This is a genomic window from Roseateles sp. GW821-FHT02E12 (assembly GCF_059421665.1).
Genome location: NZ_JBWKVK010000002.1, coordinates 56,428 through 170,871 on the forward strand (window position 1 = coordinate 56,428; position 114,444 = coordinate 170,871).

94 protein-coding genes and 2 tRNA genes (2 of these 96 cut by a window edge) are annotated in these 114,444 nt (G+C 67.4%); 40 read left to right on the forward strand and 56 right to left on the reverse strand.

All coding sequences use genetic code 11. The features are described from left to right. The 6 genes in view from AC07V5_RS11035 to AC07V5_RS11060 are tightly spaced (at most 28 nt apart) and all read right to left on the reverse strand, a layout consistent with a single transcriptional unit that may run on beyond the window. Positions 1-2,969 carry the 5' portion of a PilC/PilY family type IV pilus protein gene (locus AC07V5_RS11035; RefSeq protein WP_495115727.1) on the reverse strand. Its footprint begins 1,297 nt before the window's first position, so 2,969 of the gene's 4,266 nt are visible here — the first part of the coding sequence; the start codon lies at positions 2,967-2,969; its stop codon lies off the left edge, out of view. A 28-nt stretch (positions 2,970-2,997) separates the two neighbouring features. Next, positions 2,998-3,657 (reverse strand): hypothetical protein, encoded by a 660-nt coding sequence (locus AC07V5_RS11040; RefSeq protein ID WP_495115728.1) that lies wholly within the window; start codon positions 3,655-3,657, stop codon positions 2,998-3,000. Beyond that, positions 3,654-4,802: a PilW family protein gene (locus AC07V5_RS11045; protein ID WP_495115729.1), complete on the reverse strand. Its 1,149-nt coding sequence runs from the start codon at positions 4,800-4,802 to the stop codon at positions 3,654-3,656. Before AC07V5_RS11045 ends, AC07V5_RS11040 begins: the two co-directional genes overlap by 4 nt. Beyond that, the gene (locus AC07V5_RS11050) at positions 4,799-5,212 is read right to left on the reverse strand and encodes a type IV pilus modification PilV family protein (RefSeq protein WP_495115730.1); all 414 of its coding nucleotides are present in this window, start codon (positions 5,210-5,212) and stop codon (positions 4,799-4,801) included. Before AC07V5_RS11050 ends, AC07V5_RS11045 begins: the two co-directional genes overlap by 4 nt. Positions 5,213-5,214: 2 nt before the next feature. Beyond that, complete coding sequence (locus AC07V5_RS11055) at positions 5,215-5,811, reverse strand: GspH/FimT family pseudopilin (RefSeq protein ID WP_495115731.1); 597 nt, start codon at positions 5,809-5,811, stop codon at positions 5,215-5,217. Beyond that, positions 5,805-6,281 carry a type IV pilin protein gene (locus AC07V5_RS11060; protein ID WP_495115732.1) on the reverse strand — a complete coding sequence of 159 codons (477 nt, stop codon included), beginning with the start codon at positions 6,279-6,281 and terminating at the stop codon, positions 5,805-5,807. The genes AC07V5_RS11055 and AC07V5_RS11060 overlap by 7 nt, the downstream gene beginning before the upstream one ends. Positions 6,282-6,578: 297 nt before the next feature. Between AC07V5_RS11060 and AC07V5_RS11065 the strand changes: the two genes are divergently transcribed. From AC07V5_RS11065 to AC07V5_RS11090, 6 genes are all read left to right on the forward strand, one after another. Then, positions 6,579-7,391, forward strand: a complete 813-nt coding sequence (locus AC07V5_RS11065) for an ABC transporter ATP-binding protein (protein ID WP_495115733.1) — start codon at positions 6,579-6,581, stop codon at positions 7,389-7,391. Next, positions 7,388-8,167, forward strand: a complete 780-nt coding sequence (mlaE, locus tag AC07V5_RS11070; RefSeq protein ID WP_495115734.1) for a lipid asymmetry maintenance ABC transporter permease subunit MlaE — start codon at positions 7,388-7,390, stop codon at positions 8,165-8,167. The genes AC07V5_RS11065 and mlaE overlap by 4 nt, the downstream gene beginning before the upstream one ends. Before the next feature lie 12 nt (positions 8,168-8,179). Next, positions 8,180-8,680 (forward strand): outer membrane lipid asymmetry maintenance protein MlaD, encoded by a 501-nt coding sequence (mlaD, locus tag AC07V5_RS11075; RefSeq protein ID WP_495115735.1) that lies wholly within the window; start codon positions 8,180-8,182, stop codon positions 8,678-8,680. After that, the gene (locus AC07V5_RS11080) at positions 8,677-9,537 is read left to right on the forward strand and encodes an MlaA family lipoprotein (RefSeq protein ID WP_495115736.1); all 861 of its coding nucleotides are present in this window, start codon (positions 8,677-8,679) and stop codon (positions 9,535-9,537) included. The genes mlaD and AC07V5_RS11080 overlap by 4 nt, the downstream gene beginning before the upstream one ends. 94 nt (positions 9,538-9,631) lie before the next feature. Then, complete coding sequence (locus AC07V5_RS11085) at positions 9,632-10,270, forward strand: MlaC/ttg2D family ABC transporter substrate-binding protein (protein ID WP_495115737.1); 639 nt, start codon at positions 9,632-9,634, stop codon at positions 10,268-10,270. Between the two features lie 2 nt (positions 10,271-10,272). Then, positions 10,273-10,581, forward strand: a complete 309-nt coding sequence (locus AC07V5_RS11090; protein WP_495115738.1) for an STAS domain-containing protein — start codon at positions 10,273-10,275, stop codon at positions 10,579-10,581. Between the two features lies 1 nt (position 10,582). Here AC07V5_RS11090 and AC07V5_RS11095 read toward each other — a convergent pair whose 3' ends face one another. Both AC07V5_RS11095 and zwf read right to left on the reverse strand, forming a co-directional pair. Continuing rightward, a complete protein-coding gene (locus AC07V5_RS11095) occupies positions 10,583-11,443 on the reverse strand; it encodes a MurR/RpiR family transcriptional regulator (protein WP_495117051.1) in 861 nt (286 codons plus the stop codon). Between the two features lie 2 nt (positions 11,444-11,445). Further along, positions 11,446-12,891 (reverse strand): glucose-6-phosphate dehydrogenase, encoded by a 1,446-nt coding sequence (zwf, locus tag AC07V5_RS11100; protein ID WP_495115739.1) that lies wholly within the window; start codon positions 12,889-12,891, stop codon positions 11,446-11,448. 123 nt (positions 12,892-13,014) lie between these two features. Here zwf and tal point away from each other — a divergent pair, with 123 nt between their 5' ends. Genes tal through AC07V5_RS11115 form a run of 3 tightly spaced genes read left to right on the forward strand, consistent with a single transcriptional unit; the run spans position 13,015 to position 16,210 of the window. Beyond that, complete coding sequence (gene tal, locus AC07V5_RS11105) at positions 13,015-13,956, forward strand: transaldolase (protein WP_495115740.1); 942 nt, start codon at positions 13,015-13,017, stop codon at positions 13,954-13,956. 2 nt (positions 13,957-13,958) lie between these two features. Next, a complete protein-coding gene (gene pgi, locus AC07V5_RS11110; RefSeq protein WP_495115741.1) occupies positions 13,959-15,593 on the forward strand; it encodes a glucose-6-phosphate isomerase in 1,635 nt (544 codons plus the stop codon). After that, positions 15,590-16,210: an HAD family hydrolase gene (locus tag AC07V5_RS11115; protein ID WP_495115742.1), complete on the forward strand. Its 621-nt coding sequence runs from the start codon at positions 15,590-15,592 to the stop codon at positions 16,208-16,210. The genes pgi and AC07V5_RS11115 overlap by 4 nt, the downstream gene beginning before the upstream one ends. Here AC07V5_RS11115 and AC07V5_RS11120 read toward each other — a convergent pair whose 3' ends face one another. The 8 genes from AC07V5_RS11120 to AC07V5_RS11155 form a co-directional block, all read right to left on the reverse strand. Then, positions 16,211-16,426 (reverse strand): DNA gyrase inhibitor YacG, encoded by a 216-nt coding sequence (locus AC07V5_RS11120; protein WP_495115743.1) that lies wholly within the window; start codon positions 16,424-16,426, stop codon positions 16,211-16,213. After that, the gene (gene zapD, locus AC07V5_RS11125) at positions 16,423-17,178 is read right to left on the reverse strand and encodes a cell division protein ZapD (RefSeq protein ID WP_495115744.1); all 756 of its coding nucleotides are present in this window, start codon (positions 17,176-17,178) and stop codon (positions 16,423-16,425) included. The genes AC07V5_RS11120 and zapD overlap by 4 nt, the downstream gene beginning before the upstream one ends. 23 nt (positions 17,179-17,201) lie before the next feature. Further along, the gene (gene coaE, locus AC07V5_RS11130; RefSeq protein WP_495115745.1) at positions 17,202-17,807 is read right to left on the reverse strand and encodes a dephospho-CoA kinase; all 606 of its coding nucleotides are present in this window, start codon (positions 17,805-17,807) and stop codon (positions 17,202-17,204) included. Between the two features lie 4 nt (positions 17,808-17,811). After that, entirely contained in the window at positions 17,812-18,750 is a 939-nt protein-coding gene (locus AC07V5_RS11135) for a prepilin peptidase (protein WP_495115746.1), read from the reverse strand. A 98-nt stretch (positions 18,751-18,848) separates the two neighbouring features. Beyond that, positions 18,849-20,072 (reverse strand): type II secretion system F family protein, encoded by a 1,224-nt coding sequence (locus AC07V5_RS11140; RefSeq protein WP_495115747.1) that lies wholly within the window; start codon positions 20,070-20,072, stop codon positions 18,849-18,851. A 20-nt stretch (positions 20,073-20,092) separates the two neighbouring features. Beyond that, a complete protein-coding gene (gene pilB, locus AC07V5_RS11145; protein ID WP_495117052.1) occupies positions 20,093-21,760 on the reverse strand; it encodes a type IV-A pilus assembly ATPase PilB in 1,668 nt (555 codons plus the stop codon). 192 nt (positions 21,761-21,952) lie between these two features. Beyond that, positions 21,953-22,029 (reverse strand) — tRNA-Pro (locus tag AC07V5_RS11150). Positions 22,030-22,049: 20 nt separating this feature from the next. Then, a complete protein-coding gene (locus tag AC07V5_RS11155) occupies positions 22,050-22,979 on the reverse strand; it encodes a polyprenyl synthetase family protein (protein ID WP_495117053.1) in 930 nt (309 codons plus the stop codon). A 362-nt stretch (positions 22,980-23,341) separates the two neighbouring features. On the opposite strand from AC07V5_RS11155, the gene rplU reads away from it, so the two are divergent. From rplU to proB, 4 genes are all read left to right on the forward strand, one after another. After that, a complete protein-coding gene (rplU, locus tag AC07V5_RS11160; protein ID WP_477896209.1) occupies positions 23,342-23,653 on the forward strand; it encodes a 50S ribosomal protein L21 in 312 nt (103 codons plus the stop codon). A gap of 37 nt (positions 23,654-23,690) precedes the next feature. Then, complete coding sequence (gene rpmA / locus AC07V5_RS11165) at positions 23,691-23,954, forward strand: 50S ribosomal protein L27 (protein ID WP_056203384.1); 264 nt, start codon at positions 23,691-23,693, stop codon at positions 23,952-23,954. Positions 23,955-24,093: 139 nt separating this feature from the next. Then, complete coding sequence (gene obgE / locus AC07V5_RS11170) at positions 24,094-25,158, forward strand: GTPase ObgE (protein ID WP_495115748.1); 1,065 nt, start codon at positions 24,094-24,096, stop codon at positions 25,156-25,158. Next, complete coding sequence (gene proB / locus AC07V5_RS11175; RefSeq protein ID WP_495115749.1) at positions 25,155-26,270, forward strand: glutamate 5-kinase; 1,116 nt, start codon at positions 25,155-25,157, stop codon at positions 26,268-26,270. Before obgE ends, proB begins: the two co-directional genes overlap by 4 nt. A 37-nt stretch (positions 26,271-26,307) precedes the next feature. Here the strand turns inward: proB and AC07V5_RS11180 are convergent, their stop codons facing one another. Then, positions 26,308-26,946, reverse strand: coding sequence for an RNA pyrophosphohydrolase (locus AC07V5_RS11180; RefSeq protein ID WP_495115750.1), 639 nt, complete (start codon positions 26,944-26,946; stop codon positions 26,308-26,310). A gap of 165 nt (positions 26,947-27,111) precedes the next feature. Here AC07V5_RS11180 and AC07V5_RS11185 point away from each other — a divergent pair, with 165 nt between their 5' ends. The 4 genes from AC07V5_RS11185 (at position 27,112) to AC07V5_RS11200 (ending at position 32,393) form a co-directional block, all read left to right on the forward strand. Next, a complete protein-coding gene (locus AC07V5_RS11185) occupies positions 27,112-28,857 on the forward strand; it encodes a proline--tRNA ligase (protein WP_495115751.1) in 1,746 nt (581 codons plus the stop codon). After that, a complete protein-coding gene (locus tag AC07V5_RS11190) occupies positions 28,854-29,462 on the forward strand; it encodes a lytic transglycosylase domain-containing protein (protein WP_495115752.1) in 609 nt (202 codons plus the stop codon). The genes AC07V5_RS11185 and AC07V5_RS11190 overlap by 4 nt, the downstream gene beginning before the upstream one ends. Positions 29,463-29,552: 90 nt before the next feature. Then, the gene (locus AC07V5_RS11195) at positions 29,553-31,688 is read left to right on the forward strand and encodes a M3 family metallopeptidase (RefSeq protein WP_495115753.1); all 2,136 of its coding nucleotides are present in this window, start codon (positions 29,553-29,555) and stop codon (positions 31,686-31,688) included. Positions 31,689-31,790: 102 nt separating this feature from the next. Further along, on the forward strand, positions 31,791-32,393 hold the full coding sequence (locus AC07V5_RS11200; protein WP_495115754.1) for a VPLPA-CTERM sorting domain-containing protein: 603 nt from the start codon (positions 31,791-31,793) through the stop codon (positions 32,391-32,393). Between the two features lie 5 nt (positions 32,394-32,398). On the opposite strand, the gene AC07V5_RS11205 is transcribed toward AC07V5_RS11200, so the two are convergent. From AC07V5_RS11205 to hemA, 6 genes are all read right to left on the reverse strand, one after another. Further along, positions 32,399-32,959 carry a UbiX family flavin prenyltransferase gene (locus tag AC07V5_RS11205; RefSeq protein WP_495115755.1) on the reverse strand — a complete coding sequence of 187 codons (561 nt, stop codon included), beginning with the start codon at positions 32,957-32,959 and terminating at the stop codon, positions 32,399-32,401. Then, positions 32,956-33,270, reverse strand: a complete 315-nt coding sequence (gene grxD, locus AC07V5_RS11210; RefSeq protein ID WP_495115756.1) for a Grx4 family monothiol glutaredoxin — start codon at positions 33,268-33,270, stop codon at positions 32,956-32,958. Before grxD ends, AC07V5_RS11205 begins: the two co-directional genes overlap by 4 nt. Before the next feature lie 54 nt (positions 33,271-33,324). Next, a complete protein-coding gene (locus tag AC07V5_RS11215; RefSeq protein WP_495115757.1) occupies positions 33,325-33,897 on the reverse strand; it encodes a hypothetical protein in 573 nt (190 codons plus the stop codon). 134 nt (positions 33,898-34,031) lie between these two features. After that, entirely contained in the window at positions 34,032-34,847 is an 816-nt protein-coding gene (gene prmC, locus AC07V5_RS11220; RefSeq protein WP_495115758.1) for a peptide chain release factor N(5)-glutamine methyltransferase, read from the reverse strand. After that, positions 34,844-35,929, reverse strand: coding sequence for a peptide chain release factor 1 (gene prfA / locus AC07V5_RS11225; protein ID WP_495115759.1), 1,086 nt, complete (start codon positions 35,927-35,929; stop codon positions 34,844-34,846). Before prfA ends, prmC begins: the two co-directional genes overlap by 4 nt. A 66-nt stretch (positions 35,930-35,995) precedes the next feature. Continuing rightward, positions 35,996-37,270 carry a glutamyl-tRNA reductase gene (hemA, locus tag AC07V5_RS11230; protein ID WP_495115760.1) on the reverse strand — a complete coding sequence of 425 codons (1,275 nt, stop codon included), beginning with the start codon at positions 37,268-37,270 and terminating at the stop codon, positions 35,996-35,998. 54 nt (positions 37,271-37,324) lie between these two features. Here hemA and AC07V5_RS11235 point away from each other — a divergent pair, with 54 nt between their 5' ends. Then, on the forward strand, positions 37,325-37,600 hold the full coding sequence (locus AC07V5_RS11235; protein WP_495115761.1) for a hypothetical protein: 276 nt from the start codon (positions 37,325-37,327) through the stop codon (positions 37,598-37,600). Here the strand turns inward: AC07V5_RS11235 and miaB are convergent. The 4 genes from miaB to AC07V5_RS11255 all read right to left on the reverse strand — a co-directional run bounded on the left by miaB (position 37,590) and on the right by AC07V5_RS11255 (position 41,180). Continuing rightward, the gene (gene miaB, locus AC07V5_RS11240) at positions 37,590-38,945 is read right to left on the reverse strand and encodes a tRNA (N6-isopentenyl adenosine(37)-C2)-methylthiotransferase MiaB (protein ID WP_495115762.1); all 1,356 of its coding nucleotides are present in this window, start codon (positions 38,943-38,945) and stop codon (positions 37,590-37,592) included. The genes AC07V5_RS11235 and miaB overlap by 11 nt on opposite strands. Continuing rightward, positions 38,942-39,319: a hypothetical protein gene (locus tag AC07V5_RS11245; RefSeq protein WP_495115763.1), complete on the reverse strand. Its 378-nt coding sequence runs from the start codon at positions 39,317-39,319 to the stop codon at positions 38,942-38,944. Before AC07V5_RS11245 ends, miaB begins: the two co-directional genes overlap by 4 nt. Positions 39,320-39,408: 89 nt before the next feature. Continuing rightward, a tRNA-Met gene (locus AC07V5_RS11250) sits at positions 39,409-39,485 on the reverse strand. Between the two features lie 54 nt (positions 39,486-39,539). Then, on the reverse strand, positions 39,540-41,180 hold the full coding sequence (locus AC07V5_RS11255) for a GDSL-type esterase/lipase family protein (protein ID WP_495115764.1): 1,641 nt from the start codon (positions 41,178-41,180) through the stop codon (positions 39,540-39,542). A gap of 120 nt (positions 41,181-41,300) precedes the next feature. Here AC07V5_RS11255 and AC07V5_RS11260 point away from each other — a divergent pair, with 120 nt between their 5' ends. From AC07V5_RS11260 to AC07V5_RS11290, 7 genes are all read left to right on the forward strand, one after another. Beyond that, positions 41,301-42,653, forward strand: coding sequence for a TolB-like translocation protein (locus AC07V5_RS11260; RefSeq protein WP_495115765.1), 1,353 nt, complete (start codon positions 41,301-41,303; stop codon positions 42,651-42,653). 411 nt (positions 42,654-43,064) lie between these two features. Beyond that, on the forward strand, positions 43,065-46,208 hold the full coding sequence (locus tag AC07V5_RS11265; protein WP_495115766.1) for a TonB-dependent receptor: 3,144 nt from the start codon (positions 43,065-43,067) through the stop codon (positions 46,206-46,208). A 108-nt stretch (positions 46,209-46,316) separates the two neighbouring features. Then, positions 46,317-48,170, forward strand: a complete 1,854-nt coding sequence (locus AC07V5_RS11270) for a rhamnogalacturonan lyase (protein WP_495115767.1) — start codon at positions 46,317-46,319, stop codon at positions 48,168-48,170. Next, entirely contained in the window at positions 48,167-49,156 is a 990-nt protein-coding gene (locus AC07V5_RS11275) for a hypothetical protein (RefSeq protein WP_495115768.1), read from the forward strand. Before AC07V5_RS11270 ends, AC07V5_RS11275 begins: the two co-directional genes overlap by 4 nt. Beyond that, the gene (locus AC07V5_RS11280) at positions 49,156-51,567 is read left to right on the forward strand and encodes a glycosyl hydrolase 115 family protein (RefSeq protein WP_495115769.1); all 2,412 of its coding nucleotides are present in this window, start codon (positions 49,156-49,158) and stop codon (positions 51,565-51,567) included. Before AC07V5_RS11275 ends, AC07V5_RS11280 begins: the two co-directional genes overlap by 1 nt. Continuing rightward, entirely contained in the window at positions 51,564-52,538 is a 975-nt protein-coding gene (locus AC07V5_RS11285) for a family 43 glycosylhydrolase (RefSeq protein ID WP_495115770.1), read from the forward strand. The genes AC07V5_RS11280 and AC07V5_RS11285 overlap by 4 nt, the downstream gene beginning before the upstream one ends. A gap of 84 nt (positions 52,539-52,622) precedes the next feature. Beyond that, the gene (locus AC07V5_RS11290) at positions 52,623-53,513 is read left to right on the forward strand and encodes a hypothetical protein (protein ID WP_495115771.1); all 891 of its coding nucleotides are present in this window, start codon (positions 52,623-52,625) and stop codon (positions 53,511-53,513) included. A 9-nt stretch (positions 53,514-53,522) separates the two neighbouring features. Here AC07V5_RS11290 and AC07V5_RS11295 read toward each other — a convergent pair whose 3' ends face one another. Beyond that, entirely contained in the window at positions 53,523-54,281 is a 759-nt protein-coding gene (locus AC07V5_RS11295; protein ID WP_495115772.1) for a MipA/OmpV family protein, read from the reverse strand. Positions 54,282-54,416: 135 nt separating this feature from the next. Here AC07V5_RS11295 and AC07V5_RS11300 point away from each other — a divergent pair, with 135 nt between their 5' ends. The 4 genes from AC07V5_RS11300 to AC07V5_RS11315 all read left to right on the forward strand — a co-directional run bounded on the left by AC07V5_RS11300 (position 54,417) and on the right by AC07V5_RS11315 (position 58,055). Continuing rightward, entirely contained in the window at positions 54,417-55,088 is a 672-nt protein-coding gene (locus AC07V5_RS11300) for a response regulator (RefSeq protein ID WP_495115773.1), read from the forward strand. Next, on the forward strand, positions 55,085-56,434 hold the full coding sequence (locus AC07V5_RS11305) for a sensor histidine kinase (RefSeq protein ID WP_495115774.1): 1,350 nt from the start codon (positions 55,085-55,087) through the stop codon (positions 56,432-56,434). Before AC07V5_RS11300 ends, AC07V5_RS11305 begins: the two co-directional genes overlap by 4 nt. A gap of 35 nt (positions 56,435-56,469) precedes the next feature. Then, positions 56,470-57,624: a DUF2306 domain-containing protein gene (locus tag AC07V5_RS11310; protein ID WP_495115775.1), complete on the forward strand. Its 1,155-nt coding sequence runs from the start codon at positions 56,470-56,472 to the stop codon at positions 57,622-57,624. Between the two features lie 65 nt (positions 57,625-57,689). Beyond that, positions 57,690-58,055, forward strand: coding sequence for a DUF1801 domain-containing protein (locus AC07V5_RS11315; RefSeq protein WP_495115776.1), 366 nt, complete (start codon positions 57,690-57,692; stop codon positions 58,053-58,055). Here AC07V5_RS11315 and AC07V5_RS11320 read toward each other — a convergent pair. From AC07V5_RS11320 to AC07V5_RS11330, 3 genes are read right to left on the reverse strand one after another with little or no spacing between them, the layout of a single operon-like run. Continuing rightward, positions 58,048-59,433, reverse strand: a complete 1,386-nt coding sequence (locus AC07V5_RS11320; protein WP_495115777.1) for a hypothetical protein — start codon at positions 59,431-59,433, stop codon at positions 58,048-58,050. The genes AC07V5_RS11315 and AC07V5_RS11320 overlap by 8 nt on opposite strands. A 16-nt stretch (positions 59,434-59,449) precedes the next feature. After that, positions 59,450-61,045 (reverse strand): DUF5060 domain-containing protein, encoded by a 1,596-nt coding sequence (locus tag AC07V5_RS11325; RefSeq protein ID WP_495115778.1) that lies wholly within the window; start codon positions 61,043-61,045, stop codon positions 59,450-59,452. A 5-nt stretch (positions 61,046-61,050) separates the two neighbouring features. Beyond that, entirely contained in the window at positions 61,051-62,481 is a 1,431-nt protein-coding gene (locus AC07V5_RS11330; RefSeq protein WP_495115779.1) for a pectinesterase family protein, read from the reverse strand. A 100-nt stretch (positions 62,482-62,581) separates the two neighbouring features. On the opposite strand from AC07V5_RS11330, the gene AC07V5_RS11335 reads away from it, so the two are divergent. Continuing rightward, positions 62,582-63,967 (forward strand): nucleoside hydrolase-like domain-containing protein, encoded by a 1,386-nt coding sequence (locus AC07V5_RS11335; protein ID WP_495115780.1) that lies wholly within the window; start codon positions 62,582-62,584, stop codon positions 63,965-63,967. 23 nt (positions 63,968-63,990) lie between these two features. On the opposite strand, the gene AC07V5_RS11340 is transcribed toward AC07V5_RS11335, so the two are convergent. Genes AC07V5_RS11340 through AC07V5_RS11400 form a run of 13 tightly spaced genes read right to left on the reverse strand, consistent with a single transcriptional unit; the run spans position 63,991 to position 81,706 of the window. Continuing rightward, positions 63,991-64,845 carry a hypothetical protein gene (locus AC07V5_RS11340; RefSeq protein WP_495115781.1) on the reverse strand — a complete coding sequence of 285 codons (855 nt, stop codon included), beginning with the start codon at positions 64,843-64,845 and terminating at the stop codon, positions 63,991-63,993. 41 nt (positions 64,846-64,886) lie between these two features. After that, positions 64,887-65,369 (reverse strand): hypothetical protein, encoded by a 483-nt coding sequence (locus AC07V5_RS11345; RefSeq protein ID WP_495115782.1) that lies wholly within the window; start codon positions 65,367-65,369, stop codon positions 64,887-64,889. Then, positions 65,369-66,151 carry an alpha/beta hydrolase family protein gene (locus tag AC07V5_RS11350; protein ID WP_495115783.1) on the reverse strand — a complete coding sequence of 261 codons (783 nt, stop codon included), beginning with the start codon at positions 66,149-66,151 and terminating at the stop codon, positions 65,369-65,371. Before AC07V5_RS11350 ends, AC07V5_RS11345 begins: the two co-directional genes overlap by 1 nt. Continuing rightward, complete coding sequence (locus AC07V5_RS11355) at positions 66,148-67,182, reverse strand: glycoside hydrolase family 43 protein (RefSeq protein WP_495115784.1); 1,035 nt, start codon at positions 67,180-67,182, stop codon at positions 66,148-66,150. The genes AC07V5_RS11350 and AC07V5_RS11355 overlap by 4 nt, the downstream gene beginning before the upstream one ends. Next, positions 67,179-69,548, reverse strand: a complete 2,370-nt coding sequence (locus AC07V5_RS11360; RefSeq protein ID WP_495115785.1) for a glycoside hydrolase family 95 protein — start codon at positions 69,546-69,548, stop codon at positions 67,179-67,181. The genes AC07V5_RS11355 and AC07V5_RS11360 overlap by 4 nt, the downstream gene beginning before the upstream one ends. Beyond that, positions 69,545-72,478, reverse strand: coding sequence for a glycoside hydrolase family 2 protein (locus AC07V5_RS11365; RefSeq protein WP_495115786.1), 2,934 nt, complete (start codon positions 72,476-72,478; stop codon positions 69,545-69,547). Before AC07V5_RS11365 ends, AC07V5_RS11360 begins: the two co-directional genes overlap by 4 nt. Continuing rightward, positions 72,475-74,316 (reverse strand): glycoside hydrolase family 2 protein, encoded by a 1,842-nt coding sequence (locus AC07V5_RS11370; RefSeq protein WP_495115787.1) that lies wholly within the window; start codon positions 74,314-74,316, stop codon positions 72,475-72,477. The genes AC07V5_RS11365 and AC07V5_RS11370 overlap by 4 nt, the downstream gene beginning before the upstream one ends. Further along, entirely contained in the window at positions 74,313-75,854 is a 1,542-nt protein-coding gene (locus tag AC07V5_RS11375) for an alpha-N-arabinofuranosidase (protein ID WP_495115788.1), read from the reverse strand. The genes AC07V5_RS11370 and AC07V5_RS11375 overlap by 4 nt, the downstream gene beginning before the upstream one ends. After that, positions 75,851-76,606, reverse strand: coding sequence for a DUF6250 domain-containing protein (locus tag AC07V5_RS11380; RefSeq protein ID WP_495115789.1), 756 nt, complete (start codon positions 76,604-76,606; stop codon positions 75,851-75,853). The genes AC07V5_RS11375 and AC07V5_RS11380 overlap by 4 nt, the downstream gene beginning before the upstream one ends. Beyond that, positions 76,570-76,893: an L-rhamnose mutarotase gene (locus tag AC07V5_RS11385; RefSeq protein ID WP_495115790.1), complete on the reverse strand. Its 324-nt coding sequence runs from the start codon at positions 76,891-76,893 to the stop codon at positions 76,570-76,572. Before AC07V5_RS11385 ends, AC07V5_RS11380 begins: the two co-directional genes overlap by 37 nt. A gap of 13 nt (positions 76,894-76,906) precedes the next feature. Further along, the gene (locus AC07V5_RS11390) at positions 76,907-78,274 is read right to left on the reverse strand and encodes a glycoside hydrolase family 28 protein (protein WP_495115791.1); all 1,368 of its coding nucleotides are present in this window, start codon (positions 78,272-78,274) and stop codon (positions 76,907-76,909) included. A gap of 1 nt (position 78,275) precedes the next feature. Continuing rightward, positions 78,276-79,574 carry an L-rhamnose catabolism isomerase gene (rhaI, locus tag AC07V5_RS11395; RefSeq protein ID WP_495115792.1) on the reverse strand — a complete coding sequence of 433 codons (1,299 nt, stop codon included), beginning with the start codon at positions 79,572-79,574 and terminating at the stop codon, positions 78,276-78,278. Between the two features lie 23 nt (positions 79,575-79,597). Beyond that, positions 79,598-81,706, reverse strand: coding sequence for a bifunctional rhamnulose-1-phosphate aldolase/short-chain dehydrogenase (locus AC07V5_RS11400; protein ID WP_495115793.1), 2,109 nt, complete (start codon positions 81,704-81,706; stop codon positions 79,598-79,600). A 486-nt stretch (positions 81,707-82,192) separates the two neighbouring features. Here AC07V5_RS11400 and AC07V5_RS11405 point away from each other — a divergent pair, with 486 nt between their 5' ends. Then, entirely contained in the window at positions 82,193-83,074 is an 882-nt protein-coding gene (locus AC07V5_RS11405; protein WP_495115794.1) for a DeoR/GlpR family DNA-binding transcription regulator, read from the forward strand. Continuing rightward, positions 83,071-84,465 carry an FGGY-family carbohydrate kinase gene (locus AC07V5_RS11410; protein WP_495115795.1) on the forward strand — a complete coding sequence of 465 codons (1,395 nt, stop codon included), beginning with the start codon at positions 83,071-83,073 and terminating at the stop codon, positions 84,463-84,465. Before AC07V5_RS11405 ends, AC07V5_RS11410 begins: the two co-directional genes overlap by 4 nt. Before the next feature lie 67 nt (positions 84,466-84,532). Here AC07V5_RS11410 and AC07V5_RS11415 read toward each other — a convergent pair whose 3' ends face one another. From AC07V5_RS11415 to AC07V5_RS11450, 8 genes are all read right to left on the reverse strand, one after another. After that, on the reverse strand, positions 84,533-85,207 hold the full coding sequence (locus AC07V5_RS11415; RefSeq protein WP_495115796.1) for a PEP-CTERM sorting domain-containing protein: 675 nt from the start codon (positions 85,205-85,207) through the stop codon (positions 84,533-84,535). An 11-nt stretch (positions 85,208-85,218) separates the two neighbouring features. Further along, complete coding sequence (locus AC07V5_RS11420; protein WP_495115797.1) at positions 85,219-87,048, reverse strand: rhamnogalacturonan lyase B N-terminal domain-containing protein; 1,830 nt, start codon at positions 87,046-87,048, stop codon at positions 85,219-85,221. Positions 87,049-87,560: 512 nt separating this feature from the next. Next, positions 87,561-88,805: a serine hydrolase domain-containing protein gene (locus AC07V5_RS11425; RefSeq protein WP_495115798.1), complete on the reverse strand. Its 1,245-nt coding sequence runs from the start codon at positions 88,803-88,805 to the stop codon at positions 87,561-87,563. A 5-nt stretch (positions 88,806-88,810) separates the two neighbouring features. Next, positions 88,811-90,061, reverse strand: coding sequence for a rhamnogalacturonan acetylesterase (locus AC07V5_RS11430; RefSeq protein WP_495115799.1), 1,251 nt, complete (start codon positions 90,059-90,061; stop codon positions 88,811-88,813). A 1-nt stretch (position 90,062) separates the two neighbouring features. After that, entirely contained in the window at positions 90,063-92,789 is a 2,727-nt protein-coding gene (locus AC07V5_RS11435) for an exo-rhamnogalacturonan lyase family protein (protein ID WP_495115800.1), read from the reverse strand. Beyond that, positions 92,786-94,438 carry an MFS transporter gene (locus AC07V5_RS11440; RefSeq protein ID WP_495115801.1) on the reverse strand — a complete coding sequence of 551 codons (1,653 nt, stop codon included), beginning with the start codon at positions 94,436-94,438 and terminating at the stop codon, positions 92,786-92,788. Before AC07V5_RS11440 ends, AC07V5_RS11435 begins: the two co-directional genes overlap by 4 nt. Before the next feature lie 2 nt (positions 94,439-94,440). Next, complete coding sequence (bglB, locus tag AC07V5_RS11445; protein ID WP_495115802.1) at positions 94,441-95,604, reverse strand: beta-galactosidase BglB; 1,164 nt, start codon at positions 95,602-95,604, stop codon at positions 94,441-94,443. A 30-nt stretch (positions 95,605-95,634) separates the two neighbouring features. After that, positions 95,635-99,342 (reverse strand): beta-galactosidase, encoded by a 3,708-nt coding sequence (locus tag AC07V5_RS11450; protein ID WP_495115803.1) that lies wholly within the window; start codon positions 99,340-99,342, stop codon positions 95,635-95,637. 297 nt (positions 99,343-99,639) lie between these two features. On the opposite strand from AC07V5_RS11450, the gene ftsY reads away from it, so the two are divergent. After that, entirely contained in the window at positions 99,640-100,779 is a 1,140-nt protein-coding gene (ftsY, locus tag AC07V5_RS11455; protein WP_495115804.1) for a signal recognition particle-docking protein FtsY, read from the forward strand. Between the two features lie 127 nt (positions 100,780-100,906). On the opposite strand, the gene AC07V5_RS11460 is transcribed toward ftsY, so the two are convergent. Further along, on the reverse strand, positions 100,907-101,440 hold the full coding sequence (locus AC07V5_RS11460; protein ID WP_495115805.1) for a hypothetical protein: 534 nt from the start codon (positions 101,438-101,440) through the stop codon (positions 100,907-100,909). Positions 101,441-101,544: 104 nt separating this feature from the next. Continuing rightward, entirely contained in the window at positions 101,545-102,924 is a 1,380-nt protein-coding gene (gene ffh / locus AC07V5_RS11465) for a signal recognition particle protein (protein WP_495115806.1), read from the reverse strand. A 55-nt stretch (positions 102,925-102,979) separates the two neighbouring features. On the opposite strand from ffh, the gene AC07V5_RS11470 reads away from it, so the two are divergent. The 7 genes from AC07V5_RS11470 (at position 102,980) to AC07V5_RS11500 (ending at position 112,781) form a co-directional block, all read left to right on the forward strand. Then, positions 102,980-103,855, forward strand: a complete 876-nt coding sequence (locus tag AC07V5_RS11470; RefSeq protein ID WP_495115807.1) for a cytochrome C assembly family protein — start codon at positions 102,980-102,982, stop codon at positions 103,853-103,855. Next, on the forward strand, positions 103,852-104,103 hold the full coding sequence (locus tag AC07V5_RS11475) for a PP0621 family protein (protein ID WP_495115808.1): 252 nt from the start codon (positions 103,852-103,854) through the stop codon (positions 104,101-104,103). Before AC07V5_RS11470 ends, AC07V5_RS11475 begins: the two co-directional genes overlap by 4 nt. Before the next feature lie 2 nt (positions 104,104-104,105). Next, positions 104,106-105,794 carry a sensor histidine kinase gene (locus AC07V5_RS11480; protein ID WP_495115809.1) on the forward strand — a complete coding sequence of 563 codons (1,689 nt, stop codon included), beginning with the start codon at positions 104,106-104,108 and terminating at the stop codon, positions 105,792-105,794. Further along, positions 105,791-107,251, forward strand: a complete 1,461-nt coding sequence (locus tag AC07V5_RS11485; protein ID WP_495115810.1) for a sigma-54-dependent transcriptional regulator — start codon at positions 105,791-105,793, stop codon at positions 107,249-107,251. Before AC07V5_RS11480 ends, AC07V5_RS11485 begins: the two co-directional genes overlap by 4 nt. Before the next feature lie 491 nt (positions 107,252-107,742). After that, positions 107,743-110,670, forward strand: coding sequence for a ribonucleoside-diphosphate reductase subunit alpha (locus AC07V5_RS11490; RefSeq protein ID WP_495115811.1), 2,928 nt, complete (start codon positions 107,743-107,745; stop codon positions 110,668-110,670). 156 nt (positions 110,671-110,826) lie between these two features. After that, positions 110,827-111,987 (forward strand): ribonucleotide-diphosphate reductase subunit beta, encoded by a 1,161-nt coding sequence (locus AC07V5_RS11495; RefSeq protein WP_495115812.1) that lies wholly within the window; start codon positions 110,827-110,829, stop codon positions 111,985-111,987. Positions 111,988-112,196: 209 nt separating this feature from the next. Then, positions 112,197-112,781 (forward strand): histone, encoded by a 585-nt coding sequence (locus AC07V5_RS11500; protein ID WP_495115813.1) that lies wholly within the window; start codon positions 112,197-112,199, stop codon positions 112,779-112,781. A 290-nt stretch (positions 112,782-113,071) separates the two neighbouring features. On the opposite strand, the gene AC07V5_RS11505 is transcribed toward AC07V5_RS11500, so the two are convergent. Both AC07V5_RS11505 and prmA read right to left on the reverse strand, forming a co-directional pair. Beyond that, entirely contained in the window at positions 113,072-114,043 is a 972-nt protein-coding gene (locus tag AC07V5_RS11505; protein WP_495115814.1) for a zinc-ribbon and DUF3426 domain-containing protein, read from the reverse strand. Further along, on the reverse strand, positions 114,040-114,444 hold the 3' end of the coding sequence (gene prmA, locus AC07V5_RS11510; protein WP_495117054.1) for a 50S ribosomal protein L11 methyltransferase. 483 nt of this gene lie beyond the right edge of the window; 405 of the gene's 888 nt are visible here — the last part of the coding sequence; the start codon falls outside the window, past its right edge — the gene reads right to left on this strand; it ends in the stop codon at positions 114,040-114,042. Before prmA ends, AC07V5_RS11505 begins: the two co-directional genes overlap by 4 nt.

Genomic DNA, 114,444 nt, shown 5'->3' on the forward strand with positions numbered 1-114,444 from the left:
GTGGGGTTGCCGATCGAGGCCAAGCCATCGGTGCTGGGCGCGCCTGTCGGGCCGTTGAACAACGCGCCGGGTACGTAGGCCCAGACCTCCTTGCCGGCGTCGGTGCCGGTGAGGCTGCCATTCACCGCGTGCACCATGCCGTCGTTGCTGCTCACGTAGACCATCTGAGTGCGGTTGGCGTAGAGCGTCTTGAAAACGTCGTAGCCGGGGTTGTTGGCGGCGGAGTACGGCGCGGCAGGGGCAGCGACCGGGCGCGCCTTGGAATTGACAATGTCGCCCAACAGTTTGGCGCGATCGCGATAGACCTTCGTCGTGCTCGTTGTTGACGACACCTCCTTGGTGCGATCCCCGCGCAGGTAGTTCAGGTAGTCGAGCGAATCGTCGCCGGCCACATAGGAGGTATTGAGGAGTCCTCGTTGGGCTGCCGGAATGCCACCTGTGCCGTCGCGGAACCGCACGCCAACGTTGTTCACCGTGTCGTAGGTGGCGATAAATCGCCCGGTGTCCCAGCCGGTGCCCGCTGCTTGCGCGTCCAGCTTGGTGGCAAACGTCCACTGGCTTTGAAGACTCGGCTCGCCGGTGGTGGCATTGAAGGTCGTCAGGCTGGCCTCGAGTTCGCCCGTCCAGCTTTTCGCGTCGAACTTGGTCGAATAGGAGGCAACACCAAGGGCCGACACCTGGGGCAGGGCCGTCGAGAACGATGTCGAATAGGCAGAGAGCTGGGACGCAATGCTGGAGAAGGTCTTGTTCAGGCCGTCCACCATCTGGTCCGCACGCGCCGCCGTGTAGTAGTTGTCCGGACGCGGTTGGCTAGGGCTGCTCCCAACCGTGTCGGTTGTGGTCGCCCACCACGACTGATTGGATGAAAAAGTTGCTGCTGTTGCCGTAGCCGGATCGAAGGTGTTGTCAGGCTTGAAGCCGCCGTACTTAGCTGCCAGCAGAAACTGGTTGTCGCCCTTGTAGACCTGGTACTCCAGCACATCTAGCCAGTAAGTCTGGATGGTCTGCTTGCCGGTCAGATCGCTGCGGATGTCGTTGACGTTGGCCCAATAGGCCAAGCCGGCCATCAGCGTGCCGTTGTTGCTGCAGCAACCGCCATAGTTCTGAACTGACCCGAGTGAACTGCCAAGCCCTTGCAGCACGCCGACCTTGTTCGTCCAGTCAGTGGCGTCGACCCCCGTGTCGGCGGTGACCTCTGCCGGCTTGGTCGGCTCGGATGCGCCTGTCGCGCCAGGAAGGTTGCGGTCCGCGTGGGTGTTGACGTCGCCGATGCCGAGGATGAAGTTGCGCTGGCAGGAATACTTGATGGGGTCGTCCCAAGTCGTGATGACCGGGAAGCCGTCGGCGTGCGTGGCGGTGGCGTTGTTCGTCCAGGCCGCAACGTTGCCCAGGTTTCGGTAGTAGCGCTGGGTCGCGTAATAGAGTTCGCTGACCGGGTCGTAGGTCTTGTAGGTGGTCCGCGTGATCTCGCCGAACTTGTTCAGATAGTTCATCACGCCGCTGTCGCTTACCCCCGTTGCCGTTGCATCGGCCGGATCGGGGTTGGTCACCATGACGCCGGTGCTTGCATCCCATTCGGCCTTGGCGTTCGCGACAGGAATGCCGCCCGGCACCGGGCTGGTGGGGCCGATGAACTTCTGCTTGGCGCGCAGCACGCCGCCGTCGCGGTTGATGTTGTCGTCGTTGAGATAGCCGAAGGCGCTGTAGCGGATCTTGTCGGCGTACTTCTGCATCAAGCCGGTCGGCTTGGAGGAACTCGCACCATACGACGTGCAGTTCCCTTCGCGGTCGGGGGTCAAGGCCGCGGTATCGCAGACCTTCACGCGGACAAACGCCTCATAGAGCGTGCCTTCTTGCAGCGCATTGGCGGGGTTGTAGTGAGTGGGAGTGCCGTAAAGATCGATCGCGCCACCGCCGCCCACGTTGGCGTAGGTGGTTCCGCCCGGCAGCTGCCATTGCAGGCTGACCTCGCCGCCGCCGCCGCCCTGGTAGTACTCCGCGGTGATGTTCAGCGTGTCGTTGGCGGTCACGCCAGGGACACTCAGGAAGTAGTCGGTGGCGCCCTGGTCGACCCAGCCGGTGTTGTTGATCGTGTAGGTGGTGCCGCTGTTGTTGATGCGGACCGTCAGCCTTACGCCGTCGTCTCCACGGATCTTGAAGCTGTAGGTCCCGCTTGTCGGCGCTTTGACCGTGCCGGTCCATCGCGCAGACACATTGGTCGTGCTGATGCCCGCCGGGAACCAGTTGCCGTTGATGTTGTAGTTGATGTAGCCCTCGGTGCGGGTGGCTGCGGCAGTGCCATTCAAGGTCTTGTTGTTGAAGTAGCTTGCCGAGAAGGTCGCACTGTTGGCGCCGCCCGTGCCGGGCGTCATGAAACGCATCTTGTTGCCCAACGCCCAGATGCGCGTGCCCACCGAAATGGCCGAGCTGAACGGCGTGGCGGCGGCGACGACGGCGCTGGTGGAAATGCTGCTGTCAGGGAAGTTGTTCGTGCTGCCTTGGCTGCTGGGCGCCCAGGCCTTCTCCAGCACGGTCAGCGATGACGTGTCGAGCACGCGATAGCCGCCGGTTAGCGCCCAACGGAAGGGGTCGATGGTTTGCATCGACGCCCAGTTCAGGTAGTTGCCGCTCCACTTGCTGCTGCAGGTGCGATTGGTCGCGGCCCCGTTGGGATAGAAATAGTTGTCGGTGCCCGTGCCATCTGTGTAGCGGTAGGAGTAGCACTTGGCCGGATCGAAGTAGCCGATATAGGTATTGGCCGACGAGTAGGTGCGCGTGGGGTGGGCCACGCTGATGGCGGTCGGGAACTCCACCGACAGTGCGAGCGCCAGGTTGCCGGGCACATTGACGGCGGTGAACACCGGCTGGTCTGCCAGCGTGACCTGGGCGGACGATGTGGCGGCTAGCGTCACGAGACTGGCTACAAGCGCCACGCCGCGCACGGAGACAACAAGGCGGACTGCATTCATGGAAAACCTCGAAGCTCGCTGAGCGGGCTCAGTTGGTGGTGAAGGTGGACTGGAAGAACGACAGCGTGTTGCGTGGCCCGGTCACCCGCAGCGTGATGCGGAAGATGGGCTGCTCGGGCACCGCAGACGGGTTCGCGTTGTTGGCGGCGCCGCTGTTGGTCTGCGAGTTGATCCATTCGCTGGAGCCGCCGCCGAACACCGACTGGTTGGCCATCGTGCAGTTGCTGCTGGCACAGGCGCCGGCGGCGACGGCCAAGCGGTCGATCACGTAGCGGATCTTGAGGCGCACAGCGCCGTTGGTCTCGGTCACCACGATGTCGTTGGTAGACACGCCGACTGCGGTAAACGCCGTGTCCGACAGCAGCGCGTTCGGGATGCCCTGCGGGTTGGTCGCGAGCAGGCTTGCGCTGTAGTTGGCGGCCACGAGGTTGGCGTTGCGGGCCGTGACGGAGGCCAGCGCTCCGGTGCCGCGCACGGCGTCCAGGGCGATCAGCAGTGCCCGCTCGCCCTGGTTGGTCAGGTCGCGCTTGAAGCCGATGTTGCCGACCGTGATCTGGCTCGAGCTGATGGAGCGCGAGATGGCCACCGCACCGATCAGCAGGATGACCAGGGTGATCAGCGCAAACACCAGCACGATGCCGTGCTGCCGGTGCTTCGGTGCGGGGAAGGTGGGGCGAGGGCGCTTCATGACGACCTGACGGAGTAGCGGACATTGCGCAGCGGCACCGTGAACTCGACGACGCGGTAGCGCTGGTTGGTTGTGCCCACGGGTACGGTGTAGGTCTGCGTCAGCGTGGCGCCCAGATCGCTGAACATCTTCAGCGTGGCGGGTGTGACATCCGTCTTGTCGACAAGGTCGCTGCGCAGGATGAGCCCCACCCGAACCGCGAGGATGCTCTGCAGGTTGGTCTGCGCGACGGAAGTGCCCGCCGTCAGCGCGGCCGCAGTGAAGTTGGTGCTGGTTGGCGCCACCCATTGGGTGACCTGGCGCACGGAGCCGGTTGCATGCACGCCATAAAGCACGCGCATGTCGACGATGCCTTCGGCGAGTGCAACCGCAGCGGTCGAGCCGAGTTTCAGCAGGTCGTAGGACATCAGTGTCGCGTCTGCATTGAGCCCGAGCAGCAGGAATCGAGGCTGATTCCCGGTGACGTTGCCCAGCACCGAGACGAAAGCGTTGCCGTTCGAAAAATCGACCAGCGACTTGCCGTTGATGGTGTTCGCCGCGTAGGCGCCCGCAAACGTCAAGGTCTGGGCCGTGCCCCCCGTAAAGCCGCCGGTCACCTGCTGCAGCATGCAGCCGACGCCCTGCTGCGCCAGGAGCACCAGATCACCGCCGCGGATGCCCAGGGTGTTGGCCAGCTTCAGTTGGCCGGCGGCGGTGGTCATGGGCGACACGGGCAGGGCGGACTCGCTCAATCCCGAGTTGCCGGTTGCCACGGCGATGACGTCGGAGCCGTTGGCGCCGGCGCCTGCGTGAACGATCAGCGGCGCCAGCACGAAGGTTTGCGGGATGGACGCGAACGGCGCCGGAAACGCGGCGGTCGAGGGCAGCAGCTGTGCACCGCTGAGCGACGCATTCAGCGCACAGCCGTAGTTCTCCGAAGGGGATTGACTGAACCCTGCGCCGGCGCTGCGCAGTTCGCGGTCCAGCATGTAGGCCGCGTAGGCGGTGTTGCTGGTCAGGTCGTTGCCCGAGGTCACGCCCCGACGGATCGATTCCTGCCTGGCCACCATCATCGAGATGGCCAGCGTCAGCACCAAGCCGATGGTGAGTGTCACCATCAACTCGACGAGGGAGAAGCCGCTGACCGATGCGTTGTAGCGCTTCATGGCGTCACCAATAGCGGGATGACCACGTCGGTGGTGTAGGTGTACGTGTCGTTGGCGCCACCGGTGGATTGCACGGGTGTCCATGACAGCGATACGCGAGCGGTGGTCGTGTTGGTTATGGTCACCGTAGCCACGCCACCGGGCAAGCCGCCGCTGGCCGGGTCCGCCGCGCGCGCAGCCCAGGTGGCGATGTCTGACGAGCCGATGTTGATGGTGTTCGCGTTGAACATCAGCGAGGCCATCTCGTTGGCCAGCAAGGCCGCGCGTTGTGAGTCCTCGCTGCTGACCGAGACCTGCAGAGCCCGGGCTTGCAGCGTGATCAGGCCGAGCAGCCCGAAGGACACGATCAGGATGCCGACGAGCATCTCGATCAGCGAGAAGCCGCGGCTGGCTGTGCGCTTGGAAGTCATCATCATCTGCATCCGTCCGGGGCGGTGCTGCTCTTGCCGGGGTCGCACATCCTGACGGCGCCAGCGAGGCTGACGGTCACACGCAAGGGGCGCTTGTCTGCAGCGCTTCCTGATGGCGTGATGTCGTAGGACGCGGCTGCGGCTGTGCAATTCAGGCCGATGGCCGCAGGATTGGTCAGCGTCGTCTGCCGACCGTCGCCGCCGAAGCACAGCACCGTGGTGCCGGTTGATGAGCTCAGAGCAACGTCGCCCGATACATCGGTCAGCACGCCGCACTGCACGGCTTCGGCGACGTCGCCGGTGAGCAGTGCGTTGGGCACGGTCCTGATCTGCCAGTAGGTGCCGCCTGCCGCGGCTGTGGAGCCGGTCGTGCAGGTCTTGGTGTTGGTGAGGAAGAACGCCACCGTGTGCGTGCGCCGCTGCGCTTCCGCCTGGGCCAGGCGCATGCCGGACTGCAGTGCGTCCGCCACGGTGCGCGCGCGGGCGTTGCGAATCCAGCTCATGAAATTGGGCATGGCCACCGCCGTCAGGATGGCCAGCACACTGACGGCCACCATCAGCTCGATGAGGGTGAGACCCGAGCTGCGGCGGATCAGCATGGATCCCCCTTCTTCAGGATCCATTTGCTGGTGCAGGTGGTGCCAAAAGAGGCCGGAAGCGCTGTCGTTGCGCGCACGTCCTGGTGATTGATGGTGTACGTGAAGCCGCTGGTTTGGCCACTGCCCACGGCCTCCAAAGTGAATTGGGTCGCGTCCTGCGTGCCGGTGCAACCGATCACGAAAGTGCCGAACGTGCGTGCCGCCGTGGTGGTGTTGCCGCACGGAGCGACGAAGGTTCCGGCGTTGGCGTAGGTGCGGTTGTCCTGGTAATAGCGCTCCATCTGGGCCCGCATCGTCGTCAGCCCCGAGCTGGCGTCGGCCAGCCGGCTGCGCGTGATGTAGTCCCTGTACTGCGGGATCGCAACGGCTGAAATGATGCCGATGATGGCCACCGTGATCATCAACTCGATGAGAGTGAAGCCGTGGGCGGCGGTGCGGTGGAAGCGGTGGCGCATGGTGTGGGCTTGCATGGCTGATGGTGGGTATTTTGGTGTGGGGCGTGCGGGCCGTGATACCGCTCATCGTTGGCAGATGAGCGCTGGTCGCGATGACGCCGCGGTTCGTGAACTGGCGCACGTTTGAGCCCCCGCGGCCGGGTATCCGTCAGTTGACGGAAGCAAGCAGACGTAACGCACCGAGGACGATTCCGTGCCTCGGCCAAAGTGTTTTATCGGCATGCCGCCAGCCTTCTCCAGTGGCAACCCCGGGGCCCTCGGTGTTTCCCCTATCATGGCGCCCTTTCTTCCGCCTGGCTCCGGCCCGTCCGCGTGAACCCTTCGGCAACCGCTTCTCTGATCGAACTGCGCAACGTCAGCGTCGGCTATGGCGACCGCGTGGTCCTGAACGGCGTCAACCTCAAGCTCGAACGTGGCAAGGTGCTGGCGTTGATCGGCACCTCGGGTGGCGGCAAGACCACCGTTTTGCGCCTGCTCGGCCGGCAGCTGCGGCCGCTGAGCGGCCAGGTGCTGTTTGACGGCCAGGACTTGGCGCCGCTCGATCTGCCGGGCCTCTACGCCGTGAGACGGCGCATGGGCATGCTGTTTCAGTTCGGTGCGCTCTTTACCGACCTCAGCGTGTACGAGAACGTCGCCTTTCCTCTGCGCGAGCACACCGACCTCTCCGAGGCCATGATCCGCGACCTCGTGCTGATGAAGCTCAACGCCGTCGGGCTGCGTGGTGCACGCGACCTGCTGCCCAGTGAAATTTCGGGCGGCATGGCTCGCCGTGTGGCGCTGGCACGTGCCATTGCGCTGGACCCGGACCTCGTGCTCTACGACGAGCCCTTTGCTGGCCTGGACCCGATCTCCCTGGGCGTCGCCGCAAGGCTGATCCGCGACCTGAACGACGCCCTCGGCCTGACCAGCGTCATCGTCTCGCACGACCTGCACGAAACCTTCCAGATTGCCGACGTGGTGGCCATGGTCGCCAACGGCCGCGTCGTCGCGCAGGGCACGCCTGACGAACTACGTCATAGCGACGACCCGCTGGTACGCCAGTTCGTGGGCGCCGAGGCAGACGGGCCGGTGCGCTTCCATCAGCCGGCCAAGCCCGTGGCCGAGGATTTCGGGGTGTCTGCATGATGGCGTTGGCCACCCGCATCGGCGCAGGTCTGCGCTTGACGTTGACCGACGTGGGCGCTGCCGCGCGGCTATTCCTCAGCCTGCTGGCGCGTTCGCCCAAGGCGCTCGCGCGCTTCGTGCTCGTGCGCGAGCAAGTCTTCTATCTGGGCAACCGCTCGCTGTCGATCATCGGCGTGTCCGGTCTTTTCGTCGGCTTCGTGCTGGCGCTGCAGGGCTATTACACGCTGCAGCGCTACGGTTCGGCGGAGGCGGTGGGCCTGCTGGTTGCGCTGAGCCTGGTGCGGGAACTGGGGCCGGTTGTTACGGCGCTGCTGTTCGCCGGCCGGGCCGGCACTTCGCTGACGGCCGAAATCGGGCTGATGAAAGCCGGCGAGCAGTTGACCGCGATGGAGATGATGGCCGTGGACCCGGTGCAGCGCGTGCTTGCGCCGCGTTTCTGGGGTGGTTTCATCGCGATGCCCTTACTTGCGGCAGTCTTCTCGGCGGTCGGCATCATCGGCGGCTGGCTGGTGGCGGTGCCGTTGATCGGTATCGACTCCGGCGCGTTCTGGTCTCAGATGCAGGGCGGCGTGGATGTGTTCGCCGATGTCGGCAACGGCGTCATCAAGAGCTTGGCTTTCGGCTTGACGGTCACCTTCATTGCGCTGTTGCAGGGCTACACCTGCAGCCCAACGCCCGAAGGTGTGTCGGCTGCCACCACACGCACCGTCGTGCTGTCGTCCCTCGCCGTGCTGGCGCTGGACTTCATGCTGACCGCGCTGATGTTTTCGATTTAGGGAGAAGGAAGGATGCAATCCTCTCGGTATGACGCCTGGGTAGGTTTTTTCGTGCTGGTTGGCGGCGCGGCCCTGCTTTTTCTGGCGCTCAAGGCGGGCAATCTGCTCAGCCTCAATTTCGATGAGACCTACCAGGTGTCGGCTCGTTTCGACAACATCGGTGGCCTGAAGGCGCGCGCGGCGGTGAAGAGCGCCGGCGTCGTCGTCGGCCGCGTGGAGTCCATCAGCTTCGACGACAAGACCTTCCAGGCCAAGGTCGTCATCAATCTGCAGAAGGCCACGCTCTTCCCCAAGGACAGCTCGGCCAAGATCCTGACCGCCGGCCTGCTCGGCGAGCAGTACATCGGCCTGGAACCAGGCGCCGACGAGAAGAACCTGGCCGGTGGTGACGTGATCCGCCAGACGCAGAGTGCGGTGGTGCTCGAGAACCTGATCGGGCAGTTCATCAACAACAAGGCGTCGGACATGGGTAACGCCCCTGCCCAACCCGCGCCTGCCGGAGGCAAGCCATGAGCCGGGTCATCAGAGCCTTGGCGCTGCTGGCCCTCGTGCTCGGGCTGGCGGGCTGCCAGACCGTGAAGGGCGTCGGCACGCGCATCGAACGCGCCGTGGACAAGGTCATGGGCTCCAAGGGCCAGAGGCTGGACCCCTGGGAATCCTGGAACCGCAAGGTCTTCGCCTTCAACGAGAGCCTTGACGCGAATGTGCTGAAGCCGGTGGCGACGGCCTATTCCGAGATCGTGCCGGCACCCATCCGTACCGGTATCGACAATTTCTTCGGCAACATCGGCGACGCTTGGTCGACCGTGAACCTGCTGTTGCAGGGGCGTTTCAAGGCGGGTGTCGAGCAAGGCATGCGCTTTGCCGTCAACTCCACGTTCGGCCTGGCCGGTGTGCTGGATATCGCCACCGAGGCGGGCCTGGAGAAAAACAGCCAGGACTTCGGCAAGACGTTGGGCAGATGGGGCATGGGCACCGGTGCTTACGTCGTCTGGCCGTTGTTCGGGCCGTCCTCGGTGCGCGACTCCCTGGCCTTGCCGGTGGACTGGCAGGCCTCTCCGGCCGTCGTCTTCGACGATGGCAGCAAGAAGGTGCTCATCACCTCGCTGAACATCGTCAACACGCGTGCCAATTTCCTGCGTGCGGGCGAGATGCTGGAAGGCATTGCGCTGGACAAATACACTTTTTACCGCGACGCGTATCTGCAGCGCCGTGGCGACCTCGATGATGACGATGAGGTTGAGGTGCTGGTGCCCGGCAATGGCGCCTCCGCGCCAACATCAGCGGCTTCGGCACCCGAGCCTGCGGCGTCCGGGCCCGCTGCGACCGTGAAAAAGCCCGCCGAACCCGCATCCGCGGCGACGCGGTGAGCCACCAGGTTCGTTACGCGGTTCACGCGCGATGAGCCAACCGAAGCCCGGGCTGGCGCGTTGAGTGACAGTCCCGTTTTGAGAAAGCGACACCATGACTTTGCTGACTTCCCTGCGCCGCCTGCTCGCCCTGGCCACACTTGGCCTCGGCCTGGTGCATGCCGCCCATGCGGCCGACGCCGGCGCGCCGGACCAACTGATCCGCCAGCTCTCGCTGGAGACCATCGAGGCCGTCAAGGCTGACAAGGACATCCAGGCTGGCAACGTCGGCAAGATCATTGCCCTGGTCGACGCCAAGGTGATGCCGCACGTCAACTTCCAGCGCATGACGGCCTCCGCCGTCGGCCGCTTCTGGCGCCAGGCGACGCCCGACCAGCAGGGCAAGCTGCAGGCCGAGTTCAAGACCCTGCTGGTGCGCACCTATGCCGGCGCGCTGACCCAGGTGAAGGACCAGACCATCGGCCTGAAGCCGCTGCGCGCCCAGCCGACCGATACCGAAGTTGTCGTTCGCACCGAGATCCGTGGCAAGGGTGACGCCATCCAACTCGACTACCGCCTCGAGAAGGCTGGCGATGTCTGGAAGATCTACGACGTCAATGTGCTGGGCATCTGGCTGGCAGACCAGTACCGCAACAGCTTTGCCCAGGAAATCGGTGCCAACGGTATCGACGGCCTGATCAAGAGCCTGGCCGACAAGAACGCCAAGGCCGCCACACCGGCTGCCAAGGGCTGATCTTGAGTGGCTTGAAGCTGCCCGCGCGGCTGCGCATGGACGGCGCCCGCGCCGCCTGGGCTCAGATGTCGCCGGCCCTGCGTGCCGAAGCCGCCCAGGTGCTGGCCGCGGCGGGCCGCGAGGTGAGGTTGTCGGCCGTCGAGCTGACGGATTTCGATTCGTCGGCCCTCAGCCTGCTGCTGTCCGCCGCACGCCAGTGCAGCGAACAGGGCGCAACGCTCAAGCTCGACGACGCGCCCGACAAGCTGCGCGAACTCGCCCGCGTCTATGGCGTGGCCGAGTTGCTCTGGGCGCCGCCTGCCGTCGTCTAGATCAGCCGGCGTAGCGCTTGGCGCGCAGGTTCTTCTTGATCTCCTGCAGCATGGGCCGCAGTTGCTGGCCCAGGCGCAGGGCCACGCCTGTCGTCAGGATGTCCACCGCGATCAGGTGCAGCAGCCGCGACACCATCGGGCTGTAGCGGTCGAAGTCCTCGGGGTGGTCCACCGCCAGCAGGATCTGGCTGGGGCCCAGCGCCAACTGCGCCAGCGGCGAGGCGCTGGCCGTGATGATGATGATGGTCGCGCCCTTCTTGCGGGCGATGTCGGCCGCGTCCAGCAGGTCGCGGCTGCGGCCGGAGTTGCTGATGATGACGGCGCAATCACCCGGCTGCAGCATCGTCGCGCTCATCAACTGCACATGGCCGTCGCTGGTTGCGACCGTGTTGACGCCGAGGCGGAAGAACTTGTGCTGGGCGTCCTGCGCCACGATGCCGGAGTTGCCGACGCCGTAGAACTCGATGCGCCGGTTGTGGCGGGCCGAATCGGCCAGTGCGTCGATGGCGCGCTCGAAGGCGTGGCTGGCAGCGTCGTTGCGATAGTGCAGCAAAGCGGCGACAGCGTTGTCGACCACCTTCACGATGATGTCGGCCGTCTTGTCGTCTTCGTCCACGGCGCGGTGCACGAAGGGCACGCCTTCGTTGACGCTGCCGGCCAGCTTCAGCTTGAAGTCGGCCAGGCCGTCATAGCCGACGCTGCGGCAAAAGCGCACCACCGTCGGCTTGGACACATGCGACCGGTCGGCCAATTCGCTGACCGGCAGGCTCGCAAAGCTGCGTGCATCAAGCAGCAGCAGCTTGGCGACGCGCTGTTCCGCAGGCGGCAGGGCCGGCAGCGCGGCTTTGACTCGTTCGAGGATGCTCATTGCTCTTCCGCCCAGGAGAAACCATCACGGGCCACGAGCGCGCTGGCAGCGGCCGGACCCCAGGAACCGGCGGCATAGGGCCGCGGGCCGTTGCCATCTGCTTCCCAGGCGTCGAGGATGGGCTCGACCCAGCGCCAGGCCTGCTCCTGCTCGTCGCTGCGCACGAAGAGGTTCAGGCGGCCGGCGATCGCTTCCAGCAGCAGGCGCTCGTAGGCGCCCACGCGATGCGTTGCGAAAGCCTTGTCGAAGTCCAGGTCCAGCGAGACCGGCGTCAACTGCTCGCCGTGGCCCGTGCCCTTCTGTGCGAGCAGCTGGAGCTCCAGTCCGTCCTCGGGCTGCAGCTTGATGACGAGGCGATTCGGCAGGCTGGCGCCCGGAAAGATCTGGTGCGGCACCGGGCGGAAGTTGACGACGATCTGCGCGTCGCGCGCGGCCAGGCGCTTGCCGGTGCGCAGGTAGAAGGGCACGCCGGCCCAGCGCCAGTTCTCCACCTCGGTGCGCAGCGCGACGAAGGTCTCGCACTGGCTTTCCGGCGGCACCTTGACCTCCTCCAGGTAGCCCGGCACCGGATGGCCGCCGCACATGCCCGCGCGGTACTGGCCACGCACGACATCACGGCTCACCGAACCTGGTGTGAAGGGCTTGAGCGCGCGCAGCACCTTGAGCTTCTCGTCGCGGATCGCGTCGGCATCGTTGCTGGCGGGCGGCTCCATGGCGATCATCGTCAGCAACTGCAACGCGTGGTTCTGGATCATGTCGCGCAGCGCGCCGGTGCCGTCATAGAAGGCACCGCGCGTGCCGACGCCGAGCTGCTCGGCCAGCGTGATCTGGATGTTGGCAATGCTCTCGCGCCGCCACAGCGGTTCGAACAGGGCGTTGCCAAAGCGCAAGGCCATCAGGTTCTGCACCGAGGGCTTGCCGAGGTAGTGATCGATGCGGAAGGCCTGGCGTTCGGCGAACACCGCGCGCACCGTGCGGTTGATCTCCTGGGCGCTGGCGAGGTCGTGGCCCAGCGGCTTCTCCAGCACGACGCGCACCTTGTCGTGGTTGAGGCCGACGGCGCCGAGCTGCTGGCAGATGCCGGTGAAGAGGTGGGGGCTGGTGGCGAGGTACAGCACGACGGTGTCGGCGTTGCGCGCGTCCAGCCAGTCCTTCAGGCCCTGGTAGTGCTCGGGCTGGGAGAGGTCCATGCGACGGTAGTGGATCAGCTCGGCGAAGCGCTCGAACTCCTCGTCGCTCGGGCGCTTGCCCGCGTCGACCTCGCGGAAACGCTCCTTCAGCCACTCGCGGTAGCGCTCGTCCGTCTGCTCGTCACGCGCGACAGCGAGAATGCGGCCGCCTACGGGCAGCTTGCCGTGCCGGAAGGCCTGGAAAAGCGCAGGCATCAGCTTGCGCCATGTCAGGTCGCCGGTACCGCCAAAGAACACGAGATCGAAAGACATCTGCGGGGTCTCCAGGCCAGCGTCTCCTAGCGAGCGCTAACCGTTGTGTAACTAAGTTTCGTGAAATACTATGCAGCAGTTTCTTCGCCGGGTCAATCCGATCGACCCGAGGACAGGCCCACCATGAACCAGCTCGACCAGCTCAAAGCCGTCACCACCGTCGTTGCCGACACAGGCAATTTCCTGCAGCTCGCGCAGTTCGCGCCGCGGGATGCAACGACCAACCCTTCGCTGATCCTGAAGGCCGTGCAGTCGCCCGACTACGCGCCGCTGCTGAAGGAAACAGTTGCCGCGCGCCGCGGTAAACCGCTGGACGAGATCGTCGACCACGTGCTCGTGCGCTTCGGCCTCGAAATCCTCAAGGTCGTGCCGGGCCGCGTGTCCACCGAGGTGGATGCCCGCCTGTCCTTCGACAAGGCCGCGTCCCTCGCCCGTGCGCGCCGCATCATCGGCCTGTACGAAGCCGCCGGCATCCAGCGCGAGCGCGTGCTGATCAAGCTGGCATCGACGTGGGAAGGCATCCAGGCCGCCGCCGAGCTGGAGCGTGAAGGCATCCGCTGCAACCTGACGTTGCTGTTCGCATTCGCCCAGGCCGTGGCCTGCGGTGAAGCCAAGGTGCAGCTCATCTCGCCCTTCGTCGGTCGCATCTACGACTGGTACAAGAAGTCGGCCGGCGCAAGCTGGGACGAGGCGGCACAGGCCGGCGTCAACGACCCGGGCGTGAAGTCGGTGAGCCAGATCTACAGCTACTTCAAGCAGCACGGCATCAAGACCGAGGTCATGGGCGCGAGCTTCCGCAACATCGGCCAGATCCAGGCGCTGGCCGGCTGCGACCTGCTGACCATCAGCCCCGACCTGCTCGCGCAGCTGCAGGCGACGGATGCCAAGCTCGAGCGCGCCCTCGACCCGGCCAAGTCGTCGGCGACGCCTGCCCTCCACCTCGACGAAGCCGCCTTCCGCTTTGCACTGAACGAGGACGCGATGGCGACCGAGAAGCTGGCCGAAGGCATCCGCCTGTTCGCCATCGACGCCGGCAAGCTCGACAAGCTCATCGAAGCGGCCTGACCATGACGACACGCTGCGACCTCTCGCCCGTCTGGGCCGAACTGCAGGCCCATTTCGACCAGGACGGCGCCGCGAGCGGTCGCGGCTTCGACATCCGCACGGCGTTCGCCGCCGATGCAGGCCGCTTCGGCGCGCTGTCGTTCGAGGCGCCCGAAGTCTTTGCCGACCTGTCCAAGAACCGCATCGACGCGGCCACGCTGGCGCTGCTGCTGAAGCTGGCGGGCGACTGCGGGCTGGAGGCACGCCGTGACGCGCTGTTGCGCGGCGATCCGGTCAATCACACCGAAGGCCGCGCGGTGCTGCACACGGCGCTGCGTGCACCGGCCGGCAGCAATGCCCCGTTCAACGCCGACGTGCAGGCCTCGCTCGACGCCATGCTCGCCTTTGCCGAGAGCGTGCGCCGCGGCGAGCGGGGTGAGATCACCGACGTCGTCCACATCGGCATCGGCGGCAGCGACCTCGGCCCGGCCATGGTCGTGCAGGCGTTGCAGGCCTTCGGCCGGCGCGACCTGAAACTGCACTTCGTTTCCAACGTCGATGGCCATGACCTGGCACCCGTGCTGGCGGGCCTGGACGCGAAGCACACCCTCTTCGTCATCGCGTCCAAGACCTTCACAACGCAGGAAACGCTGGCCAATGCGCAAGCCGCCAAGGCCTGGTTCCTTGCCGCCGGCGGCACGGACGTGGCACGCCATTTCGTCGCCACCAGCAGCAACACCGCCGCCGCAGCCGCCTTTGGCATCGACACCGCGTTCGGCTTCTGGGATTGGGTGGGCGGCCGCTACTCGCTGTGGTCGGTCATCGGGCTGCCCATCGCCATCGCCGTCGGCGCCGACAACTTCCGCGAACTGCTGGCTGGCGCGCATGCGATGGACCAGCATTTCGCGTCCACGCCGCTGGCGCAGAACCTGCCGGTGCTGCTGGGTCTCGTCGACATCTGGTACCGCAACTTCCACGGTTTCACCAGCCGCAGCGTCGCGCCCTATCACCAGGGCCTGCGCCGCCTGCCGGCCTACCTGCAGCAGCTCGAGATGGAGAGCAATGGCAAAGGTGTCGATCTGGACGGCAATGCGCTGCCGCTTGGCACTTCGCCCGTCGTATGGGGCGAGGCCGGCACGAACGGCCAGCACGCCTACTTCCAGATGCTGCACCAGGGCACGGACGTGATCCCGGTCGAGTTCATCGCCGTGAAGCGCCCCAACCATGGCGTCAGCGGTGAGCTGGCGATCAAGCTGGCTGACCAGCACCGCAAGCTGCTCGCCAACTGCCTCGCCCAGAGCCAGGCGCTGATGCAGGGCAAGACCGCCGCCGAGGCCCTGACCGAAACAGCGCCCACCGCCTCCGCGACGCTGGACCGCGCTGTTTTGTCCCGCCACCGCAGTTTTCCTGGTAACCGCCCAAGCACGACGCTCGTGCTGGATGCGCTGACGCCGCGCTCGCTCGGCGCGTTGATCGCCCTCTACGAGCACCGCGTCTTCGTGACCGGCGCGCTGTGGGGCATCAACAGCTTCGATCAGTGGGGCGTGGAGCTCGGCAAGGCGCTGTGCAACCAGCTGCTGCCGCGCCTGGGCAGTGGCGACACCGCTGGCCTGGATGGCTCCACGGCCGGCCTGCTCACCCGCTTGGTGTCCGCATGAAAATCGTCTTCGACTTCGGTGGCGTCCTCTTCCGCTGGCACCCGGCCAGCTTTCTCGCGCGGCTTTGGCCGCATCGCATCGAGACGCTGGAGCAGGGCGCTGCGGCCGCGGCCACCTTCTTCCAGAACTACGGTGGCGATTGGGGCCTGTTCGACCAGGGCTTGATCGGTGCCGATGAGGTGGTGCGCCGCATCGCCGCCCGCACCGGCTGGCCGCGTGGCGAAGTGGCGGCTGTGCTGCGCGCCGTGCCCGACGAGCTGATGCCCATCCCGGCCACCGTCGTGTTGATCCGCGACCTGCGCGCGGCGGGGCACACGCTGCACTACCTGTCCAACATGCCGGAACCGTTTGCCGACCACCTGAGCAAGACCTACCCGCTGGGCGAGTGGTTCGAATCGGGGTTGTTCTCCGGCCGCGTCAAGCAGATCAAGCCTAACGCCGAGATATTCGGCATGGCGGAGCGGCGTTTTGATGCCCAGCCTCAGGATCTGCTCTTCCTGGACGACCACCCGGCCAATGTCGATGCGGCGCTGTCGCGCGACTGGCAGGCCTTCCTGTTCACCGATGCCGCCAGCGCGCGCCGCGAGCTGGTGTCGCGGCGGCTGCTGAACGGCTGATCAATGCATCAGCGGTTCGCCGTCGGGCCCGAATTCACCGGGGTCCTGCGGCGGGGTGGCGGGCACGCGAAAGCTCTCGCTGGCCCAGGCACCGAGGTCGATCTGGCGGCAGCGTTCGCTGCAGAACGGCCGCCATTTGTTGCTGGGCGCGAACACGCTGTCGCCGCCGCACTGCGGGCAGCGCACGATGCGCTCACCTTGGGCGTTCGTCTTCATTGGCAAAGTGCGAGCTCGAAGCCGCTGTCTTCCTGGGCCAGCTTGAGCCGGCCTTCCTCGTCCTGGCGCATCAGGCGGATGGAGATCATCAGCCGGTGGCCGGAAATCTCGGGAATCAACCCGAGGCTGGGGTCGATGCGCATGCGCAGCAGCTGGTAGACGCGGCCAGCCGGCAAGCTCTGCTGGAACTGGCCGGCCGTGGCCGCCACCTTGTGCGGCGCGCCGGAATCGCGCAGCAGGCCCAGCAGCACTTGCAGGGCTTCGGCCATCGGCATCAGCGTCTGCGCCCAGCCCATCAAGTCCTTGCGGCGGCGCACCGGCAGCAACTGCTGCCAGTTGTAGTAGGCCGGCAGGTCGAATTCGCAGGTGCCGCCGGGGATGCTGATGCGGCTGCGAATGCTCATCAGCCAGTCGTTGGCTGTCAGCGCCACACCGGTCTTGCCGGCCACCGCGTTCAGGCGCTGGAAGGCGCCGTCGATACGGCCGACGACCTCGTCCAGCCGCGCTTCTTCCACCCCGGGATTGCCGCGGTAGGCGTTGAACTGGGCCTTGTGCTTTTCCAGCTCCTTCAGCAGGTCGCTCTTCAGGTCGGCGCGCGAGGCGACGTCCAGGATCTCGAACAGCGTGACCAGCGCGAAATGGTGGTCCAGCGCCGTCTCGCGCGCCATCAGCGCACCGAGACGGTCGAACAGATGCTCGAGGCGGAGCATCGTGCGGATGCTCTCGTTGAACGGGTACTCGTACAGGACCAAGGGGGCCTCGGGATGGACTGCAATCAGGGCCGGGCGATTGTTTCACAGCCCCAGCGGGCGGCCAGGCTCAGAACCTCGTTTCTAAGCGCAACCAGCGTGAGGCCATCGTTCAGCAGCACCGCATCGGCGGCGGCGCGGCGAGCGCGGCGCGTCGTCTGCGCGGCGAGCGCACCGTCGATGCGCTCGCGCGTCCAGCCCGGTCGCTGCAGCACGCGGGCGATCTGGGTCTCGGCCGAGCAGTCGACGACGAGCACACGCGCCAGGCGGGGCCGCCAGCGGCCGGACTCGACGAGCAGGGGCACGTCGAGCACGACGAGGCCGGAGGTGGCTGCCTCGGCCTGGGCAAGTGCATCGGCCGTGATCAGGGGATGAAGGATGGCCTCGAGGCGGCGCTTGGCGTCTGTGTCTGAAAAGGCGAGGGCGCGCATGCGTTCGCGGTCCAGCGCACCGTCGGCGGCCACGAAGTCGGCCCCGAACTCGCCGGCAATCGCCGGCATGGCCGCGCCGCCGGGCAGGGTCAGCTCGCGCGAGATGGCATCGGTGTCGACGACGGTAGCGCCTGCCTCGCGCAGAAAGCCTGCGACCGTGCTCTTGCCGCTGCCGATGCCACCGGTCAGGCCGACCCTCATCCGTTCATGTCCAGCCTAGCCAGCCCAGCACGGTGGCCTGGCCCGCGAACAGCACGACCAGGCCGCCGCCAGCCAGGAAGGGGCCGAAGGGCACATAGCGGCCTTCACGCAGGCCGGCGTTCATCTTCATGATGATGCCGACGACCGCGCCGATGGCCGAGGCCCCGAGCACGATGGGCAGGATCATCTGCCAGCCCAGCCAGGCACCGAGGGCGGCCAGCAGCTTGAAGTCGCCGTAGCCCATGCCTTCCTTGCCGGTGGCAAGCTTGAACAGCCAGTAAACCGACCACAGCGACAGATAGCCCGCGAGCGCGCCAGTCAGTGCCTTGTCGAGCGGCAGGGTCCAGCCCATCAGCGCGGCGAGGAGGCCGGCCCACAGCAGCGGCTGGTTGATGGCGTCGGGCAGCAGCGTCGTGTCCCAGTCGATCATCGCCAGCGCGATCAGTGCGGCGACGAAGCCGCACCAGAGCAGCGTCGTCGGTTGCGTGCCGAAGCGCCAGGACAGGGCCGCGAAGGCGAGGCCGGTGGCGGCTTCGACGATGGGATAGCGCTTGGAGATCGGTGCCTTGCAGGACGCGCATTTGCCGCCGAGACGCAGCCAGCCTACGACGGGCAGGTTCTCGTGCCAGCGCAGCTGGTGGCCGCAATGCGGGCAGCGCGAGCGGGGCTTGGAAATGCTGAAGGGCGGCAGGGCCTCGATCTTGGTGCCATAGGCATCGACGGCCTTGGCCAGCTTTTCCGTCTCGCTGGCCGGAACGCCGATGACGCGGGCCATGGCGGCCGCATCGATCAGCTGGGCGGCGGATTCGTGCAGCCACTGGCGCTCCATCATCAGCGGCAGGCGGTGGATGACGACGTTCAGGAAGCTGCCGATGCACAGGCCCAGGATGCCCAGCACCCAGGGCGAGAGCCAGACGGACCAGTCGATAGAGGGCAGTGGCATGGTGGACGCGCGAAAAATGGGGCCTGGACGGGCGGAAACCTGTCCGCGTTCCGTCTGCTTGCAGGAGCCGAGACCCTTGGCCCCGCTCCCTGGCGGCTTTACACCACCGAACCGAGCTTGAAGATGGGCAGGTACATCGACACGACGATGCCGCCGATCAGGCCGCCGAGGATGACGATGATGAAGGGCTCCATCAGGCTGGACAGGGCCTTCACCGCCTCGTCTACTTCATCCTCGTAGAACTCGGCCGCCTTGCCCAGCATGTGGTCCAGCGATCCGGACTCTTCACCGATGGACGACATCTGCAGCACCATCGTCGGGAAGATGCCCGTGGCCTGCATCGAGGTCGTCAACGCAGCGCCGGTCGACACATCGCGCTGGATCTGTTCGGTGGCGTCCGCGAACAAGGCATTGCCCGAGGCGCCGCCGACGGAATCCAGGGCCTCGACCAGGGGCACGCCGGCCGCGAACATCGTTGACAGCGTGCGTGTCCAGCGCGCGACGGCCGACTTGAACAACAGGTCGCCGAACACCGGTATCTTGAGCATCAGCCGGTCCATGCGCTTTTGCATCGGCACCGAACGCTTCCAGGTCTGCAGGAAGAAGTAAATGCCGCCGCCGATGGAGCCGAAGATGGCCCACCAATAGGAGACGAAGAACTTCGACAAGGCGATGACCATCATCGTGGGTGCGGGCAGATCAGCGCCGAAGGACTTGAACACGTCTTCGAAGGCCGGCACGACGAAGATCATGATGACGGCGACAACAATGAACGCCACCACCATGACGGCCACCGGATAGGTCAGGGCCGACTTGATCTTGTTCTTGAGGGCGACTGTTTTCTCTTGATAGATGGCAAGCCGGTCCAGCAGCGCCTCCAGGATACCGCCCGACTCGCCGGCCTCGACCAGGTTGCAGTACAGCGCATCGAAGTACATCGGATGCTTGCGGAAGGCCGATGACAGGCTGGTGCCGGTCTCGACATCCTGGCGGATGTCGTTCAGCAGCCGAGTCAACCGGGGGTTCGGGGAGCCTCGCGCCACGATGTCGAAGGACTGCAGCAGCGGCACGCCGGCACGCATCATGGTCGCCAATTGACGCGTGAAGACGGCGATGTCTTTCTGCTTGACCGCGGAGCCACCGCTGGAGCGGCGCTTCTTGACCTTGCTGACCAGGATGCCCTGACGGCGCAGCGTGGCGCTGACCATGGCCTCGCCGCCCGCGCGCAGTTCACCCTTAACGATCTTGCCGTTGCGGTCCTTGCCTTCCCACTCGAAGACGAAGTCCTTGATGCCTTTTGCTGCAGCGGTGGCAGTAGCCATACGCTCTCCTCGCGACTGATTTATTCGTTGGTGGCGGACAAGACTTCTTCAAGCGTCGTGATGCCGCCGCGCACCTTGATGAGGCCGGACTGGCGCAGGTCACGCACGCCTTCCTGCTTGGCCTGGTCGGCGATGTCCATCGCCGTTCCCAATGCAAGGATGATGCGCTGGATTGACTCGGTGACCGGCATGACTTGGTAAAGGCCGAGACGACCGCGGTAACCATTTGTGCAGTTGTTGCAGCCAACGGCGCGATAGGGCTTCCAGCTGCCGTCGAAATCGTCCTCCACGAAGCCCGCCTTGAGCATCGCGTCGCGCGGATATTCGGCCGGCTGCTTGCAGTTCTCGCACAGTCGCCGTACCAGCCGTTGCGCCGTGATGAGCAGCACGCTGGACGCGATGTTGAACGGCGCCACGCCCATGTTCAGCAGTCGAGTGAGCGTCTTGGGTGCGTCATTCGTGTGCAGCGTGGACATGACCATGTGGCCCGTCTGCGCAGCCTTGATCGCAATGTCGGCTGTCTCCAGGTCACGGATTTCGCCGACCATGATGATGTCCGGATCCTGGCGCAGGAAGGACTTCAGCGCAGCCGAGAAGTTCAGGCCCGCCCTGTCGTTGACGTTGACCTGGTTGATGCCCGGCAGGTTGATTTCAGCCGGGTCCTCGACCGTCGAGATGTTGACGCCCGGCTGGTTCAGGATGTTCAGGCAGGTGTAGAGCGACACCGTCTTGCCGGAACCCGTCGGGCCGGTCACGAGGACCATGCCGTAGGGGCGGTAGATGGCCGCCATCAGGCGCTCTTTCTCGATCTTCTCGTAGCCCAGCGCGTCGATGCCGAGCTTGGCCGAGGACGAGTCGAGAATCCGGATGACGATCTTCTCGCCAAACAGCGTGGGCAGCGTGCTGACGCGGAAGTCGATGGACTTGCTGCCGAACTTCAGCTTCATGCGCCCGTCCTGGGGCACGCGCTTCTCGGAGATGTCCAGGCGTGAGATCACCTTGATGCGAGAGGACAGCTTGTCCTTGATGGCGATCGGCGGCTGCGTGATCTCGCGCAGCTCACCGTCGACGCGAAACCGCACGCGATAGTGGAATTCGTAGGGCTCGAAGTGCAGGTCGGACGCGCGTAGATTGATCGCGTCGACGAGCATCTTCTGCAGGAAGCGAACAACGGGCGCATCCTCGACATCTGCCAGTTCGGACGACTCCTGCTGCGGTGTCGCGTCTTCTTCCGCGATGTCGAAGTCGAAGTCGCCGCCAGCAATGGACTCCAGCGTTTCAGCGGCAGTGACGCCCGCGCTGACCAACATTTTCGCCAGCTTGTCGTGCTCGACGATGACCCACTCGGGCTGCAGCTGGGTTGCGAACTTGATGCGCTCGATGACCTCGAGATCGGTCGGATCAGCGCCGCCCACGAAAAGGCGATTGCCGCGCCGCGACAGCGCGACGACCTGGTACTGCTGGGTCAGCTTCGCATCGATGATGTTCTGCGGCATGCGCTGCGGATCCATCGCCGACAGATCCAGCAGCGGCAGAGCCAGCGCGCTGGACAGCGTGTGCGCCAGATCGGCGGGCGAAACTTGCCCGCTGGCGATCACCGCGTTGACGAAACTGATCTTCTTGTCGCGGGCCTGCTTGACGAGGTCCTCGGCAGTCTTGGCCTGAAGCTTGCCGGCATGCACAAGCATGCGCGCAACCCCCGACAGGGCGGACTGAAGCGGCTCGGCGAGCGTGGTTTCCACAGGCAGTTGCGTCGGCGACGAAAGGAGCGAAGTCCGTCGATTGTGCCAGTCATGGACAGGTCACGAGGCAAACGAATCCGCCCTGTATGCCGTGAAGTTTGTCGCGGTTTTGTTGTCCCTCGTCCCGAGGGAGAAGACTGGTCGGGGTGAGAGGATTCGAACCTCCGGCCTCTACGTCCCGAACGTAGCGCTCTACCAGGCTAAGCTACACCCCGATGTCTTCTGCTGCGCGTCTCTAGGAGTGACGCTCAACCGACTGGATTGCGAATTCTAGCAGAGATTCGGTCCACTTATTTGGAGGCAGCAACTTCAGGCAGTCGGCAGCATGTCGGGCCTCCGTACGGGCCGCTTCGCGTGTCGATTCCAGTGCGCCGGTCGAGCGGACGATGGCGACGATGTCCTGCAGCTTCTCCTGCTCGCCTTCTTCAATGGCGTGGCGCAGCACCGCTCGCTGATCGGGGGTTGCGCGTTCCATCGCGATCAACAGCGGCAGCGTCGTCTTGCCCTCGCGCAGATCGTCGCCAATGTTCTTGCCAAGCTCGTGGGCGTCGCCCTCGTAGTCGAGCACGTCGTCGATGAGTTGAAAGGCCGTCCCCAGGGCGCGGCCATAGGCGGCGCAGGCTTCTTCGACCTCGGTCGTCGCGTTCGCCAGCACGGCGCCCAGGCGGGCGCTGGCCTCGAACAGCTTGGCTGTCTTGAAGCGGATCACGCGCAGGTAGCTCTCCACGGTGATGTCCGGGTCATGCATGTTCATCAGCTGCAGGACCTCGCCCTCGGCGATGACGTTGGTGGCTTCCGCCAGCACCTCCAGCACGCGCATGCGGTCGACAGACACCATCATCTGGAAGGCCCGCGAGTACAGGAAGTCGCCAACCAGCACGCTGGCCGCGTTCCCGAACAAGGCGTTCGCTGTTGGCTTGCCGCGGCGCAACGACGACTCGTCGACAACGTCGTCATGCAGCAGCGTGGCTGTGTGGATGAACTCGACGACGGCTGCCAGTTCGAAGCGCGCGGCTTGGTCGAAGCCCAGCGCGTTCGCAAACAGCAGCACGAGCTTGGGCCGCATGCGCTTGCCGCCGGCATGGACGATGTAGTGGGCGATCTGGTCGATCAGCGCCACATCTGAGCTGAGGCGCTTGGCGATGACGGCGTCGACCTGGGCCATTTCGGCGGCCAGCAAGGCGAGTACCTCGGCAACTTGGGATGGGGGCGAGGCAATCTCGACGCGCACTCTGGACTCTCAAGCTAGGGATCTAAGGATTATAGGAAGCGCATCCGGCTCTCAGCCGAGGCGCGATGGCCAGGGGTGTCGCGGCTTGCGCGAGATCCTTGGTGCACGCAGTTGCCTAATCGCTGGGGCTCAGGGTATACTCTTGGGCTCTTTGCAATTCGTGCGTCTTTGGCGTGCGTGCTGCGGGAGACCAAAACCGACAAAAAGGCCCGACGAGGGCGGCGGCGCAACGTGAAAACGGGGTGCTGAGCTGCTGGAGCTGGGTGAATGCACCTCCAGGGTGCGAAAGGAAGAACATGTACGCGGTCATCAAAACCGGCGGCAAGCAGTACAAGGTTGCTGCTGGCGAAAAGATCAAGGTCGAGTTGCTCGACGCGGAAGTCGGCGCTGAGGTCACTATCGACCAAGTGCTGGCAGTTGGCAGTGGCGACGGCCTGACGGTCGGCGCCCCGCTGGTCGCTGGCGCCACCGTCAGCGCCAAGGTCATCAGCCATGGCAAGCACGACAAGGTTCGCATCTTCAAGATGCGCCGTCGTAAGCACTACAAAAAGAGCCAAGGCCATCGCCAAAACTACACCGAGCTGGAAATCAGCGCGGTCAACGGCTGATCTCAGTCGTCTTTCGCTAATTTCTAGGAGCTAACTCATGGCACAGAAAAAGGGCGGCGGTTCTACACGGAACGGCCGCGACTCCAAGCCCAAGATGCTGGGCGTCAAGGCTTACGGCGGTGAACTGATCTCCGCTGGTTCGATCATCGTGCGTCAGCGCGGCACCAAGTTCCACGCTGGCGTCAACGTCGGCATGGGCAAGGACCACACGCTGTTCGCGCTGGTCGATGGCCACGTGTCTTTCGCCATCAAGGGCGAGAAGAACCGCCAGACCGTCGTCATCACGCCCCTGGCGGCTTGATGATTGCGTGATCCGGACGGGTCGCCCGCCCGGATACTTCCAAGCCCCGGCTCGCCGGGGCTTTTGTTTTTTGGAAAGCCCGCTGCGCTGAATCGCAGCAGGCCCGCCGCAACCCAGCCAGTACGATGGCTGTCTCGCCATGAAATTCGTCGACGAAGCCACCATTGACATCGCAGCCGGCAACGGCGGCGCGGGCTGCGCGAGCTTTCGGCGCGAGAAGTTCATCCCCTTCGGCGGGCCGGACGGTGGCGACGGCGGCAAGGGCGGCAGCGTCTGGGCCGAGGCCGACCGCAACCTGAACACGCTGATCGACTACCGCTACGCGCGCCGCCATGAGGCGCGCAACGGCGAGGCCGGGCGTGGCTCCGACTGCTTCGGCGCAGCGGCGGACGACATCGTGCTGCGCGTGCCGGTCGGCACCATCATCACTGACCTCGAAACCGAGTCCGTCATCGGTGAATTGATCGAGCCGGGCCACCGCATCCTGCTCGCCAAGGGCGGCGATGGCGGCTTCGGCAACCTGCATTTCAAGACCAGCACCAACCGCGCGCCGCGTCAGAAGACGCCGGGCTGGCCGGGCGAGGCCAAGAAGCTGCGGCTGGAACTGCGCGTGCTGGCCGATGTGGGCCTGCTGGGCCAGCCGAACGCCGGCAAGTCGACGTTGATCACGGCGATCTCCAATGCCAAGCCCAAGATTGCGGACTACCCGTTCACGACGCTGCATCCCAACCTCGGCGTGGTGCGCGTCGCGCCCGAGAAGAGCTTCGTCGTTGCCGACATTCCCGGTCTCATCGAAGGTGCGGCTGAAGGCGCCGGCCTGGGCCATCAGTTCCTGCGCCATCTGCAGCGCACGCGTTTGCTGCTGCATGTCGTCGACCTCGCGCCCTTCGACCCTGAAGTCGATCCGGTCAAGGAGGCCAAGGCCATCGTGACCGAGCTGAAGAAGTACGACGCCGAGTTGCATGCCAAGACGCGCTGGCTGGTGCTGAACAAGCTCGACATGGTCCCTGAGGACGAACGTGCTGCGCGCGTGAAGGACTTCGTCAAGCGCTACCGCTGGAAGGGCCCGGTCTTCGAGATCTCGGCGCTGACCCGCCAAGGCTGCCAGCCCCTGATCCACGCGATCTACGACCACGTCTCCGCCGAGCAGCGCGTGCTGGTCGAACCCGATATCCGTTTCGAGTCCAACAGCCCCGCCGAATGAGTTTGCTGTCCAGCGCGCGCCGCATCGTTGTCAAAGTCGGCTCCAGCCTCGTCACCAACGAGGGCCGGGGCATTGATGCCGAAGCGATCGCGAACTGGAGCCGCCAGCTGGCGGCGTTGGCGGGTGAGGGCCGCGAGCTGATCATGGTGTCCAGCGGGGCCATCGCCGAGGGCATGAAGCGCCTCGGTTGGGCCACGCGGCCCAAGGAGCTGCACGAGTTGCAGGCCGCCGCTGCCGTCGGCCAGATGGGCCTGGCGCAGATGTACGAAAGCCAGCTCAGCGCGCAAGGCATGGCCAGTGCACAGGTGCTGCTGACGCACGCCGACCTGGCTGACCGCGAGCGCTATCTGAATGCCCGCTCCACGCTGCTCACCCTGCTGGCGCACCGCGTGCTGCCGGTCATCAACGAGAACGACACCGTCGTCAATGACGAGATCAAGTTCGGTGACAACGACACGCTGGGCGCGCTCGTCGCCAACCTCGTCGAAGCCGACGCGCTTGTCATCCTGACCGACCAGCGCGGCCTCTATTCAGCTGACCCGCGCAAGGATCCGAACGCCCGCTTCATCGACACCGCCCAGGCCGGCGACCCCGAGCTGGAGCGCATGGCCGGTGGTGCGGGTTCCAGCATCGGCCGCGGCGGCATGATCACCAAGATCCTGGCCGCCAAGCGCGCGGCCGGCAGTGGCGCCGGCACCGTCATCGCCTGGGGCCGCGAGCCTGATGTGCTGCTGCGCCTGGCGCGTGGCGAAGCTATCGGCACGGCGCTGCTGGCGGCAACGCCCAAGCTGGCGGCGCGCAAGCAGTGGATGGTGGACCACCTGCAGCTGCGCGGCTCGGTCAAGGTTGACGCCGGTGCGGCGATCAAGCTGCGCGATGAAGGCAAGAGCCTGCTGCCCATCGGCGTCGTCGACGTGCAGGGCGGCTTCCACCGTGGCGATGTGATCGCCGTGCAGACGGTGGAAGGCGTCGAACTGGCTCGCGGCTTGGCGAACTATTCAGCCTCGGAGGCGCGCCTGATTGCGCGCAAGCCATCGGCGGAATTCGAAGCGCTGCTTGGCTATGCAGCCGAACCGGAACTCATCCACCGCGACAACCTGGTGCTCCGCTAGGAGCACCCGGATGGCGGCGCGGCCACAACCGGCTGCGTCAGGAGTGACCGGACTGCGGCGCGGCCACGACCTCGTGCTGCGCTGAATCGCTCGATTGCTCACCGTCCGGTGGTGCACCCGTGGCTTCCAGCGGCATAGGCCCGCTGTTGCGCTCGCGGTGAGCCGGCCGCATGCCGGCCCGCAGATAGCGGTTTTGGTGGTTGATGCGCGGCAGGTAGCGCGCAAGCTCGGTCAGCGCCATCTCGTAGACGCCACGCTTGAACTCGATGACGGCCTCCAGCGGCACCCAATACTCGTTCCAGCGCCAGGCGTCGAACTCGGGGTGGTCGGTGGCGCGCAGATTCATGTCGCAGTCGCGCCCGACCATCTGCAGCAGAAACCAGATCTGCTTCTGGCCGCGGTAGTGGCCACGGGCGTCGCGCCGGATGAAGTGCTCGGGCACCTCATAGCGCAGCCAATCGCGCGTCCGCGCAATGATGCGCACATGCTCTGGAATGAGCCCCACCTCTTCGTGGAGCTCTCGGAACATCGCCTGCTCAGGCGTTTCACCGTGCTTGATGCCCCCTTGCGGGAACTGCCACGAATGCGTCCTGATGCGTTTGCCCCAGAACACTTCGTTGCGTTGGTTGAGCAGGATGATGCCGACGTTGGGGCGGAAGCCTTCACGGTCGAGCATAATCAACCTCAAATCTCTAGTTGGTTCGATTATTGCATCGGGCCGCGATTGCCGCGCTGCACTCGCTAACCCGAAGATTTGTCCAGAAGTTGTCGTGCCTTAGCCGGGTTTTCACCCGGCTTTCTCATTTGCCAGGCGTTCGCCTGTCCTTCGTACGGTCTGCCCATGAAAGCCTCCCAGTTCTTCATCTCCACCCTCAAGGAAGCGCCTGCCGACGCGGAAGTCGCCAGCCACAAGCTGATGATGCGCGCCGGCATGATCAAGCGCCTGGGCGCGGGGATTTACAACTACATGCCGATGGGGCTTCGCGTCATCCGCAAGGTCGAGAAGATCATCCGCGAGGAGATGGACGCAGCAGGCGCCATCGAATGCCTGATGCCCGTCATCCAGCCCGCCGAGCTGTGGCAGGAGACCGGCCGCTTCGAGAAGATGGGCCCCGAGCTGCTGCGTGTGAAGGACCGCCATGGCCGCGACTACATCGTGCAGCCGACCAGCGAAGAAGTCATCACCGACATCGCCCGCCAGGAACTGCGTAGCTACCGCCAGCTGCCCAAGAATTTCTATCACATCCAGACCAAGTTCCGCGACGAGCGCCGCCCCCGCTTCGGCCTGATGCGCGGCCGCGAGTTCACGATGAAGGACGCCTACTCCTTCGACCGTGACGTCGAGGCCGCCGGCCGCAGCTACGACAACATGTACGCGGCCTACTGCAAGATCTTCGACCGCTTCGGCCTGCAGTACCGCGCCGTGGCGGCGGACACCGGCGCCATCGGTGGCGACCGCTCGCACGAGTTCCAGGTCATCGCCGATACGGGCGAGGACGCCATCGTCTACTGCCCCACCAGCGACTACGCGGCCAACATGGAGCTGGCCGAAGGCGTGGCGCTGACCGCAACGCGCGGCGCGGCGACACAGGCGCTCGCCAAGACGCCCACGCCGGGCAAGAGCACCTGCGAGGATGTCGCGGTGCTGCTGGGCCTGCCTCTGGCGCAGACGGTGAAGTCCCTGGTGCTGGCCACCGACGAACTGGACAAGGACGGCAACATCGCCAAGACCCAGGTCTGGCTGCTGCTGGTGCGCGGCGACCATGAGTTGAATGAAGTGAAGGCCGGCAAGGTCGAAGGCCTCAAGGGCGGCTTCCGCTTCGCGACTGGTGGCGAGATCGATACCCACTTCGGCTGCAAGCCCGGCTACCTCGGCCCCATCGGTCTGAAGGCCCCGCTCAAGATCGTTGCTGATCGCACCGTGGCCAACATGGCCGACTTCGTCTGTGGCGCCAACGAGGCCGACTTCCACTTCACCGGCGCGAACTGGGGCCGTGACCTGCCCGAGCCCGACGTCGTGGCAGACATCCGCAACGTCGTCGCCGGCGACCCCTCGCCCGACGGCAAGGGCGTGCTGGCCATCCAGCGCGGCATTGAGGTCGGCCATGTGTTCTATCTCGGCACCAAGTATTCGGCCGCGATGAACGCGAACTTCCTGGACGAGAACGGCAAGCCCAAGCTGATGGAGATGGGCTGCTATGGCATCGGCGTGACCCGCATCCTGGGCGCCGCCATCGAGCAGAACAGCGATGCGCGCGGCATCATCTGGCCGGACGCCATCGCTCCTTTCACCGTCGTCGTCTGCCCCATCGGCATGGACCGCAGTGAAGACGTCAAGACCGCCGCCCACAAGCTCTACGACGAGCTGAAGGCGCTGGGCGTTGATGTGCTGCTGGACGACCGTGGCGAGCGCCCCGGCGCGATGTTCGCGGACTGGGAGCTGATCGGCGTGCCGCATCGCGTGGTGCTGGGCGACCGGGGCCTGAAGGAAGGCCAGGTCGAGTACCAGGGCCGCCGCGACGAGGCCGCGACCAAGCTGGCCGTCGGCGACGTGGTGGGCCATCTGAAGGGCTTGCTCAAGCTTTGAAGCGTCGGCTTCTCCTGCTGAGCCTGTTTGGCGCGCCGCTGGCGGCGCAGGCGGGCGCCCAGGTCGAGGAGCCGCTGGCGGATTCGATCCGTTCGGCGCTGAGCGCCTCCATCGCGCAAAGCGCCCCACCGCGGCCGAAGTTCGAGGCCCATCAGGTCGAGGAGCGCATGGCCTACCTGAGGTGGCTGGGCGCGATGAGTGAGCGGCTGAAGAAGCGCAAGACCGAGACGCAGATCCGCATCGAGTTCCTGGAGACGGTCTGGTACGAGGCCAAGCGTGCGGGCCTGGAGCCCAGCCTCGTGCTGGGCCTCGTCCAGGTGGAGAGCGGCTTTCGCAAGTACGCGATCAGCGTGGCCGGTGCGCGCGGCTACATGCAGGTCATGCCGTTCTGGACGCGCGCCATCGGCGACGGCGATGCATCGCGCCTCTTCCACATGCAGACGAATCTGCGCTTCGGTTGCGTGATCCTGCGCCACTACCTCGACATCGAGCGCGGCAACATGTCGTTGGCGCTGGGCCGCTACAACGGCAGCCGCGGCCGGCCGGAATATCCGAACGCGGTGTTGGGCGCCCGGCGCCAGTGGCTGCTGCCGGGCGAGGCCTGAGCTCAGGGCTTTCCCGGCCCGCGGCTGATGGCTTTCGGCAGCAGGCTGCCTAGGCGTTAGCCTCCACGGTTTCGTCCACAAGACAAAGCCATGCCCGCTGCCTACCGCTTCGCGCCCCTCGTCCTCTCAGCGTTGCTCGCCACCGGCTTGGCCGGCGCCCAGCCCGCCGACAACCCGCTGCTCACCATCAGCCCGCTGCCGCTGCGCTATCCGCAGTTCGACAAGCTGCGCGACGAACACTTCGCGCCGGCCCTGGAGCAGGGTATGACCGAGCAACTGGCCGAGGTCAAGGCCATCGCCGACTCGCCCGAAGCCCCGACCTTCGACAACACCATCGTCGCGCTGGAGAAGAGCGGCCGCTTGCTGAGCCGCACGACGACGCTGCTGTTCAGCCTGCTGGGTGCCGATGCCAACCCGGCCCGCCAGCAACTGCAGACCGACTACGCCGCCAAGCTGGCCGCGCAGCGCGACGCCGTTTTGCTCAACCCCAAGCTGTTCGCCCGCGTCGAGGCGCTGTACGCCACGCGCGACAAGGCTGCGCCCAACGCCGAAGCCAAGCGCCTCATCGAGCGCTACCGCCGCGACATGCTGCGCGCCGGCGCGCAACTGAACGACGAGCAGAAGACGCGCATGCGGGCCATCAATGGCGAGCTAGCGACGCTGTCCGCACGCTTCAACAAGGCGGTGCTGGCCGAGGTCAACGACTCCGCCATCGTCGTCGACACCGCCGAGGAACTGGCAGGCCTGAGCCCCACGCAGATCGCCGCCGCGGCCGACGGGGCCAAGAAGCGCGGCTTGGAAGGCAAGTACGTGATCGCGCTGCTGAACACGACCATCCAACCCTTCGAGACCGAGTTGCAGAACCGCGTGGTGCGTGAGCGTCTGCACCGTGCCTCGGTCGCCCGCGGTGCGCGTGGCAACGAGTTCGACACGCGCGCCACCCTTTCGCGCGTGATGACGCTGCGCCAGGAACGCGCGGCGCTGCTGGGCTACGCGACGCCCGCGGCCTTCGTGCTGGAGGACGAGACCGCCAAATCCGCCGACACGGTCAATGCGTTGCTGCGCAAGCTCGCGCCGGCCGCGGTGGCTTCGGCCAAGCAGGAAGCGGCAGAGCTGCAGAAGCTCATCGACAGCGAGCAGGCTGCCAAGAAGCAGCCCAGCTTCGCGCTGCAGGCCTGGGACTGGAGCTACTACTCGGACAAGCTGCGCGCTGCCAAGTACGGTTTCGACGAGAGCCAGCTCAAGCCCTACCTGGAGATCACCAGCGTGCTGGAGCGCGGCGTGTTCTTCGCGGCCAACCAGCTCTACGGCATCAGCTTCAAGCGCCGCATGGACCTGCCGGTCTACCAGAGCGACGTGCGCGTGTACGACGTGTTCGACACCGACGGCAAGCAGCTCGCCATCTTCATCGCCGACCTCTACGCCCGCCCCAGCAAGCGCGGTGGCGCCTGGATGAACGCCTACGTCGGCCAGAACCCGTTGGAGGGCACGCAGCCCGTCGTGGCCAACCACCTCAACATCCCCAAGCCGCCGGCCGGTGAGCCCACGCTGCTGACCTGGGACGAGGTCAACACGCTGTTCCACGAGTTCGGCCATGCGCTGCACGGCATGTTCAACAAGGGCCAGTACCCGGGCCTGGGCCGCGTGCCGCGTGACTTCGTCGAATACCCCTCGCAGGTCAACGAGGTCTGGGCCGACTGGCCCAGCGTGCTGGCCAGCTACGCCAAGCACTACCAGACCGGTGCGCCCATGCCGCGTGAGCTGCTCGACAAGGTGGCGCGTGCCAAGCGCTTCAACCAGGGCTACACGACGGTGTCCTACCTCTCCGCCGCCATCGTCGACCAGCGCCTGCACCAGCTCAAGGCCGGCGAGATTCCGGCGGCCGATGGCATCGTTGCCTTCGAGGCCAAGGTGCTGAAGGAAGAGGGCGTCGATCTCGGCCCCGTGCCCCCGCGCTACCGCCTGCCCTACTTCAGCCACATCATGGGCGGCTACTCGGCCGGCTACTACGCCTACATCTGGAGCGAGGTGCTGGACGCCGACACCGTGGAATGGCTGAAGGCCAACGGCGGCCTCAAGCGCGCCAATGGCGACCAACTCCGCGCCAAGCTGCTGTCGCGCGGCGGCAGCGAGGACGCGATGGTGCTGTTCCGCAACCTCGTCGGCCACGAGCCCGACATCAAGCCCCTGCTGGAGCGCCGCGGCCTCGTCATACAAAAGCACTAAGCCGGCGGCAAAAGCGGCGACTCTAGGGATGCTGGTGCTGGAAGGTGCTGCCTAGCATTGCGCCTTCACTGGCATTTGCCAGTCAATCTCGGGGACGCCGCCATGAATCGAACTCGCTCACTCGCCGCTTGCCTTGTTGCAGTCCTGGCGCCTGGTGCCTGGGCCGCGACGGTCTATGACGAAGGTGTCTCCGGCGACCTGTCCGGCTTGGGTGCCAGCCCCACCTTCGTGGCGGTGGCGGCCGGGTCCAATGTCGTCATCGGCAGCACCGGCCGCGCGAACGGCGTGGTCGACCGCGACTACTTCCGCATCACCGTGCCTGTGGGCTGGCAGCTGTCCGCCATCACGCCGCTGGTCGGCACCAGCGTGGTTGGCGGCGGGCTGGCCTTCATCGGGCTGGAGGCGGGCACCCAGGTCACGACGCCTGTCACCGGGCCGGCGACGACGCTGCTGGGCTGGCACCACTACGCGCTGCCCGACATCGGCAACAACATCTTGCCCCTGGTTGGCGCGGGCGCTGGCGCGATCGGGTTCACCGGGGCGCTGGGCGCCGGTGACTACTCGGTCTGGATCCAGGAGACCGGCGTCGGCACCGTGCCCTACGTGATGGAATTCAGCCTGACCGCCGTGCCCGAGCCGGCCAGCGGCTTGCTGCTGCTGGGCGGGGTGGCCGGTCTGACTTGCTTGCGCCGCAAGGTGCGCTGAGCGCCCTACAGGCCTGTCCAGGCCTTGGGGCTGGCGGCTGAGATGCCGGCCAGTTCGAGCACGCGCTCCACGGTCTCGTTGACCATCTCCTCGATGGTCTTGGGGTGGTGATAGAAGGCCGGCAGCGGCGGGAAGCAGATGCCGCCCATCTCGGTCACTGCCACCATGTTGCGCAGGTGGGCGAGGTTGAAGGGCGTCTCGCGCACCATCAGGATGAGGCGGCGCCTCTCCTTCAGCGTCACGTCGGCGGCACGGGTCAGCAGGTTGTCGCCCAGGCCGTGGGCGATGGCCGCCAGCGACTTCATCGAGCAGGGCGCCACCACCATCGCTGCCGTCGCGAAGCTGCCGCTCGCGATGCAGGCGCCGATGTCGCCGGGTGCGTAGGCGCGGTCAGCCTCGGCTTCCAAGGTGGAGCGATCCAGCCCCAGCTCGTGGTGGGCGTTCAGGATGCCGGCGGGCGTGGCGATCAGGTGCGTTTCGACGCCCAGCTCGCGCGAACGGCGCAGCAGACGCAGCGCATAGGCCGCGCCCGTCGCGCCCGTCAGCCCGACGACCAGGCGAGTCACGCTGTGGCCAAGGCCTGCTGCAGCTCACCCGACTCGTACATCTCCATCATGATGTCCGAGCCGCCGAGGAATTCGCCGTTGACGTAGAGCTGGGGGATGGTGGGCCAGTTGGCGTAGTCCTTGATGCCCTGGCGCACTTCTTCGTCTTCGAGGACGTTGAAGGTCTTCAGGTCGGTCACGCCGGCGGCCTTCAGGATCTGGATGGCACGGCCGGAGAAGCCGCACATCGGGAACTGGGCCGTGCCCTTCATGAAGAGCACGACACGGTTGGACTTGACCAGATCGTCGATGCGTTGCTGAACGTCGCTCATTGCAGTTCTCGGGAAGGCAAAACCGCAATTATCCGGGAGGCGCCCGGCAAGCCTTCAATAGCTGTACGCCAGGCCCAATTGCAGCAGGGGCTTGAAGCGCAGGTCCCGCATCGCGTCCTCGAAGCCCTGAGCACTGCTGCGGCCCAGGCGCAGGCCGCTGTAGGAGCCGGACATCAGGCCGAAGTCGGCGCTGAAAGCGAAGCCGCTGCCGTGCACACGGCCGGTGTAGCCGATGCCGACATAGGACAGGTTGGCGCTGGGCTCCAGCGAATAGGAGTCCAGTCCGTTCAGCGACACGCTGCGTCGGCCGGCAGAAACGGGGCCACTGCCGAGGGCCAGGCCACCGCTGCTTTGCGACATCGACAGCGGGCCGAGCAGCAGGCCACCGGTGGCGCGCAAGCCGCCATGCACGCTGCTGAAGCCGGAATTCGTCAGGTAGTAGTCGCCCAGCAGGTTGGCGCTGAGAACGCGGGAGCCGCCGAGATGAGGCGCGGTGTCGGAGCTGGCATCGGCGCTGCTGAGCTGCAATCGCGCCTGCCAGCGCGGGCTGGCGTCGCCGTCGGCGAGGGCCGGGATGGTGAACAGGGCAGCGAGGCTCAGAACTGCAGCGCTTGCAAAGCGGGCCATGATCGTCTCCTGCGCGGCGCAACGAGTGGCACCGGGATTCGATACTACGCCGGCGGGCGCTTGTGGTGCACGAAGAACTGAGGGCAAAAGATCACGCAAACGCGGGAGGCGTTCGCGGGCCGGCAAGCCAGGCTTCAGGCCGGCCAGCGGCCGCCACTGGCACGGGGCCGGTCGGCAAGGTCGCGGCGCAGGCTGACTTCGGCGAAGCCACGGCCGGCCAACTGTTGCGCCAAGGCATCGGCCTGGTCCCAGCCATGCTCCAGCAGCAGCCAACCGCCCGGGGCGAGATGTTGCGGTGCGGCATCAATCAAGGTGCGCAGATCGGCCAGGCCGTCGCCGCCCGGCGTCAGCGCGGTGATCGGCTCGTGGCGCAGCGCCGGCAGGTGCAGGTCGTCGCCGGCGATGTAGGGCGGGTTACTGACGATGAGGTCGAATTGGCGATCCGACAACGGCTCGAACCAGCTGCCGTGCAGCCAGTCGACGTCGAGGGCCAGGCGCTGGCCATTGCCGCGGGCGACGGCCAGCGCGTCAGCGCTGAAGTCGACGGCGGTGACTTCAGCGCGCGGGCAGGCAGCCTTGATGGCCAGCGCGATGGCACCGCTGCCGGTACCGAGGTCAACCACGCTGGGCCGGCCGGGCAGGGCAGCCAGCAGTTCCAGCGCCCAGTCGACCAGGGTTTCGGTGTCGGGGCGGGGGATCAGCGTGGCCGGTGTGACCTGCAGCATCAGGCCGTGGAAGGGCTGCCAGCCGGTCAGGTGTGCCAGCGGCTCGCCAGCGGCCAGGCGGCGCAGCGCAACGTCGGCGCCGGGCGCCGGCGCGTCGCCATGCGTGATGAGCCAGGCGCGGTCCTGGCCGGTCAGGTGGCCGATCAAGGCCTGCGCGTCGCCGCGCTCGACGCCGAGCTGGCGAGCCAGGGCCAACGCTGCGTCCACCGTCAAACTGGCGGTCACGCCCGGCCTTCTTCGAGCTGAGCCAACTGCTCGGCGGCCTGCGCCGCCAGCAGCCCCTGGATCACGTCGTCGAGATCGCCGTCCATGATCTGGCTCAGCTTGTAGAGCGTCAGGTTGATGCGATGGTCGGTGAGGCGCCCCTGCGGGAAGTTGTAGGTGCGGATGCGGTCGCTGCGGTCGCCGGTGCCGATCAGGCCCTTGCGCGTCGCAGCCTCCTTCGCAGCGCGCTCGCTGCGTTCCTTGTCCTGGATGCGTGCCTGTAGAACCTGCAACGCCTTGGCCTTGTTGCTGTGCTGGCTGCGGCCGTCCTGGCATTCGGCCACGATGCCGGTCGGCAGGTGGACGACGCGCACGGCGGAGTCGGTCTTGTTGATGTGCTGGCCGCCGGCGCCGCTGGCGCGGAAGGTGTCGATACGCAGGTCGGCCGGGTTCAGCGTGATGGCCTCGGCCTCATCGGGCTCAGGCATCACGGCGATCGTGCAGGCGCTGGTGTGGATGCGGCCCTGGGCTTCGGTCGCCGGCACGCGCTGCACACGGTGGCCTCCGCTCTCGAACTTGAGGCGGCCGTAGACGTTGTCACCCTCGACGCGCACGACCAGTTCCTTGTAGCCGCCCAGGTCCGACACGTTCTCGGACAGGATCTCGGTGCGCCAGCCCTGGCCTTCGGCAAAGCGCAGGTACATGCGCGCCAGGTCGCCGGCGAACAGCGCGGACTCATCGCCGCCCGCGCCGGCGCGGATTTCGAGGAAGGCGTTGCGCTCGTCGTCGGGGTCTTTTGGGATCAGCGCGAGTTGCAGCTCGGCGTCGAGCGCGGTCAGTGCGGACTCGGCGTTCGCGACTTCCTCGCGGGCCATCTCCACCATCTCGGGGTCATCAAGCATCTCTCGCGCGGCGGCAAGGTCCGCCTCGTGCGCCAGATAGCGGCGGTAGCGTTCGACGAGGCCGGATACCTCGGACTGCTCCTTGGTCAGCGCGCGGTAGCGCTTCATGTCCGAGGCGACGCTGCCGTCGGCGAGGATGGTGTCCAGCTCGGCGAGGCGGAAGCCGAGGCGGTCGAACTGCTGGCGCAGGGAGTCTTTCATGGGCGGCGATCTGAGGCAGTCAAGAGCAGCGCCATGCGTGGCGCCGGGCAGCGAGCGAGATCGCCGCTAAGACTGCTTGCCGTTCGGTCCGCCGCGCAGGAACAGGCGCGAGATGGTCTGCGCGAGTTGCAGGCGCTGCTCGCCATCGCTGGCGTTCAGTTCGGCCAGCGTGCCGTGCAGCATCTTCTGCGTGAGGCCCTTGGAGAGGGCGTCCAGCACCTCTTCGACATCCGCGCCCTTGGCCAGCAGCTTGCGTGCGCGGGCAATCTCGGCCGCGCGCCAGTCGTCGGTCTGCGCGTGCAGGGCCTGGATCAGCGGCACGGTGTGGCGCTGGTCCAGCCAGTGCATGAAGCTCTGCACGCCCGTCTCGACGATGGCCTCGGCCTGCTCGACGGCGGCCTGGCGCTTCTCGCCGGCGGTCTGCACCTGCACGGCGAGTTCGTCGACGGTGTAGAGGTAGACGTCGTCGAGCTGGCCGACCTCGGGCTCGATATCGCGCGGCACGGCCAGGTCGACCATGAACATCGGGCGGTGCTTGCGTTTCTTCAGCGCGCGCTCGACGGCGCCCAGGCCGATCAGCGGCAGGCTGGACGCGGTGCAGGACACGACGATGTCGAACTCGTGCAGGCGGTCGGGCAGGTCGGACAGGCGCACGGCCTCGGCGCCGAAGCGGATGGCCAGCTTCTCGCCGCGCTCCAGCGTGCGGTTGGCCACCGCCATGTGGCGCGGCGTGCGGGCAGCGAAGTGAGTCGCGGTCAGCTCGATCATCTCGCCGGCACCGACGAACAGCACGCGCGTCTTGGCCAGGTCCTCGAACAGCTGGCCGGCCAGGCGCACGGCGGCGGCGGCCATGCTGATGGAGTGGGCGCCGATCTCGGTGGAGCTGCGCACTTCCTTGGCGACCGAGAAGCTGCGCTGGAAGAGCTGGTGCAGCGTGGTGCCCAGGGCGCCCGCGGCCTCGGCTTCCTTCACGGCCTGCTTCATCTGGCCGAGGATCTGTGGTTCGCCCAGCACCATCGAATCCAGCCCGCTCGCGACGCGGAAGGCGTGCCGCGCGGCGGCGCTGCCCTGCATCACGTAGGCGTGTTCGCGCAGGGCGCCGGCCTCGACGCCGCCCGTCTGCGCCAGCCAGGCGATGGCCGGCTGCACCTGGGTCGACGGTGCGGCGACATAGACCTCGGTGCGGTTGCAGGTCGACAGGATGGCGGCCTCGGGGGCGCCGGGCAGCTTCTGCCGCAGGCCGACGAGCGAGGGTGCGAGTTGCTCCAGCGTGAACGCGAACCGCCCGCGCAGATCCAGCGGGGCGGTGTTGTGGTTCAGGCCGAGAGCAAAGACCGACATGGGTTGAATTGTAGGATTCGGCGCTTTTTCACTCGCCGCCTAAGCTTCCTCGAAATGAGTCCACTCGACGCCTTTTGGCATATCGCCAACCTGTTTGCCCCGGCCTGGGGGCTGGCGGCACTGCTGGCGGCGGCTATCAAAGGGCTGTGGCGGCGGCAGGCGAAGTCTGTGAGCTGGCGGAAGTTGTGGGCTTGGGGCGCGGCAGGCGGCTGCTTGGCGGCCATCGCTGCCTTGGCGGTGTTGGGCCGCGACGGCAAGATGGTGGGCTATGCCTTGCTGGTGCTCGGCGTGGCCCTGCCGCAGTGGTATTTGCTCAGTTTCAAGCGCTGAGCACGTCCTCAGTCGTGACGACCTCGCCGCGCAGCGAATGCGCGAAGGCGGTCGTGATGCGCACGTCCACCAGCTGGTTCATCAGCCGCTGAGAGCCCGGGAAGTTGACGATGCGGTTGCACTCGGTGCGGCCCATCAGCTCGGTGGCGTCCTTGCGGGCGGCGCCGGTGACGAGCACCTTCTCGACCTTGCCGACCATGCCTTGCGAAATCGTCAGCGCGTGCGCCTCGATGGCGGCCTGCAGCTCCTGCAGGCGCTTGACCTTGACCTCATAAGGCGTCGTGTCCTCCAGCGCCGCGGCCGGCGTGCCGGGGCGGGGGCTGAAGATGAAGCTGAATGACGCGTCGAAACCGACGTCGTGCACGAGCTTCATCAGCTTCGCATGGTCTTCATCGGTCTCGCCGGGGAAGCCGACGATGAAATCGCTGGCCAGGCGCAGGTCTGGCCGCAGCGCGCGCAGCTTGCGCACGGTGCTTTTGAACTCCAGCGCCGTGTAGCCGCGCTTCATGCCCATCAAGATGCGATCGCTGCCGTGCTGCACGGGCAGGTGCAGGTGGTTCACGAGCTGCGGGATCTTGCCGTAGGCCTCGATGAGGCGAGGGCTGAACTCGTTGGGGTGGCTGGTCGTGAAGCGCAGGCGCTTGATGCCGGGGATCTCTGCCGCGTATTCCAGCAGCAGGGCCAGGTCGGCGAACTCGGCCGTGTCACCCATCTTGCCGCGGTAGGCATTGACGTTCTGGCCCAGCAGGTTGATCTCCATGACGCCCTGGTCAGCCAGGCCGGCGATCTCGGTCAGCACGTCGTCGAAGGGGCGCGAGACCTCTTCGCCACGGGTGTAGGGCACCACGCAGTAGCTGCAGTACTTGGAGCATCCTTCCATGATCGACACGAAGGCCGAGGCGCCGTCGACCTTGGCCGGCGGCAGGTGGTCGAACTTCTCGATCTCGGGGAAGGAGATGTCCACCTGCGGGCGGCGCTGTTCGCGGCGGGCGTCGAGCATCGCGGGGAGGCGGTGCAGCGTCTGTGGGCCGAAGACGATGTCGACATAGGGCGCGCGCTCGATGATGGCCGCGCCTTCCTGCGAGGCCACGCAGCCGCCGACACCGATCATGACGCCCTTGGCCTTCAGGTGCTTCACGCGGCCGAGGTCGCTGAAGACCTTCTCCTGCGCCTTCTCGCGCACCGAGCAGGTGTTGAACAGGATGAGGTCCGCCTGCTCGGGGTCGTTCGTCGACTCGTAGCCCTGTGCGGCGCCCAGCACGTCGGCCATCTTGTCCGAGTCGTACTCGTTCATCTGGCAGCCGAAGGTCTTGATGTAGACCTTTTTCGAAGTCACATCGCTCATTGCTTGATCCAGGTCTGGTTGCCGGGGTTGAACTGCCACGTGGCAGCTTCGACCGGGTTGGTGGGCCAGGGCTTGTTGGCGAGCTCGGCGGCGTTCAGCACCCAGACATCCATGATCAGGCCGCTGCTCTCGACCGTGTAGTGCACGATGAGTTTCTGGCCTGCGATGCCGGCGGGTTGCACGAGGAGGTTGGTCTCGCCCTTGACGCGGCTGCCGGGCGCGAGGCGCGCTGGCTTGCCGTTCAGCAGCACGTCGGGGTGCTGGGTGACGACGAGTTCGCCGCGCAGGGTGTTGGGCGTGAAGAAGCGGTGCGTCTGGGCCTGGGCGGCCACGCAGCTGGCGGCGAGCATCAGCGGGAAAACACAGCGGTACATGGCATGTCCAGTGGCTGCGAGGCGGCGTCACGAAGACGCTGCGGAAATGAAAACGGCCCGAGGGTTGCTCGGGCCGTTCTCTCTTGTTCTGGTGGCGCTTCAGGGACTCGAACCCCGGACCTGTGGATTATGATTCCATCGCTCTAACCAACTGAGCTAAAGCGCCTGAGCCCGCCATTCTAAGCGAAGTTTTTTGACGCTGGCAAGTGGGCTGTGCAGATCAGGGTGCGACGGGGCGCAGGAAGGCTTGCAACGGCTGGCCCGGCAGGCGCTTCAGGCCCTCGACCAGCTGGGTGGCGTTGAACACCGCGCCGGCGTCGTTCGTGTGGGTTCGGGCGTCGGAGAAGAAGGTATCGACGCGCTCGGCACCGATGCCGCGGTAGGCCTCGGTCACGAGCATCGTCAGGTCAATGAACTGGGCACCGTGGGCGCGGGCGACCTGTTCGCCCCAGGCGGCGTAGTTCTCGAAATCACGCGGCTGGCCGGCCTGCCAGCGGTCCTTGTGAGGGATGGGCGACAGCACGACGACGCTGGCGCCCTTGGCCTTGGCGTCGTTGATGTAGCGGGCCAGGTACCAGCCGAAGCTCTGCACCATCTCCTTGCTGCCGTCGGGCCGCGTGTCCTCCACGGCCTCGGGGCCGATGCCGGGCACCGAGCCGCGGTTCTTGCCGGCGGGGTCGCCGATGCGGGCGCCGTCGTTGTGGCCGAACTGGATCAGCAGCGTGTCGCCCGCCTTGAGCTGATCGAGCACCGAGGCCCAGCGGCCTTCGGTGAAGAAGGTGCGGCTGCTGCGGCCGCCGATGGCGTTGTTGACGACGTTGATGCGCTGCGTGTCGAAGAAGGGCGCCAGCCGCTCGCCCCAGCCATAGGCGCCGCCCTGGCCGCCGCTGCGCACGGTGGAGTCGCCGATCAGCACGAGGCTGGGCAACTTCGGGTCGCGCGGGGCTTCGACCTTGACCTTGCGCGCGTCGATAACTGGCCGGTCATCGCTGCCATCCGGCGCAAAGCGGCGCGTGAAGACTGCGTCGGGCAGCACCTTGTTCTGGATCAGGCCGGCGACGACGAGCTGCGCATTGACCGTGGCGCCGGCCAGGTTGGTGTGCACCGTCTCGGGTTCTGGCGGGAACAGCTTGTCCACCTCGGCCTTGCCCACGGCCTCGTAACGCAACGCGCCCCATTCGTTGAGGTCGATGAAGGCGACGCCCTCCTGCCTGGCGACCTCGGCGGCCCAGCCGGCGAAGTTGCCGCCGGCCCGCGTCACCTTCGCGCCGTCCGCCTCCCAGCGCTTGCGGATCACTGGCGAGGCGACGACGGGCGTCGCGCCGGCCGCGCGGATCTCGGCGATGAAGCCGCGCAGGTAGGCACCGTAGGTGTAGACCGTCTCGGGTTTGCCCGTCAGCAGGTTGTCGATGTCTTCCTTCTCGGGCCCGGTGCCGCGCAGCACGCCGCGGGCGCGACTGTTGTCGTTGACGGGGCTGGCGTCGTTGTGGCCGAACTGCATGACGACCCAGTCGCCCTTTTTGATGAAGGGCTTGGTGCGATCCCAGTGGCCGCTGCTGCGGTAGGTGCGGCTGCTCAAGCCGCCCACGGCGCGATTCACGACGTTGATCTTGTTCAGGTCGAAGTAGCCGGCGATCGGGTTGCCCCAGCCCCACTGGCCTTCGGCGCCCTTGCCCTGGCCGTCGTCCTGGCCGTTGCGCACCGTCGAGTCGCCGATGAGGATGAGGGACGGCAGCTCGGGCCGGGCCGGCTCAGGCAGCTTGACCTGGGCACGGGCGGGGTCGGTGCTGGCGGTGAAGGTCTGAGCCTGTGCCAGAGGCAAGGCGAGCAGCGAGAGCAGAGCGATGAGCGTTCGGATCATGGCGCGGATGCTAGGAGCAGGCCGGGCCCGGACAGCGCAAGTTCTTGAGCGATTGAGGCCCAGCAACATGGAGCAACAGAGCCGGTCCTAGAGTCGCGCCACTTCTACCGGGCACCCATCATGTCGCTTCGCAAGACCTCCCTGTTGCTCTGCCTGCTGCTGGCCGCAGCGCCTACCTGGGCGCAGATCGGCCAGCGCTTCCCATCCGAGAAGCGCGTCGTGCCCGACCCGGTCACCGGCACGCCGCTGACCTTCCTGACGACGCAACCGCGTGGTGACTCCAAGATCTACCCCAGCCACCCGCAGTGGACGGCCGACGGCCAGTGGCTGGTGTTCCGCTCGGCGCGCGTGAAAGGCGAGGCCATCGCCGTCAACGAGGCCAGCGGCGAGATGGTGCAGGTCACCGAGGGCGGTTACGACGGCATGCTCAACCTCGCGCAGTCGGGTGGCAACAAGCTGTACTTCCTGCGGCCCGACAAGGGCGGCGCGGCCAAGGCCATGCAGGCCATCGAGGTCGACCTGGACCGCGTCTTCGCCGACAGCAAGGCCGGAGCCATGAAGCCGGCCAACAGCTACCAGCGCGTCATCGGCACCCTGCCGCCCGAGTTGGAGGCCGTGGGCGACAACGCGCTGGACGCCGACGGCCAGTGGTTCTACTTCCGTGTCACTGGCAAGGCTTTCGCGGGGGCAAGGCTGCCGGCCGGCACCAAGATCGAAGCGCCCTTCGGCCCGCGCGGCATGGGCGCGGGCCCGCATGCCATCGGCAAGATCAACGTACGGACGGGCGAGATCAAGCATGTCGTCTCCGTGCCCTTCCAGATCGGCCACATCCAGAGCAACAGCTGGAACCCGGGCGAGCTGGTGTTCAGCTGGGAGACGGGCGGCAAGTCGCCGCAGCGCACCTGGACGGTCAAGGGCGACGGCACCGGCATGCGCCCGCTCTACCCCGAGGCGCCCTACGAGTGGGTCACGCACGAGGCCTTCATCGGCAAGGACGAAGTGGCGCTGGCCATCATGGGCCACCGCGCCATTCCCGGCGTCGTCGACCCCAACCGGCCGGCGGCCACCGATGTGGGCGGTGCCAATCCGGGCCAGGACGCCGCCTGGGGCGACGCCGGCACGCGCGAAAAGCCCACCGGGCTGGCCATCGTCAACCTGCGCTCACGCGAGGTGAACATCGTTGGCCAGACGCCGTCGGGCAGTGGCCTGTGGCATGTGCATGGCTCGTACGACGGGCGCTTTGCGGTGGGCGACGACTTCGGCCGCAGCCTTTACCTGATCGACCGCAAGACGCGCGAAATGATCGTGCTGACCACCGGCCACAAGACGACGGCGCGCGACCACCCGCACCCGACCTTCAGCCCCGACGGCAAGAAGATCCAGATCCAGTCGGCCATGCTGGCCGCTGACGGGCGCGAGATGAATATCTGCATCGTGCCGGTGCCCAAGGCCTGGCTGGAGCGCCAGCCCTGAGATTTCTATTCAAACTGATCTCGATATTTTTTGAAGTCAGAAGTAATTTGAATTTCGATAGATGAATTATTCAAAACAAACCCGCTCCAGGCGGGTTTGTTTATTTGGAGAATTGAATGCCGCGCGGCCTAACGCCTGAATTGCCGGGCAGGCTGCGGGCACCGGGGGCGCAAGCTGCTGCGCTGCCCGCTTTCCCACTGTGGCCTGCATGCACTCAGGCTTGGCGCCGAGTAATCATCGATTTGATCGGAGCCGGTGCTATTCAAGGGTTTTCTCGGAGGTCAAGCAATCACGGTCGTGATTCTTTGCTGGCGTGTGAACACAGCGTGAAACCCGGCCTCTAGACTGTCTTCGGGGCATTAAAGAGAGCCTTTTCGAGCTCTCCCCGGTTGATATTCTGGAGACAGACAAATGCTGAAGAAGATTCACGGTGGTTCGCCGGTTTCGCGTTGGACACCGCTGGCACTTGCCATCTCGGCAGCCCTGGCCGGCCAGGCTCACGCCCAGCAGGCCGCAGCTCCGGCCGAGGCCGCATCTGCGCCCGCGGCCGCCGACAAGGCCAAGGCCCAGCAGCTCGACACGGTCACCGTCACCGGCATCCGCCGCTCCATCCAGAGCGCCATCGACCGCAAGAAGAACGCGTCCACCGTCAGCGACAGCATCGTTGCGGAAGACATCGACCAGTTCCCGGACAAGAACGTCGGCGAGGCGCTGTCGCGCATCACCGGCGTGCAGCTGTCGCGCTCGTTCGGCGAAGGCTCGCAGGTGGCCATCCGTGGCGTCGAGCCCAACCTGAACCGCGTCGAGATCAACGGCATGTCGGTGCTGGGCACCGCCGGCACCGCCGGCCGCGGCGCCGAACTGCGCGAGCTGGCGTCGGAGCTGATCGCCTCCATCGACGTCATCAAGGGCTCGACGGCTGACCTGACCGAAGGCGGCATCGGCGGCACGGTGCGCATCACGACGCGCAAGCCGCTGGACTTCACCAAGCTCACCATCGCCGGCACGCTGTCGGCCGAGCAGGGCAGCCTGCGCGGCGGCACGCAGCCGCGCGGCACGCTGCTGCTGGCCGACAAGTTCCTGGACAACAAGTTGGGCCTGATGGCCAACCTGGTCTACGACAAGATCTACACCCGTGGCGACTTCTCGCGCAACACGTCCTGGGCCTTCCTGCGCGATTGGGACTTCTCGGCCGACAAGACCCTCACCAGCCTGAACGCCAACGCTGCGGCTGTGACCACTTCGGCCGGCTGCAACAGCCTCGCCGCTGCCGACCAGGCACCCTGCCGCAGCCAGTGGTTCGACTACTCGCCGCGCATCTCGCGCTACGGCATCTGGACCCGCGACCACGAGCGCAGCTCCGCCGAAGTGACGGCGCAATACCAGTTCACCAAGGAGCTGGACGCCTATGTGAGCTACCAGGCCAACACCCAGGCGCAGAAGCTCAACGACATGAACTACGGCACCGACTTCTCGGCGGTGACGCGGCTGGCCTCGCCGGGCAATGCGCCCGTCTACTCGGCTACCGGCGTCCCCTCGGGAGGCACCTGCGTCGCCGCGCCTGCGGCGGCTACGCCGGCCGGCATGGTGGTGGAGAACCACCACGTCACGCAGTTCACCGTGGGCAACTGCCTGAACGTGGCCGGCCAGGGCGGCCAAGGCGCCTTCAGCACGTCGGCGCGCGATTTCGCACTGGACGTCAAATCCAAGTACACCACTGCCGGCTTCAAGTTCAAGAACGACAGCTGGCGCGTTGAAGGCCTGCTGGGCGACTCCAAGTCGGACTACAAGAGCGAGAGCAACAACATCGTGCTCACGCAGAACGCGCCGGGCCTGGTCGTCAAGCTCGACGGCAACCACCTGCCGCAGTTCACGTTCCCGACGGCCTACAGCCCGGACAACGCCTCGTCCTATGTGCAGGCGCAGATGCAGTACCGCCCGTCAGCCACCAAGAACGCCGAGCGCCAGGGCAAGCTGGACTTCCAATACAACCTCGATCACAGCTTCTTCCAGAGCCTGTGGTTCGGCGGCCAGATGCGCGAGTCCAGCTCGCGTCAGTACAACGGCGGCGGCTACCTGGTGCAGAACAACGGCAGCTTGACGCTGACCGACGAAGCGGTGGACATCAACGTCCGCACGGCCAACGTCAACCAGACCGTCATCTTCGACCCGCTGTACACCGGCACCGCGCAACGTCCCAACGACGCGCAGAGCTACATCAACAGCGGCTTCAAGACGTCGTATGTGAACGGCACGCGCATGCAGGAGATCGTCAACACGATCCGCACGAAGTCGCCCGGCACCTTCATGGGCGGCTATGGAGACGTCAGTGGCGTTCCCGCCAACTGGACGGCGCCGAGCTATGCCGCTACGGTGGCCTCGGGCATCTTCGATACCAGCGACTTTTCCCACAAATACCTCTACGCGTCGCCCGGCAACGACGGCAAGACCTATCCGCAGATCCCGGCCTTCGACATCACCGAGAAGATCAAGGCGGGCTATGCGCGGCTGGACTGGGGCACCGAGCTCTTCGGCCTGCCGCTGGATGGCAACCTCGGCGTGCGCTACACGCGCACCGACGTGACCTCGACAGGCCTGAAGTCGGACCGCACCTGCAACCCGGCCACGGTGTCGACCTGCTCGGCCCTCGTGAACAGCAACACCGTGGTGTCCATCAGCAACAGCTACAACGATGTGCTGCCCAGCCTGAACGCAACGCTGCAGCTCCTCAACGGCAAGCTGCTGGTCCGCGGTGGTGCGGCCAAGGTGATGGCGCGTCCGGCGATCGACCTGCTGGCGCCCAACGTCACCTGCACGACGGGTAGCGGCGACCCGGCGCGCGGTGGCAACGGCACCGACACCTGCACGGCCGGCAACCCCGACCTGAAGCCCTACCGCGCCACCAAGTACGACCTGAGCGTGGAGTACTACCCCAGCCGCGACACGCAGGTCAGCCTGGCCACCTTCCGGACCGAAATCGGCACCTATGTCCGCACCGGTGTCGTGAGCCGCAGCGTCAACTTCTACGGCGATGGCCGCCTGTTCGACGTGACGCAGGCCGTCAACGGCGAGGGTGCCAAGACGCAGGGCCTGGAGCTGGCTGGCCGCACGGCGCTGTCCTTCCTGCCGGGCTTGCTGGGCAACTTCGGCGTGGATGCCAACTACACCCACATGACGTTCAGCTACGCCAAGGGCAACGAGCTCATCAGCCCGCTGGACAACTCGGTGCTGCCGTATCCGGGCCTGTCGAAGAACTCCTACAACCTGGGCCTGTGGTACGACGACGGCAACTTCAACGCTCGCCTGGCCTACGCCTACCGCGACAAGTACTACACCGGCGGCAACGACGTGTCGGGCAACCCGAACTTCAGCGACAAGACCGGCTACCTGGACGCCAAGATCCAGTGGAAGGCCACGAAGAACTTCACGCTGGCCCTCGAAGCCAAGAACCTGACCAACCAGGCCGAGCTGACCTACGCCGGCGACCTGGGGCGCCCCAACGAGCTGGCCTGGTCCGGCCGCCGCTACTACGTGACGCTGGGCTACAAGCTCTGATCCGATCTCTCTTCGAAGTGACCTCCCGGGCCGGCATGGCCTCTGAGTTGCGCTGACCCCGCGCGCCGGCCCCCGCTCATGCTGGGGCCGTTTTTTTGAGCCGTTGCCATGATCCTTCTGCACCGTTTCTTCGTCTGCCTACTGCTGGCCTGTGCCGGCCTGGCTCAGGCTCAGGCTCAGGCTCAGGCTCAGCCCAGGCAGATGGAGAAGCTCGATCGCGGCCTCGTCGCGCTGAGCACAGGGCAGGGCGTTTTCCTGAGCTGGCGGCTGCTGGGCACCGAGCCGGCTGGCGTGCGCTTCAACGTCTACCGTGACGGCAAGCGCATCAACCACGAGCCGCGGGCGCTGACCAATCTGGTGGACGCGCAGGGCCGCAGCGACAGCCTCTACACCGTGCGCGCCGTCGTTGGCGGCCAGGAGCTGCCCGCGTCCACCGCCACCGCGCCGTGGAGCCAGCCCTATCTGCGCGTGCCGCTGCAAAAACCAGCAGGCGGCGTGACGCCCGACGGTGTGGCCTACACCTACGAGGCTAACGATGGCTCGACCGCTGACCTCGATGGCGACGGCCAGTACGAGCTGATCGTCAAATGGCAGCCCACCAACGCGCACGACAACTCGCACAAGGGCCACACCGGCCACACGCTGGTGGATGCCTACAAGCTCGACGGCACCCGGCTGTGGCGCATCGACCTCGGGCAAAACATCCGCGCCGGCGCGCACTACACGAGCTTTCTCGCCTACGACTTCGACGGCGACGGCAAGGCCGAAGTCATGATGAAGACGGCCGACGGCACGGTCGACGGCCAGGGAAAAACCATCGGCGACGGCAAGGCCGACTACCGCAACGAGGCCGGCTACGTGCTGGCCGGGCCGGAGTTCCTGACCGTCTTCAACGGCCTGACCGGCGCGGCGATGGCGACCGTCGACTACACGCCGCCGCGCGGCGACGTGGGTGCCTGGGGCGATACCTATGGCAACCGTGTCGACCGCTTCCTTGCCGGCGTGGCCTACCTGGACGGCAAGCGCCCCAGCGCCGTGTTCTCCCGCGGTTACTACACCCGCGCCGTGCTGGCCGCCTGGGACTGGCGTGACGGCAAGCTGACACAGCGCTGGGTCTTCGACACCGATGCGGACGCGTCAGCCAAACCGGTCGCAGGGCAGGGCGCTCACTGGTTCTCGGTGGCCGACGTCAACGGCGACGGCCTGGACGACATCATCTATGGCGCCGCCACCATCTCCGGCACCGGCAAGCTGCTCTACAGCACCGGCCTGTGCCATGGCGACGCGCTGCACGTCAGCGCCTTCGACCCGGCGCGCGAAGGCCAGCAGATCTTCATGGTGCACGAGAGCCCGCGCTGCTACGGCGAGCACGGCCTGGAGATGCACGACGCCGCCACCGGCAAGGTGCTGTGGAGCATGTCCGGCAAGAACACCGACGTGGGCCGCGGCGTCTGCTTCGACATCGACCCCGCCTACCCCGGCGCCGAATGCTGGGGAAGCGTGGGCGGCCTGATGAGCGCGGGCGGCAAGCTGATCAGCGAGCAACACCCCAACCGCTACAACTTCGCCATCTGGTGGGATGGCGACCTGCTGCGCGAATCGCTGGACCACGTCTCCGTCGACAAGTGGAACCCCGCCACCTTCAAGTTCGAGAACGTGCTGAACGGCAAGAAGTTCGGCGCCGCCTCCAACAACGGCACCAAGGGCAACCCCGTGCTGTCGGCCGACCTCTTCGGCGACTGGCGCGAGGAAGTCGTCTGGCGCAACGAGGACAGCACCGCGCTGCTGGTCTTCTCGACGGCCGTGCCCACCGAGCACCGCCTCGTCACGCTGATGCACGACCCGCAATACCGCGTGCAGGTCGCCGCGCAGAACGCCGGCTACAACCAGCCGCCTCACACCAGCTTCCACCTGGGCCACGGCATGAAGCCGCCGCGCTACCTGCCGATCACGACGCCATGAGGATTGCCGCCCTGTTGCTGCTGGTTCTGCTGACCGGCTGCGCGACGCCCGAACCCGCGCCGCGGCCGCTGTACCGCGACCCGGTACTGGATGGCGCCGCCGACGTGTCCCTCGTCTTCAACCGCGGCCTGAAGCGCTGGGAGATGTTCTACACAAACCGCCGCGCCACGATGCGGCTGGACGACCCCAAGGACGTGACCTGGGTGCACGCCACGCCCATCGGCGTTGCGACGACGGATGACGGCAACCACTGGCGCGCGTCGGGCGAGGCCAAGTTCCCTGCCGAGTGCACCGGCGTCACGCTGTGGGCGCCCGAGATCCAGGACTTCGACGGCGTGTATCACCTATGGCTCACCATCGTGCCCGGTGTGCACAAGAGCTGGACAGGCGAGCGCCGCATCGAGCACCTGACCAGTACCGATCTGCGTACCTGGCAATGCGCCGGCCGCGCGGATCTGGGCTCACCCAAGGTCATCGACGCGTCCGTCATCCGCGCGCCGCAAGGCGGCTGGCGCATGTGGTTCAAGGACGAGCAGGGCGGCAGCAGGCTCAAAGCGGCGGACAGCACTGACCTGAAGACCTGGACCGTGCGTGGCCCGGTGAGCCCGTTGCCCGGCGAAGGCCCCACGGTCTTCCAGTTCGCCGGCAAATGGTGGCTGGTGGCTGACCTGTGGAAGGGCTTGCTGGTGCTGCGCTCCGACGACGCACAGAACTGGGAAGAGCAGCCCGCGCGCCTGCTGGCCGACATCGGCCAGCACCCAACCGACCGCGCCAAGGGTCAGCACCCGGGCGTCACGGTTGTCGACGGCAGGGCCTACCTGTTCTATTTCACGCACCAGAGTGGCGAGCCGGAAGCGAAGACGGACGACCGCTGGCATCAGCGCACGGTCATCCAGTCCGCGGAGCTGACCGTGAAGGACGGCTGGCTGAGCGTGGATCGCGACGCGCCGCCACCCGATCTGCGCCCGGCCTTCAAGGCTCGCTGATGCGCGCGCTGCTGTTGGCCCTGCTGTATGTGCTGGCCAGCTCAGCGCACGCCGGCCTCACCGTCGACACCAAGGCCACGCTGGGCAGCGTGCCGCTCGATGGCGCTGTCATCGTCGCGGCGCCGGACGCCGATCCTCTCGAGGTATTTGTCGCCAAGGACCTGGCGGACGACCTGAAGCGACTGGGGATGCGCGTCGGCAACAAGGGCGCAATTCAGATCTGGGTCGGCACGGTCGGTCGCCACCCCGCCATCGACGCCGCCGGCCTTGACCTGGGCAAGCTCAAGGGCTGCTGGGAGTGCTTCCAGATCGCGCTGCTGCACAACCCTGCCCCGGGCGTGAAAGCCGCGCTCGTCGTCGCGGGCGCCGACCGCCGCGGTACGGCCTACGGCGTCTACACGCTGAGCCAGGCCCTGGGCGTGTCGCCCTGGCACTGGTGGGCCGACGTGGCGCCGCTCAAGCGTGGCCCGCTGCACCTCTCCTTGACCGAGACGCTGCACGACGGCCCCGCCGTGAAGTACCGAGGCCTCTTCATCAACGACGAGGACTGGGGCCTCTTCCCCTGGGCCTCTCGCACCTTCGAGCCCGAGGCCGGCACCATCGGCCCCAAGACCTACGAGCAGGTCTTCCGCCTGCTGCTGCGCCTGAAGGCCAACACGCTGTGGCCGGCCATGCACCAGGTGTCGGGCGCCTTCAACGCCAACCCCGAGAACGCCAGGCTCGCGCAGCGCTACGGCATCGTCATGGGCTCGTCCCACGCCGAGCCCCTGCTGCGCAACAACGTCGCCGAGTGGAAGGCACCGCCTGACCAGTACAACTACGCGACCAATCCTGAACAGGTGCGCGACTACTGGGCCGAGCGGCTGAAGACCAACGGCCGCTTCGACAACCTCTACACGCTGGGCATGCGCGGCATCCACGACTCCGGCATGCAGGGCGGCGGCACGGTGGCCGAGAAGCAGGCGCTGCTGAACCGCCTGATTGCCGACCAGCGCGAGCTGCTCGCCAAGCACGTGGGCGATCCGACGCAACTGCCCCAGGTCTTCGTGCCCTACAAGGAAGTGCTGCCGCTGCTGCCTGGCCTGGCCTTGCCTGAGGACGTGACGCTGGTCTGGCCCGACGACAACTTCGGCTACCTCCGCCAGTTCCCGGATGCCGCCCAGGCGAAGCGGTCGGGCGGCTCGGGCGTGTATTACCACCTGAGCTACCTCGGCGCACCGCTGTCCTACCTGTGGCTCAGCACCACGCCGCCTGCACTGGTGGCTGAAGAAATGGGCCGGGCCTTCGACGCTGGCGTACAGCGGCTGTGGATCGCCAACGCCGGCGACATCAAGCCGCATGAGATCAACCTCAGCCATTGGTTCGACCTGGCCTGGAACCCGGCCGCCGTACGCACGCAAGGGCAGGGCGCCTACCTTCGCGATCTGGCCACGCGGCTGTTCGGCGTCGCGGAGATTGCCGACCTCTGGGATGGCTACTACCGCCTCAACTTCGAGCGCCGCCCCGAGCACCTGCAGTTCCATCTGCCGGGCGAACGCGTGCGCCGCAGCGGCCTTGCACCGGCCGTCATCGACGAACGCCTGGGCCGCTTCGCGCGCTTGCTCTCAGCGCTCGACGCCGTGCGCCCGCGCATCGCCGCCGAACAGCAGGGCGGCTTCTTCCAGCTCGTCGAATACCCGCTACGCGCCTCCGCCCTGGCCAACGAACGCTTCTTCGCGCTGGAGCGCTACGCCGCCACGATGGAGCGCGATCCCGCCGGTGCCCGTCGCTTTGCCGCCCAGGCCGTGCGCGCCGACCAGCGCCTCAAGGCCCTGACCGCGCGCTACAACGGTGGCCGCTGGGCGGGCATCCTGGCCGAGGAGCCGGCTGATGGCTTGTGGACGAGCTACCGCCAGCAGGCGCCGCTGCTGCCGGCCGCCGGCCTGGGTGGCCGCGCGACCGATGCGCTGAGCGATCTCGCGAAAGCCGCGGCCGACCTCGCGCCCGTGGCTGCTGCCGAAGCGCCGCCCGCGCTGCGCGTGACCGCGTCAGAGGGCTGGCGCCGCATCCCCGGTCTCGGCCGTGGCGAAGGCGTGCTGGCTGCCCAGCAACCCGGCGCAACGCTGACCCTGCAAGCCGAGTCCACCGCTGGCCCGGGCTGCCTGCGCGTCCACCTGCTGCCCACCTACCCACTGGCCTCGGGAGAGCCCTGGCAGGTCGAGTTGCTCGCCGACGGCCAGACCCACCCGCTGCGCTGGCCGCGCGGCGCTCAGGATGCCGCCTGGGCGCAGGGCGTGCTGGCCAACCGCCTGACCGCAACCGCCACACTCCCCGATCGTTCCGGCGCATCGTTGCGCCTGAAGGCTGGCCAAAGCGACCTGATGTTCGATGGCGCCGAGCTGCTGCCCGGCGCCTGCAAAGGCAACCCATGAAGCTCGCATCCCTCGCCCTCGCGGCCCTGCTGACGGCGCCGTTCGCGCAGGCCCAGAACCCACTCGCCCTTGGCAAGGACCTGCGCACTGCCGACCCCTCCGGCCATGTCTGGAAGGACGGCAAGATGTGGCTCTACACCTCGCACGACGAGGAATGCCAGGCCGACTTCCACATGAAGGACTGGTATGCCTTCTCGTCCACCGACCTCGTCAACTGGACCAACCACGGCGCCGTGCTGTCGGTGAAAGACCTGAAGTGGGCCGACGACTACGCCTGGGCGCCTGACGCTGCCTACAAGAACGGCAAGTACTACCTCGTCTTCCCCGCCGGCACCGGCGTGAAGGACCGGCAGAACCCCAAGAACAGCACCAAGTGGATGGGCGTGGGCATCGCCGAGAGCGACAGCCCGGCAGGCCCCTTCAAGGACATGATCGGCGCGCCGCTGTGGCGCAAGCCCTATGCGAACGACCCGGTGCTGTTCGTCGACGACGACGACCGTGCCTACCTCTACAGCCGCACGTCCGGCGTGAACTACCTCGTGGCCGAGATGGCCGACGACATGCGCAGCCTCAAGGGCGAGCTGCAGAAGATGGACATGGGTGGCTACGAGCCGCCGATGGAAGGCCCGTGGGTGTTCAAGCGCAACGGCCTGTACTACTTCACGATGCCGGAACACAACCGCATCCTGACCTACTACACGGCCAAGACGCCCAAGGGCCCGTGGACCTACCGCGGCGTCATCATGGAGCAGGAGAACAACGCCAACAACCACCACTCCATCGTGCAGTACAAGGGCCAGTGGGTGCTGTTCTATCACCGCTGGCTGGAGACGCCGGGTGCGGCCTGCAACAAGACCCAGCGGCATGTGGCGGCGGAGTACCTGGTCTTCAACGACGACGGGACGATCAGGAAGATCGAGCGGACCAAGGAAGGGGTGGGGGACTTCCCGAGGCGGGTGGGTGGGCGCTGAGGTGATGTGAAAACTGCCGCTGGGTGGCGGCCGGGCGTGTCGGCATAGTCCGTGATCGTTCAGGACTGCCAACCACGCCACCCAATGAAACCCATCGTTCGCCAGATTGCCTGGTTGACCGGCGTCGCTGCCGTTTGCGCCGTGGCCTGGGCGGTCAGCAGTGGGCATGGCGACGTTGCGGTGACGCCGTTCCCTGCCGCGCTGCAGCCCACACCACCGACCGCTGCGGCATCGACTCCACCTGTGCTGCATCCAGCCTCGGCGGCGCTCGGGCAGGCAGCATCGCCTTCCCCGGTTGCGCCGGCTACGGCGCCCATGCCCCGCCCGCCGCCGGATGTCTCGCGCATGCAGCGCGAGATTCAAATAGCCGTCAGCAGCGACCAGCGCGGCAAGGCCGGCGAGGCGGCGTGGCACATCAAGACCTGCGAAAGCGTCGAGAGACTCCGTGCGCAGGTCGACGCCGGATGGCACCGCAAGTCCGAGGCTGACGGCCGCGCGCTTCTGGCCGGCATGCAGCAGGACCTGGCGTCCTGCCAGGCCGTGGATGCCGCGTCACGCGCGCAACTGGTGCCACTGCTGCGCCGCAGCCTCGCCGAAGGCGATCGAGGTGCGGCGGCTGCGCTGGTGTCGGCGCTGGGCAAGGGTTTTGACGTGGCCTCAGAGCCCACGGTCGTGGCCGCGTTGCGCCGCGACGCCTGGGCCTGCGACCGCATGTCGCAGGCCTGGCTCAGCACGCTGGCTGCACAGCACCCGCGGCTGCTGACACCCAACGAGATCGGCGCGCTGCGTGAGCAGCAGCGCGCCGAGATCAGCAAGGGGACCGAGGAGGTGCGGCGCCGGCCCGACATCGACCCCGCCCACATAGCTGCGTTGGAGAGCTTGCTGGCCAGCTTCAAACCGCCGCCCGGGGCAGACCCCACCGAGGTTGCGCGGCTGGCAGCCGACATCCAGGGCCGCTGCACGCCTGAGCGCTGACCTGACCGCTCAGAACCGATACAGCCATCCCGCGAACAAGCTCGCCTGGTAGCGGCGCTCCACCAGCGGGCTCTCCTGCACCGGCTTGCCCAGCAGGCGGGCCGACATGTCCAGGAACAGCATCTCGTTGCTGCCCGTCGCATAGGTGAAGCGCAGGCCGCCTTCGGCCTGGGTGGCCGACCTGCCCAGGTAGACGGGCCGGCCGGCGATGGCCTCGGTGGGCTTCACGCCGAAGTAGTAGTTCACGTACTTCTTGTCCACGCCGCGCACGCCCAGGCGGGGCGTGACGGCCAGGTCGCCGAAGTCGAAGCGCTTCTCGTACTCCAGGGAGAAGATGCGGCCCTTGCTGTTGCTGGTCGCGTCGCCCAGCACCTCCAGCGACAGCTCGCCCATGCCGGTGTCCCAGATGGCCGCAGCGCCCAGCCACAGGCCCTCCTTGCGGCGGTCCATGCCGCGCAGGAAGTCGGAGTCCTTGGCCTTGTAGCCGTCGAAGCCGAAGCGCGTGCGCAGCCGGTACTTGATGTCGCCGGTGCTGCCCAGCTTCAGGTCCAGCGTGGGCACGGCGACCGACACCCAGTCGTTCTCGTAGATCAGCAGCGGCAGCACGCGGGCCTTGGTGTCCACGCCGCGGTAGGGCTCCAGCGTGGCGCCGGCGCCGATGCCGGCGATGGTCAGCGAGCCAGAGGCGCCGTCGGGCGGGGCGTTCTGGGCCAGGGCCGGCGTCGTGATCAAAAGCACGGCGGCGAGGCGAAGGACTTGGGCTTGCATCGAGAACTTCCTTGGTGGGGATGAAACGCTGCGCAGCGTAGGCAGGCCAAATTAGCCAGGCGTTAAGGCAAGGACCGCCCCCCAGGTTCGAGGCGGCCTCATTCGCGCATAAGTGAGGGCGCGTAAATTCCGCGCATGCGCGCACTGCTGGTGGAAGACGACGAGATGATCGGCACGAGCCTGACCCAGGCGCTGGCCCGTGCCGGCTGGTCGGTGGACTGGGTGCGCGACGGCGAGCCCGCCCGCGCGGCGCTGGCCGATGGTGGCTATGCCTGCGTGCTGCTGGACCTGGGCCTGCCCCGGCTGGACGGCCTGAGCCTGCTGCGCCAGCTGCGTGCACGCGGCGAGCTGACGCCGGTGCTGGTGCTGACGGCGCGCGACGGCGTCGAGTCGCGCATCGAGGGGCTGGACCTGGGCGCCGACGATTACCTGGCCAAGCCCTTCGAGATGGGCGAGCTGCTGGCCCGCATGCGCGCGGTGCTGCGCCGGCGCAGCGGTGTGGCCCAGTCGCTGCTGGGCAGTGGCGCCGCGTTGCAGCTGGACCTCAACACCCGCGAGGCGCTGCGCGACGGCCAGCGCGAGACCCTCACCGCGCGCGAGTTCGCGCTGCTGCGCGCGCTGCTGGAGCGGCCCGGCGCCATCCTGTCGCGCGAGCAGTTGGAGCAGCGCATCTACGGCTGGGGCGAAGAGGTGGGCAGCAACATGATCGACGTGCTGATCCACGGCATGCGCCGCAAACTCGGGGCCGACGCCATCCGCAACGTGCGTGGCCTGGGCTGGCGCGTGGCGCTGGCGGACGCTGCATGAGCTGGCCGCGTTCGCTGCGCGGCCAACTGGTGCTGTGGCTGCTGCCGCTGCACCTGCTGACCTCGGTGGTTGTGGGTAGCGCGTTCTATTTCAGTTACCACGATGTGGTGCATGCCTACATGGATGGCCAGATGAGGGCGCTGGCGCATTCACATACAGAGCGCTCTTGCGCGAGCCTGGGCACGCCGTTGCAGCTGACCGGCCCCGACGTGTATGAGGATGGCGGCTTCATCGTGCAGCTCTGGTGCGTGCGCGACCCTGCGCGCCGAGCCAGCTCCTGGCCCGCCCTGGACGTGCCGCTGCAAGCCACGTCTGGCTGGCGGGGCTTGAGCGCCGGCGGCGAGGAGTGGCGGGCGTACACCACGCCAGCCGACTCGGGCAGCGGTGAGCTGCGCGCCCAGGTGCTGCACAGCCAGCGCTTTCGGGATGAAGAAATCGGTGGGCGGGCGGTGCTGGCCGGCCTGTCGGGTTTCATGCTGCTGCCGGTGGCGCTGGGTGTCTTGTGGCTGGTGGTGGGCCGGGCCTCGCGCCGCTTGCGCGACGGGGCGCTGCAGCTCGCCGGGCGCGACGAGCACAGCCTCGGCGGCATCGCGCCGGCCGTGCCCTCGGAGATGACGCCACTGGTGCAGGCCTTCGAATCGCTGTTGATGCGGCTGCGCGGGGCGCTCAACGTGCAGCGCCGCTTTGTGCAGGACGCCGCGCACGAGCTGCGCACCCCGCTGACGGCGCTGAGCCTGCAGCTGGAGAACTTGCGCCCGCATCTAGCTAACGCCAAGCCCGAGTTCGATCAACTGCAGCAGGGCATGCGGCGGGCGCAGCACCTGGTGGAGCAGATGCTCAGCCTGTCGCGCCAGGAGGCCGCACGCGCTGATGGCACCTTAACCTGGGTGGACTTGCGCACGCTGCTGCGCGCCAGCATCGGCCAGGCCATGGCGCTGGCCGACCGCAACGGCATCGAGGTCGGCTTTGTCGACGGCATCGAAGGGGTGCTGCAACTGCAGGCTGTTGAAGGCGATCTGCGCAGCCTTTTCGACAACCTCATCGACAACGCGCTGCGCCACACACCGGCGGGCGGCGAGGTGGAGTTGAGGCTGGTGCAGGGCGAGGGTGGCGCGCGCTGGGTGGATGTGGTGGACAGCGGCCCGGGCCTGCCCGAGGCGATGCGCGAGCGGGTGTTCGACCGCTTCTTCCGCATGCCCGACGCGCCGGCCGGTGGCAGCGGCCTGGGCCTGGCCATTGCCCGCCAGGCGGGGCTGAGGCATGGCCTGCGCATCGAGCTGCTCGGCCGTGACGATGGGCTTGGCGGGCTGGTGGCACGCGTGCATCTGCCTTCGACACCCGCCTAAGTCCCAGCCAATTCATGCCGCCTAGATTGGGCGACATGAACACCACCTCACGCCTCAACCTCGTCCGCCAGGCCGCTTTCGGGCTGCTGCTGGTGCTGGCCACCCTCATCGGCGTGGCGGCGCTGCGGTTTGCGCTGCCGGGCCAGCCTTTCGCGCCGCCGCTGCCGAACCTGGCACTGCAGCGCGAGATCCTGATCGCGCACGCCGTCAGCGCCGGCCTGGCCTTGATGCTCGGGCCCTGGCAGTTTTCCACCCGCCTGCGGGCCCGCCATCCGCGGCTGCACCGTCGCATCGGCTGGGCTTACGCAGCCTGCCTGCTGGTGGGCGGCATCAGCGGGCTACCGCTCGCTGCCCAGGCCATGGGCGGGCCGGTGGCCCGGCTGGGCTTCGGCCTGCTGGCCCTGGCCTGGCTGGCCACCACCGCCATCGCGCTCATCCACATCCGCGCCCACCACATCGCCCGGCATCGGCGCTGGATGCTGCGCAGCTTCGCGCTGACGGCGGCGGGCATCTCGCTGCGGCTGCAGCTGGGCGTGGCCGGCGCCTTGGGTGTGCCCGTGGAAGCCATCTACACCGCCGTGGCCTGGACCTGCTGGGTGCCGAATGCATTGCTGGCCGAGCTGTGGCTGTGGCCGCCGACGCCGGTGTCGCGCCGGGAGCGGCAATCGGCCTGGCCGGCAACGCAAACAGGCACGGATGGAATGCCACATCCCTGGGCAACAATTTGCGCGCTCGCGCCCGCCGCAGGGGCTGGCCGCATGAAGGGAAACCAAGAGATGCAAGGTCACTGCCTGTGCGGCACCGTCCGCTTCACATCGCCTGACGCCAAGGGCATCGGCGCCTGCCATTGCGGCTTCTGCCGGCGCTGGGGTGGCGGCCCGCTGCTGGCCGTGCATTGCGGGCCCAACGTCCGCTTCGAAGGCGAGGAACACATCGGTGTCTATGCGTCGTCGGAGTGGGCCGAGCGCGCCTTCTGCAAGCATTGCGGCACCCACCTCTTCTACAAGCTGCTGGCCACCGGTGAGTACTTTGTGCCGGCCGGTGCCTTCGAGACCGACGACTTCGAGCTGGCCAGCCAGATCTACATCGACAAGAAGCCCGGCTACTACGACTTCGCCAACCAGACGCCGATGCTGACGGAGCAGCAGGTCATCGCGCAGTACGCGCCGCCGGGCGACGCCACCGGATGACCCACTTCCGCAGTTCAGAGGTTCAGGCCAGGTTCGAGGCCTACCCGGCCGACGTGAGGCGGCGCATGCTGGCGCTCAGGGAGCTGGTGCTGAAGACGGCAGCGCAAACACCTGGCGTCGGCGACGTCGACGAAACCTTGAAGTGGGGCGAGCCGGCTTATGTCACCGTCAACAAGGCGGGCAGCACGGTTCGTATCGACTGGAAGGCCAAGGCGCCGGATCAGTACGCCGTCTACTTCAACTGCCAGACCAACCTCGTCGAATCATTCAAGCAGATGTTCCCGAATGACTTTCGGTTTGAGGGAAACAGAGCCTTGGTGCTGGCATTGACGCAGAAGATGCCGGTGGATTCGCTGGGCTTCTGCATCGCTGCGGCGCTCACCTATCACCTGCACAAGGGCCGCTGCCCGGCTCCCGGCGCTGCTACCTGACGATGTGCGCCACCAGCCCATTCAGATACCGCTCCAGCTGCGTGTAGCCCGTCACCGGATCGACTCGGGCCGCGTCCGACGCGTCTCTTGGGTTCAGCCCTTGCGCGATCTCCCATGCATCGGGCATGCCGTCGCCATCGCTGTCCAGCGGTGCGGGCCGGCTCTGCAGCACGGGCCAGCCGCCCACCTCCGTCTGGCTGTTGATCAGCTTGCCGCGGCGTTGGCGCACGTCTTCGATGATGCGCAGGTCGACCGCATCGCGAACGAGTGAGGCACCGGCTTGGGCCAGCACGCGCTCGAGCGTGACGGCGGGCGGGTGCATCGCAACCGGCGAAAAGGCCAGCGGCTGGGCCAGCTTGTAGCCAGCCGGCAGGCCGCCGGGCAGGTGTTGTGCGTGAGCACGCACCAGCTCCCACGGGTCGGCAGGCAGGCGGCCGTCCATCGTGTTGCCAGCGAACCAGGCGCGCGAGCCTGGGTTGCTTTCCTCGAACGCGAACTGCCCCTTGGAGCTCGGCCCGGTCAAGTAGGCATTGCCCACGAAGTTGTAGCTGGCGCGTTCGCCGCCGCGGTCCAGGTTGTAGCCGGCGCGCTCGGCGCCCCAGTTGTAGAAGACGTTGGCGCGGATGTCGTAGAAGCCGCCGACCGGGTCTTTGTCCGGGCTCAGGTAGTTGCCCGGGCGGGGCATGCGGTCCTGGTGATGGGCCCAGAGGTTGTGGTGCATGCTGAGCCGCGTGCCATGCGCGCCACGCAGCAGGCTGCCGAAGCCATGGCAGGCGCCCTTCTTGGGCACGTTGCAGTTCAGCGATTCGGCGATGACGCTCCACTGCACGGTGACGTGCTGGTAGGCCGGCCGGCCCAGGTCGGCGCGGGCGACGGAGACCGACAGCGACTCGTCGGTGGACCAACTCGCCGAGACGTGGTCCAGGATGATGCGCTGGCCCGAGCCCACGCTGATGGCGTCGTCGTCGGCGCCGGCCTCGTCGCCCATGCGCGAGCGGATGAAGCGCACGACGACGTCGTCGGCTTCGATGAACAGCGCATGGTTGCGCAGCGTGATGCCGTCGCCGGGGGCGGTCTGCCCGGCGATGGTGAGCCGGCCCTCGGTGACGTGCAGCGGCTTGGCCAGGGCGATGGTGCCGGACACGGCGAACACGACGGTGCGTGGGCCGATGGCCTCGACAGCGGCGCGCAGCGAGCCGGGGCCGTCGTCGGCCAGCGTCGTCACATAGATCGTCCGCCCGCCGCGGCCGCCGACAGCAATGGCGCCTTCGCCCTCGGCGCCCGGGAAAGCGGGCAGCATGGAGGGCGGGGTGGGCAGTGTTGCGCAGGCGGCCAGCGCCAGGGCCGTGGACAGGGCAGGAAGGCGTGCGGATCGCATCGTGGTCGCTCCTCGTTCAGTCGTCCACCGCGCGCTGGGCGGCGGGGCCGGCGGGTGTGTCCAGCGCCGTGAGGCGCAGGGCCATCCCGGTGCGCCCCGGCAGCTTGACGGCCTGGCCGCTGCGCTCGACGAAGTGGTAGCGGCCCTGGGGCTTGAACTGCAGCGGCTGCGCCAAGGGCGTGATCGTCATGCCCCAGGTGTCGATGATCTCGGCCTTGAAGCGCTGGCCGTCGCGCAGGCCGGTCAGGTAGAGCTGGGGCTGCCATTCGGTCGGCGCCTGGGTGCCGAAGTAGACGAGGTAGTAACGCCCCGGCTGGCCGGCGACGAACAGGTCGTCGAAAGCGTCGATGGGGTCGATGCCTTCGGCGGGCGCGGCATCCAGGATCTGCTTCAGGAAGGCCAGCCTCGGCGGGCTCTCGCCGCGCAGCCTGCCGCCCTGGGCTAGCCAGATCAGGCCGTCGGTGTCGGGGATGAACTCGCTGTGCCCGCCGTAGCCGCCCGCGATGGTCGTCGACCAGAAGGCGTGCACCATCTGCTGGCCCGTCAGCTGCGCCCACCGGCGGTCGTGGCGGCCCTCGTATTTCAGCTCGTCGAAGATGACGGGCTTGCGCCAGGCCTCGCGGAAGAGCACGGCCCGGCTGGCCTCGGCCGCAGCCATGCCGTGCTGCATGCTGACGTGGGTGATCCACGGCCGCGCCTGGTCGTAGATGCGCTTGCCGTTGTGGATGGAGCGCAGATGGCCGTAGGGGTCGGTGCGCTGCAGCAGCTGGCCCAGGTGCTCCCAGTCCTCATCGGTCTTGGTGCGGATGAAATCGAACTCGTTGGCCAGAGACCACCAGACGTTGCGGTAGGCCGCCAGCCGGGCGACGAGGTAGCGGGCGTAGCGGTCGTCCACCTCGCGCGGCCGGTCGTCCAAGCCCCATTCACGCTTGTCGTCGTAGGGGTGGTGCAGGATCAGGTCGGCCTCGATGCCGAGATCGCGCAACTGGCCCACGCGGGTTTCGAGGTGGCGGAAGAAGGCGGGGTTGAAGCGCGTGTAGTCCCAGTCGCGCGGCGGCGTCCCGGCATAGGGCCAGAACTCGGGTGGGTGCTTGTCGGTGCCGGCGGTCTGCGGGAACACCAGCATGCGTACCTTGTTGAAGGGCGCGGCGGCCAGCGTCTTCAGCGTCTGCGCCTCCAGCGCCTCGCCGCGGTGAGCCCAGCTGTACATCGTCGTGCCGACCGGCTTGAACGGCGAGCCATCGGCGTAGCCGAAGTGGTGGCCATTGCGCACGGCTACCGGGCCGTGATTGCCGCCTTTGGCCGGCGTGACGATGAACTCGCCCTGCTTGTTCGTCAGCGGCCAGCGGTTGCTGTGGCTGACCCAGGTCCAGCGCCCGGGCCGCGGCGGCATGAAGCGCACGCGGTAGATGCCATCGCCGTCGTAGAAGCCGTCGATCTCCAGGGTCTGCGCACCGTCGCTGAAGCGGGCGCTGATCTGCACGTCGATGAAGGGGTTGCCGTCCTTCGGGCCGGCGAGCTCGATCTCCTGGATGCCCCATTGCTCAACGGCATGAGCAGCCGCGCTGCACAGGGCCAGTAGCAGCAGTGTCAGCGTTCGCCACAGTCTCATCATGTTCACTCCACCACCGGCTTCCAGCCGCCCAGCACGAACTCCGGGCGCTTGTAGTCGGCGATGGTGGCGGCGTCCTTCGCCATCGTCAGCTGGCGCGAGACCGGGTGGCGCCTGGAAACATCGACCGGCTGGCCCTGCAGATCCGTCGTGTTGAACTCCCACAGGCGCACCCGCGAGCTGTCGAAGCCCGGCGCCTCTTCCACCGGCCCCCAGCCCTCGGGCGAGATGCCCTGGGTGCGAGTGTTGATCAGCACCATCTCCGCATGCGGGAAGTTGGTGGCCGTGCGCGTGGCGGAGTTGTTGCGCGGCAGGCGGGCGAACACGGCGGCCGGGTTGGCCACTGGGGCCGATGCTGCCCAGGGCAGCGGCGCGTCGCTGGCGATGAAGGTGCAGTCGACGAAGACGTTGCCATGCTGGCCGGCCGGCGTGCGCGTCCAGGAGAACGGGCCGATGGAGACCAGCTCGCTGCGCAGGAAGTAGGCCGCCGCATAGCCCAGGATGGTGTCGCCATGGCCGCTGAGCTTGCTGTCCTGCACATAGAGCGTGCCGTAGGTCGTCAGCGCGTCGCCGCTGCCGTTCAGCGTCATGTCGCTCAGCACGATGCGCTCGCCGCGCGTCATCAGCGCCTCGGCCTGGCCGATGGCGTCGTTGTTGATCGTGAAGCTGGACAGCTGGATGTCCTGCCCGTCGACGATGGAGAAGGCCCAGCGGCTGCGGGCGCCCGGGTTGAAGGCGCTGTTGTTGGCATAGCCCACCTGCACCTGGTCGCGCCTCTCGCCGCGCAGGATGAGGTTGTTCTTGCCATTCAGCGACACGATCTCCTCATAGACGCCGTTGCGGATGAAGAGGGTGACTCGCTTCGCCGGCTTGTCGGGCACGAAGTCGATGGCGCCCTGCACGGTGTTGAAGTCACCACTGCCGTCGGCCGCGACGACGAGACGGGTGCTGTCAGCCGGCGGCGGCGCCGCGCGGGTGGCGAAGGTCCAGGCGATGGCGGCGGGTTGCAGCACACCCGCATCCACCGTCACTCGGTAGCGGTGGCCGTAGCTCAGCACGCCGTGGTGCGGGTAGAGCGTCGCCACGTTGCCGCGCACGATGACCGGGCGGAAATGCCAGTCGCGGCCGGCGATGCGGGTGGACTGGTAGCGCTGCTGCGCCGCGTCGGCCGCTGCCTCGGGCGCCGTCATGCGGCGGTTGGGCGAGGCGGGGATGGCGAGGTCCAGCGTGTCGACCAGGCGCCCGTCGTCAGCGTCAAAGATGCGGATCAGGCCCGAGCTGCCCACGGTGGGTGGGCTGGCGAAGCGCAGGCTGAGTTGTGTGTCGGGGCTGATGCCAGCGCCCTGGGGCGATGGCGTCGGGGTGCCGCCCTGGGCCAGCGCTGCCAACGGCAGCCAGGCGGCCCACAGCACGAGGTTCTTCAGGAGGCGTGGCATGCGCGTGATGCTACGGTCGGCGCGGATACTGCTGCGGCCCGGTTTCGTCGGACTTCAAATGCTCAACAACTTGCGCGTTCTGCTTTGCCTGCTTGCTTTCATGGCCGCGCCCGTGTTCGCAGCGGACAAGACCCGGCTCTTCGTGCTGACCGACATCGAGAACGAGCCGGACGACGCGCAGTCTCTGGTGCGGCTGCTGACCTATGCCAACCAGTTCGACGTCGAGGGCCTGGTGGCCACCACGTCCATCCACCAGCGCAACAAGACGGCGGCCTGGCGTATTCGCGAGATCGTCGAGGCTTACGGCAAGGTGCGCGCCAACCTGCTGCTTCACGAACCGGGCTACCCCAGCGCGGCGCAACTGCTGGCCGCCGTCTCCGAGGGCCGCCCGGACTTCGGCATGAAGGTGGTGGGTGAGGGCATGGATTCGCCCGGCTCCGACGCGCTGATTGCCGCCGCGGATCGTGCCGACACGCGGCCGCTGTGGGTGCCGGTCTGGGGTGGTCCGAACGTGCTGGCCCAGGCACTGTGGAAGGTCAAGGCGACGCGAAGCCCGGAAGCGCTCGCGAAGTTCGTCGCCACGCTGCGTGTCTACGCCATCTCCGACCAGGACGACTCCGGCCCCTGGATACGCAAGAGCTTCCCCGGGCTCTTCTACATCGCCAGCCCCGGCCTGCATCCGGGTGGCGCGTATCACCACGCGACCTGGGCCGCGATGGGCGGCGACCAGGTGCATGGCCGCTTCGGTGGGGCCGACTTCGGCCTGGTCGACAACCCCTGGCTGGACCGCCACATCCGCCGCAACAAGGGCCCGCTGGGTGCCCAGTACCCACACACCGAATTCATGATGGAGGGCGACACGCCCAGCTTCCTGGGGCTGGTTGCCAATGGACTCAACATGCCCGAACGTCCTGACTGGGGAGGTTGGGGCGGCCGCTATGAGCTCTACACGCCACGGTTGCAGAAGTGGCATCAAGAGACCGAGACCCGGCCGCTGTGGACGGATGCGGTCGACGAGGTCAAGGGCGTGGATGGCCAATGGCACACCAGCAACCACGCGACCCTCTGGCGCTGGCGCGCCGCCGTGCAGAACGACTTCGCGGCGCGCATGGACTGGACGACCCAGCCCTACGCCAAGGCCAACCACCCGCCGGTGGTGAAGCTCGCGCATGCCGAGGTGCTGACGGCCAGGCGCGGCGACACCGTGAACCTCAGCGCAGCCGGCAGCAGCGACCCCGATGGCGATGCACTGTCCTACGAGTGGTTCTATTACGGCGAGGCCGGCACGTTCACCGTGTCCAGTGCGCGCTCGGGCCAGCCGCTGGAGATCAAGGGCTCAGACCAAGCCCAGGCTTCCTTCGTCGTGCCCACGCAGCGCGTGATGCCGCCGGGCACCGGCAGCCTGCACATCATCCTGGCAGTGACGGACCATGGCAGCCCGAGGTTGACGCGCTATCGGCGGGTCATCGTCAACGTGCTGCCCTGAGGCGCTGTCCAGGCAAACGGCGCTCATTCGACCCCCTGGGTTCCTCGTTGGGACAGGGCGCGCCACACGATCATCGTGCGGGCGGTTCGGCTGGGTGGCTTGGGCGCTCGTCCTGGCAACAGCTGCTCCATGGCCTGGATCACGCGGACGAGGAAGGGCAGGGCGAACACGAGCGGCTGGGCCATCAGGCGCAGGGCTTCGGGCGTGCCGGCCTGGAACTGCATGAGCTGATGCACGGAGAACGGCAGTGTGTGCACATGCTGCGAGAGCTGCATCGTGATGGCCTCATGCCAGTCGGCGTTCACGCCGCTCATCTCGCAGCGTTGGCGCCGGCTCAGGTGGAAGTCCGGCGGGTCGTTGCGCGCCAGACGCAGGCGCAGCGCGGCCTGCAGCTCGGGCGGCAGCGAGGCCAAGTGCTCGTGCGCATCCAGCGCCAGCTGAAGCCGCGCGGCGTCCGCCCGGATGCGGGCAATGGCTGGGTCGGTCGAGCCGATGCGGGCCAGGATCTTCAGGCGTCGAGTGGCGTCATGCAGCTCCCAGAGCCGGATGCGGAAGCCGCGCTCCGGATCTGTCACTGCGTGGCCGGCGATGTACTCGAAGGCGTCGTGCGCCTCGACGACGCAGCGCGCCACGGCGCTCATGGAGGGCAGGTCCCACAGCTCGCGCGGCTGCTGCTGGCCGGGGTCGGGCGCCAGCCGGCGCAAGGCAATGCAGTGGGCTAGCAGCTTGGCGAAGATCTGCTCGCCATAGCTGATGTGCGGCGCAGACAGTGTCAGCCCGGTCAGGGCTGCCGACGCCGCCTTGCCATACTCGAGCACGGCGTCGAACTCGCGCACCTTCGTTCGGTAATCGCCCCTGGTATTGATCTCTTGCAGCATGCTTGAATCGTTGTCCCGATGAGCGCGCAAGGTCAGCGCGGTTACGGATCATCGTTGCATGTACTGAGGCGCATGGCACTGCCCGGCTCGGCGCCGGGCCGGCCGACAGCGCCGCATGCGATGGCGACGTCGACGCGCCAGTGCTGCCCCTCGCGCAGGGCCGAAATCCGAAACGTCATGGTCTGTTCGGAATTCGCTGCAGCCGGGGCGGGCGTGATGCGGTAGCGCAGGCTCGATTGATGGACGCAATGCGCGGCGGGCTCGTCGCTGCAGACGAAACCGAGCGCCTGAAGGTCGCGAGCCGAGGTTTCGCCGGGTACCTGCGCTTGTGCGATGGCAGCCTGCACCGCGCTGCGCAACGCCGCTTTGCTGTTCATCCACTGGCTCTGGACGATCTGCGACACCTTGCCTTCGTTGGGCAGCGTGTAGCGGACGTCCATCCGCGGGAAGACCGTGCACGCGCTGGTGGCGCCGACCAGGGCGAGCAGGGCCAGGCGACCGATCGTGAGCTGGGGATGGACCATCAGCCTGCCGACGGGCCAGGTGGCAGGTGGTCCTTCATCCAACGCACCGCGAGCGCCGGCCACTGGTCCTGCGTGCCGTCCAGGCCGCGCAGCGCGAAGCCGTGAGCGGCCTGCGGGAAGACATGAGCCTCCACGTCCAGCCCGTGCTGTTGCGCCGCCGAGATCAGATTGAGCGCATGGGCGATGGGCACGATGGGGTCATGCAGCGCGTAGGCCAGGAAAACCGGGCAGCGCGGCAGGCCGTGCGGTTCGGTCGCGATGCCGATGGGCCAGGCGTCGTAGAAGGCCTGCTTCTCGGGCGGCGGGAAGTCGAGTTTGCCTGGCGGGAACTTGTGGTCGCGGTGGTTGGCGTTGAGGGGCGCGTAGGCAATGACGGCGCCCGCCGATTCACGCTGGCAGGCCATCACACCGGCCAGGTGGCCGCCGGAGGACAGGCCCACGTGCAGCAGCGGCAAGCGTGGCAAGGTGGCGAGGTGGTCGAGCGCCAGCAGGCCATCCTGCAGCGCGATGTCGAACGGCTGGCCGTCCTGGCCGGGCAGGCGGTGGACGAGCACGTAGGCATCCAGCTCCAGCGTGTTCAGCCACTGTGCGATCTCGACGCCTTCCTTGTCGTGCATCAGCTGCAGGTAGCCGCCGCCGGCATAGACGAGGGCGCGGCCGCGTGCGGTTGTCGGTGACAGGTAGGCGTGCAGCTCGGCGCGCGTCGGGCGGCGGCAGATGCGGTTGCGCGATTCGCCGTCGAAGACGTTGGGCGCACCATCAGTCAAAGCAATGACGGTCATGGCTTCTCGCGCAGCGGCAGGCCGAAGTCGGGCATGCCGTCGGCCGTGAAGGCCAGTGGCTGCACGCGCGTGGCGCGGCCGGTGTCCTTCAGCGGGTCGCCAACGATGTCGCGGTAGTTGCGGGCATGGAAGACGTTGAGCACCGTGCCGTCCGGCTCGACGAGGAAGCTGTTGTGGCCGGGGCCGTACTGGCCGTTCTCGGGGCTGGTGCTGAAGACGGGGCCGGGTGACTTGCGCCAGCTTTTCGGGTCCAGCAGGTCGGCGTTCTCGTCGGCCCACAGCAGGCCCAGGCAGTATTCGGCGCCGGTGCCGGCGGCTGAGTAGGTGATGAAGACACGGCCGCCGTGGACGAGCGCGGCGGGTGCCTCGTTGACGATGTGGCGCACCTTCTCCCAGGCGTAGTCGGGCTGGCTCAACCGCACCTGCGGGCCTTCCAGCGCAGTGGGGCTGGCCATGCGGGAGATGAAGATGTCGGTGCTGTGGTTCTTCTTGGCCGGGTCGGTCTGAGCCCAGGCCAGGTAGCGCTTGCCGCGGTGCTCGAAGAAGGTCGCGTCCAGCGTGAAGGTTTCCCAAGCCGTCTTGACCTGGCCGCGCTCGGCCCACTCGCCCTGGAGCGGGTCGGCGGAGGCGTTCTCCAGCACCCACAGGCGGATCTTCCACGGCTCCTTGGCCTCACCGGCGCTGAAGTAGATGAACCAGCGGCCGTCGATGAAGTGCAGCTCAGGCGCCCAGATGTTGCGGCTCATGGGGCCGCTGTCGTGCTTGCGCCAGATCACCTTGGGCTCGGCCGTCGCGAGGCCGGCGATGCTGCGCGCGCGGCGCAGTTCCAGCAGGTCGTAGGCGGGCACGGTGGCCATCAGGTAGTACCAGTCGCCGTGGCGAATGATCTGCGGGTCGGCGCGCTGGGCGACGAGGGGGTTGGGCCAGGGCAATGGGGTCGGCGCGGCGGGGGCTTGCGCGAGGGTCGTCATCGCCGGGGTCAGCAGGGCGGCGCCGAGCAAGGCGCGGCGGGTCAGGGCGGGTCGGATCAAGTGGGGGACTCCAGGCGTTGCAGTCGGCCGTTGCGGCGCTCGAACGCGGCAGTGTCGTTGGCAGCGAGCTTGAGCGAGAGCTTGCCGCCGCGCCAGCGCAGCTCGGTGCTGCCACCGGTGATGCTGCGCAGCTTCAGCGACTGCACCTCGCCGCCCTGCCACGCCATGGCCAGCTCGAATCCGCCGCGCGCCCGCAGGCCGCTGACGCTGCCGGCGGGCCAGGCCGAGGGCAGCGCCGGCAGCAGCTCGATGCGGCCGCGGTGGCTCTGCAGCAGCATCTCGGCGATGCCGGCGGCGCCGCCGAAGTTGCCGTCGATCTGGAAGGGCGGGTGGGCGTCGAAGAGGTTGGGGTAGCTGCGCTTGGGGTGCAGCAGGCGCTGCAGCGTCGCGTGGGCGTGCTCGCCGTCCTTGAGCCGCGCCCACAGGTTGATGCGCCAGCCTATGCCCCAGCCGGTGGTGTCGTCGCCGCGCCGCTCCATCACATTGCGTGCGGCGGCGGCGAGGGCGGGCGTGTCGTCGGGTGTGATCTGGTCCGACGGATACAGCGCGTACAGATGCGACACGTGGCGGTGCTGCAGCTCCGGGGCTTGCAGGTCCCAATCTTCCTGCCATTCCTGCAACTGGCCGGCGGCGCCGATCTTGTCGGGCGGCAGGCGCTCGCGCATGGCTTCACAGGCCTTGGCGAACGGCCGGTCGGTGCGCAGCTCCCGCGCAGCCTCGGCGGCGTGGGAGAAGAGGTCGCGCAGCAGCTGGCTGTCCATCGCCGGGCCGGCGCAGACCGAGGAGCCGTGAGGGTGGCCGTTCTCGGGCGACACGCTGGGGTTGGTGACCATGAAGCCGCTCTTGGGGTCCTTCACCAGCGTGGCGAGCTGGAACTCGGCGGCGCCCTTGAGCAGCGGGTACAGGCGCTTCAGCAGCACCGGGTCGCGCCGGAACAGCCAGCTCTGCCAGAGCGTGTTCACCAGCCACACGCCGCCCATGGGCCACAGGCCCCAGCGGGCGCCGTCGGTGGGGGCGGCCACGCGCCAGCCGTCGGTGTTGTGGAAGGCGACCCAGCCCGGCGCGTCATACATCGCGCGCGCCACCTTGGCGCCGGTGAGGGCGAGGTCTTCCACCATGCAGATCAGCGGTTCGATGGTCTCGCCGACGTTGCACAGCTCGGCGGGCCAGTAGTTCATCTCCGTGTTGATGTTGATGGTCCACTTGGACCCCCACGACGGATTGACCTTCTCGTTCCAGATGCCCTGCAGATTGGCCGGGAAGCGCGTGCCGGGCCGGGAGCTGGCCAGCAGCAGGTAGCGGCCGTACTGCAGATAGAGCGACGCGAGGCCGGGGTCCTGGCCTTCGGCGAAGCGGGCGATGCGCTCGTCGGTGGGCAGGGCGGCGTTGGAGCCGGCGCCGAGGTCGATGGCGACGCGGCGGAACAGGCGCTGGTGGTCGTCGCGGTGGGCCTGGCGCAGCGCCTCGGGGCCGCGTGCCGTCGCCGCGGCCAGCGTCGCCTTGTTGGCGGCCATGGGGTCACCGGAGACATCGTCGAAGCGCTTGTAGCCGGTGGCGCCGGTGATCAGGATGAAGGCCTCGTCGGCGCCTTGCACCTGCAGGCCACCGTCGCGTGCCACGAGCTTGCCGCCGCGCGTGACGACCTGCAGCCGGCACTCGAAAGGCAGGCGGCCTTCGATGCCCCCTTGCGTGGGGCTCATGCCCGCCACCCACAGCGTGTGGCCGCCCTCGCCGCCGCTGCGCTGCTGGTGCGGCGCACTCAGCGTGATGTCGCAGGTGATGGCGCGCGGCTTGTCGCCGGCCAGGCGCACGACGATGAGTGGGTCGGCCGCGGAGGCGTAGACCTCGCGGACATGCTGCGTGCCGCCGGTGCGGAACTGCGTGCTCGCCAGCGCCTCGTCCAGGTCCAGGCTGCGCTCGTAGCCGCGCACGCCGTCCAGGCCGGGGAAGACGAGGATCAGCTCGGCCAGCGGCTGGTAGGCCATCTGCTTCATGGGCTGGCCGAACAGCGTCTCGTTGGCCAGCTTCTCGGCCTCGGCGTAGCGGCCGGCGAACACCAGCTCGCGCACCTTGGGCAAGCCCTCGCGGGCGCGCGGGTTGATTGTGTCGTAGGGGCCGCCGGCGAAGAAGCTGCTCTCGTTGAGCTGCAGCCGCTCGGTGTGCGTGCCACCGAACACCATCGCGCCCAGCCGCCCGTTGCCGACCGGCAGCGCCTGCGTCCACTCGTCGGCGGGGCGGCGATACCAGAGTCGCAGTTGGTTGTCTGTGGCGGCCTCGGTGGCAGAGAAAGCCGGCGTGCCCAGGCTCAGCAGCCCGGCTTGGGCGACTTGCTGCTGTATCCAGCGGCGGCGTGAGGTGTTGGTCATGGGGCTCGGTAGAACTCGGCCTCGACGATGGACAGCACACCGCGGCCGAGGCGAGCGGCACCGGTGTCGACGATCTTCTGGTTGGCGACCTCGGTGTTCGCCGTCTCGGCACCACCCTGGGCGTCGCCGGTCAGTTCGATGCTGACGACCTGGCCGCGCCGGGCCTTGAGCGGCAGCGTCACGTAGCCCAGGCTGCGCTCGGTCAGGCCACGCCAGACTTCGGCGCCGTCGACGCGGATGACCAGCGGGTACTGGCGCTCGCGCCAGCCGCCGAGCTTGAGCGTGATTTCGTTGAGCGTCGTGGGCTCGGCGAGGCGGAAGCGGATGGCACCCTTGCCGGCCTCGCTGGTCCACGACGTGCTCTCGTCATCGTCGATGGCCTGGGCTGGCGTGCCGCTGTCGGCCTCCACCGAGGCCACGGCGACGGCGATGCGGCTGACGGTGAACGAGGGCGTTGAAGGCGTCGGGCCGCGTGTGGATTGGTGGCTGACGCCGTCGGCCGGGAAACGCTTGCTTAAGCCGCCGCTGACTTGCACCGGCTGTGAACGCAGTTCCAGCGTGGCCGCCTCCAGCCCTTGCGCCTCGGCGCGCAGCCTGATGGCACCCGCCTCGGTCGTGCTGCGCACCAGCACGCGGTTCACGCCGCCTTCCACCGGCAGCTCGCGCGCGCCCACGAAGTTGCCCTCGCCCTGCGCAATGCCGCCGCGCCATTCGGCCGGGCCGTCCAGCGTGAACTTCACTGTGTCGAGCGCGACCGGGTTGCGGCGGCCGGCGGCGTCGACGACCTCCACCTGCACCAGCGCCAGGTCCGCGCCATCGGCCTGCAGGCCTTGCGGGTGCGTCTGCACGCTCAGCTTCAGCGCGGCGGGCGGGCCGGCGGTGACGCGCAAGTCCTCACAGACCTTGTTGCCATCCTTGTCCAAGCCGACGGCACGCAGCTCACCGGGCTCGAAGCGCACACCGTCGAAGCGGAAGACGAAGGGCTCGCTGGCCTCGGCCGCGCCGAGAGGCTTGCCGTTCAGCGTCAGCAGCATGCGGGCGGCGCTGGAGATGACGGTGACTGTCTTGACCGTGCCCGGCGCGTAGTTCCAGTGGCCCAGCAGGTGGGCGCGTGGGCGCTCGATGTCCACCCAGCCGTCCCACGCCACCTGATGCGCGAAGAAGCCGTCCTTGGGGATTCGCATTGCGTCCACCTCGCCGCTGCGGCGGTAGTTCTCGGCGCCGCGGTGGTGGGTGTTGCTGTCGCTGAAGATGATGTTGACGCCGCCCGACGACACGCGCGTGCCGGTGCCGGGCCGCTCGCGCCAGAAGTCCACCCAGCGGCGCACGTCTTCCAAAGCGTGCGAGTCCTGGTTGCGGTTGTAGCTGGCGGCACTCTGGCCCTTGTGCTCGGGGCCATCGCCGTCGCGGTGGAAGGGCGGGGAGAGTTCGTCCCAGAACTTGCGGGCGCCCTCGTCGCGGGAGTATTCCGTGGCCCACATCGGCCGGCGCGCGCTCTTGTTGACGTAGAGCATCTCGCCGCCGTACTCGGCCACGTCCTGCAGCGCCTTGGACAGCATCTCGCGGCTGCCCGATGCGCGGCCGCCGTGCGGGTCGTAGCGGTCGCGCAAGGCCTTGGCTTCGGCCATGTGCTCGACGCTGACGCCGCGGTTGCCCGTCTCGTACATCAGGATGCTGGGGCTGTTGCGGAAGTAGATGATGGCGTCGCGCATCGCCTCCATGCGCTGCTCCCAGCGGCGGCCGGTCACGTCGGCCTCGGAGTCGCCCGTGGGCATGGCCTGCATGAGGCCTATGCGATCCAGCGACTGGACGTCCTGCGCCCACGGCGCCGTGTGCATCCAGCGCACGAAGTTGGCGTTGCTGGCCAGCATCTGGCCGTTGCCGTAGTCGCTGAGCCAGGCGGGCACGGAGAGGCCGATGGCCGGCCACTCGTTGCTGGTGCGCTGGGCATAGCCCTTGAGCTGGATGACGCGACCGTTGAGGGTGACCATGCCGTGGGCGAACGCTGTCTGGCGAAAGCCGGTGCGCGTGACGATGCGGTCGACTGGCTTGCCGTCGACGCTCAGCGTCGTCTCCACGTCGTAGAGCGCACCATGGCCCCAGCTCCAGAACTGCAGGCCGGTGACCGGGGCACGGGCAGCAACGGTGGTGGTGGCGCCGGCGGCAATGGTTTGAGGCGGCGCCTTGAAGCTGGCGACGACGAGGCCGGCGGCATCACGCAGCCTCACGTCGTAGCCGAAGCGGCGCGGCTGGCCGTGCTCGTTGCGCACCTGGGCTTCAGCGGTGATGGTGGCGCGGCCGGCCTTGATGTCGAAGCCGGCCGCGTGCACGTAGACGCCGGTGGTGCCGAGGTTGGAGAACAGGGGCAGCGTCTGGTAGAGCTTGTCGGTAACGTGCAGCCGCAGGTTCTTGGGCAGGCCGCCGTAGTTGGCGTTGAAGTTGCGGTCGGCCCATTGGTAGCGCTGGTTGCTGGCTCGCTCGCGGTAGTCCCAGCGGTTGTCGGTGCGCACGGCGATGAGGTTGTCGCCAGGCTTGACGACCTTGCTGAGGTCGAAGCCGAAGGCGGTGACACCGTTCTCGTGCAGGCCCACGCGCTGGCCGTTGACCCACACCTCGGCGGCCTGGCGGGCGCCTTCGAATTCGATGAAGACCTTGCGGCCGGCCACGTCGGCTGGCAGCGTGAAGCGCTTGCGGTACCAGGCGATGCCGGTGCTGTGGTCGACGATGTCTTTGGCGAAGGCATCGTCTTCATTCCAGGCGCGGGGAAGGGTGACGGGCTTCCAGGGGGTGTCGTCGAAGGCCGTGGCTTCGGCGCCGGGGGCTTCGCCGACGTGCAGGCGCCAGCCGGGATTGAAGTTGTAGACCTCGCGTGCCGCGTGGGCCGACAGCGCCACCGCTGCCAAGGCCAGGGCGGCCAGCCACCGCTTCATTTGGCCTGCGCCTTGTAGTGCTCGGCCAGCACGTCGAACGCCAGCTTGCGCTGCCCGATCTCGGAGATCAGGCCCTTGCGGTTCCAGCCGTTCTGGTAGACCGGGTGCTCGCGGCGCGGCGAGCGGAAGTCCTTCAGGATCCAGGGCGACAGGCCGCGCAGCGTCGGCACCTTGGCGGCCATGGCGAAGGTCGCGCGGTAGTAGTCGGCCTGGTAGTCCTCGGAAAACTTCGGTTTCAACACTGGGTCGCGGAAGCCCGCGAAGGCATCGGCACCAAACTCGGAGAACAGCAGCGGCTTGTCCGCCGGGACGTCCCAGCGCAGCCGGCGCACGTCGGCCAGCGTGTCGTCGCCATACCAGCCGGCATAGGTGTTGACGGCGATGACGTCGAGCTGGGGCAGCAGCGGGTCGGCGATGTGGATGACGTCGCCCTTGCGCTCGACAAGCAGGGCCGCGCTGACGAGGCGGCTGGCGTCCAGTGCGCGCACGGTTTCGGCCAGGGCCGTGTGGAAGCGCGTGCGGTTCTCGGCCACGGGCGTCTCGTTGCCGATGCTCCACAGGATGAGTGCTGCGCGGTTGCGGTCGCGGTAGATGGTCTCGGCCTGCATGCGGCGGGCCTTGTCGAGCACGGCGGGCGTGTCCCAGTCGATGCTCCAGTAGACGGGGATCTCGCTCCACACCAGCAGGCCGATCTCGTCGGCCACGCGCAGCATGGTCTCGTTGTGCGGGTAGTGCGACAGGCGCACATAGTTGCCGTGCAGGCCGTTCTTCACCTCGCCGAGCAGCCGGCGCGCGGCGGCCTCGTCGATGCGGCGCGCCGGGTTGGGGCCGATCTCTTCCTCGTGGATGGAGATGCCGCGCAGCGTGATGGGCTGGCCGTTGAGCAGGATGTCGGCGCCGCGCACGGCGATCGTGCGGAAGCCCATGCGGTCGCGCACCCGGTCGCCGCCGGCTTCGAAGTCCACGTCGTACAGCGTCGGCGACTCGGGCGACCAGCGCTTGAGACTGGCCGGTGCGGCGGTGTCGAAGCGGGCCTCGCCGTTCGCGTCGGTGCGGGCCTGCAGCGTGAGGTTCAGCGCAGCGATGCGCAGGCTCACGGCCTGGTTGGCCAGCTGCGGGCCGTTGAGCTGCAGGCTGCCGACGATGCGGCCGGCATCGGTCAGGCGCAGCGTGGCGTCGTCGATGAAGGTAGCAGGCGTCTGGAAGAGCTTCACCGGCCGGGTGATGCCGCCATAGAGATCCCAGTCGGTGATCTCGGCCGGGATGCTCTGGGCGTCGTGCTTGGAGTCGACGCCGACGACCAGGCGGTTGCCCTGCTCGCGCAGCGCGTGCGTGACCTCGACGACAAAGGGCGTGAAGCCACCTTCGTGCCTGCCCACCTCCTGGCCATTGAGGAAGACCGTGGTGCGGTAGTTCACGGCCTCGAAGCGCAGGAAGCTGCGCCGGCCCGGCTTGATGGGCGCATCAAAGCGGCGCTGGAACCACATCAGGCCGTCGAAGTAGCGCAGCTCGGGAACAGCAGAGTTCCAGGCGCCGGGGATGTCCAGCGCCGGCGCGCGGTCGAGGTCGTATTCGAAGAAACCGACACCGCCCTTGGCCTCGGCCGCGGCCACGTCGACATCGCGAAAGCGCTGCATGCGCGGCTTGGCGGGCCAGCCGTTGATGTCGGTGAAGCCTGTCCGGTAAAGGTCCTTGGAATAGGCCCAGCGGCCCGACAAATCCTGGTCGGCGGTGCGAGCCGTCAGCAGCAGGGGTGGGCGCAGCGCGTCGGCGGCGAGGGCCGGTACGGCGATGAAGGCGAGCAGGCAAAGAAGACGAGAGAGAAGACGACGGATCATGGTTGCACCTCAAGTACCAACACTGATTTGGCTGGCAGCGTCAGCGCCAGGTTGCCGTCCTTGGCTTGCGCCTTGAAGGGCTGGGGTTTGACGCGGTCGGGCGTCTCGAAGCGATTCTCAGCGTCCATCGTCGCGGCGGTCAGCAACTGGCCGTTCACGGCGCGCACGCCCTTGCCACCCACGGCGAGCTGCAGCGTCAGATCCTGCGTCGGGTTGGTGTTGGTGAGGCTCAGCAGCAGCTTGCCGTCCGCACCCTTGGCCGCGCTGGCGCTGACGGCGGAGATGCTGTACTTGCCGAGCTTGTAGCTGGGCACGCTCTCCAGCTGCACGGGCAGCGAGGTCGCGTCCATGAAGGGCAGGTGCATCGCGAAGGCGTGGTAGCTGGGCGTCAGCACCATGCGGTCCTTGTCGGTGATGACCATCGCCTGCAGCACGTTGACCATCTGCGCGATGTTGGCCATCTTCACGCGCTCGGCATGGCGGTGGAAGACATGGAAGTGCAGGGCGGCCAGCACCGCGTCGCGCAGCGTGTTGCGCTGCACCAGGAAGCCGGGGTCGGTGCCGGGCTCGGGGTCGTACCAGCTGCCCCATTCGTCGAAGTAGATGGCGACCTTCTTGGCAGGGTCGTTGCGGTCCAGGATCTCGCGGTGCTTGGCGAGGTAGCCGTCGATGGTCTGGGGCACGGCCAGCGTGGAGATCCACTCGGCCTCGGGGAAATTGATGGCGCCACCCTTCTTCTTCCAGTCGCGGGTGGGCAGCGAGTACTGGTGGTGGGTCACGGCGTCCATGCGCTGCTTGATGTCGGCGCTCAGCGTCTCCACCCAGTTCAGCTCAAGCTCCTGGCCACCACTGGCGACGAGCTTGGGCCGGTTGCCGCGCGGCGCCTTGGCGAAGGTGGACCAGTGCTTGTAGAGGTCGGCGTAGTAGCTCGGCTTCATATGGCCGCCGCAGCCCCAGCTTTCGTTGCCTATGCCCCAGTACTGGACCCGCCAGGGCTTGTCGCGGCCGTTGGCGCGGCGCTGGCGGACCAGGGCCGTGTCGCCTTCGGCCGTCAGGTACTCCAGCCACTCGGCCATCTCCTGCACCGTGCCGGAGCCGAGGTTGGCGTTCAGGTAGACCTCGCTGCCGAGCTGCTCGGCCAGGTCCAGGAACTCGTGCGTGCCCACAGCGTTGGGCTCGATGACGCCGCCCCAGCTCGTGTTCACGCGCGGCGGGCGCTGGGCTTGCGGGCCGATGCCGTCGCGCCAGTGGTATTCGTCGGCGAAGCAGCCGCCGGGCCAGCGCAGCACGGGCACCTTGATTGCTTTCAGTGCGCCCACCACGTCGCTGCGCCAGCCGCGCACGTTGGGGATCTTGCTGTCAGTGCCGACCCACAGGCCTTCGTAGATGCCGGCGCCCAGGTGCTCGGCGAACTGGCCGTAGATCTGGCGCGCGATGACCGGGCCGGGCTTGTCGGCCTGAATGTCGACCTTGACCGGCTCCGCCGCGTGGACAGCAAGCGAGGCGGCAAGGCTGAGGGCGGGGAGCAGGTGTTTCATCGGCAGTGGAGGATTTGGAAATCGCGTATCTGCAGACGGCTGGTCGTGGTGCGCAACGCGAAATAGCCTTGCAGGCGTGGGTTGGGGTCGGCGCGGGTGAAGACGGCGCGCCCATCGGCGAGCCAGCGCAAGTGAACGGGATCGGCAGCCGTCGGTTGACGCGAAACAATCTCGATGCTGAGCGGTTTGGCGGCATGCAGCCGCGTCTGCGGCGTCATGGGCAGCTCGCCAGGCTCGGCGATTGCGCCGTCGGCAAATCCGGCCAGCAAACGGCGCTGGCCGTTCTCGTAAAGGCGCAGCCGCGTCGTCGTATTGCCATTGGCGCCAAAGCCGGCGTAGTAGGTGGGCAACGTGTCGTAGCCAGCGAACTTGCCGCTGCGCGGATAGGGCTCGCTGCCGTCAACTTCGAGCGCATTCCAGAACATGTTCAGGTCCGACAGCCGGCCGGCGAGTGCGCCCGCAGTGGCTGGGGCGGGCAGGGCCACTGCCGTGAAGCGGATGGCGTAGTCGCCGCTCAAGGGCTCGCGCCACCACAGCGAGAGACCGGCGGGCGTGGCGATGTCGAGTACACCGCCCTGGGCGGTGACGACGGAGCGCTCGTCCTCGGCCTCCAGCCGCCAGCGAGCGAGGCCGGCGCGGAAGTCGTCAGTGGCGACCGGCTCCAGCTTGCGCGGTGCTTCGCACCAAGCCCCCGCCGCCAACGGCAGCAAGAGGATCAGCCCGCAAAGTGAAAGACGGAAGGCAGTGCCCATTGGCGCGGCTTGTTGTCGGCTTCGACTTCCATCAGCGGGGCCATGTAGTCCCACCAGCGGCGCATGACGGGCAGCGTGGGCAGCGCGTCGATGGGGTAGCCCGCTTTCAGCTTCAGCACGGCGAACAGGCTCAGCGTGCTCTCGTCCAGGAAGATGGAGTAGTCATGGATGCCGGCGCCGCGCAGCGCCTCGGCCAGGTCGGGCCACAGCTCGTCATGGCGCTTCTTGTACTCAGGCACCACGCCGGGCTTGAGCTGCATCTTGAAGGCGCGGATCTCGTCGCTCATGTCTTCTTGTCTCCTAAAGAACGTCCTGCTCGGCCATGCTCAGCGTCGACACGTCGCGGCGGCGCAGGGTCGGGTCGACGCGCCAGCTTGCCGGCGACAAGCCGGTCAGCGCGACGCCGCTGCCCACGGCGATGGGCTCGCCCAGGGCGAGGCGGCAGCCGGTGAAGCGCCAGTCCGCCACGTCGTGCATATGGCCGCCACGCTGGGCCTCGATGTCCAGGTCGGTGAACTGAAATCCGCGCAGCGGCGCCTCGGCGTAGGCATCGACCTCGAAGGCCACTCCCGCGCCACAAGCCGTCAGCCGCTCGATGCGTACGCCGTTGACCTGCACGCGGCCCTGGTCGGCCGGTACGGGCGTGGCGAGGTTCAGCCAGTGGGCGGGCGCCGCGGCGCGCTCGGCGGCGGGGATGTCGGCGCGGCTGAAGGCCGGGTTCCAGTTCATCGTCACGCGCAGCGCGGTGGGCACGTCGTGCAGGGCCAGGTCGCTGACCGTCACGCCTTCGATGAAGCCGCCCCGGCTGGGCGCGGACTTGAACAGCAAGCCCACCGGCACGGGTGCGTGCACCTCGATGCGCCGGGCGGTGATGCGCCGGAACCCGCCCGAGGTCTCGCTGCCGAAGGTCAGGCCCGCGGCGCCCTCGCGGACGATGCAGTCGCTGATGCTGATGTCTTCGCAGGGGCGCGCGACGCGCAGGCCGTCGGCGTCGCGGCCGGCCTTGAGCACCAGCGCGTCGTCATTGACGGCGATGTCGGCGCGGCGGACCTGCACGCGGCGCGAGGAGTCGATGTCGATGCCGTCGGTGGACGGGCCACGCGCGTCGCCGTCGTTGTTGCGGATGGTGAGGCTGTCGACGGTCACGTCCTCGCTGTAGCAGAGGTGCAGCGTCCAGAAGCCGGAGCGGCGCAGCAGCAGGCCGTCGCCGATAGTCACGCGAGCCGATTCGAAGACCTGGATGAGGCGAGGGCGCTGCGCGTCGTAGTCCGACGCCCAGCGCAGGCCGCGCGGCTCGTAGGTGGCGCGCAGGGCCCAGTAGCTGTCCCAGAAGACCTGGCCGTCGCCGTCGATGCAACCTTCGCCGACGAGGCCCACGTCGTGCTCGCCGTAGATGTTGACGAGGGCCGCCGGCCAGCGCATCTCGATGCCGGAAACGCGCGTGGGCATCACCGGGTAGTCAGCGAGGTTGCGCGAGCCCAGCAGCGTGGCGCCGCGGTCGAGCTGCAGCGTCATGCCGCTCTTCAGGAAGAGCGAGCCGGTCAGGTAGGTGCCGGGCGGGATGCGCAGCGTGGTGCGCTGCAGCGCGGCGGCGTCGATGGCGGCCTGCAGCGCCCGCGTGTCGAGCGTGAGGCCGTCACCGCGAGCGCCAAAGGCTTGGGCGTCCACCTCAGACGATGCCGCTGCCGGAGGCTCCTGCCTTGGGCGGGCGCTTCACGGCGGCCTTTTCGCGGTAGCCGCTGGCGCGGTAGGCCGCGACCGGGTCGATGGCGGCGCCACTGCGCAGGCGCGCCATCGCGAGGATGGGGCTCACGTCGGTGCGGAAGGCCTTCTTCAGCGCCTGGGCCGACTGCAGTGCGTCGTTCTCCAGCTGGAAGCCGGCCAGCGCCTTGCGATCCACCAGCGCGGCCTGCACGAAGGCGCGCTGCACTTCAACGGCGCTGCTCATCAGGCTCTCGATGGGGTCGGTCACGTTGTGGGATTGGTCCAGCATGTAGGCGGGCTTGAAGGCCGCGCCGTCACGCGCTGCCGCATCGGCCAGCTCGTTGAAGACGAGGAAGAGCTGGAAGGGGTCGATGCTCCCTGAGTCCAGGTCGTCGTCGCCGTACTTGCTGTCGTTGAAGTGGAAGCCGCCGAGCTTGCCGAACTGCGCCAGACGCGCCACGATCATCTCGATGTTGGTGTTGGGCGCGTGGTGGCCCAGGTCCACCAGGCACTTGGCCTTCTCGCCGAGCGTCTGCGCGGCGGCGAAGCTGGTGCCCCAGTCGGCAATGACGGTGCAGTAGAACGCCGGCTCGAACAGCTTGTGCTCGATGTACATCAGCCAGTCATCCGGCAGCGCGGCGTAGATGCCCTTGGCGCTGTCCAGATAGCGCTCCAGCGAGCCGCGCAGGTTGTGCTGGCCAGGGAAGTTGGCGCCGTCGCCCACCCACACCGTCAGGCCCTTGGAGCCCAGCGTCTTGCCCAGCTCGATGCAGTCGATGTTGTGCGCCACGGCCTGCTCGCGGGCGGCTTGGCTTTGCGCGGTCAGGCTGCCGTATTTGTAGGTGTGGGCCTGGCCGGCCTGGTCCTGGAAGGTGTTGGAGTTCACCGCGTCGAAGCTCAGGCCCAGGCTGTCAGCTTGCTGGCGCAGGGCCTTGGGGTCGGCGGGCTTGTCCCAGGGGAAGTGCAACGACACGGTGGGCGTGGCGCGCGTCAGCTGGTGGATGACGGCGCAGTCCTCCAGCTTCTCGGTCACGTCACGCGGCTCGCCCTTGCCGGGGAAGCGCGCGAAGCGCGTGCCGCCAGTGCCCACGCCCCAGCTGGGCAGGGCGACGGCAAAGGTCTGGGCCGTGGCGGTCAGCGCCTCGATGTCCACACCGCGGCGGGACAGCATGCCGCCCAGCGCGTCGTAGTCGGCCTGCAGCGTGGCGCGCTGGCTGGCGTTGTGTTGCTCAACCTGGCCGGCGTCGATGATGGTCGTTGTCATGCTTGTCTCCTTCCCGCCGATTGTTAGCGGGTGAACGCGGCGGCGTTGCCCGCGTCGACATTGAGGATGTTGCCCGTGCTCTTGCCGGCCTTGTCGCTGGCCAGGAAATACACCGCTTCGGCGATGTCCTCGGGCAGCACGCTGAGTTTGAGCATGCTGCGCTGGCGGTAGAACTCTTCGATGTTGTCGCTGTCGATCTTGTTGGACGCGGCGCGCTCTTCCTTCCACTTGCCGTCCCAGATGCGCGAGCCGCGGATGACGGCGTCGGGGTTGACGACGTTGACGCGCACGCCGACGGCAGCACCTTCGAGTGCGATGCAGCGGGCCAGGTGGATCTCGGCCGCCTTGGCCGTGCAGTAGGCTGAGGCGCCCGCGGAGGCGACGAGGCCGTTCTTGCTGGCCACGAACACCATGCTGCCGCCGATCTTCTGTGCTTTGAGCAGGCGGAAGGCGGCGCGGCTGACGAGGAAGTAGCCGGTGACGAGGATGTTCTGGTTGCGGTTCCAGATCTCCAGCGAGGTGTCTTCCAGCGGCGCGGCGGAGGCGATGCCGGCGTTGGACACGAGGATGTCCAGGCCGCCGAAGCGCAGCGCCGTGGCTGCGATCAGGCTTTCCACTTCGGCTTCCGAAGTGATGTCGCCGCGCACGGTGGCCACGGCGTCCTTGCCGCCCACCTTGATGAGGGCCTGGCTGGCTTCTTCGAGCGCTTCGCCGTCGATGTCGGTCAGCATGACGCAGGCGCCTTCCTGCAGCAGCTGGCGGGCGACCGCCTGGCCGATGCCGCCGGCGCCGCCGGTGACCAGGGCCACGCGGCCGGCCAGGCTCTTGGGCTTGGGCATGCGCTGCAGCTTGGCTTCTTCAAGCAGCCAGTACTCGATGTCGAAGGCTTCCTGCTCGGGCAGGCCGACGTAGGTGTCCACGCCATTGGCGCCGCGCATCACGTTGATGGCGTTGATGTAGAACTCGCCGGCGATGCGGGCGGTGGCCTTGTCCTTGGCGAAGGACAGCATGCCCACGCCGGGAATCAGGTAGATGATGGGATTGGCATCGCGCACGGCCGGGCTGTTCGGGCGCTTGCAGCGCTCGTGATAGGCACGGTAGTCGGCGCGGTAGGCCTCCAGCGCCGCGTCCAGGCCAGCCAGCACGGCGTCGATGTCGGGGTTGGCCGGGTCGAAGTCCAGCACCAGCGGGCGGATCTTGGTGCGCAGGAAGTGGTCGGGGCAGGACGTGCCGAGCGCAGCCAGCTTGGCCAGGTCGTTGCTGCCGACGAACTCCAGCACCGCGTCGCTGTCGTTGAAGTCGCCCAGCTTGCGCTCACTCGCGCTGATGCGGCCACGCAGGGCGGGCATGAGCTTGGCGGCGAGTGCTGCACGCTGGTCGGCAGGCAGGGTGATGGTCTTGACGCCGCCGAACACCGGCTGCTTGACGTTCTCGGACAGCCACTGCTCGGCCAGGCGGATCATGTCCAGCGTGATCTCGTAGCAGCTCTTGGCGGTGTCACCCCAGGTGAACAGGCCGTGGCCTTCCAGGATGATGCCCTTGAGGTGGGGCTGCGAGGTGGCCAGGGCTTCCAGCTTCAGGCCCAGGTCGTAGCCGGGGCGCTGCCAGGGCAGCCAGCCGAGCTGGCCGCCGAAGATCACTTCGGTCAGACGGCGGCTGTCGGCGCAGGCGGCGATGGCGATGATCGCGTCCGGGTGCATGTGGTCGACATGCGCCTTCGGGATATAGGCATGCAGGGGCGTATCGATACTCGCCGCACGCGGATTCAGATTGAAGGTGCAGTGCGGCAGGTAATCCACCATCTCGTCTTCATGTTCCAGGCCGCGATAACGCTTCTTCAGCGCATTCAGCTTGTCCATGTAGAGCGTGGAGAAACCATCGAGCTTGATGCTGCCCAGATCACCGCCGGAGCCCTTGACCCACAGCACGTCGACGTCGTCGCCGGTCAGATGGTCGCGCATCTTGACTTTGGCCGAGGTATTGCCGCCGCCGAAATTCGTCACGCGCAGATCCGAGCCCAGCAGATTGGAGCGATAGAGCAGCAGCTCCGGTTCGCTCAATTTGGCTGCCACGGCGTCGTCCCACTTGGAGACGATCGGAGTTTGTGCAGGGGTTTGGGAAATTGCAGTCATCAGCTTGCCTGTATTCAATCCGTCATTCATCGCCATGGCCGCATGGGGCGGCCCGGAGCCCGCCATTTGCGGGAGATTCATCGAGGAAACGGGCCGCAGTGTGAAGCGAAACGCGGGCCCCTGCGCGGCGGCGCCACAGGAAATCAAAAGGATGAGCGAAAGCGCGGCGCGGCCCCCGATCGCTCATGAAACGCTCACGGCCGTGAGCGTTTGCTGATTGACCTGGCCTGTCGACTGGCGTACTCTGCAATTCGGAACTGCGTTTCACCTCTGAGAAGGCCGCTACTTGAGCGTTTCTGATCGAAGGCGGAGGCGGCTCCAGCGGCCGGCGCCTACGCTCACCGGTCGCGATCAGGCGCCTGGCCTCAGCCGGGCTGCCGAAGCCAAGCGACGCCCGCCCCGTGAATGCAACTGAGGGCTGGGTGACATAACGACGAGACAACGGTCGCCGCCTTTCAGGCAGGGCGCCCGATAAAGGTGATCCCCATGATCAATCACAAGCGCCATAAGCGTCTGCTCAAACTGCTGGACGAGCGCGAGCACGCCAGCGTGCAGCAATTGATGGAATGGTTGTCGGCTTCTGCCGCCACGGTGCGCCGGGATATTTCCTGGCTGGCCGCCAAAAACCAGCTGACCCGCACCCGAGGCGGTGCGCAAAGGCTGGAGCAGAAGAAAAAGTCTTATGCGCTGACCAGCGAGACTTTTCAAAACAACGCCCAGCAAAATACTGCCGCCAAGCGTGCCATTGCGCGTTATGCCACGTCGATGTGCAATAACGGCGAAACCATCATCATCAACGGTGGTACCACCACGTTCATGATGGCGGAGTTTCTCATCGAGAAACAGCTGAAGATTCTCACGAACTCTTTCCTGATGGCCGAGCGCCTGCTCGTCACCAGCGACAACGAAATCATCCTGCCCGGCGGCAAGGTCTACCGCGAGCAGAACGTCATCCTCAGCCCGTTCGAGAACGACGTGGCCCAGCACCACTACGCGGCCAAGATGTTCATGGGCGTCTACGGCCTGAGCATCCTGGGCCTGATGGAAGCCGACCCGCTGCTGATCCAGGCCGAGAAGCGCCTCATCGGCCAGGCCGAAGAGCTGGTGGTGCTGGTGGACAGTTCCAAGTTCCAGCGCAAGGCGGGCCTGGTGCTGTGCGGGCTGAACCGCGTGTCCACCGTCATCACCGACACCGGGGCGTCCGACAGCGCCGTGCAGCTGCTGGAGCACTACGGCGTGCGCGTCATCACCGTGGAGCCTGAAAGCTTGGACCCTCGGGTGATGGAGGCGTCGGCGCTGAGCTCGCATGACTACGCCGCGGTGCTGGAGTCGGGGTCCTACCACCGGCACGCAGGACTGGTGTCTTGAGCTCTAAGGCCCGTGATCTCGTTTCGGGCTCTGTCGTCCTCGACATCGGCAAGACCAACGCCAAGCTGACGCTCATCGACGCGGCCGGCAAAACGCTGGCCGAGGCGCGCACGCCCAACACCGTGCGCCGAGATGGCCTCTACCCGCACCACGACACCGAGAGGCTGTGGAGCTGGATGCTGGGGCAGCTGCGCGAGCTGTCGGCGCTGGCGCACATCCGCGCCATCGTGCCCGTCACGCACGGCGCCACGGCCGCGCTGATCGACGATTCCGGCCTGGTGCTGCCGGTGCCCGACTACGAGCATGTGCCGGGCGACGCGACCGATGCGGCGCGCTACGACTCGCTGCGCCCGGCCTTCGACGAGAGCGGTTCGCCGCAGCTGCCCGCTGGTCTCAACCTGGGCCGGCAACTGGACTGGCTGCAAGCCCGCTTCCCCGCGGAGTTCGCGCGTGCCCGGCATGTGCTGATGTACCCGCAGTACTGGGCCTGGCGCTTCTGCAATGTGGCGGCCAGTGAGGTCACGTCGCTGGGTTGCCATACCGATCTGTGGCGGCCGCGGCAGCGCAGCTGGTCGTCCCTGGTCGAGGGCCAGGGCTGGCAGGCGCTGTTTCCGCCGCAGCGCGAGGCCTGGGCGCGCCTGGGCACGCTGCGGGCCGATGTGGCCGCCGACACCGGGCTGCCGGCCGACTGCGAGATCGTCTGCGGCATCCACGACAGCAACGCGTCACTGCTTCGCCATCTGCTGACGCTGCAACAGAGCGGCCCCTGCACCGTGCTGTCCACCGGCACCTGGGTCATCGCCGCGGCCCTGGGCTCGGCGACCAAGCCTCTCGTCGAGGCGCAGGACATGCTGGCCAACTGCAACGTCTTTGGCGATGCCGTGCCCTGCATCCGCTTCATGGGCGGGCGCGAGTTCGGCGCGATTGCCGGCGCGCAGCCGGCGGCGTTCACGGTCGAGGACATCGAGCGGCTGATTGCGCGGCGGACGATGGCCCTGCCTTGTTTTGCCGAAACCGGCGGGCCCTTCGCCGGCCAATCCGGCCGCGTCACCGGCCCGCCACCAGCGACACCCGCCGAGCAGGCTGCGCTGGCCACGCTCTACGTTGTGCAGATGACGGACCACTGCCTGGCAGCCCTCGGCGCCAGGGGGCGTGTGGTCGTGGAGGGTGCGTTCACGGCGAACCCGTGGTTCGGCCCGTTGCTGGCCGGGCTGACCGAGGGCCGCGACGTGATGGTGTCGGACGACAGCAGCGGCACGACCTGCGGAGCCTGGTTGCTGGACTCCTGGGGCCGTGCGCCTGACGCCGCCGCGGCGCCGGTGGCCGCGCTGAACCCGCCGGGATGGCGGGCCTATCACGATGCTTGGCGAACTTACGCCGGCGCGCACTGACCGCGCGTGAACGCAAAAAGGGCCGGCCTCTCGCGAGACCGGCCCTTTGACTTTGGCGCTTGGCTGATCAGCCGCCGCTGCTGCGGTTGGTGCGGCGGCGAATGCCGGCCACGCCCAGCCCCGCTAGCGAAGCCAGGCCCAGCGAGCCGGGTTCCGGCACGGTGAAGGCGCGCACGCTGTCGATGGCTGGCGCGCTGTAGCCGGCCGTGTCGGTCGCGCTGTCGAAGGCGTAGACCCGCACCTCGTTGAAGCCGACCGTGTCGCTCAGGCCCAGCACGTCGCCAATGCCGGCGGCGCCCAGCGACACGCGGCCGCTGCCGGTCAGCGCGCCGTTCAGCCAGGTCTGCCACATCAGATAGATGTTGGCGTAGCCGGAGTCGACGGCGAACTCGATGCCGTTGAGCTGGGCGCCCGTGCTGCGGATGGACAGATAGGCGTTCATGCCGGCCGTGGCGAAGTAGTTGCCCGAGAAGGACTGGCTGTAGCTCTCGCCGGCGCCGAGGTCCACGCAGTTGCCACCCGCGTAGCCGCAACCGCCGTTGTCGTTGCCCAGCCCGGTGTGGCTGAACAGCAGGCCGCCTTCCGACCAGGGGCTGGCCAACGTCGTGTTGGTGTCGAAGTCGGCCGCGTACGTCAGGTGCGTTGCACCTGGTGTGGCGCTGCCAGCACCCGTGGTCTGCACGACGGCAGCTGCTGCGGGCAGGGCCAGCAAGGCGGCGAGAAGAGGAGCGATGGTTTTCATGGTGCTGGCGTTCATTGCGCTGCGACGAGGTCGATGGCGTCGAAGGACAGGGCCGGGCTCAGGAAGCTGGTGCCCGCCGTGCCGCTGACGGTGTTGATGGTCAGCACATTGGTGCCGACGACGAGTTGGGCGGCCGGGATGTCGAAGGTGTAGGTGCGGTTGAAGCCGCGGTACGTGCCCACCGTGACGTTGCGCGAGACCTTGGGCGGCGCGGTCGGGATGGCGGAGCTCCAGCTGTTGACCGTGACCTGCGGGCGGGCGCTGTTGTAGTCGGCCGTGATGCCGATGCGCAGGCGCAGCGGCGCTGCGTTCTGGCCGCGCTTGAGCGTGAAGCGCACCTGCAGGCCGTTGTTCACGTCCTTCCACTGGTATGGCGGCCATTGGGTTGCGGCGTTGGACTGGCCGATGACGAAGGGCCCGACGTTCCACGACGCCATGCGCACGTCGGACGGGTGCATGAAGGTCAGCTTGTCGCCGTTGATGAACTCCTGCGGCGTGCCGTCCCAGCGGCCGATGCGCCAGATGGCGGGTGTGGCCTCCGGGTCGGCGGTGATGGCGACCGTGTTCAGCGCGTAGCTGGTGTTGGCCGTCACAGTCACGGGCACCGTCTGCACGGCAAGTTCGCCCTTGTAGACCGTCATCGTGTAGCTGCCGGGCAGCATGCCTTCGGCCGTGAAGTGGCCGTCCACCGGGTCGGCGTCGACCCAGTACTGGGCCTGCGCGTTGGCGATGCCCACCGTGTAGGGCACGCCCGCCACGCGGCCACTCAGGCCGGCCACGTTGACCGCACCACGGCCCACCGGCGGCACGTAGCCGACCATGCCCAACGTGCCGTACCAGCTGGTGTCAGGCCTTGCCGTCGGCGCCGTGCCGTCGTTGAAGATCATCGTGTACGTGTTCAGCACGTTCAGGCGGAAGGGTTCGATCTGCGCCTCGCCGTAATTGACCATGTAGGTCAGCTCGTTGTGCGTGCTGGTGATCTGCTGCAGCAGGCTGCGGTAGAACGGGCCGCTGGAGCCACCCTCGTTGTTGTCGCGCCAGAACCAGATGCCCACGCCCGGGCCGGTACCGCCGAGGAACTGCCAGTCCTTCAGGCGCCGGTTGGCGTAGTGCTTGGAACGCGACTGGCCGTAGCGCGCGTCGGTGGCCGGGAAGCCGAACACGTCGCTGGCCTCGATGGCGGCGCTGGTGCCGCGCAGGTCCTCGGCCCAGTAGCTGTCTGCGCCGTAGGTGACGAGGCCGCCGGCCGCGTTGGCCGGGCCGCCGTTGGGCAGCTTGGCGATGGGAATGCGCGCGATGAAGCGCACCAGGCCGTGCACATCGGGCTCTTCGGTGAAGTGCGTGCCCATGTGGATGTTGGACTCACCCTTCTTCACCAGGTAGTAGTGCGTCAGCACGCCACCCTTGAGGCTGTTCACGGTCAGCGTGACCCGGATGTAGTCGTTGCCGGTGACGACGCCGCCGTTCGTGGTGGCGGCCGGCGTGACCGTGCCGTTCGCGCTGACCAGCTCGGCCTTCACGGCCACGGCGCTGACGCCGTTGTAGAGCCAGTCGGCGCCGGAGTTGAGCTGCGTGCCGCGTGCCGGGTCGCCGTACTCCACGCCCTTGTAGAGCATGCTGGAGATGTCGCCGGCGGAGGTGGTGCTGGCACCGTTGTCCCAGGCGCGCACCTTGAACACCAGGCCGGCATCCGTGTCGATGACGTACTGCGGCCGCGCGGCGTTGTTGTTGTCGTGGACGGTGGTGATGCTGAAGGCCGCCATCGCGGCCGGTGCCGTGGCGGCGAGCAGGCCTGCGGCCAGCCATCGCGCCCAGGGTGGGCGCGTGCTTGTCGTGTTCATGAGGTCTCCTGGTTTTGTGTCGTTGTTCACGGTCTGCGGAAGGGCCTGTTCACAAGACGGCAATGGGTCGCGTTGAGGCCAGGCAAGCCGCGAGCAAGGCGCAAACCACAGCCGGGTCGGGTACCCGGCGAGGATTTGCAACGTCGCGCGCGGCTTGCCTGGCCTCAACCCTTCGGGAAGGCCGGTCATCAGGGGCCACTCGGCGTTGCACCGCTTGCCCGCACATGAGTGCGGGCGGTGCGCTGCGCCTTGATTGGCCCCTGATGACCGGCCTTCGCGACCTATTGCCGTCTTGTGAACAGGCCCTAGCCATCAGCCGGAGCGGACTCTAGGGAGGGCCTCATGGCGCGTGTACTCAACCGCTTGAGCGTTTTGGCATGCAGTCACCCACGTGATTGATCGCCCGTTGGCGCGATAACGAAATGGGAATCGTGGGAGCGCTCACCCGCCGCGAATGGCCATGGCGTGAGCGATGCATGAGCAGGCCGCACCTCCCGGCGGGCCTGCGAGTGCTACTTCATCAGTGCCTGATACGTCAGGTTGCGCACGCGCAAGTGCAGCGTCGAATTGCCGGCCGGCCTGAGCTGCGTCATGAACAGGATGACGAGGCGTTCCTTCGGGTCCACCGTGTACTGCGGGAAGTAGGCGCTGCCCCAGCCGAAGGCGCCTTCACTGCCCAGTTCCTTGAAACCGCCGCGCCTCACGTTCACCCAGAAGCCCAGGCCGAAGCCATCGGCGTCACCGCCGGACTTCGGGCCGAGATGGTCGGCCGTCATCAGCTCCACGGTCTTGGGCGAGAGGATGCGGGCACCGTCCAGCTCGCCCTTGTTCAGAAGCATCTGCAGGAAGCGCGTGTAGTCGCCCGCGGTGGACAGCATGCCGGCGCCGCCGGACAGCAGTTTGCGCGGGCCGTTGACGAAGTCGCTCCTGGCCGATGTCTCCATCAGCTTGAGTTGGCCGCCCTCCAGGCCGTAGACATTTGCCAGGCGCTCGACCTTCTCGGGCGGCACCGAGAAGCTGGTGTCCGGCATGCGCAGCGGATCGGTGATGCGTTCCTTGATGAAGCGGTCCAGCGGCTGGCCGGACACGACCTCAACGAGGCGGCCGAGCACGTCGGTCGCGTAGCCGTAGATGAATTGCTCGCCGGGCTGGCCTTGCAGCGGCAGCGCGGCGAAGCGGTCGGTCCATGCGGCCAGCGTCTCGTCGTTGCCGACGAGATACCAGTCCTTCAGGCCCGCTGCGTCGTAGGCCGCCTTGGCCGGGCCGGGGCCGTAGCTCATGCCCGAGGTGTGGGTCAACAGGTCGTGGATGGTCAGCGTGCGGCGTGGCTTCTCGTTGCCGCCTTGGGCCAAGGCGACCTGCACGTTGGCGAAGGCCGGCAGGTAGCGCGCCACCGGATCCTTCAGCAGGAAACGCCCTTCCTCGTAGAGGATCATGGCCGCGACTGTCGTCAGCGCCTTGGTCATGGACGCGATGCGGAAGATCGTGTCCGTGCGCATCGCCTTGGCGTTCTCGATGTCGCGCTGGCCATAGGCCTTGAAGACGACCGGCTTGCCGTCGCGCAGCACCGCCATTACGCCACCGGCGAGCTGCTGCTTGCTGATCTGCTCGTCGATGGCCGCGTCCAGGCGCTGCAGGCGCTCGGGTGAGAAGCCGTTGGCGGCGACGGCGGCAGCCTTGGCTGGGGCGGCGACGGTGAGGGGAGCGTGGGTCAGCGTGGCGCAGGCCAGCGCCACGGCAAGAACGGCAGTCTTCATTCGGCTCAGTCGCCCAACGGTCGCTGATTGGTGAAGCCGGGGCTGGCCGCGACGCGGAACTGCTCCGGCGCCAACGGCTTGCTGGGCTCGATGGCGCCAAGATCATCCCGCAGCTGCGCGGCCACCGGCACCCGGGCTTCCCTGAGGCCCAGCGCCACCAAACGCGCCAACTGCATGGCGCCGTAGTTGTTGTGGTGGGTGTTGTCCAGCTTGCCGTTGTTCATCGGGTGCGCCAGCTGCGAGCGCTCCGGCCCCAGTGCCTCGTAGAGCTGGATGCTCATCGCGTTGAGGTCGATGAAGGCCAGCTTCATGTCCTGCGCCACCGCGCGTGCCGCGTCGGCGTACTCGGTCAGGCTGGGCTTGAGCTTGCCCTGCGCGTCGAAGTTGCGGCGCTCCATCGACGACACCACCACCGGCGCACCGCCGCGCGCCAGGATGGCTTCAGCGTGCGTGCGCAGCTCGGCCTTGTAGGTCTCGGCGTTGCCGCTGCCGTCCTTCTGCTGCTTCTGGTCGTTGTGGCCGAACTGCAGCAACACCGTGTCGCCGGGTTGCAGCGTGGACAGGATCTTGTCGATGCGCCGGCGCGCCAGTGAGTCGCGGAAGGTCTCGCCCGACTCGGCGTGGTTGGACACGGCCACGGTCGGCTTGAACAGGTTGGTGAGCATCTGGCCCCAGCTGGCGTAGGGCTCGCCAGACTGGTCAGCCACCGTGGAGTCGCCCAGCAGGTAGACCGTGGGCAGCGTGACCGGCTCGATGGCCAGGCTGTGCAGCGCCGGCTGGCTGCCGTTGATCTCCAGCGTCAGGCGCCGGTCCCAGGCCCAGGCTTCGCCGACGATCTCGCGCTCCTTCAGCTTCACGCGGCCGGCTTCCACCCCAGGCACGGCGGCGATGTTGGCGGTGCGCACGTTGACGATGAAGCTGCGCGTCTGCGTGCTGCCGGCGGGCAGCTTGACGCTGTCCAACTGCAGGCGGCGCAGTTCGGCCTTGATGGTCGTGTCGCTGGCGGTTGGCCCGCCCAGCGTGGCGGTGACGCGGTAGTTGCCTTCGGGCAGGTCCACCGAGAAGAAGTAAGGCAGGCCGGCGCCGTTGCGCGCGTCGCTGGCCTCGAAGCCGTGGCCACGCTCGCGGCTGTAGCCGGTGTCGGCCGACACGGCCACTTCGCCCGCAGCGGGCTTGCCGTCGAAGTTGAAGCGCAGCGTGTCGAGGCCCCAAGCAGGCGCAGCCAGCAGGCTGGCGACGAGGAGGAGTTGCTTCATGTCAGTCCGTCAGTTGGTCGCCAACGAGCGCCAGGTTCTGGATGGCCGCCAGGCCCCATTGCGCCGTGTCGTTGGTGCTGATCCAAGGTGCTTCGTCCACCGGGTTCAGCACCAGCGGGCCGGCCACGTGCTGCGTCTTCAGCGGCTTGGCACCGAAGCGCTCGTCGGCCATGAACTCGCGCCAGGCCCGCTGCGCCAGGGCCTTGTCCTGCTTCTGCCTGGCGGCGTAGGCGCTGAGCCGCGAGTGGCCCACGCTGAGCACCGGGCTGCCACCGTGAGGCGCGCCGAGCATCTTGACCTGCTGGTCTTTGGGTGCGTTGTAGAGCTCGCAGTACTGCAGCCAGGCCTGCTTGAAGGCGGGCTCGTCGATCAGCTCCACCAGCTCGGCCATCATCTCCACGGCGCCGAAGACGGCGCTCAGGTGGCTGGCGCTGATCTTGTCGCCGCTGACGTTGTGGAAGGCACCCTCGTTGGGGCCGGTCGGCTCGTAGCCACCGCTGCCGGTGAAGAAGCCGTGGGGCATGGCGGCGATGCCCTGCATGCCGCGCAGCAGCTTGTTTCGCCAGCGGACGTCGCCGGTGCGCTCCCACTCGGTCAGCACGTTCGCGACGATGGAGCCCCAGTCCGTGCCGAAGCCGATGCGCGCGGGCCAGGGGCCCTTGTCCACGCGGCCGGCGATCTTGCGCACCGGGTCCACGAAGTCCAGCTTGGTGTCGACATTGAGCACCTCGCGCATGACGTCGCCCACGCGCTCGTCGGCGGTCAGGTAGTAATAGAAGCGCCGGTAGGCCGAGGTGGAGATGCGCGCCTGCTTGGCGCTGCAGCCCCAGTGCTGCACGTTGTGGCGTGTGCCCAGGCCCTGGAACTGGCCGGCGTGATAGATGTCGACCTCGCTGGTGTGGCGCACCATGGCCTCGGCGAAGCGGAAGATGTCGGCCCGGCCGCTGCGCAGATAGGCGTACCAGAGCCAGAGGTCGGGCGACAACTCCGAGTTGTCCCAGGCAAAGCCGCCCACGTCGTAGCGCCATTCGTGGCGGTCGCTGTCGTAGGTGTGGCGGATGTCGCCATAGTCCCAGAAGCCGTACCAGTGGCGCTGCTCGACCTCCTTGGCGTAGAAGCCGAACAGGAAGTCGAGCTTGTCCTCGATCTTCACGCGCGCCGGGGTGCTGCGGTCGGGCAGGCTCCACAGCTTGCCGAACACGCCGGCCTGCAGATAGCGCTGGGGTGACGCAGCCAGTTGCGGCGGTGTTTGCACTGCCGAGGCCATCTGCACGAGGCGTTCGCGCGTCGGCGTGGTGGCCAGCGCCCACAGCGTGATCTCGCTGCTGCGCGCAATGCCGATCGGTGAGCCGAAGCCCTTCTCGTAGTCCTCGTAGGTGATCTCCAGGCCTTCGAGCTCCTGCTCGTGGGTCTCCTGCCCCAAGCCATCGTGATAGAAGCGCAGGTCCATGGCCGGCGCCTCGGGCGAGTGCATCCAGACGGTCACCTCGGCTGCATCGGTGTGCGAGTTGCGGATGTCCAGTTGCGTCGGGTGGCGCTGCCAGAAGTCGCGCAGGCCGAAGGCCACGCCGCCGGTCGCCCCGCCGATGTAGCCGCTGCCTGGCGCGCGCTTGCCGAAGGCGGCGGGAATCCAGCCATGGCCGGCCTTGGTTCGCTTCTTGATCTGGAAGCCGTCGGCGCTGAGCTGGCTCAACGTGTAGTCGCCCCAGGCGGGGATGCGGTGCTGCAGCTTGCGTACCTGTGCGCCCCACTGCTCCAGCGGCGGTGTGGCACGCCCGGCGAGCTGGGCCTCGCGCACGGCGGCACCCGGCTCGCGGCGAAGGCCGGTGAGGTTGCGCACGCCTTCGGCCCACAGGCCGCCGGCCTCGCCGGCAAAGCGCACATGGCGGTCGTACAGCGCGTCGCGCAGCGGTACCTCGAAGCGCAGGCCGATGCCGCGCAGGAAGTCCTTCTGGTCGTCGCCGTCGAAGACGAAGGTGTGCAGCACGCGCAGCGATTCGGCGCCGGCGTAGAAATAGAAGCGCACGGAGAAGGGCAACCAGGCACGGCCGGCCGCGCTGCGGTGCTGGCCATCGACCTTGACGACGGCGCGCACGGGGCCGGTCTGCTCGACGGTCAGCTGGGTGATGCGGCTGTCGAAGCGGGTCTGGGTGACGGGGCCTTGCTCGGCATCGGGCTTGTCGTCGGTCTGCGCGACGAGGCTGGCCGCGCGCAGGATCTCGCGGCCGTCGCGCTCGATGCTGCGCACGAGCTGCGCGCCGCTGCGCGGTAGCCGGGCGCGGATAACGCCGGTGTCGACCTCGATGAAGTCTTTCTCCTCACGCACCGTGACGCGCGCGCCACCGGTCGCCGCACCCTTGCCCGGCCGGATGCTGGGCGCCGCACCGGCATCGACGCCGGCCGGCAGTGCATGCGCCGTCCACTTCAGCGAGCCATCGGGCCAATAGGCCAGCGGCCAGCTCTGCAGCGGCAGCGGGCTGCCCTTGGCGTCAACCGCGTTGAAGTCCTGGCCCTTTGGGTGCTGGCCGCGCGGCCAGGGCAGGCCCAGCGTGGCGCCCAGTGGCAGCGCGGGGGCGGCGCCGTCCAGCCAGCGCAGCGCAAGCTGGTCTGCGGAGACGGCTGCGGTCGGCGCGGGCGCCGGTGCCGCGCTGGCAGCGGTGGCCAGGCCCGTCAGACCCAGCGGCAGGGACGCGGTCTTGAAGAAGTTGCGGCGGCTGAAGTCGGTCATGGGCGGGCGTGTTGGACGGGGGGCAGTTCGGAGGAAGGCGCTGGGCCACCACGGCCCCAGAGGCGGTCGTAGGGCCAGCCGGTCAGGTCTTCGACGATGCGCTGGTTCTCCGCGCTCTCGGCCTCGGTCGCGCCGTTGCGCAGCCGCTCCACCTCGTGCACCAGCACGGCATGCGTGCTCGCGTTCAGGCGGAAGCGCCACGACGCCAGCGCGCCCAGTACCAGCATCAACAGCGGCCCACCGACCATCAGCGCCGTGACGGTCTGGATGGCCTCGGGGGTTTGCACGACGACCTCGCCCGGGCGGGTCTTGATGTAGCCGCCCAGGTCGATGACCCAGCCGCTGGCGATCATGGCGGCGCTCTGCGCGAGCTTGCGCACCAGCGTCATCACGCCGGCGAAGATGCCCTCGCGGCGCTGGCCGGTGACGGCCTCGTCGATGTCGGGCAGGTAGTTGTAGACCGACCAGGGCACGAAGTTCAGCGTGCCGCGGCCCAGGCCCGCGAGGACGATGGGCACGAAGAGCCAGAACACGAGGCTCAAGGAGAAGCCGGGGCGCGTCGGGTCCAACGCGCCGAAGAGGTTGGCCCCCAGCGCCTTGAAACCCTCGGCAAAGCCCTCGGGCCGCGTCAGGTAGAAGCCCAGGTAGAGCAGCACCGCGGCGCCGAACAACGAGGCGGCCAGCCGGTAGGCCAGCACGGGGCCGGTGCGGATGACGATCTGGATGGCCACCATCACCGAGATGAGCTGGGCCACGTACATGACCGTCAGCAGCTGCGAGATGACGAGCGTCGCGCCCATCAGCACCGTGGCCACGAAGAAGGCGAAGGCGCTGTTGAAGATGTCCTGCGACAGGTAGCCGCCGAGATAGATGGACAGGTGCTGGCGGAAGGCGCGGATCTTCAGCGTGGAGAACAGGTCGCGGAACATCTTGGTGGGAATCGCCAGCGCCGCCTTGAGGTTGAAGCCGCCGTAGGTCTGCGACATGACGGCCTGCTCACGCGTGCCGTAGGGGCGCTCCCAGGTGGTCAACACGACGATGGTCACGACGACCGAGAAGATCACGCCGAAGATGGCCGCCATCCAGAAGAAGGTGTCGGGCGAGTCCTTGCCGCCGAACTGGCTGATGAGCAGCGTGGGCAGGTAGGAGGCCAGGATGGCCGAGCTCTGCGCGACGATCATTCGGGCACCGGCGAACTTGGCCTTGCGCTTGTAGTCCTTGGTCATCTCGGCCGCCAGCGTTTCCCAGGGGATGAGAAACATCGTGTACAGCAGCTCGAAGAAGATGAAGGCGAACAGGTAGTAGTAGAAGGTGTGGCCGGCGCGGAAGATCAGCGCGAAGCTGGGCAGCAGCGGGATGGTGATGAGCAGGAAGATCTTGCGCCGGCCGATCTTGCGGCCCACCCAGGTGTGGCGCAGGTTGTCCGACACATAGCCGATCAGCGGGCAGGTGATGGCTTCGATCAGCCGCGGCAGCCCGAGCACCAGCCCGGCCTCGGCAGCACTGAGGCCGCAGAAGGTCGTGAAGAAATAGAACAGCCAGCCGGTGATGACGGCCTGGGCGCCGGCGCCCAGCATGTCGCCCGAGCCCCAGCCCCAGTAGTTGATCCAGCCCGGCTCCTTGGCCGCGGGGTGCAGGTTCTTCTGCATCATCAGATGAAGCGCACGAGCAGTTCGCCCATCGCCAGCAGCGCCATCGCCTGGCCGAAGGGCATGGACGTCAGCGGGATGTCCTTGTATTCCTGCAGCGTGTTGAACACCGGCGTGCCGAAGCTGACCTGCGTCAGCTCGCCCGCGTCGTTGATCTTGCTGCGCACGGCCAGGGCTGCCTTGAGGCCGACGGCTTCATAGGACTTGGGCAGGTAGCCCTTGCGGACCGCCTTCAGGATGCCGTAGGCAAACCCGGCCGACGCGGCGGCTTCGTCGTAGGACGTCGGGTCGTCCAGCAGCGTGGGCCACAGGCCGGATGCCGACTGGCAGGTGGCCAGCGCCTTGACCTGTGCCTCCAGCGTAGAGATCAGGAACTGGCGGAAGGCGTCGCCCTCGGGCAGGTTCAGCAGCTCGATGAACTCGGGGATGACGATGGTGACCCAGGAGTTGCCGCGTGCCCACAGTGCGTTGGCGAAGTTGTGGCGGCCCTCGAAGGTCCACCCATGGAACCACAGCCCCGTCTTGCGGTCAGCCAGGTATTTGATGTGGACGAGGAATTGGCGCTTGGCCTCTTCCACGTAGTGCGGCCGGTTCAGCAGCAGGCCGAACTTGGCCAGCGGCAGGACGGACATCATCAGCGTGTCGTCCCACAGCTGCTGGTGGTTCACGCTGTTGTAGACGATGTGCTGGAAGCCGCCTTCCTCGGTGCGCGGCAGGTCCTTGTAGACCCACTCCGCCCAGCGGTCGATATAGGGCAAGAAGCGGCGCTCGCCGGTGCGATCGAACAGGTAGGCCAGCGTCAGGAAGGGTGCGACCGTGTTGATGTTGCGGCTGGGCATGCCTTCCGCAAACCTGGCCTCGAACCAGCTCGTCATGATGTCCCAGGCCTTGGGGTCGCCGGTCAGCTCCCAGACCTTGTAGACGCCGTACAGGCCCACGCCATGCGTCCACTCGAAGCCGTTCCAGCCCTTGGTGTCCAGCACGCGGCCATCGTCCAGGCGCAGCAGGAACTTGCCGTCCTTGTCCTCGATGTTGATCAGGTTGTGGATCAGGCGGTCGATGGCGCCGCGGATGTCGTCGCGGTCTGCACCCAGCTCGGCCGTGTGGTGGGCCAGCAGCGGGTGGATGCGCGAGGAGTCGACGGGCTTGAGGATCTGGTTGGACATGGTCCTGGTCTCCGGATATTTTTTGAAGGCTCAGCGCTGCAGGTTGCGCGGCTGGGGCACCGTTTCGAGTGGCACGCCGCCGCGCGCGACAGCCAGCGGCAAAAGGCGCACGGCCTCCAGCGCATTGGACGCCTGGCCATCGGTCGTGACGGCCAGCGTCAGCGTGTTCTCGCCGTTCGGGTTCAGGATGCCCGGCGGCAGCACGAACACGCGCTGCGGGCCGATGTGGGCGATGAACTGGCCCAGGTTCCAGCCATTGACGAAGATCAGCGCGCGGTTCTCGACCTCGGAGCGCGGCTTGCTTGTGTCGCCAAAGGCCAGGCCCAGTTGCACGTCGTGGCCGGCGGGTAGGTCCAGCTTGAAGCTCGTGCGCAGCCAGTAGCTGCCGGGCGCGGGCGGTGCGGCGTTCACGGTCGTGGCCTCCCAGCCAGGCTGCGGCTTGCTTGCCTCGACGGGTAGATGCCAGCCCATGCGTTCGCCGTGCAGGCCGCCGTTGTTCATCGGGCCGCGCACGAGGTCGGCAATGTCCTCGCCGCCCTTGTTGCCCTGGATCTTCCAGGCGATGGGTGTGCCGAAGCGCTGTCCGCCCTTGTGGGCAAGCGACGCGGAGATCAGGCCGCGCGCCTCCTTGTGCACGTCGTCGGCGAACAGATCCCAGTTGTGCGAGTTGTTGCGCACGACGACGGCCAGCACGTGCTCGCCCGGGGGCAGATCCTTCAACAACTGTTTGAACGTGTCGGTCGTTTCCGGGAAAGGTCGGCCGGTGTCGTGCTCCTGCTGACCGAGGAATCGCCCGTCCAGCCAGACCTGGATCATCCCGGCGCCACCGCCGCCGAAGAAGAGTTCGAGCTGCAGCGGTTTGGTGTCGCTGGTCGTGAATCGGCCGCGGTACCAGACGTCGCCGTGGTGGAAGCCGTAGTCGCTCATGGACAGGACGGGCTGGCCCTTGTCTGGAGCGGTGTAGACGTTGGCGGCAGAAGCGCCGGCGTCGGCCTTGCGCCAGGTGCTGTCGTCGAAGCCGGGTGCGGCTTCGAGGGAGTCGAAGCGGCGCGTCCAGGCCAGCTGCGTCAGATCGGGCAGCCGAACAGCGTCCGGGCCGGGAAGGGCGGTGCGGGCGGCGATGCTGAAGTCCTGCGTCGAGGTCGCGACGGCCTGGCCGTTGAAGCTCAGCGCCGTGATTCCATCGGGCACCCAGGCGCGCAGCGCGCTGGGCGCGGTCGTGTCGCCACTCAGCTTCAGCGTCTTGCCGTCGAAGGCTGCCGTGCGAACGAGCGACGGGCTGCGCACCAGCACGCCCTGCAGGCGCCAGAACTCCTGGGCCGTCTTCTCATCGGCAATCAGCAGCAGCAAGGGCGCACGACCCGCACCGCTGACCAGCACTTCGACGAGGCCGGTGTGTTGGTAGTTCAAACGCAGGTCGCCACTCTTGGCATCCCAGTTCACCTGGGCCTGGCCGCGCAGCAGCTTCACGGTCGGCTTGGCGGCGTAGCGCAGCACGGTCTCGCCGTCGTCGCCATTGCGGCCGTAGAGCAGGGCCACGTCGCGCCCGCCTTGCTGCAATTGCGCCTGCAGCTCGCTCGTGCTGTAGACGAGGTGCTGGCGCTCCAGCGCGTAGCTGGCCAGCAGCATCTTGGCGTCCTGGCCGGTCAGCGTCAGCTCGCCGGCTTGCGGGATTTGATAGCTGCCGTCGCGCGTCTGCAGCTTGAAGCCAAAGGCTTCCGTGCCAGAGAGGTGGTTGTGCTGCGCCAGCAGCACATGGCTGCCCAGCGCGTTGTTGACGTTGTGATAAAGCCTGACCTTGGCATTGCCCGGGTCCAGCACCTCGCCCTTGTCCATCTGCGCGAGCACGGGCGTGGCCGCCTGCACGAAGCCGCCCATCTGCTTGAGCACCAGCGCCTTGTCGCGCATGACGCGGGCTTCGCTGATGGGTGAGCCGTAGTCGTAGCTGGTGTAGACGATGGGTCCCGGCTGCCAGCCCCAGCTGGTGCCGCCGAAGGCCATGTAGATAGAGTGGATGGTCAGCGCGTTGATGAGGCTGCTGCCGTAGAACACGCGCTGGTAGCCCGGGCCCTGGCGCTGGGCCGTGCACTCGTAGGTGCCGTTGCTGCCCCAGTAGTCGAACCAGCCCGCACCGATCTCGGCGACGAAGCCGGGTGTGTTGGGCGAGGCCTGGGAGCCGACCTTGGGGAAGTTCTTGCCGTACAGGCCCCAGTCCGGCGCCGGGGCCGGCGAGCCGGGCTTGGCGTCCACACCGCAGACGCCGCCGGGGTAACCGTCAAAGGCATAGAGGTCGGTCGGGCCGGGGTTGGCAAAGGGCGCTGTCGAATTCTTCGGCGTCCAGTCGGGCAGGCGCGAGGCCGCGTTGTGGAAGAGCGGCACCGTGATGCCGTCGGCCCGCGCCTTGTCCGCCAGGTGCTGCATGTGGCGGATGTTCTTGGGTTGCACCGAGAACAGCTCGTTCTCGATCTGGTACGCGATGACGTTGCCGCCGCCGTTGGTGATCTGGTGGCGGGCCAGGATGGCATTGATCTGCGTCATCCATTCGTCGGCCGCGGCCTGGTACTCGGCCGCGTCGGTGCGCGCCTCGGCGCGCTGGCGCAGCAGCCAGCCAGGGAAGCCGCCGGCCGTCAGCTCGGCGTTCACGTAAGGCCCCATGCGGGCGATGACGTAGAGGCCTTCCTCCTCGGCCATCTGGATGGCGCGCTCCATGTTGCGCACACCGGTGAAGTCGTAGTGGCCCGGCTTGGCCGAGTGGTAGCCCCATGAAAAGTAGAAGGACACGGCGTTCAGGCCGGATGCCTTCATCTTCTGCAGCACGTCGCGCCACAGGCTGGGCGAGGGCAGGCGGAAGGGGTGGAACTCGCCCGCGAAGATCATCTCGCGCTTGCCGTCGATGATGAGTGAGTGGCGGTCCCAGGCGATCGCCTTGGGTTTGCTCTTGGGCGCGGTGGCGCGCGCCAGTTGCGTGGTCTCTTCCGAGATGACGGTGAAGTGGCGCACGGTGCCCGACACGCCGCCCAGCTCCTTCTTCTGCGTCCAGGTCTGCAGGCCGTCGAAGCTGTCGGAGTACCAGTAGCGTTTGGTCGTGTAGTCGTCGAAATAGATGCGCCAGCCGCCCTTGATCGGTACCAGCGCCTGCCCCTCAGACGGGCCGCCCCAGCCGGCCCAGTCGCCGGTTTTCTGGAAGGTCCATGGGCCGTCCAGCGACGGTGCGGTGGCCAGCTCGATGAACTTGGTCGTCTCGTTCTTCGTGAACGCCACAAACCGGCCATCGTGCTGGATGACGAAGGTGTCGATGTAGTTCTTCTCCAGCCCCTGCATGGGCACGGGGTCGGCGAACCTGGTGAACCCTGCGTCCAGCGCCTTCACCGAGTACGCGCCAAACGGCCCTTGTGTGCCGGTCTTGGACAGGCTCACGACCAGCTTGAGGCTGCCGTCGCTGTCGCGGAACCATTCCGGCGCCCAGACGTTCGACACACCCGGCAGCTTCACCGGCACGTCGGCCACATGCGTCCAGCTCTTCAGGTCTGCCGACTTGGCGATGCCGAAGGTCGAGCCGCTCCAATTCGTCGTGTAGGCGACGTAGTACAGGCCGTCCGCCGCGCGGATGATGGACGGGTCGCGCAGCAGCTCCTTGGTCGGCGTGTAGACCTCCGAGCCCAGGGACGTGAAGTTGATGCCGTCGGCGGAGCTGAACAGGCTCAGCGTGTTCTGCGACGTCGCCATGAAGGCCGACATCAGAAAGGTGCGCTCGCTTTTTTCTGCCGGCGTCGCCGACCGCGCAGGCGTGCTGATCGCCGTGGGCGCCAGCTGGCCGGGCAGGTCCTGCGCGTGGAGAGCCCCGCACAACAAAAGCGCAGCCCACCAGATGGCGGAGCGGGGCGACGGAGCAGACGGCAAGGCAGCGTGCATAGCGGACCGGGAGTGCGGGGAGCCTGAATCAGTGTCACCCGGTTCACCTGTGCCAAAAAATCAAGCGCTTGCGAGAAAGGCCTCGTCAGGGCCTTGCAACGGGCACAGGCGAAAATGCTGGTTATGTTCAGTTTCTTCAAGAAGACGGCGCCGGCTCCTGCCCCCGCCGACGAGGCGCCCACGCTGTTGCCCGAAGGTTGGGTCACCAAGCCGGCCAGCCCACCGCCACCGGCACCTGTTCCCGTCGAAGCCCCCGCTCCTGCACCCGTCGTTGCACCTGTGGCCGCACCCGCTGTGGTCGCGCCGCCGGTGGTGCAGCCGCGGCCGGCGCCTGCTCCTGTCGCCGTATCCGCGCCGGCCGCGCCGCGCCAAAGCTGGCTCGAGCGCCTGCGCGCCGGCCTGCGCAAGACGGGCAGCAGCATCGCCGGCGTCTTCACCGGTACGCAGATTGACGACCAGCTCTACGAGGAACTGGAAGAAGCCCTGCTGCTGGCCGATGCAGGCGTGAAGGCGACGCAGTTCCTGCTCGACGACCTGAAGCGCCGCGTCAAGGAAGCCAAGGCCAGCGACCCGCAGGCCGTGCGCGCGCTGCTGATCGACGCGCTGGCCGAGTTGCTCGCACCGCTGGAGAAGGGCCTGGAAGTCGGCCGACACACGCCCACCGTCATGATGGTCGTGGGCGTCAATGGCGCCGGCAAGACCACCAGCATCGGCAAGCTGACCCGCCACCTGGCCGAGGCCGATCAGAAGGTTTTGCTCGCCGCCGCCGACACCTTCCGCGCCGCCGCGCGTGAGCAGCTCGGCGTGTGGGCCGACCGTGCCAAGGTCGAGATCATCAGCCAGGAGGGTGGCGACCCGGCGGCCGTGTCCTTCGACGCGGTCAACGCCGGCCGTGCGCGCGGCGCCGATGTCGTCATCGCCGATACGGCCGGCCGCCTGCCGACGCAGGTCCACCTGATGGAAGAGCTGAAGAAGATCAAGCGCGTCATCAACAAGGCCCAGGAAGGCGCGCCGCACGAGGTGCTGCTGGTGGTGGACGGCAACACCGGCCAGAACGCGCTGAATCAGGTCAAGGCGTTCGACGAAGCGCTGGGGCTGACGGGGTTGATCGTCACCAAGCTCGACGGCACCGCCAAAGGCGGCGTGCTCGCAGCCATTGCGCGCGAGCGGCCGGTGCCGGTGTATTTCGTCGGCGTCGGCGAAAAGCTGGAAGACCTTGAGACCTTCAGCGCCCGCGAGTTCGCGCGGGCCTTGCTGGAATAACCCTCCGCGGGCCGAGCGCTGGACCGCTCCCGAGCCGGCCCGCCTTGGTGATGTGCGGGCGGCTCAACGCCGCACGCATCGCCGTCCCCTCGGGGGACCGGCCAAGGTACTCCTTGGACGAGGGGCTTCAGTGCTGCGCGTGCGGCGTGTCGACGTAGTAGCCGGGGCCGCGCGGCTTGGGGAAGAGCGTGCTGCGCAGCCGGGTGGCATCCTCGGTCTGCCATTCACGGTCCCACTGGTTGACCGTCAGCTCGGTGGCAGCCAGAACCCGCAGCAACCTATCTTGCTTGCGCAACTGGCGTGCCTGGTCGTCCGTGATGGGCATGAGGACGATCGAGCGCACGACGCCGTGCTCGTCGCACAACGCGAAATCGACGGTCAGCAGCCCCGTGCGCGACAGCCACTCGCGATAGGAATGCACCGGCACGCGCACCAGCTTGTGCAGCGGCACATGCGCGAGCAGGAAGCCCTTGGGGTGCTCCAGCGCCAGCGCCTGCGCGAGGCATTTGTGGGCATGGCGCTCCGCACTCGCCAGCACGCGGGCCGGCGTAGGCGGCCAGCGCATCACGGTGTCTCCGAGGTCGGTGGGGCGGGCGCCGTCTTGTTGCGTCAGGCGGCTCAGCCAGGCGCCCAGGGCGCTGGGAAGGTGGAGGTTCAGCATGCCGGGCACGCTAGCTGGCAAGCCGCAGCTTGACCATGTGCGGCGGCCCTTCAACCTTGGGGTCAGGTGTTTCCACTTGTGTCCCCAAGGGGCCGATCAGGCCATCACATCCCGGGCAAACCCTTCATGCCACCCATGCGCTTCATCATCTTCATGAGGCCGCCGCCCTTCATCTTCTTCATCATCTGCTGCATCTGGTCGAACTGATTCAGCAGACGGTTGACGTCCTGGATCTGCACGCCGGCGCCGGTGGCGATGCGGCGCTTGCGGCTGGCCTTGCTCTTGCCGTCCATCAGGAGGGCCGGATGTGACCGCTCCTTGGCGCTCATGGAGCGCAGGATGCCTTCCATACGCTTCATGTCGCGCTCGGCGCGGTCCATGTCGGCCTGGCCGGGCTGTTTGTTGCCCATCATCTGCTGAGGCAGCTTGTCCATCAGGCCGCCGAGGCCGCCCATCTTCTTCATCTGCGCGATCTGCTGCAGGAAGTCGTTCAGGTCGAAGCCGCTGCCGCTCTTGAGCTTGTCGGCCATGGCCTGGGCGCCGGCCATGTCGATGTTCTGCGTGACCTGCTCGACCAGCGCCACGATGTCGCCCATGCCGAGCACCCGGCCGGCATGGCGCTCGGCATCGAACACTTCCAGGCCGTCGATCTTCTCGGACACGCCGGCGAACTTGATCGGCGCACCGGTGATCTGGCGCACCGACAGCGCCGCACCGCCGCGTGAGTCGCCGTCGAGCTTGGTCAGGATGACGCCCGTCAGCGGCAAGGCATCCTTGAAAGCCTTGGCGGTGTTGATCGCGTCCTGGCCCTGCATCGCGTCGACGACGAACAGCGTCTCGACCGGATTCAGCACCGCGTGCAGATCCTTGATTTCGGCCATCAGCACTTCGTCGATGGCCAGGCGGCCGGCCGTGTCGACCAGCAGCACGTCGATGTAGTGGCGCTTGGCGTAGTCGAGCGCGGCCAGCGCGATGTCGCGCGGCTTCTGGTTGGGCGTGGACTCGAACCATTCCGCGCCGGCCTGGCGCGTGACGGTCTTCAACTGCTCGATGGCGGCCGGGCGGTAAACGTCGGCGGAGACCGTCAGCACCTTCTTCTTGCGCTTCTCGATCAGGTGCTTGGCGAGCTTGGCCGTCGTCGTCGTCTTGCCCGCGCCCTGCAGGCCGGCCATCAGGATGACGGCGGGCGGCTGGGCGGCCAGGTTGATGTCGGCCACGCCCTCGCCCATGGTGGCGGCGAGTTCCTTGTGGACGACCGAGACCAGCACCTGGCCCGGGTTCAGCGAGCCGACGACCTCCTGGCCGAGCGCCTTCTCCTTCACGCGGGCGATGAAGTCGCGCACCACGGGCAGGGCCACGTCGGCTTCGAGCAAGGCCATGCGCACCTCGCGCAACATGTCCTGCACGTTGCTCTCGGTGATGCGGGCCTGGCCGCGCATCGTCTTCACGAGGCGACTCAGGCGGTCGGTGAGGTTGGAAGCCATTGTTGGGGAGGGTGGAACCGGCAGAACGCGCGACACCCAAAAGTACACTGCAGCCATGAGTTTATCGCCCGCTCCCCTGGGAGACGCCGCCGTGACCGGAGCCGTCGCGCCTGGCCTGGCTCTGGCCATCGCCAGCGGCCTGGCATTGCTGGGCTATGTCTGGGTCGGGCTGCTGCGCGCCCGCGCCACGGAAGGCGACGCGATCGTGGGCCGCTCGGCGCGCTCGGTGCCGCCCATGGCGCTGGCCTGGACGGCGCAGTTCGCCGCCCTTTTCATCGACATCAGCGGCTACGGCCTGGCCATACCAGGCGCGCGCTTCGGTTTTGCGCCGGCACTGTCGATGACGACCTGGCTGGTGCTGACTGTCTATCTGATCGAGAGCCGCTTCCTGCCGCTGCACAGCGTGCGACGCGTACTGGCCTGGCTGGCCGCGGCAGCCGTGCTGCTGGCCTGGGGCTTCCCCGGCGAAAGCCGGCCGCTGGCGGCGTCGCCCTGGGCGCCGCTGCATTGGGTGCTGGGGCTGGCGTCGTACGGCCTCTTCGGCGTCGCCGTGCTGCACGCGGCGCTGATGAACCGCGCCGAGACACGGCTGCGCCAGAAGCAGGCCACGTCCGGTGGCCTGCCGTTGCTGCAGCTGGAGCGGCTGACCTTCCAGTTCGTGGCCGCCGGCGTCGGCGTGCTGTCGCTGGCCATCTTTTTGGGCTGGTGGTTCACGCCGACCTGGCGCTGGGACCACAAGAACCTGCTGGCCGTGTTGGGCTGGCTGGTGCTGACGGGCCTGCTCGTGGGCCGGCGCATCTACGGCTGGCGCGGCCGGCGCGCGACGCGTTGGCTCTATGCTGGCGCGGCCCTGCTGCTGCTGTCCTATGCCGGCTCGCGCTTTGTGCTGGAGGTCATCCTGCAGCGGGCGGCCAACGGAGGCGGCGCATGAAGTATTTGCTGTTGCTGTTGCTGCTGGGCGGGCTGTTCTTCGTGCTGGGGTTCCGGCGCGCCAAGCCGCGTGAGCCCGAGTTGCGCACGCCGGCGGCACCCGCGCCACAGCCGCAGCCCCAAGCCATGCTGCGCTGCGCCGAGTGCGACATGCACCTGCCGGCGGACGAAGCGCTGCCGGGCAAGGGCGGCGTGTTCTGCAGCGCGGCGCATCGGACCAGTTTCGAAGCCCGGCAGGGCCAGGCTTGAGCGTGAGCGGCCCGGGCGGTCCGAGCGGCGAGGGCAGATGGTTCGTCGAGTCCCCGCCGGCCGAGCCGGTGGAGAGCAGCGCCAGCTTCGAGCGCCTGTACCGCGCCTTCCTTGCCGCGCGCGCAGCGCTAGGGCTCGCCTTGATCGCGGCCCAGTTGATCGCCGCTGGCCTGTCGACGCCGCCAGCACGCTCCACGCTGGGCTTGAGTGCGTCCTACGCCGTTGCCGCGGTGGCGCTGTGGCTGCTGCCCCAGCTGCGCCGCGGCGCGTCGGCGCGCAGCCTGGCGCGCATCAGCAGCCCGCACTGGTGGAGCGCCATCGGCGTGGACCTGATCCTGTTCGGCGTGCTGCATGCGTTGGACCCGAGCGGCGTGAACTACGGCGCCCTCTTCGTCATGCCGGTGCTGATGGCCGCCGTGCTGAACCCGCGTCTGCTGGCGCTGGCGACAGCGGCGATGGCCACACTGGGCCTGCTCGGCGCGGCGGCGTGGTCGCTGCTGTCGGGCGTGGACGTGGGACTGAAGACGACGCAGGCCGGGCTGGTGGGCGGCGGCCTGTTCGCCGTCAGCCTGCTGGCCGGCGAGCTGAGTGCGCGCCTGGCTCGCGAGGAAAAGGCCGCGCGCGGCAGCCTGGCGCTGGCGCGCCAGCAGGAACTGCTGAACCGCCTCGTCATCGACGAAATGCAGGAGGGGGTTCTCGTCGTCGACCGGCGTGGCCGCGTGCGGGCGATGAACCCGGCCTCGCGTGTCCTGCTGGGCGCAGCCAGTGGCGAGTTGAGTTGGCAGCTGCGCGGCCGGGCCGACTGGCAGCCCCTGGTGCTGGCGCTGGAGAGTGCTTATGCCGGCGGTGTGGGCGGCCTGGGGGCGGAGGTTGATGTGGCGCTGCCGCTGGCCAGCGGCGCCAGCCGGAGCCTGCGCCTGCGCCTGCGCTTCACACGCCAGCGCGAGGGCAGCGAGGAGCTGTGCGTGCTGTTCGTCGAGGACAACCGCGAGCTGCTGGCACGCACCCGCCAGGAGAAGCTGGCCGCGATGGGCCGGGTGTCGGCCGGCATCGCACACGAGATCCGCAACCCGTTGGCGGCCATCGCCCAGGCCAATGCGCTGCTGGCCGAGGATGTGAGCGGCACGCGCGCCGAGCAGCTGACGAGGATGGTGGCGTCCAACGTGCAGCGGCTCAAGCGCCTCGTCGACGACGTGAGCGAACTGGCACCCGGCGTGCAGCCCGACACCCAGGCGCTGGATGTCAGCGCGCTGGTGCAGGAGACCTGCGAGGACTGGGCTCAGGTCAACGGCGTCGCGCCTGGCGACCAGAGCCGCTTCCAGCTGCGGATCGCCGCGCCGGGGCTGGTGGGCCTTTTCGACGCCGAGCATCTGCGCCGTGTGCTCGTCAACCTGCTGGACAACGCGCATCGGCACGCCGACGCTGGCGCCGGCGCCATCCGCGTCGTGCTGGAGCAGCACGGTGACGCGCTGGACCTGGTGGTGCGCAGCGCGGGCGCGCCGGTGCCGCCCGAGATCGAGCGTCATCTGTTCGAGCCTTTCTTCTCGACGCGCAGCCGAGGTTCGGGCCTGGGCCTCTATATTTGCCGTGAGCTGTGCGAGCGTCACGGCGCCAGCATCGACTACCGCCGCTCGCCCGACGCGGCGGCCAACGACTTCAGCGTTCGACTGCGCACACACGAATCCGCATGACTACTGCCACGCCCCCGCGCCTGCTGGTCGTCGACGACGAGCCCGATCTGCGCACGCTCTACGAGCTGACGCTGCTGCGCGAGGGCTATGAGATCGACAGCGCCGGCTCGGTCGCCGAGGCGCTGGAGCATCTGCAGGCCGGCAGCTACAGCGCCGTCATCACCGACATGAGGTTGCCCGATGGCTCGGGCCTGTCCTTGCTGCGCTGGCTCGAGCAGGCCGGCCGGCCCGAGAAGGCCATCGTCATCACGGCTTTCGGCTCGGCCGAGAACGCCGTCGAGGCGCTGAAGGCGGGCGCTTTCGATTACCTCACCAAGCCGGTGGACCTGCGCCAGTTCCGCCTCGTGGTCGGCTCAGCGCTGGGGCGCCAGCCAGCGGCGCGGCTGCCCGAGCCGGCGCCAGTCACCGAAGCCGAGGACACGGTGGCGCCTGCGACGGCGCTGCGCCTCGTTGGTGAGTCGCCGGCCATACGCGCGGTGCGTTCGCTGATCGACAAGGTCGCTCGCAGCATGGCGCCGGTGCTGGTGCAGGGCGAGTCCGGCACTGGCAAGGAACTGGTTGCGCGCGCCATCCACGACCACGGTACACGCGCCGAGGCGCGTTTCGTCGCGGTCAATTGCGGCGCCATCCCCGAGAACCTGCTGGAGGCCGAGTTCTTCGGCTACCGCAAGGGCGCCTTCACCGGCGCCAACGAAGACCGCGAGGGCTTCTTCCAGGCGGCCGACGGCGGCACCCTGTTCCTGGACGAGATCGGCGACCTGCCGCTGGCCATGCAGAGCAAGCTGCTGCGGGTCATCCAGGAGCGCTCGGTGCGGCCGGTGGGCGCCACGGCCGAGACGCCGGTCAATGTGCGCATCCTCAGCGCGACACACAAGGACCTGGGCACTGAAGTGGCCGGTGGGCGCTTCCGCCAGGATCTGTTCTACCGCCTCAACGTCATCCAGATCCGCGTGCCGCCGCTGCGCGAGCGGCTGGAGGATCTGGGCCTGATCAGCACGCGCGTGCTGGTGCGCATCGCGCAGGACGCCGGCGTGTCGCCTGCGCCGCGGCTGACGCAGCGAGCCTTGCAGACCCTGTCGCGCTATGCCTTCCCAGGCAATGTGCGGGAGCTGGAGAACCTGCTGCACCGCGCGCTGGCCCTGGCCGGCGGCGAGTGGATAGACGCCGACGACCTCGGCCTGCCGGACGCGCTGCTGGACGAGGGCCGCAGCGAGTCGCAGTTTGCCGCGCTGGACACGCCGCTGGCGGCCGAGCCGGTGGCTGAAGGGCTGTCGCTGCCGGAGCAGTTGCCCAGCGACTTGGCGCGTTATCTCGACGAGGTCGAGCGCGCCATCCTGCTGCGGGCGCTGGAGCTGCACCGCTTCAACCGCACGGCGGCGGCGGCCAGCCTCGGCCTGTCGTTGCGCCAGATCCGCTATCGCATGGCGCGGTTGGCGATCTCGGTCGGTGACAGCTGAACGAAAAGCCGTCTCGGGATTTGCCCTGCTTGAATCTGTGGCCAGGCGCAGGCCCGTTGGCACGGACGCAGCATTGGCGCGGCTTTGCAGGCCGCTTCGGCCCGCCAGCCCAGTGCTGATGCGGCTCTTGATCAGCGAGGCCCGATCTGATCGGGCAAAGGCGCCGGTGAGGGCATTTTTCAGTGAAACGGCGTCCAGGGTTTGACACTAGGGGTAGTGCTTGAGGTGGGCGGGGGCCATAGATATAGTGTCCCTTCGTGATATCCTGCTAACCCAGTCGACCCCATGACCATCCCCTCGGATTCGCTGTTTGCTGTGGCTTGGCCACAGCAGCAAGGCGCCCGAGGACCAAGCCGGAATGCCGGCCTGGCAATGGACCGGCAAGGACGAAATACCCCCACTGAAGCAACGCACGATGCGCTGGCTCGGGCCCAGATTTCCCGGGTTGTTGCTGCGCATTTGCCCGTCATTTCTCGATAAAGGATCCCCTCATGCTGCATGAAGCCGCCACGGGCCAGGCTGCCCCCGCCGCCTCGCTGTCTCCGCTCTCACCGGCATCCCCGGTCGCGTTTGGGTCCGACGCCACCGCCCCGAGCGCCCCCACGCTGACGACTTACCAGGCCTACCAGATCATTCGCCGCAATGGCGCCGTGGTCTCGTTCGAGCCGAGCAAGATCGCCGTGGCGCTGATGAAGGCCTTCCTGGCCGTGCACGGCACGACGGGTGCGGCCTCGGCCAGCGTGCGCGAGACGGTGGAGCAGCTGACCCAGAACGTCGTGCGCGCCCTGCTGCGCTCGCGTCCGAGCGGCGGCACCTTCCATATTGAAGATGTGCAGGACCAGGTCGAGCTGGGCCTGATGCGCAGCAGCAACCACGAGGTTGCCCGCGCCTACGTGCTGTACCGCGAGCGCCGCACGCAAGAACGCGCCGCGCAGGGCGAGGCCACGCGTGCAGCCGAACCGGCGGTGATGGTGGTGGACCGCGGCGAGCGCCGCCCGCTGGACCTGAGCGCGCTCAAGGGTCTGATCACCTCGGCCTGCGAGAACCTTGGCGCCGATGTGAAGCCCGACCCCGTGCTGGCCGAGACCCAGCGCAATCTGTACGACGGCGTCGCCATCGACGAGGTTTACAAGGCCGCCATCCTGGCCGCGCGCACGCTGATCGAGAAGGACCCGGGCTACAGCCGTGCCACCGCTCGCCTGCTGCTGCACACGATCCGCCGCGAGATCCTGGGCGGTGAAGTGCTGCAGGGCGAGATGACGCAGCGCTATGCCGAGTACTTCCCTGGCTATATCAAGAAGGGCATCAAGGCCGAGCTGCTGGACGAGAAGCTGGGCCAGTACGACCTGGCCAAGCTCGGCGCCGCACTGAAGGCCGAGCGCGACCTGCAGTTCGACTACCTCGGCCTGCAAACGCTGTACGACCGCTACTTCCTGCATATTGAGGAGCAGCGCATCGAGATGCCGCAGGCCTTCTTCATGCGCGTTGCCATGGGCCTGGCCCTGGGCGAGATCGACCGCGAAGCCCGTGCCATCGAGTTCTATGAAGTGCTGTCGAGCTTCGACTTCATGTCCAGCACGCCGACGCTGTTCAACGCCGGCACGCGCCGCTCGCAGCTGTCGAGCTGCTACCTGACCACCGTCAGCGACGACCTCGACGGCATCTACGAGGCGCTGAAGGAAAACGCACTGCTGAGCAAGTTCGCTGGTGGCCTGGGCAACGACTGGACCCCGGTGCGCGCACTCGGCTCGCACATCAAGGGCACCAACGGCAAGTCGCAAGGTGTCGTGCCTTTCCTGAAGGTCGTCAACGACACGGCCGTGGCCGTGAACCAGGGCGGCAAGCGCAAGGGCGCGGTCTGCGCGTACCTGGAAACCTGGCATCTGGACATCGAAGAGTTCCTGGACCTGCGCAAGAACACCGGCGACGACCGTCGCCGCACGCACGACATGAACACGGCGAACTGGATTCCCGACCTGTTCATGCGCCGCGTGCTCGAAGGCGGCGACTGGACGCTGTTCAGCCCGTCCACCTGCCCGGACCTGCACGACCTGTTCGGCAAGCCCTTCGAAGTGGCCTACACGGCCTATGAAGCCAAGGCCGACCGCGGCGAGATCAAGCTCTTCAAGCGCATGCCCGCCAAGGACCTGTGGCGCAAGATGCTGTCGATGCTGTTCGAGACGGGCCACCCCTGGATCACGTTCAAGGACGCGTGCAACGTGCGCAGCCCGCAGCAGCACGTCGGCGTCGTGCACTCCAGCAACCTGTGCACCGAGATCACGCTGAACACCAACGACAGCGAGATCGCCGTCTGCAACCTCGGTTCGGTCAACTTGGCACAGCACATCAAGGATGGTGCCATCGACCAGGTCAAGCTGAAGAAGACGACGCGCACGGCGATGCGCATGCTCGACAACGTCATCGACATCAACTACTACGCCGTCAAGAAGGCCCGCGACTCCAACCTGCGCCACCGTCCGGTCGGCTTGGGCATCATGGGCTTCCAGGACGCGCTGTACCAACTGCGCACGCCTTACGCCAGCCAAGCGGCCGTCGACTTCGCTGACCGCTCGATGGAAGCCGTCTGCTATCACGCCTACTGGGCCTCGACCGAGCTGGCTGAGGAGCGCGGCCGCTATTCGTCCTACAAGGGCTCGCTGTGGGACCGCGGCATCCTGCCGATCGACTCGCTCGACCTGCTGGCCGATGCCCGTGGCGGCTACGTCGACGTCGACCGCTCGACGTCGATGGACTGGGACGCACTGCGTGCTCGCATCACCACCTACGGCATGCGCAACAGCAACTGCGTCGCCATCGCGCCGACGGCCACCATCTCCAACATCATTGGTGTGGACGCCTCCATCGAGCCTTGCTTCGGCAACCTGTCGGTCAAGTCCAACCTGTCCGGCGAGTTCACCGTCATCAACGAATCGCTGGTGCGTGACCTGAAGGCGCTGGGCCTGTGGGACGACGTGATGGTCATGGACCTCAAGCACTTCGACGGTTCGCTGCGCCGCATCGACCGCGTGCCGGAAGAGATCAAGGCGCTGTACGCCACGGCCTTCGAAGTCGACACCGTGTGGCTGATCGAAGCCGGCGCGCGCCGCCAGAAGTGGATCGACCAGGCGCAGAGCCTGAACATCTACATGGCCGGCGCCTCGGGCAAGAAGCTCGACGAGACCTACAAGCTCGCGTGGCAGCGCGGCCTGAAGACGACCTACTACCTGCGCACCACCAGCGCGACGCAGGCCGAGAAGAGCACGGTGACGCGCTCGGGCCAGCTCAACTCGGTGTCGTCGAGCGCTGCGCCGGTGATGGCTGCACCGGCCGCGCCGGTTGCTGCCGTCGAGCCCGAACTGCCGGCGACGGACATGAAGTTCTGCGCGATCGACGACCCCGGTTGCGAGGCCTGTCAGTAAATCGATGTGAAGCGCCAGCTTGTATAGACAAGTTGGCGCTTCATGTTTCGATGCCCTCGCGCAACAAACATTGCGCGATAGATGCAAATAGCTGTAGCTAGACCTTGTTGATTTGCGCAAGCGCTACCGATAATTCGAAGTGATAGGAAGCACACCATGCTGGATTGGGACGAAGACCTGAAGTCCACTGATACCCACACCGCGAAACCTCTCGCGGCCATGCCTTCGGCGACAGCGTCGCGCGAAGCCGCCAGCGTCTCGATCCCCGCTCCCCAGCTGTCCGGTGAACCCACGACTGCACGTCGTGTGAAGGCTGCCGACAAGCGCATCATCAACGGCCAGACTGACGTGAATCAGCTGGTGCCGTTCAAGTACAAGTGGGCCTGGGAGAAGTACCTCGCCACCTGCGCCAACCACTGGATGCCGCAGGAAGTGAACATGAGCCGCGACATCGCGCTCTGGAAGGATCCCAACGGCCTGACCGAAGACGAGCGCCGCATCATCAAGCGCAACCTCGGCTTCTTCGTCACCGCCGACTCGCTGGCCGCCAACAACATCGTGCTGGGCACCTACCGCCACATCACGGCGCCCGAGGCTCGCCAGTTCCTGCTGCGCCAGGCCTTTGAAGAAGCGATCCACACGCACGCCTACCAGTACATCGTGGAGTCGCTCGGTCTGGACGAGAGCGAGATCTTCAACGCGTACAACGAAGTCCAGTCCATCCGCGACAAGGACGAGTTCCTGATCCCCTTCATCGGCGCGATCATGGACCCGCACTTCCACACCGGCACGCCGGAGAACGACCAGACGCTGCTGAAGAGCCTGATCGTTTTCGCCTGCCTGATGGAAGGCCTGTTCTTCTACGTCGGCTTCACGCAGATCCTCGCAATGGGCCGCCAGAACAAGATGACGGGTGCTGCCGAGCAGTACCAGTACATCCTGCGCGACGAGTCCATGCACTGCAACTTCGGCATCGACCTGATCAACCAGATCAAGCTTGAGAACCCGCACCTGTGGACGGCCGAATTCAAGGCCGAGATCAAGGCGCTGTTCATGAAGGCCGTCGAGCTCGAGTACCGCTACGCAGAGGACACCATGCCGCGTGGCGTGCTGGGCCTCAACGCCTCGATGTTCAAGGGCTATCTGCGCTTCATCGCGAACCGTCGCGCGGTGCAGATCGGCCTCGAAGCCCTGTTCCCTAACGAAGAAAACCCCTTCCCCTGGATGAGCGAAATGATCGACTTGAAGAAGGAACGCAACTTCTTCGAGACCCGCGTCATTGAGTACCAATCAGGCGGGGCACTGAGCTGGGACTGAAGTCCCAGCCATCACAAGATCAAGACCTGGCCAATGCAGTCACCGAGCGAAACCCGCATCAACACGCTAGACGTGGCGGGGCTGCATGGCGATCCCATTCACCGTATCGAGGCGCTCCTCCTGGGCGACTCTCGGGCGGTGAATAGCCGTATCTGGACGGACCGGTCCGTACAGAACGGTGACTTTTCCACTTGATCAAGGAGAAAACCATGGCAACTGCAAAGACCCCGGCTAAGGCCGCACCGAAGAAGGCCGCTCCGGCCAAGAAGGCCGCTGCTCCGGCGAAGAAGGCCGCTCCGGCCAAGAAGGCTGCTGCTCCGGCGAAGAAGGCCGCTCCGGCCAAGAAGGCTGCTGCTCCGGCAAAGAAGGCCGCTCCGGCCAAGAAGGCTGCACCCGCCAAGAAGGCGGCTCCGGCTAAGAAGGCTGCTCCGGCCAAGAAGGCTGCTGCTCCGGCGAAGAAGGCCGCTCCGGCCAAGAAGGCTGCACCCGCCAAGAAGGCCGCTCCGGCCAAGAAGGCTGCTGCTCCCAAGAAGGCCGCTGCCAAGCCTGCTGCGAAGCCTGCCGCCAAGAAGGCCGCTGCTCCGAAGAAGGCTGCTGCCAAGCCTGCCGCCAAGCCTGCTGCGAAGCCTGCCGCCAAGAAGGCTGCTGCTCCGAAGAAGGCTGCTGCCAAGCCTGCCCCTGCCAAGCCTGCCGCTGCGGCCAAGCCCGCTGCTGCTGTCGCGGCTGCCCCGGCTGCCAAGACGGCGCTGAGCCCGCAAGCGGCCTGGCCCTTCCCGACCGGCAACAAGCCCTAATCAGGCGATTTGCTGACTCGCTGACCGGGTGGTTCGCCACCCGGTTCGTGAACCCAGCCAACCCGGCCCGAGTCTCTCGGCGCCGGGTTTTTTTATGGGCGTTGCACGGCGGTGTGGTTTGAGACTGCGGGGCGAGCGCCGGCCCCTCGGGGGTTGAGGCCGGACACGGCAAGCCCTGTGGACTGGTCGTGCTTGCCGAAGAGCAGCCGCGCTGTCGGCTGCGCGATCTGCAAGACCTATCAGGCGCGCCCAGCGTTCAGCCGGGCGAGACTGGGCGAGGGGCCGTCAATTCAGGGATAGAAGATGTTGACGCTGTAGCCGCTGACGCGCTGGCCGCCGGTGCTGAAGACCAGGCTCAACGACTGCTCGGACTCGGCATTGACCTGTGTGAGCGCCGGGCTCATGGCCTCGGGGCCGAGCACGCGGCGCGCCATCGGGGCGCCGTTGGCGTCGGTCAGGCTGAGCTCGACCGACGGCGCCGCCACGTCCACGCTGGTCTTGTTGCGCAGCGCCAGATTGAGCTTGTAGCCACCGCTCCCGATGGGGTTCAGCGAGGTGGCGTCGATGCTCAAGGCTTCGATGCGCCGCCAGGGCTTGATCTCGCAGCCGGCCACGCCGCACAGGGCCTTGAGCGGCTCACGCAGCGGCGGGTGCAGGGCCGAGATCGCATTGCGGAAGTGCAGCACAACCTGCAGCGCCAGCAGTGCCGCCAACAGCACTGAGAGGCCTGCCAGGGCCAGGCGGACACCGGGCCGGTTCCAGCGCGCGGTGCTCTCTGCGCGACGCATGAATTCGGGCACGACCCGGGCCGTGGGCGCCGGTTCTGCGGTCATCACATCGGCAGGCTCGGACGCGCGCACCGGGGGGAGCGGCGCCGCGGCGCTGTCTTCGTCAACCCAGCGCGGCTCATGCCTGGCGATATCAGACGACGGCCAGCCCGTCGGCAACGCATCGACTCGGGGCTCCGGATCGGGCGGCGGCATCCAGGCCGGCGGCGGCTCGAAGACGGGCGCCGGCGCCGGTGGCGGCGGGGGAGGAGGCGGTGGCGGAGGAGGCGGGGGCAGGGGCTCGGGAGCGGCCGCCGGCGTGAATTGGGCAGGCCACGCCGGTGGGGTGTCGCGCTCGATGTCAAACAACAGTTCGCGGGCGTCGAAGATCTCGGCGCAGCGGCCGCAGCGCACCCAGCCGTCGGAGACGCGCAGCTGATCCTCGACGATCCGGAAGATCGTGCCGCAGGCGGTGCAGCGCGTCGCGAGGCTCATGCCGGGCGCTTGGCCGTCATCAGGATCCAGCCATCCTCTTCATCGCTGACTTCCAGAGCCAGCCATGGCGCGTAGGCGGCCTTGAGTTCATCCGCCTGGCGGCTCAGGATGCCGGCCAGGATGAGGTTGCCATCCGCCGCCACGTGGGCGCAGAGCAGCGGTGCCAGCAGCTTCAGCGGTATGGCCAGGATGTTGGCGATGACCAGCGGGTATTCGCCCTTGGCCAGTTCGGGTGGGCCTGGATTTAGCGTGACGCCGTTGGCCTCGGCGTTGTCTCGCGACGAGGTGATGGCCGCCGGGTCGATGTCGACCGCGTCGATGTGGGTGGCACCGTGCAGCGCCGCACCGATAGCCAGGATGCCCGAGCCACAGCCATAGTCCAGCACGCGGGGCCAAGCTTG

Bases quoted from the DNA above. Each gene is read 5' to 3' on its own strand.
- AC07V5_RS11340 (WP_495115781.1), bottom strand. From the start codon at position 64,845: ATGCTGCAAGAGATCAATACCAGGGGCGATTACCGAACGAAGGTGCGC.
- AC07V5_RS11265 (WP_495115766.1), top strand. From the start codon at position 43,065: ATGCTGAAGAAGATTCACGGTGGTTCGCCGGTTTCGCGTTGGACACCG.
- AC07V5_RS11450 (WP_495115803.1), bottom strand. From the start codon at position 99,342: ATGTCGGCCTTCATGGCGACGTCGCAGAACACGCTGAGCCTGTTCAGC.
- AC07V5_RS11215 (WP_495115757.1), bottom strand. From the start codon at position 33,897: ATGGCCCGCTTTGCAAGCGCTGCAGTTCTGAGCCTCGCTGCCCTGTTC.
- AC07V5_RS11295 (WP_495115772.1), bottom strand. From the start codon at position 54,281: ATGCAAGCCCAAGTCCTTCGCCTCGCCGCCGTGCTTTTGATCACGACG.
- AC07V5_RS11135 (WP_495115746.1), bottom strand. From the start codon at position 18,750: ATGCCACTGCCCTCTATCGACTGGTCCGTCTGGCTCTCGCCCTGGGTG.
- AC07V5_RS11375 (WP_495115788.1), bottom strand. From the start codon at position 75,854: ATGAAACACCTGCTCCCCGCCCTCAGCCTTGCCGCCTCGCTTGCTGTC.
- AC07V5_RS11185 (WP_495115751.1), top strand. From the start codon at position 27,112: ATGAAAGCCTCCCAGTTCTTCATCTCCACCCTCAAGGAAGCGCCTGCC.
- AC07V5_RS11245 (WP_495115763.1), bottom strand. From the start codon at position 39,319: ATGTACCGCTGTGTTTTCCCGCTGATGCTCGCCGCCAGCTGCGTGGCC.
- AC07V5_RS11060 (WP_495115732.1), bottom strand. From the start codon at position 6,281: ATGCAAGCCCACACCATGCGCCACCGCTTCCACCGCACCGCCGCCCAC.
- AC07V5_RS11345 (WP_495115782.1), bottom strand. From the start codon at position 65,369: ATGGTCCATCCCCAGCTCACGATCGGTCGCCTGGCCCTGCTCGCCCTG.
- AC07V5_RS11305 (WP_495115774.1), top strand. From the start codon at position 55,085: ATGAGCTGGCCGCGTTCGCTGCGCGGCCAACTGGTGCTGTGGCTGCTG.
- AC07V5_RS11320 (WP_495115777.1), bottom strand. From the start codon at position 59,433: ATGCGATCCGCACGCCTTCCTGCCCTGTCCACGGCCCTGGCGCTGGCC.
- grxD (WP_495115756.1), bottom strand. From the start codon at position 33,270: ATGAGCGACGTTCAGCAACGCATCGACGATCTGGTCAAGTCCAACCGT.
- AC07V5_RS11330 (WP_495115779.1), bottom strand. From the start codon at position 62,481: ATGCCACGCCTCCTGAAGAACCTCGTGCTGTGGGCCGCCTGGCTGCCG.
- AC07V5_RS11425 (WP_495115798.1), bottom strand. From the start codon at position 88,805: ATGAAGACTGCCGTTCTTGCCGTGGCGCTGGCCTGCGCCACGCTGACC.
- hemA (WP_495115760.1), bottom strand. From the start codon at position 37,270: ATGTCGGTCTTTGCTCTCGGCCTGAACCACAACACCGCCCCGCTGGAT.
- AC07V5_RS11365 (WP_495115786.1), bottom strand. From the start codon at position 72,478: ATGAAGCGGTGGCTGGCCGCCCTGGCCTTGGCAGCGGTGGCGCTGTCG.
- AC07V5_RS11040 (WP_495115728.1), bottom strand. From the start codon at position 3,657: ATGAAGCGCCCTCGCCCCACCTTCCCCGCACCGAAGCACCGGCAGCAC.
- tal (WP_495115740.1), top strand. From the start codon at position 13,015: ATGAACCAGCTCGACCAGCTCAAAGCCGTCACCACCGTCGTTGCCGAC.
- AC07V5_RS11200 (WP_495115754.1), top strand. From the start codon at position 31,791: ATGAATCGAACTCGCTCACTCGCCGCTTGCCTTGTTGCAGTCCTGGCG.
- ftsY (WP_495115804.1), top strand. From the start codon at position 99,640: ATGTTCAGTTTCTTCAAGAAGACGGCGCCGGCTCCTGCCCCCGCCGAC.
- AC07V5_RS11055 (WP_495115731.1), bottom strand. From the start codon at position 5,811: ATGCTGATCCGCCGCAGCTCGGGTCTCACCCTCATCGAGCTGATGGTG.
- AC07V5_RS11350 (WP_495115783.1), bottom strand. From the start codon at position 66,151: ATGACCGTCATTGCTTTGACTGATGGTGCGCCCAACGTCTTCGACGGC.
- AC07V5_RS11280 (WP_495115769.1), top strand. From the start codon at position 49,156: ATGCGCGCGCTGCTGTTGGCCCTGCTGTATGTGCTGGCCAGCTCAGCG.
- AC07V5_RS11420 (WP_495115797.1), bottom strand. From the start codon at position 87,048: ATGAACACGACAAGCACGCGCCCACCCTGGGCGCGATGGCTGGCCGCA.
- rplU (WP_477896209.1), top strand. From the start codon at position 23,342: ATGTACGCGGTCATCAAAACCGGCGGCAAGCAGTACAAGGTTGCTGCT.
- AC07V5_RS11430 (WP_495115799.1), bottom strand. From the start codon at position 90,061: ATGAAGCAACTCCTCCTCGTCGCCAGCCTGCTGGCTGCGCCTGCTTGG.
- AC07V5_RS11500 (WP_495115813.1), top strand. From the start codon at position 112,197: ATGGCAACTGCAAAGACCCCGGCTAAGGCCGCACCGAAGAAGGCCGCT.
- rhaI (WP_495115792.1), bottom strand. From the start codon at position 79,574: ATGACAACGACCATCATCGACGCCGGCCAGGTTGAGCAACACAACGCC.
- AC07V5_RS11470 (WP_495115807.1), top strand. From the start codon at position 102,980: ATGAGTTTATCGCCCGCTCCCCTGGGAGACGCCGCCGTGACCGGAGCC.
- AC07V5_RS11400 (WP_495115793.1), bottom strand. From the start codon at position 81,706: ATGACTGCAATTTCCCAAACCCCTGCACAAACTCCGATCGTCTCCAAG.
- AC07V5_RS11325 (WP_495115778.1), bottom strand. From the start codon at position 61,045: ATGAGACTGTGGCGAACGCTGACACTGCTGCTACTGGCCCTGTGCAGC.
- AC07V5_RS11120 (WP_495115743.1), bottom strand. From the start codon at position 16,426: ATGAAGACGAACGCCCAAGGTGAGCGCATCGTGCGCTGCCCGCAGTGC.
- obgE (WP_495115748.1), top strand. From the start codon at position 24,094: ATGAAATTCGTCGACGAAGCCACCATTGACATCGCAGCCGGCAACGGC.
- proB (WP_495115749.1), top strand. From the start codon at position 25,155: ATGAGTTTGCTGTCCAGCGCGCGCCGCATCGTTGTCAAAGTCGGCTCC.
- AC07V5_RS11405 (WP_495115794.1), top strand. From the start codon at position 82,193: ATGATCAATCACAAGCGCCATAAGCGTCTGCTCAAACTGCTGGACGAG.
- AC07V5_RS11050 (WP_495115730.1), bottom strand. From the start codon at position 5,212: ATGACTTCCAAGCGCACAGCCAGCCGCGGCTTCTCGCTGATCGAGATG.
- AC07V5_RS11180 (WP_495115750.1), bottom strand. From the start codon at position 26,946: ATGCTCGACCGTGAAGGCTTCCGCCCCAACGTCGGCATCATCCTGCTC.
- AC07V5_RS11380 (WP_495115789.1), bottom strand. From the start codon at position 76,606: ATGGGCACTGCCTTCCGTCTTTCACTTTGCGGGCTGATCCTCTTGCTG.
- AC07V5_RS11335 (WP_495115780.1), top strand. From the start codon at position 62,582: ATGGCCGCGCCCGTGTTCGCAGCGGACAAGACCCGGCTCTTCGTGCTG.
- AC07V5_RS11195 (WP_495115753.1), top strand. From the start codon at position 29,553: ATGCCCGCTGCCTACCGCTTCGCGCCCCTCGTCCTCTCAGCGTTGCTC.
- AC07V5_RS11505 (WP_495115814.1), bottom strand. From the start codon at position 114,043: ATGAGCCTCGCGACGCGCTGCACCGCCTGCGGCACGATCTTCCGGATC.
- AC07V5_RS11290 (WP_495115771.1), top strand. From the start codon at position 52,623: ATGAAACCCATCGTTCGCCAGATTGCCTGGTTGACCGGCGTCGCTGCC.
- AC07V5_RS11085 (WP_495115737.1), top strand. From the start codon at position 9,632: ATGACTTTGCTGACTTCCCTGCGCCGCCTGCTCGCCCTGGCCACACTT.
- AC07V5_RS11385 (WP_495115790.1), bottom strand. From the start codon at position 76,893: ATGAGCGACGAGATCCGCGCCTTCAAGATGCAGCTCAAGCCCGGCGTG.
- AC07V5_RS11275 (WP_495115768.1), top strand. From the start codon at position 48,167: ATGAGGATTGCCGCCCTGTTGCTGCTGGTTCTGCTGACCGGCTGCGCG.
- AC07V5_RS11370 (WP_495115787.1), bottom strand. From the start codon at position 74,316: ATGATCCGTCGTCTTCTCTCTCGTCTTCTTTGCCTGCTCGCCTTCATC.
- AC07V5_RS11460 (WP_495115805.1), bottom strand. From the start codon at position 101,440: ATGCTGAACCTCCACCTTCCCAGCGCCCTGGGCGCCTGGCTGAGCCGC.
- rpmA (WP_056203384.1), top strand. From the start codon at position 23,691: ATGGCACAGAAAAAGGGCGGCGGTTCTACACGGAACGGCCGCGACTCC.
- pgi (WP_495115741.1), top strand. From the start codon at position 13,959: ATGACGACACGCTGCGACCTCTCGCCCGTCTGGGCCGAACTGCAGGCC.
- AC07V5_RS11045 (WP_495115729.1), bottom strand. From the start codon at position 4,802: ATGAAGCGCTACAACGCATCGGTCAGCGGCTTCTCCCTCGTCGAGTTG.
- pilB (WP_495117052.1), bottom strand. From the start codon at position 21,760: ATGCTTGTGCATGCCGGCAAGCTTCAGGCCAAGACTGCCGAGGACCTC.
- AC07V5_RS11080 (WP_495115736.1), top strand. From the start codon at position 8,677: ATGAGCCGGGTCATCAGAGCCTTGGCGCTGCTGGCCCTCGTGCTCGGG.
- AC07V5_RS11490 (WP_495115811.1), top strand. From the start codon at position 107,743: ATGCTGCATGAAGCCGCCACGGGCCAGGCTGCCCCCGCCGCCTCGCTG.
- AC07V5_RS11115 (WP_495115742.1), top strand. From the start codon at position 15,590: ATGAAAATCGTCTTCGACTTCGGTGGCGTCCTCTTCCGCTGGCACCCG.
- AC07V5_RS11485 (WP_495115810.1), top strand. From the start codon at position 105,791: ATGACTACTGCCACGCCCCCGCGCCTGCTGGTCGTCGACGACGAGCCC.
- AC07V5_RS11440 (WP_495115801.1), bottom strand. From the start codon at position 94,438: ATGCAGAAGAACCTGCACCCCGCGGCCAAGGAGCCGGGCTGGATCAAC.
- AC07V5_RS11255 (WP_495115764.1), bottom strand. From the start codon at position 41,180: ATGATCCGAACGCTCATCGCTCTGCTCTCGCTGCTCGCCTTGCCTCTG.
- ffh (WP_495115806.1), bottom strand. From the start codon at position 102,924: ATGGCTTCCAACCTCACCGACCGCCTGAGTCGCCTCGTGAAGACGATG.
- coaE (WP_495115745.1), bottom strand. From the start codon at position 17,807: ATGAGGGTCGGCCTGACCGGTGGCATCGGCAGCGGCAAGAGCACGGTC.
- AC07V5_RS11495 (WP_495115812.1), top strand. From the start codon at position 110,827: ATGCTGGATTGGGACGAAGACCTGAAGTCCACTGATACCCACACCGCG.
- AC07V5_RS11310 (WP_495115775.1), top strand. From the start codon at position 56,470: ATGAACACCACCTCACGCCTCAACCTCGTCCGCCAGGCCGCTTTCGGG.
- AC07V5_RS11235 (WP_495115761.1), top strand. From the start codon at position 37,325: ATGAGTCCACTCGACGCCTTTTGGCATATCGCCAACCTGTTTGCCCCG.
- zwf (WP_495115739.1), bottom strand. From the start codon at position 12,891: ATGTCTTTCGATCTCGTGTTCTTTGGCGGTACCGGCGACCTGACATGG.
- AC07V5_RS11140 (WP_495115747.1), bottom strand. From the start codon at position 20,072: ATGGCTACTGCCACCGCTGCAGCAAAAGGCATCAAGGACTTCGTCTTC.
- bglB (WP_495115802.1), bottom strand. From the start codon at position 95,604: ATGTCCAACCAGATCCTCAAGCCCGTCGACTCCTCGCGCATCCACCCG.
- AC07V5_RS11360 (WP_495115785.1), bottom strand. From the start codon at position 69,548: ATGACCAACACCTCACGCCGCCGCTGGATACAGCAGCAAGTCGCCCAA.
- prfA (WP_495115759.1), bottom strand. From the start codon at position 35,929: ATGAAAGACTCCCTGCGCCAGCAGTTCGACCGCCTCGGCTTCCGCCTC.
- AC07V5_RS11435 (WP_495115800.1), bottom strand. From the start codon at position 92,789: ATGACCGACTTCAGCCGCCGCAACTTCTTCAAGACCGCGTCCCTGCCG.
- AC07V5_RS11155 (WP_495117053.1), bottom strand. From the start codon at position 22,979: ATGGCCCAGGTCGACGCCGTCATCGCCAAGCGCCTCAGCTCAGATGTG.
- AC07V5_RS11285 (WP_495115770.1), top strand. From the start codon at position 51,564: ATGAAGCTCGCATCCCTCGCCCTCGCGGCCCTGCTGACGGCGCCGTTC.
- mlaD (WP_495115735.1), top strand. From the start codon at position 8,180: ATGCAATCCTCTCGGTATGACGCCTGGGTAGGTTTTTTCGTGCTGGTT.
- AC07V5_RS11415 (WP_495115796.1), bottom strand. From the start codon at position 85,207: ATGAAAACCATCGCTCCTCTTCTCGCCGCCTTGCTGGCCCTGCCCGCA.
- mlaE (WP_495115734.1), top strand. From the start codon at position 7,388: ATGATGGCGTTGGCCACCCGCATCGGCGCAGGTCTGCGCTTGACGTTG.
- AC07V5_RS11270 (WP_495115767.1), top strand. From the start codon at position 46,317: ATGATCCTTCTGCACCGTTTCTTCGTCTGCCTACTGCTGGCCTGTGCC.
- AC07V5_RS11475 (WP_495115808.1), top strand. From the start codon at position 103,852: ATGAAGTATTTGCTGTTGCTGTTGCTGCTGGGCGGGCTGTTCTTCGTG.
- AC07V5_RS11260 (WP_495115765.1), top strand. From the start codon at position 41,301: ATGTCGCTTCGCAAGACCTCCCTGTTGCTCTGCCTGCTGCTGGCCGCA.
- AC07V5_RS11315 (WP_495115776.1), top strand. From the start codon at position 57,690: ATGCTGGCGCTCAGGGAGCTGGTGCTGAAGACGGCAGCGCAAACACCT.
- AC07V5_RS11300 (WP_495115773.1), top strand. From the start codon at position 54,417: ATGCGCGCACTGCTGGTGGAAGACGACGAGATGATCGGCACGAGCCTG.
- miaB (WP_495115762.1), bottom strand. From the start codon at position 38,945: ATGAGCGATGTGACTTCGAAAAAGGTCTACATCAAGACCTTCGGCTGC.